Raw genomic sequence first — 112,775 nt, 5'->3', positions numbered from 1 at the left:
AAGACCGGCGAGGCGTTCTCGCTGTCCCAGCCGTTCGACACCAATGGCCCGCAAAAGGGGTGGCGCCGCCGCACCAACCCCGTGCACACCATGACGGACACCGGCGTGGACGCCGAACGCGGCAACCAGGGCTTCCCGCACGGCTTCGGCGGCGCGGACGACGTCATCGCCATGCCGCTGCAGTGCTCCACCCAGTGGGACGGCCTGGGCCATATCTTCGACCAGGGCAAAGCCTGGAACGGCCGCGCCGCCGGCGACGTCGTCACCTCCGAAGGCGACCTGGTCACCGGCATCGAAACCGCAGCCGCCAAAATCGCCACCCGCGGCGTGCTGCTCGACGTCGGCCGCGCCCTCGGCCCCGAACTGGGACGGAACGACGGCGAACTGCCGGACGGATTCGCGATCACCCCCGAACACCTGCAGCAAACCATCGACCTGCAGGGGCCCAGCTCGGAAGTCCGCCGCGGCGACATCGTGGTGATCCGCACCGGCCAGTACACCCGGGTGCGCCGCGACGGCTGGGGCGACTACGCCGGCGGCGCCGCCCCCGGCCTGTCCTTCAGCACCGCGCCCTGGCTGCACCGCAGCGAGATCGCCGGCATCGCCACCGATACCTGGGGCTTTGAAGTCCGCCCCAACGAATTCGACGGCGCGTTCCAGCCGCTCCACCAGATCGCCATCCCCAACCTGGGCCTGTTCCTCGGCGAGATGTGGGACCCGGACGCCCTCGCGGAAGCGTGCGCCGCGGACGGCAGGTACGACTTCCTGCTCACCGCCGCACCACTGCCCATCACCGGCGCCGTCGGATCACCCGTCAACCCGATCGCGCTCCGCTAGCCCGCGCTCGGGTAGCTTCACTTACATAAACCACCAGTAACGCCGTCAATACAAAGGAGTCAGCGATGGCAGCAGTACAGAACGTCGGAATCGTCGGGGCGGGAGCCGCGGGCCTGGCCGCTGCCATCCTCCTGGCCGACGCGGGAATCCAGGTGGAGATCCTGGAAAAGGCGGACGCCCCGCAGACCCTCGGCTCCGGCATCACCCTGCAGGGCAACGCCCTCCGGGTCCTCCGGCAGCTCGGCGTCTGGGAGCAGGTGGAGGCCAAAGGCTACGGCTTCAGCACGCTCGGGCTGCGCGCCCCGGACCCCAACGGCACCGTCCTCGCCGTCCTCGAGGACATCCGCACCGGCGGCGACGACCTTCCCGCCACCATGGGCATGTACCGCCCGGACCTCACCGCCATCCTCCGCGAGCGCGCGGAAAAGGCAGGCGCGCGGATCAGCTACGGGAAGACGGTCACCGGCATAACGGACGACGGCGGGTCCGTCACCGTGGGCACGGCCAACGGCGGCTCCTCCCGCTACGACCTGTTGATCGGCGCAGACGGGCTGCACTCGGCCGTCCGCAAGGCGATCGGCATCGACGTCGAACCCCAGCCCACCGGCATGGGCATCTGGCGTGCCTTCGTTGAGCGGCCCGAAGAGGTGGTCCGCACCGACCTGACCTACGGCGGCCCCTGCTTTATCGCCGGGTACTGCCCCACCGGCCGGGACACCATCTACGCCTACCTGGTGGAAAAGGCCCAGGAGCGCAAGCACGAGGACGGCCCCCGCGTCATGGCCGAACTCGCCGCAGCGTACGGCGGGCCCTGGAAGGAAATCCGGGAGAACCTGGACCACAGCGCCCGCATCAACTACACGTGGTTCACCACGCACCTGGTGGACGGCCCGTGGAACCGCGGCCGAACAGTCATCATCGGCGACGCCGCCCACAGCTGCCCGCCCACGGTCGCCCAGGGCGCAGCCATGGCCCTGGAGGACGCCGTCGTCCTGGCGGAGCTGCTGATCAAGGCCGACGACGTCACCGAAACCCTGTTCAAGGAGTTCACGGACCGCCGTCTGGACCGGGCCAAGGCAGTGGTGGAGTCCTCCGTCCAGCTGGGCCAGTGGATGCTCGACGGCGTCCGCGACGCAGACGTGCCCGGCCTGATGTACAAGCTGTCCACCATGCTGAAGGAACCCGCATGAGCACCACCAGTCCCGACGGCCACCCCACTGTTGACGTCCACGCCCACGTCCTGCTTCCGGCCCTGCAGCAGCTCGTGGCCGACGCCGATCCCGAGGGGTTCGGCGCGCAGCAGGCTCTCGAGGTGCGGCGCAACGGGCCGGAGTCCATGGCCGCGTCCGGGAAGATGATCAAGGAACGCTGGCCGCAGCTGACCGACCTGGACCGCCGGCTCGCGGACATGGACGCCCAGGGCGTGGACGTGCAACTGGTCTCGCCGTCGCCGTCGCACTTCTACTACTTCGCCGGCGAGGAGCTGGCACTGCGCCTGGCCCGCGCTGCGAACCAGGCGGTGCGGGAATTCGTGGACCGCGCCCCGGAACGGCTCAACGGCCTGGGCCTGGTCCCGCTTCAGCACCCGCACCTGATGGTCGAGGTCCTGGAGCACGCTGTGCTCGAATGCGGGCTGCTCGGTGTGGAGATCGGGTCGTTCGCGGCTACCCCCGGCGGGGAGCGGACCACGGTGGAGCTGAGTGAGCCCCGGCTGGAACCGTTCTGGTCCCGGGCCGAGGAACTGGACGCCCTGGTGTTCCTGCACCCGTTCGGCTGCTCGCTGGATGAACGGCTGGACCGCTTCTACCTCGCCAACACCGTCTCCCAGCCAGCGGAGAACGCCGTGGCCCTGTCGCACCTGATCTTCTCCGGTGTCCTGGACCGGCACCCCGGCCTGAAAGTCCTTGCTGCGCACGGCGGCGGCTACCTGCCCACCACCCTGGGCCGCTCGGACCGGGCCTGGAAGGTACGGCCCGAAGCACACGGCTGCGCAGAGCCGCCGTCGTCCTACCTGAAGAAGCTCTACTTCGATTCCCTCGTGCACAGTCCGGCCGAACTGCGGGCCCTCGTGGCGGCCGCCGGACCGGGGCAGGTGCTGCTCGGCTCTGACTACCCGTTCGACATGGGCTCAGACCTCCCGGTGGACGAGGTCCAGGCCGCCGGACTCCCAGCCGCGGACGAGGCCCGCCTGCTCTCCGGAAACGCCGCCGCCCTCGGGATCGCGCCCGCGTCTGCCCGTACCGCCACCCGCACAGCCTAAGGAACACAATTCATGGTTAAGATCGCCCGGTGGAATCACGATGGCGGGACGCAGTCCGGCTTTGTGGATGACGGCGCCTGCTACGCCCTGCCCGACGGCAAGGGCGTGCAGGACCTGCTGGACGCCGGACTCGAGGCAACCCTGGACACTGCCCGGCGGACCATCGGCGCCAGTCCGGGAGTTCCGCTGGCCGACGTACAACTGCTCGCCCCGCTGGCCCCTGCCACCATCCGCGACTTTGTCGCGTTCGAGGAACACGTCGAAGGCGTCCGGAAGAGCATCGACGGCGCCGCCGGCGTGGTGCCCGAGTGGTACGAGGCACCCACGTTCTACTTCACCAACCCGCACACCGTGACGGGCCCCGGCGAGGTGATCGGCATTCCGGCCGGGTGCACGGACCTGGACTTTGAGACCGAGGTCGCCGCCGTCGTCGGACGCCGGCCCGGCCACGACGGACGGAACCTGACCGCCGAGGAAGCGCACCGGCACATCTTCGGCTACACCATCCTCAACGACTGGTCCGCGCGGGACCTGCAGCGCCGGGAGATGAAGGTCAGCCTCGGGCCGTGCAAGGGCAAGGACTTTTCCAACACCCTGGGCCCGTGGATTGTCACGGCGGACGAGTTCGAGGACCGGCACGACGCCGAAGGGTTCCTGCCGATCTCCATGTCCGTCGAGGTCAACGGCGAACAGATCGGCCAGGACCTGCTCTCCAACATGGGCTGGCCCTTCGCCGAACTCGTCGCCTACGCCTCCCAGGACTCCGTGGTCCGCCCCGGCGACGTGCTCGGTTCCGGAACCTGCGGCAGCGGCTGCCTCGCCGAGCTCTGGGGCCGCAACGGCGCCCAGACACCGCCGCCCCTGATAACCGGTGACACTGTCAGGATGACGGTCGAAGGTATCGGCACCATCGAAAACACGGTCGGCGAGCGCCGCGAGGCCATCACCCGTGTGCCGGCCAGGTCCCGTCCCCGTAACCGCACTGCCCCTGCCGTTGCCTCCGGAACCTAGGGTGGACGCGCTTCAGCTTGCAGGCCGGACCGTGGTCGTCACGGGCGCGGGCCAGGGTCAGGGTGCCGCCGAGGCGCGCTTGCTGGCCGGGGCCGGGGCGCGCGTCATCGCCACCGACCTGGCGGCGGAGCTACCCTCCGGGCTGGCGGCAGATCCGCAGGCCGACGGGGAGCTGCTGTACCGGCAACTGGATGTCAGCGATCCTTCCGGCTGGGCTGCGCTTGCTGACTGGATCCGGTCCCAAGGGTGGCAGGTGGACGGACTGGTGAACAACGCGGGCATCACACAGCGGAACCGGCTGCTCGATGCCGGTGTGGCTGACCTGCAAAGGGTGTATGAGGTGAACGTTGCCGGCAGCCTGCTGGGGATCCAGGCGCTCACACCCCTGATGGCCGGCGGCGGCTCCATCGTTAACGTCGGTTCCGTAGCAGCGCTGACAGCGCACTATCCGGTGGCCTACACCGCCAGCAAATGGGCCCTCCGGGGACTCTCGCAGGTTGCAGCAATGGAACTGGGACCACGCGGAATCCGGGTCAATACCGTCCATCCGGGCTTCATCGAAACACCCATGACCGAGGGGGCGAGCCCCGAGTTCCGGCAGGCCACCCTCGACGAAACCCCGCTGGGACGTACCGGACGCGTGGAGGAGGTCGCCGCCGTCGTACTCTTCCTGCTCAGCCCACTGTCATCCTTCGTGACCGGCGCCGAAATCCCCGTGGATGGCGGACAGTCCGCCCACGGCGGGGCGAAATCCATCTCCGACGCCCTCCGCTGACCTCAAACCCAACTAGGTGGCAGTAGATGTCGTTTTGGGCCTCCATAACGACATCTACTGCTACCCAGTTGGGAGGGAGCGGGCAACTTCAGCCCGGCAGGACCGCGGACCAGCCGCCGTCGACCATGAGGTTCGCGCCGGTCACATAGGAGGCTTCGTCGGAGGCCAGGAACAGCGCGCACCGGGCCACTTCTTCGGGCGCACCAATCCTGCCCAGCGGAATGCTCCCGGCGATGGCCCGCATTGGGTGGTCGGCGGCCAGCAGGTCGCCCTCCGTCGCAGCGGTCCGGATCATGCCCGGGCTGACGGCGTTGACGCGCACCCCGTGCCGGGCCCCTTCCGCCGCGAGCTGCTTGGTCATGGCCACGACGGCGCCCTTGGTGGCGGTGTGCGCGAGCCGGCCGTTGGTCATCGATCCAGTGACGCCCGCCGTCGAACCCACCAGCACGATGGCCGCGTTCCCGGCCCGGACCAGCTGCGGCCAGAAATACTTGACCGGCAGGAAGACCACATCCATCTCGTGCTCGACGTTCCACTTCCAGTCCGCGTACGTCAGGTCTTCCACGGGGGCGAAACGGGTGACCGCGGCATTGGCATAAAGGATGTGCACCTGGCCGTGCTTAGCGGCAACCTCCGAAGCCCAGGCGGCAACGGCGGCCTCGTCCGTGAGGTCCACCCTGCTGCTGCCCATCCGGCCCCCGGCGGCGGTGACCGCGGCGACCGTGGCCGCTGAGCCGACGTCGTCCATGTCGCAACCCAGGACCAGTGCCCCTGCTTCGGCGAAGGCGAGCGCCGCGGCCCGGCCCTGGCCGCTGGCCGTTCCGGTGATGACGGCGGTTTTGCCGGCGAGGAGCTGGCGGGAAGCAGGCATGGGGTCCCTTTCGAAGGCTGTTTCTTCGACTTTCGCAGGGATGAACCGGATGGAGAACCGCGCGTTGGGTCTAGGTGGTATCCGCGGCGCGGATAGGCACCGGGTGCGCGGTGACGGGAAACAGCTCATGCAGCCGGGCACAGGACCGCTGGACCACGGACCGCAGCCAGACGCTGGCCGGGTCTTCGGCCTGGGACGGATGCCAGTACATTGCCTCCACGAGCGCGGCCTCTGCGTCTTCAGCGAATTCCAGGACCGCGATGTGGGCACCGCGCTGCGCCCGGGACGCCAGCATCCGCGGGACCAGGGCCACGAGGTCGGTCCCCTCCACCAGCAGCGGCAGGGAAAGGAAGCCTGCCACCACGGCTGCCACGCGGCGCTGGATGCCGCGGGACTCGAACAGCTTGTCCGCGGGTGTGCTGATGCCCTCGCCGAAGTAGCCGACGGCGTGGGGCACCGAGGTGAGGTCGGCGAGGGTCAGCCGGGGCTGCTGGAGCAGGGGGTTGCCGGTGTCTGCAATGGCGACGAAGCTGTCCCGGAACACTTGCCTGCTTGCCCCCTGCATCTGGTAGCCGGTGGGCCCCACGAGCAGGTCGATCTTTGAGTAGTCGGCCATCTGGCCCTGGATTCCGGACTTGGCGGTGGGCACGAAGTCCACCGAGACCCCCGGGGCCTCCTCGCGCAGGATCCCCCGCAGCGGGCCCACGATCAGAGCCGCCGCGTAGTCCGAGGCGGCGATGATGAACTCCCGCTCGCTGGTGGCCGGGTCAAAGCCGGACCGCACGCGGGTGGCCCGCTGGATGTGGAGCATGGCTTCATCAACCAGCGGGACCAGCGACTGCGCAAAGGGCGTGAGTTCGTAGGTACGGCCGTTGCGGACCAGGAGCTCGTCGTCGAAATGCCGCCGGAGCCTGCCCATCGCCGCACTCGTTGCCGGCTGGCTGAGCCGGAGCCGCTCCGCCGCCCGGGAGATGTTCCGCAGCTCCAGCAGGACCTGCAGATGGGGCAGCAGGTTGAGGTCCAGGTTCTTCATACCCACAGGTTAGCCGCGCCTCCGTCCATGCGGGCGCCGGAACGGCTTACCGCCACGGGCGGAGGCGATGCAGGTTGACGCTCCCCGAGCCTAATAGCCCCGGGGCGCAAGGCCTTCCGCGGCCTTGCGTGCGCCGCGGACGGCGATGGCGACGCTCATCAGCGTGGGGTTCATCGCAGTTGCCGTCGGGATGAGCGCGTTGCCGCCCACCAGGAGGTTCTCGTAGCCCCACACTCGGGACCAGGGATCGGCGACGGACGTGCCGTCGTCGGTCTCGCCCATGCGCAGGGTCCCCTGGTAGTGCAGGCTGGACCCGTTGGGCATGAGGCGGGGCTCGGCGACGAACACGCCCAGCGCCTTGCCGGCGCGCCGCAGCCGCTCGGTGGCCTCGGCAATCTCCTTTTCTTCCCGCTCTGTCAGGGCATATTCGATGGTCATGTTCGGGAAACCGCGGTAGTCCGGCTCGTTGTCATCGAAGGTCACGGCGTCCTCGTAACGCGGATGCTTGCGCATGCCGTAGCCCATGTTGACGTAGCCCCAGCGGTTCTCGGAGTACGGGGTTCCCGGGTCCATGGGGAACGGCGTGGACTCGGAGTACATGACCTGGACGGAGAAGGGGTGCTCGGGTTCGGAAAACGGGATGCGGTTTACTGCGGCCACCGGGTCTGCCGGGTTCTGCGCGCGGCGGGCCAGTTCGGCGTCGAGGTCCTCCTCCGTGGCGAAGCGGCCCATCTTCTCGGGGTCCAGCGCCACGGTGGAGATGACCACGGGGTGCTCGGTCAGGTAACGGCCCAAGGCCTTCGGCCGGATGCCGGAGGCCCACAGCAGCTGCGGGGAACGGAACGCATCCGCGGCCACCACCACCAGGTCCGCCGCCACGAAGGACTCCTCCCCGGTGCGGAGGTCCTGGACGGTCACGCCGGTGACCCGGGTTCCGTCCCGTTCCACCTTGCGCACCAGGGTGAGGTCGCGGAGCTCGAACCGCTGCGACAGCGGATTGTCCGGGTCCACGAGTGGTCCGAGGACGACGTCGGCACCCGCCCAGCGCACGGAGCCGTCCGGCTGCGGGTCCCCGGCGACGGGGAGGGTGCCCACGCCGTAGCCTTCCGGCAGTTCCGCCCCGAACTCCTCGTCCAGCAGGGACCGGATGGCTTCACCGACCTTCGAATCGGCGAAGGCGGCGCTGTGGACGTGCAGCAGTTGCTTGGCCTCTTCAATGAGGCCGTCCCATTCCCCGTCCGCGATGAAGGGGATCTTCTCGCTGAAGGCGGGCGACGGCGTCGCGCAGGTCCAGTGCGCCCCCTGGCCGCCGACGTTGGTTGCCGCAGCCGCGGCCGGGAAGGTCGGGGCGTGGGCTGAGCCGGCGCCCCCGAAGTCCAGCAGGTGGGTGCCCTGGCGAGCGGTGAACATGCCTTCGGTGACGGTGCCGGCGGGGATGCCGAGCGACTCGCGGTAGGCCCCGGCTTGCGGCCCCTGCGACATCTCCCGGGCACGCGCCTTTTCGACGGGGTCCGGGATGTTCCGCACGCTCTCGCCGGGGACGGAGGTGAGCTGCGGACCGGCTTCGAACATCACCACCCGGGCGTGGGGAAGCTGCTCCACGAACGTCCGGGCGTAGGTTGAGCCGATCGGGCCGCTGCCGACGATGGCGATGGTGGGGTTGGACATGATGTCTCCTTTGAAATCAGGCCGGGAGGGTTTCGGACGTGGTGTGGCGGGCGGAAACGGGGTCATCGGAGAGCCGGCCGTGCGGCAGCAGGACCGCGGCGATGATGCCCACCGCGTAGGTAGCGGCGAGGGCGATGAAGATGGGTGTGAAGACGGAGCTGTAGATCAGTGCGACGGCGGCCTGCACGTCCGGCGCGGCCGCGTGGACCAGGTGCGGGGTCAGGGTGGCGGCGTCCAGGCCGGACGGAAGCATCGCAGCCACACCGAAGCCGATCACCCCGCCGATGACCGCCGTGGCCACTGTGGAGCCCACCTGCCGGGCCAGGTTGATGCTGGCGGTGATGGTGCCGGTCTGGCTGGCGGGGGCGGCGCCCTGGACGACGGCGATAATGAGGCTCATGAACGCCCCGGTCCCCAGGCCCACGGCAGCCATCACGATCATGGGCACCCACAGGGGAAGCCCCGCGGGCAGCATGGCCATGACGGAGAGCCCGGCCGCGCCCAGCGATGTCCCGATGATCGGGAAGATCCGATACCGTCCGGTGCGGCTCGCCAGCCAGCCTGTCAGCAGATTGCCGATCAGCATGCCGAACACGGTGGCAATGGGCACCAGGCCGGACACGGTCGCCGTGGTCCGGTAGGCCATCTGGAAGTACGTGGGCAGGTACGCGGTGATGGAGAAGAGGCCGACGCCGATAATCGCCGAGAGCGCGGTGCCCGCCGCAATCGTGCGGTTGGCGAAGAAGTGCAGCGGCACGATGGGTTCGCCGGAGCGGCGTTCAATGAAGAAAAAGGCCACGAAGCCTGCGGCGCTGACAGCGAACGCCGTTGCGGCGGCGAGGCCGGAGTTGCGTTCGGCTGCCCACGTGGCGGCCAGGACGAGGGCAACCAGGGCGGCTGTGAAGACCGCCGCTCCGGCGACGTCGAAGTGCCGCGGCCGGGCGCCTGGTTCGAGGCGCGGAACGGCGATCAGTGCCAGGATCAGGGCGGCGGCGCCCACCGGGATGTTGATCCAGAAGACCCACTGCCACCCCCAGTAGTCGGTGATGGCACCGCCCAGCACCGGGCCGATGAGGATGGCGATCGGAAAGGCGGCGCCGATGATGGCCATGTATCGTGGCCGCTCCCGTTGGGTGGTGACGCGGGCGATAATCGTCTGGGACATCAGTTGCAGGCCGGCGGAGCTCATGCCCTGCAGGACCCGGGCGGCAATGAGCCACGCCATGTCCTGGGCGAAACCGCAGGCCAGGGAAGCGGCCAGGAACACCAGCAGGGAAGCAAGGAAAATCCGGCGCGCGCCCAGCACGTCACCGAGCTTGCCGAGGACCGGCAGCAGCACCGTGCTGGCAAGGGTGTACCCCACCACCACCCAGCTCATCAGCTGAAGGGCGCCGAGTTCGCCGGCAACGGTGGCGAGGGAAGTGGAAACGACGGTGTGGTCCAGGGCTCCAAGGAAGGAGACCGTGAGCAGGGAAACAACGAGGAGACGCAGTCTCAAAGAGGAAAGTGGCATAGTGGTCTGCCCGATCGATCGGGCCGTCGACGCGACATGTTGTGCCTCCGCCGCACCTGCACGGCCGAGAACGGGTCCGGCTGGAACCCCAACGCCATCACCCATACTATCCGTACTTTTGTCTAAATTCAACATAAGAGTGCTGTTATTCGACATCAGCGTTCTGCGCGTCAAGCAGCGCCCGCGTGAGGGCCATGTCCTCCAGCAGCTCCTGCAGGTCCAAAAGCGGCTCTCCCAAGGAACACGCCTCGAGGGCCCGCCGCAGCGCCACCCGGGCTGACGACTCATAGCGCTCCGGAGTCCGCAACGTCCCCCTACTGCCGGCTGTCTCCACGCGCGTGAGCACCGCCGGCTGGTCCACCAGGACCTCGGTCCGCACCTCACCGAGCCCCAGCACCTGGAGGAGCCCGCCGTCATGGAAGCCGCCGGCCGCCGTCGCCAGCAGGCTGACGGGCACCGTCACGCGGTCGCCGCCGGGTCCGGGTCCATGCAGGAGTGCCATCCGGCCGTGGGCCGTCGCGGTGGCGCCACTCAGCGCCAAGGGTCCACCCGCCAGGACCCTTGCCCAGCCGAGCCCGTCACAGACCACCTCTCTGAGGACACCGGCCGAAGCCGCGCACTCGACCGTGACCGCGGCCGTGGCCTTGCCTTCCCGGGCCCGCAAAGCGTCGGCAACGACGTCCGGACGCAGGCGGGAGCGTTCGATGATGACAGGGATACCTCCCGGCCACCCGCCGTCGAAGACTTCCCGGGGAAGGACTGCCGGGTCAGCCACCACCACGGCAGCGGCCCCCTCCTTCCGGGCTGGCAGCAACCCCTCCCACCAGTTGCCGATTCCCGGCACCACGACCACGGATCCGCGGGCCCCGTCCGCGCGTTTGGCACTGGCGGGAAGCTCGGCGACCGCCGCGACGTAAGATGGCAGGTCCGTGAACACTCCCAGCGCCGACGTCAGCGCACTCATACTGCCGCCCCCTCGATAACCTTGGCCGCCGCAGCGTCGGCCAAGTCGATCGCGTAACGCGCGTCAGCCAGCAGTTCGTCATACTCCACCGGCGCAGCCCCTTCCAGCAAGGATCCGAACAGGCGCCACTCCGCCACATACCCGTCCTCCGGATCCCGCCGGTACTCCGTCCATTGCCCGTCGACGCTTCTGACCCTGGTGGCGGCACTGCCGGCATGGACGAACGCCGGCGGGAAGTTGACCTCGACGCGGTCATGGGAGGTGGCGATGCTCATCCGCCAGAGGGCATCCGGCCCTTCCGGAAGCATGATGAGCGCCAACTGGACCAGGACTCCGCCCGCCCGGTAGCCCACCAGGTAACCAATCGGCGGAACGACCCTCGCGTAGGCCACCTCGTCGATGCCAGGAGCGACGTCCCGAACAGCCGGCAGGTCATGGACGGCGAGGCCCGTCAGTAACTGCCGCAGGACATCTGCCGCCACGGACGGATCGTCGAGGTCAGGACGTCCTCCGCGCCGGGCCTGGAAGGGGCCGCCGTCGGACACCAGCCGGTGATACCGCTCATTGGGCGGGAGGGCGAGGGTGACAGAGATTGCCCGCACCCGCCCCTCGAGGGCAGCAAGGTGGTGCTTCGCGCGGCCCCACGCGGCGTCGAACAGGTGGTTGGTGCCCACCAGGAGTATGGTCCCCGCGGAACTGCAGGCCGCGATGACAGCATCCGCGTCCGCCCTGGTGGTGGCCAGCGGCTTTTCGCAGAAGATGGCGCGCTTCCCGGCGGCGACGGCGGCCAGGATCTGGCGGGCGTGTTCTGCCGGAGGGCTGCAGACGGCCACCACCTCAACCTGTGGGTCCGCCAGCAATTCGCCTTCGCCGGCCGACCAGCGGGCACCCAGCCGCCGGGCGGGGTCGCGCGCGCGGCCGCTTCCGGCGTCCGCAACATGCACTACGTCGTACAGGTCGGCGAGCCGCCCGAGCACCGGGAGGTGGAGAGCCGCCACCCCGGGCCCGGCCCCAAGTATTCCTACCTTCCACGGCATGGGCGCCCTCTCTTTTGTCATTATTATTCCTAAGTTTGGCATGTTTTGGCCTTAGTTGCGTCGGAGCGCACCTTAGTGCCCCTTACTGTGGGAGAATTGGGAACTATGACGACAGACTCCACGCTCCGCTTTGGGGCGCAGACGGATGAAGTGACGAGCCTGCTGCGGATCGTGAATCTGGTGCGGACGGGCGAGGCCACCACCCGGCCAGAGATCGGCAAAGTCACAGGCCTGGGCCGGGGTGTTGTCAGCCAGCGCGTCGACCAGGCCATCTCCATCGGGTTCCTCGGCGATGGGGAGTTCGGAGCCTCGTCCGGGGGCCGGGCCCCGCGGACCCTCCGCTTCCGGGCGGAGCAGGGCATGATCCTGGTGTGCGCATTGGGAGCGGCCCACATCAGGGTCGGCGTCGCAGCGCTCGACGGTGACATCCTGGAGCACACGCACCGCGCCTGGGACATCGCCACGGGCCCCGAAAAGACCATCGACGCAGTGATGGCACTTGCCGAAGAAGTGCTCAAGGCACACGCCAAGGTCCCCGTCTGGGGCGTGGTGGTGGGCCTTCCCGGGCCCGTCGATTTCGCCTCAGGCCACCCCGTGGCACCTCCGATCATGCCGGGGTGGAACGGCTACGACGTCCGCACCCCCTTCGAGCAACGCTTCAACGCGCCCGTCTGGGTGGACAACGATTCCAACCTGCTTGCCCTCGGGGAACGCGCCCGGCGGCGCGATGCCGTGGTGGACCTGATTTACTGCAAGATCGGCTCAGGCGTCGGGGCGGGCTTGCTGTCCAAGGGCAGAATCCACCGGGGGGCCAACGGCGCTGCCGGGGATATCGGCCATGTGCGGGTTTCAGATTCCGATGCCCAATGCCGTTGCGGCAAGACCGGCTGCCTGGAGGCAGTTGCCGGCGGCTGGGCCCTAGTCCGGGATGCCGAGCAGGCCGTCAAGGACGGGACCAGCAGTTCCCTCGCCGGAAAGCTGCAGAAGGGTGAACTGACCCTCGAGGACATCACGCTTGCGGCCCAGGCCGGCGACTCCCTGGCCATCGCCCTGGTCCAGAAGTCGGCCCGCGTTGCGGGTGAGACCATCTCGGCACTGGTGAACATGTTCAACCCCGGAGTCATCGTCATCGGCGGGGCCATCGCATCCGCCGGCGAGGTCTTCCTGGCCGAGGTGCGGCAGCGCGTCTACGAACTGTCGCTGCCGCTGGCAACCCGCGACCTCACCATCACCCTCTCCGTCAATGATGAACGGGAGCCGCTGCGCGGTGGTGCTGAGCTGGCCCGCGAACAGTTGTTCGACATCACCTTCCCGCGCTGGTTCGCCGACGGCCGCCCGTCGCCGGAACGGGCCGCAGTTCCAGCTTAGGCAGGGTCGCTCAGGCCACGTCGCGGGAGGCGGTCGCCGCCGATGGCCGACGTGTATCCAGCTGTGCCTCAAGGTGGAACGGCAGGACCAATGGCGAACCAGGTCGCGCCTGCAGGTAGGGCACCAGAAGCTGGAAGTCCACGGAGACGGCGTGAACCCCGGGTTCAAGCCTGCACCCGCCCGCCAGCACCAGGCGGTCCTGGATAAACCACCAGGCACGCTCCTTCGGCAACTTCTCCGCGGCAACCCGCCGGTCCCCCAGCATTACGGAGAGGTCCGCCTGCGGTGTGCGACCGCCGTCGATCTCTACCGCCAGGCCGCTGACACTGGAAAGTGGCATCGACCGTATCCAAGGCAAGCCGACCCTGAGCTCGAAGCCCGCGGCGGTAATGGTCAACGCGTCTTTGCGCAATGCTGTTTCCAACATGACTGGCATCCTTTATCCTGAAAATGACATAAGTTTGTCGTTAACAAGCGTAACTGGGAAGGCGGCATATGGCCCCCGAAATTCCTGCCGGCTGGACCTTTTGCGCCAGCTCCTTCAACTGGGCGCCGGAGATTATCTCGGCCCGCCGGACCGCCGCGGAGATCGTGACCGGCATTGCGGGCACCGCACAAACAATAGAACTTGAGCCCGGCCTCGTGTGGCGCTCCTTCCCTGACCCCCGGGACGCTGAAGTGGACGCCCTGCGGGATAGCCTGGCTGCTGCGGGCGGGAGCATCAGCATGGTGGGCGCCAGCCTCGACGACTTCACCTCGCCCACGGACCGCCGCTCTTTACAGGAGCGCGTCGATTTCCTGCTCCCCCAGCTGCAGGCCGCCCGGCGGGTAGGGGCCGACGGCGTCCGGCTGCCGATCGGACAGGCGGGCGGCGAACTCCTCCGGCGGTTGCTCCCCTTGCTCCATGAGCTGGACCTGGTGCTGTATGAGGAGATCCAGGGGCAGCAGAGCCCGGCGAATCCCGCCGTCGCACCTGCACTGGACGAGATCGCCGGGCTCGGCGACGCCCATGTCCGCGTCCTCGTGGACATCAGCATGCTGATGCCGGCGCTGCCCGTGACCTATCTCGACGAGCTGCGCCGCGCCGGCGTGGACGCTGCGCTCATGAGGCGGCTGGAGAATGAGTGGCGTGATCCGTTCACCCTTGATGCCGTGACGGCGCTGCTGCGCTCGGGCGGGGTTCCACCGCGCATCCACACGCTCTTTATGAACCTGCTGATCCGGTTCGGCCGCAGCGAGGCCGCGGACCTGGAGGGCCTCCTGCCGCTGGTGGGCGCGTTCCACCTGAAGTTTTGGGATTTGGACGACGACGGCGGGCGGGTGTCGCAGCCGCTGCGTGACCTTGGCAGCCTCCTGGGCAGGCACGGCTTCGCGGGCACCCTGACTAGCGAATGGGGCGGCCACGAGTGGCTGCGGGACGATCCCACGGAGATGACGCGAAAGCACCTGGCCCTGGCGGAAGCTGCATTGACCCCCGGTGGTTGAGGAAACCCAAACGCCCTATCATTTCCTGCCGCTTTTGACCCGACCCCCTATCACTTCCTTCGACCTCTAGCGCATCCCTCTATCAGTTTCAAGAAGGTCGACGGCGTTCTGCCGCGCCTACCGCATCGGGCTACCCATGACCCGCAAAGTGATAGAGCGTCCGCCGAATTGGGGCAAGAAGTGATCGGGCGTCCGAGGAACTGAGGCAGGAAGTGATAGGGCGTCCGCAAAGGCAAAACGGCCGGCCCTGCCGGGCCGGCCGTCGGCCGTCGACCGTTTGTTGTGCTGCTACTTGGTGCTGAAGGCTGCGTCGAACGCGGCGGCGGAGGGCTCGTAGCTGGAGAGCCTGCGTACGAACGCCAGCGCCTCGGGGGCACCGTCGAGGCGGTCCATGCCGGCGTCCTCCCACTCCACCGAGAGCGGGCCGCGGTAGTTGATGGAGTTCAACATCCGGAACGCATCCTCCCAGGGCACGTCGCCGTGACCGGTGGAGATGAAGTCCCAGCCGCGGCGCGGGTCGGCCCATGCCAGGTGGGAGGAGAGCCGGCCGTTGCGGCCGTTGTTGAGCCGCTTCTTCGTGTCCTTGCAGTGGACGTGGTAAATGCGGTCCTTGAAGTCCCACAGGAAGCCCACGGGATCGATGTCCTGCCACACCATGTGGCTGGGGTCCCAGTTCAGGCCGAAGGCCTCGCGGTGCCCGATCGCCTCGAGGGTGCGCTGCGTGGTCCAGTAGTCGTAGGCGATCTCGGACGGGTGCACCTCGTGGGCGAACCGTACCCCCACTTCGTCGAAGACGTCCAGGATGGGGTTCCACCGGTCCGCGAAGTCCTGGTAGCCGGCGTCGACCATCTTGTCGGAGGCCGGCGGGAACATTGCCACGTACTTCCAGATGGATGATCCGGTGAACCCGGTGACGGTCTTGACGCCGAGCTTGGCGGCGAGCCGGGCGGTGTTCTTCAGTTCCTCCGCGGCGCGCCGGCGGACACCTTCCGGGTCTCCGTCGCCCCACACAACGTCGGGCAGGATGCCGCGGTGCCGCTCGTCGATCGGGTCGTCGCAGACAGCCTGGCCCTTGAGGTGGTTGGAGATGGTCCACACCTTGAGGTTGTTGCGCTCCAGGATCTCCAGCTTGCCCTGCACGTACGCGTCGTCGTCCCAGCGCCACGGGTCCAGGTGGTCGCCCCAGCAGGCAATCTCCAGCCCGTCGTAGCCCCACTCGCCGGCGAGCCGCGCCACTTCCTCGAACGGCAGGTCGGCCCACTGGCCGGTGAACAAGGTGATTGGTCGTGCCAACGTTGGTTCCCTTCCTTACGGTGCCTGTACGGGGACGCCGGAAGCGACGCCTGTCCAGGCGGAGTCATTGTCCGAACTGCGCTCGACGGCGTCGAGCACCCGCTGCACCCGTAACCCGTCAGCGAAGGACGGGTGCGGGTCCGTGCCGCCCACGATACCCTCCACCAGGTCCTTCACCTGGTGCGAGAAGCCGTGCTCGTAGCCAAGCATGTGCCCCGCGGGCCACCAGGCCGAAACGTAGGGGTGCCCGGCCTCGGTGACCAGGATTTTCCGGAAACCCTGCCGGTCGGACGGAGCCGTGCGGTCGTAGAACTGCACGCTGTTGAGGTCTTCGAGGTCGAAGGCCAGCGCACCCTTGTCGCCGGAGACCTCGATCTGCAGGGCGTTCTTCCGGCCGGTGGCGAACCGCGAAGCCTCGAAGGATGCCAGCGCACCGGATTCGAAGCGGCCGGTGAAGATCGCGATGTCGTCCACCGTCACCTTGCCATAGCCCGCACCGGCGGTCCCGGACAGACCGCTGCCGGAATCCAGCAGAGGCCGTTCCTTGACAATCGTGTCGATGACACCGGAGACCTTCCCCAGGTTCAGCCCGGTGACGAACTGGGCGAGGTCGATGGCGTGCGCCCCAATGTCCCCCAGCGCGCCGGAACCGGCGTGCTCCTTCTGCAGGCGCCAGGCCAGCGGCATGTCCGGGTCCACCAGCCAGTCCTGCCGGTAGGAGGCGCGGACGTGGTTGATGGTGCCCACGGCACCCTCGGCGATCAGGTTGCGGAGGAAGGTCACGGCCGGCACCCGGCGGTAGGTGAAGCCCACCATGGCCCGCACCCCGCGGGCTGCAGCGCGCTCGGCCGCGTCGGCCATGGCCTCGGCTTCCGCCACGGTGTTGGCAAGCGGCTTTTCGCACAGGACGTGCTTCCCGGCCTCGAGCGCAGCGATCGCGATCTCGGCGTGCGAGTCGCCGGGGGTGACAATGTCGACGACGTCGATATCGTCCCGGGCGATCACCTCGCGCCAGTCGGTGGCTGACTCAGCCCACCCCCACTTGGCCGCGGCCGCAGCCACGGCCTCGGCGTTGCGGCCCACAACGACGGCCATCTCGGGCTCGGCGGGCAGGTCGAAGACCCGCGGCGCCGTGCGCCAGCCCTGGGAATGGGCGGCGCCCATAAAGCCGTAGCCGATCATGGCCACGCGCAGGGTCGTCATGCGAGCACTACCTTGCGGTCCACGGCCACCCGGTTGCCCACGTACCGCATGGGGGCGATCTGCATGTAGAGCAGGCGGAGGGTGAGGATGACCTCGACGTCGATCTCCTCGCCCGCGTCGGGGACGCGGTCCAGCGGGATGATCACGTCCGGCTTGTCGGCCACGAACCAGAGGGTTTCCCACTGCTCCGGCAGTTCGGCGATGGAGTAGGACTTGCCCTGCAGTTCGAAGCGGAGGGACTCCTTGGGAATGGGCACGCCGTTGACGGTGGCCGCGACGTCGTCAACAGCGGACAGCCAGAGGCTGCGGTACCAGGGCAGCTGCACGGATACGGCAATGCCCTCGGGGTGCCTGCGGACGTCCGTGTCCTGGAACAGGGAATTGTGAGTTGCCATGGGCTTTCCTTACTTGAAAGTGTCGACGAACGTGTCGTGCGGTACGGGGGGCAGCGGATCCAGCGTCTGCCGGGTGGACGGGTTGTATGGATGGTACTCCCGGTCGACGGGCTCGTCAGCGGGCGGCATGAAAACCGGTTTGCCGTCGTCGCCGAAGTACATGAGGTCCAGCGCGAACGCGTGCTGGTTCTTCTCGGCGAAGCTGATCCAGTTCTCCTCGAACGGCGCCCGCAGGAGCTCGTAGCAGCGGAACTTCCAGATCTTCCATTCGCCGTCCTGGCGCAGGAAGTCCACCGCGTATTTGCACCAGACCCAGTGGGCCCATACCTTCTTGCCCTGCACCTCGCCGGGCGAATACATGTAGTCCGGGCTGCCCTTGGCCACTTCGGGGTCCGTGAGGCCGGATTCGTTGCCTGCCATGATCCAGACGCCCTTGGCAGTCTTGCCGTCGGCGGCCACCTCGATGACCGGCGTGGTGGTGTAGTGCAGGATCAGTTTGCCTTCGGGCCGCGGCCGGCCCTGGTGATAGCGGATGACGCTCTCGTAGTCCGTGTACTGGCCGGCGTTGGTGTAGCGCGCCCGGATCCCGGGGGTTCCCGGCTTTACCCACAACGGGATGATCTGGTCGTCCTCGAACGCGTTGTGCAGGTACATGTAGCGGTTGAACAGGTTTTCGATTTCGCCCCTGTCGTTGGCCCGGCGGGCCAGCGTGAGCGCTTCGGCGAGTTCCGCGCGGAGGCGCTCCACCTCGGCGGCGAGGCCGTTTTCGGTGGAGGTTTCGACGGCGGCTGCTGCTGTTTCAGGCACGGGAACCTCCTCAGGCGGGAACGACGGCGTCTTCAATGGCCTGGCGCATGAGGGCATGCTGCTTCTTGACCAGGTCGATGGGGTCGGATTCGCCGAGGTCGGCGAAGGCGTGGCCTTCCCATTCGCTGGACAGGAAGCCCTGGTAGCCGCCCTTGACGAACTGGCGGACGATCCGGGGGATGTCCATGGCGGGCTCGTTACCGTTTTCGTCGATGTCGTAGAACTTGGCGTGCACGTGGAACATCTGGGGCATGATGTCCAGCCACTCCTCCGGCGGGACCAGGCCGTGCATGTTGAAGGCGAGCCGGGTGAACGGGCCCAGCCGGGCGGGGTCGAAGTTGTTTTCCCGCAGGTAGTCTTCGAACTCCTGGTTCCGTTCCTGCATGGGCAGGGGCTTGCGCCAGATGTCCTGCATGACGGCGAAGTGCTCCTCCGGCAGGCCCATTTGGGTGAGGGTGCGGAACAGCGTGGGCGAGAGGCTGTGCATGGTGGAGCTGAAGTCGGCGGTGAAGCCGAGCCGGTCGCTTCCGAGTTCCTCGTACATTTCGCGGATCTGGAGGATCTTGGGATCGTTGGGGCCCTGCGGGGCGTGGATTTCGTAGCCCAGCTTCTGGTCGTACTTCTCTGCCAGGGGAAGCAGCCGGCGGAGGAGTTCCTTCCCGGCGGAGCGGATGACGATTTTGTGGAAACCGAGGGTGTTGGCCGTCTTCAGCTGCCGTGCGAAGAAGTCGTATTCCTCGTCCGGGGTCATGTCCCGGTCTTTGCGGCGGCCCATGTCCAGGTTGGTGCCCACGGCACTGGGGGTGAGGCCGTAGCGGTCCATGCTGTCGCGCCACAGTTTCACGAAGTCGTTGTCGACGTCGGGGTAGGTGCGGAGCATCTGGGCGATGTTGAACTCAACGCCCGGGCCGAGGCCTTCGTCGGCGACGGCCTTGATCAGGGTCTCCGGCGTGTACACGCCGGCAGCGAACTCCGAGGTGAGCGAATAGAGGGTGATGCCAAGCTCGATGCCCGAGCCTGCGATGCCTTCTGACATGTGTTTGGGTCCCTTCGTGGTCAGCCGCGGACGGGCTGGGCGAGATGGCTGTTGAGGATGCGGCGCGCTTCGGCGGCGTCGGTGATCATGGCGGAGCCGGCGCTGGCTGCGGCGGAGCGCTGGACGGCCTGTTCGCCCCGGATGATGTCGAACGGATCCTGCCAGTTGTTCCAGTGCCAGCCTTCGTATTCGCTGGAAATGGCGCCGGAGTAGCCGTTCTCGACGAGCTGCCGGACCAGGCCCCGCACGGGGACGGAGGGCTCTTCGCCGGTCTCGTCGATGCCGAAGAACTTTCCGTGCACGTGGCGGACCCAGGGCATGATTTCGAGCCAGGTGTCCAGCGGGGCCGGGCCGAACAGGCCGGTGCCGTTGATGGCGAAGTCGATGCCGAGGTCCGGCCGGCCGTTGCGCGCGGCCAGGCCGATGAAGGCTCCGAAGCGTTCACCGTGGACCTTCTGGGTGTTGGGCGGGCCCTCGGCGTAGAAGCCGTTCCACAGCTCCACCACCTGCCGGAGCAGGTCCTCCGAGGCGCCGCGGCGGCGGTAGGCCTCCAGCAGTGAGGGGGCGAAGCCGGTAACGGTGGCTCCCCAGTCGGCGGTGAATCCCAGCAGCGGGGAGTTGAGCTTCTCGTAGCGGTCACGCAGGGCGAGGACACGCTCATGGGCGCCGTGCTGGTCCGCGTGGACTTCCAGCGCCAGGGTCACGCCGTACTGCTCGGCGACCGGCAGCAGGCTTTCCATGGCATCCGGGGTCAGCGAGATCTGGACACGGGCGATCGGGAAGCCGAGCCGGGCTGCCACCTCGATCTGCGTGCGCATGTACTCGACCAGCTCGTCGTGGTTCATGAGCCGGTCGCGGCGGATGCCGGTGTCCACGTTGACGGCCAGGGAGGTGGGAACCAGGTCCACCTCGGCCACGAGGTCGCGGAAGTGGCCCACGAAGTTGTCGTCAATGTGACCGGGGAAGCCGCGCAGGCTGGAGAACCCGATGATTTCCAGGCCCGGGCCGAACCCGTCGGCGGCCACCTTCCGGATGAGGCCGTCAAGGTCGTACTGACGGGCGTGGAAGGCCCGGGTGAAGCTGTAAAGGGTGACGCCCTGGATCGGGGTGCCGAGGCTGGTCATCGCTGTGCCACCTTCATGGTCTTGGTGTCGTGCTCTTCGATGTGCAGCACGCCGTGGTCGGTGATGATGTAGGGGATGTAGAGCTTCAGGTCCACGCGGACCTCATGCTCGGCCTGCGGGTCGTCCACGGGAAGCTCGCCGGACAGGACGGCGGAGTCCAGCGGATACCACCACTCGCCGGTCTCCTCCACCAGCTCCGCGAAGCTGAACGTGCGGTCGTTCATGGTCCACCGCAGCGAATCTTCCGGGGCGGCAACGCCGTCGATCGTCAGTGCCGCGCCGGCGATGCATGAGCCCGGAAGGGCCCGGTACCACGGGATGCGGACTTCGACGGCGGTGCGGCCGTCCTGGGTGGTGAGTGTTCCCTGCTCGATTATGCGGTCGGCAATCATCGAGACCTCCTTGTCTTCGGCATGCCTTTTGCTGTGCCGGATCAAAAGCGCTGGTCAGGCACTTATTCTTTAATTACTCATCCTAATGTCCGAATCATACATAAGTAAAGAGCTGCTGATGTCGTGCGCGATTTTCCGCGCCCCGCGCACGGCGAGCGCTACCGCCGTCAGCGTCGGATTGCACGCGGTGGCGGTGGGAATGACGCCGTTGCCGGCCACGAAAAGCCCGGGAACGTCCCAGACTTCGCTGTCCGGGGAACAGACGCTCCCGCCGTCGTCCGTTTCACCCATGCGCGTGGTGCCCTGGTAGTGCAGCGACGCTCCGGGCGGCAGGACGAAGGGGTGCTCGTCGAGCGGCTCCCCCACGGCCTTGCCCAGCCGCACGATTTCCTGCTTCGCGCGCCCGAGTACCTGGTGGTCCTTGTCCGTGAGGCTGTAGTGGATGCGCATGGCGGGCATGCCGTACGAGTCGCGGGCTGCGTCGTCGAACTCCACCCTGTCCTCGCGCTGGAGGTCCTTGGCACAGAACAGGCCCAGTCCCACGATGGAGCCCGGCACCACGGGATCATCCTCGGCCAGCGGGACGGGTGAGGCATCCAGTTGCATAATTTGCCCGTGGAAGGGCATCTCGTCGGTGTAGGGCACCCAGGCGACGCCGCTCTGTTCACTGAGCGCGCCGTTAACGGATCGCGGCGCGTCCTCGGCCTTGACGTCGCGGAGCCGGCTCGCGAACACCACCTGCGCCTGGTCGTTGAGGTAGCGGCCCAGGGCAGCGGGACGGATCCCGGAGGCCCAGAGCAGCTGCGGCGTGCGGAGGGCGTCGGCGCCCACCACCACGTACCGCGCGGCCACCCTGGACGTGGCACCGGTGCGGCGGTCCTGGACCTCGACGCCGGCCGCGGCGCCGTCCTCCACCAGCACGCGGGTGACCAGGGATTCATCGAAGAGTTCGAACTGCGGGTTGTTGCGGGTTGCATCGCCCATCACGACGTCGGATCCGGACCAGACCAGGCGGCCGTCCTTCCGCCGGTGGACGGCGAGCGGCATGGGCTGGACGCGGAAGGCGGGCGCGCGGCCGTCGTCGACGGCGGCGGCGAGGCGTTCACGGACGAGGTCGGAGAAGGGGGCGCCGTCGAAGGCGTGCGTGGTGACTCCGAGGAGGCGGTCGGCCTCGCCCAGGAGCTGCTCCAGGTCGGGCAGGAAGCCGATGCGCTCCTTCCCTCCGGGCCGCGGACAGGCGGCCGTCCAGTGCGCGGCCATGCCGCCCACGTTGCTGGACATCGCCGCGACCGGCATCCCGTCTTCACCCGGGAAGGCGTAGCCGTCCTGCAGCAGGTAGGTTCCGGGACGCGCCCGGCGTTCCCCGCTCTTGACCGCTCCGGGCGAGTTCACCGTGGCAGCGCCCGCTCCCGGGCCTTCGGAGGCGCGCTGGGCGAGGCTGCGCCGGTCAGCGTCCTCGATGTTCTTGACGTGCGCCCCCGGCGGGTTGCTGACGGTGGGGCCAACCTCGAACATGGCGATGGTGGCGCCGGGGGCTTCCTCGCTGAGGATCCGGGCGTAGGCGGATGCCGTGGGGCCGCTGCCGACGATGGCGACGTCGACGGCGGCGGGATACCTGCTGCTCACCGCGCCACCAGTTCCTGGATGCGGCGGACGGACTTGGCGGAGTCGATGGTCGGGTAGTACTCGAGTCCGATGGGTCCGGTGTAGCCGCTGTTTTCCAGGTCGGCGAGGCGGGCGGACCAGTCGATGGATCCCGAACCGGGTTCGCCGCGGCCGGGGGCGTCGGCGATCTGCACGTACTTGACCAGGTCGCCGGCGTTGGCGAGTTCGGCGGCCACGTCCTCGCCCTCCACGGTGGAGTGGTACAGGTCGTAGAGGACGCCGAAGTCCGGCGAGTTCACGCCCCTGGCCACGTACACGGCCTCGGCGGTGCGGTCCAGCAGCGCACCCGGGTGGTCCACGCGGACGTTCACCGGCTCGAGGACAAGCGTGATGCCGGAACCGGCGATGTGGGCGACGCCCCTGGTGAAGATCTCGATGAGTTCGTCCAGCTGGTCCTGGCGCTTGCGGCCGCCGAAGCCGGTGCCGCTGCCCACCACGATCCTCGGGCAACCCAGCTGCCGCGCCACGTCCACGCCGGCGTCCAGGCCCGTGTAGAACGGGGCGTGGTCCTTGGGCGGGATCATGAACTGCATGCGCGGTTCCGCCAGCTGGGCGGTGAGTTGGACGCCGGTTTCCTCAAGGGCCGCCTTCAGGCCCGGTATGTCCTTGCCGGTGGGTCCCCACATCTCGACAGCGTCGAAGCCTGCGGCTGCTGCGGCGCGGACACGGTCTGCGGCATTGTCGCCGGCTTCGGAGAACAGAAGGTCGATGTTGGGCGCGAGTTGAAACATGGGTTTCTCCTGGAAGTTGGTGTGGTTGGCTAAGGCAATGAGCGGCCGAAGGACCGTTTTTGGATGCGGGCGATTGCCGCGGAACGCCCTGCGTCCGCGGTAACCGCCTGGCGGGTCAGCCCTTGAGGCCGCCGGAGAAGCCCTGGATGAAGCGCTTCTGCGCGAACAGGAACAGGGCAAGGATGGGGATCATGGACACGATCACGATGGCGAAGATCGAGTTCCACTCCGAGACCAGCGAACCGATGTAGTAGTACATGGCCACCGGCAGGGTCTGGTTTGCGGAGCCGCCGAGGAAGATCAGCGAGGTGAAGAAGTCGTTCCAGACGATGAGCCCGGCGAAGATGGTGACCGTTCCAGTGGCTGGCGCCATCATGGGCAGCACCACCTTGGAGAAGATCTGGGACTTGCTGGCGCCGTCGATCGTGGCCGCTTCCTCGTAGTCGGTGCCGAGGCCGCGGAAGAAGTTGGAGTACAGGAAGATCGACAGCGGCAGGAGCATGCCGGTGTACAGGACAATCAGACCCCAGGCGGAACCGGTCAGGCCCAGGGCACGGGCGCCCATGTACAGCGGAACGGCACCCAGCTGGCCGGGCAGGATGATCGCGATCAGGAACAGGTAGTAGGCGGCCTTGCTCCAGCGGCGGGTGTTGCGGGAAATCACGTAGCCGGTGACCGAACCCAGGGCGATCAGTCCCACGATGCTTCCGGCGGTGATGATGGTGCTGTTGACCAGGCCCATCACCACGTTGGAGTTGCCTGTGGCGGTCAGGACGTCAGCAAAGTTGCTGAAGTCCGGGCTTTTCGGCAGGGCCAGGGGCGAGGTGGTGTACATCTCGCTGTCCGGCTTCAAAGCGGTGGTGATGAGGAAGTAGAACGGCGCGAGGAAAACCAGGGCCAGGGCCCAGAGGCCGACTTCGCGGAGCAGGGTGAGTTTGGTGTAGCGGAACATGTCTTAGTCCTCCGGGTTCTGCCGGGTCAGCCGCTGCTGGATGACGGCGAAGAACAGGATGATGACGGCGAGCACCAGGGCCAGGGCGGCGCCGCCGCCGAAGTTCCCGAGCGCGAAGGCCTGCTTGTAGACCTGGGTGGCCAGGGTCTCGGTGGCACCGGAGGGTCCGCCGCCGGTCAGGGCCATGATCGGGTCGAAGACCCGGAGCCCCTGGACGATGCCCAGGGTGGTGGCGATGGCGACGGCGGGGCGGATCGCCGGGAGCGTGACGTTGACGAAGCGCTGCCAGAGGTTGGCTCCGTCAATGGCGGCCGCTTCCTCCACCTCCACCGGAACGCTTGCAAGTCCTGCCATGAAGATGACCATGGCGAACCCGGTGGAGCCCCACACCAGCACTACCAGTACGGTCCAGATGGCCCACTGCGGGTCCGCGAGCCAGGGCTTGGCCAGGTCGCCGGCACCGATCGAGGTGAGGAAGACGTTGATGGGCCCGTCGAAGTCGAAGATGTACTTCCAGATGTAGGCGGTGGCCAGCGGGCTGAGGACCACGGGCATAAAGAAGAGGGTGCGGAGGATGTACCGCGTTTTGACGATCCGGTTCAAACCCAGGGCGATGACAAGTCCCGCGACGTTGCCCAGGAACACCGAGCCGAAGGCCAGGAAGAGGGTGTTGGTCACGGCGCCGACCTTGGCCGGGTCCTTGAAGATGGCCTCGAAGTTCTGCCAGCCAACGATCTTGAACGCGCCGATGCCCGTCCAGTTGGTGAAGGCGAAGAAGCCGCCGATTCCTGTTGCCACATAGTGGATGGCGAAGACAAGGGCGATTCCGGGCAGCGCCCACCACCAGTGTCCAAACTGCAGTCCGCGGCCCCGGGGGCGGGTGTCGTCACCCGTCCCCGGAGCGCGCCGGCCCCGCCGGGGTGCTTTGGCTGCTTCCGTTTTCGGTTGCATCGTCGCAGTCATGATAGATCCTTGCTTATCCCGTTGGGCCGGTAGAACGTTGATTGATCGGGTCCGTTATCCCCAGGCTGCGTCCATTGCCTGCAGCACCTGGTCAGGCGTCTTCTGCCCCGTGATGATGCCCTGGACACCGGTGGCAAGTGCGTCGTAGACCGCGGAGTTCGGCCACAGGATGTTCGGCAGCGGGCCGTACTTTCCGTCCTTGATCAGGTCCCCGACGTTCTTGTAGGCACCGCCCTCGAAGTCGTAGCTTTCGAGTCCACTGACCGGGAGGGCGCCGTCGATCTCGGCAAAAGCCTTGGTCTGCTCGGGCTCGGCTGCCCACTCCAGGAAAGCCTTGGCTGCTTCCTTGTTCTTGGAGGCAGCGTTGATGGAGAACGCGTAGTTGGCACTGGCGTACAGGTACTCCTTACCCGAGCCCTCTTCCGCCGGAAGCGCACGTACCCCGAATTCGGAGCCCGCCGCAGCTGACTGCAGCTGCTTCCAGCTCGTGGCCGGGATGAATCCTGCCACTGCCGTACCACTGGCAAGGCCCTTCGTAATGGCGTCAAAACCGGCACCGGCGGCCCCCTTCTGGAAGCATCCCGCGTCCTTCAGGGTGTTGACTGCTTCCAGCGCTGACTTCCAGCCCTCGGAGTCCGCGAACGTGACCTCCTTGGCGGCGCGCTTTTCGTTCCACTGGGGGTCTTCCCCGTAGACACGGGAGGCTGCCAGGGACATCGCGGTAAGGCCCGTGTTGGGGGGTGCTGCACCGGCAAGGGCGAAGAGGGACTTCCCCGAGGATTCCAAGGCTTTGCATTGCTCTTCAAGGGACCCAAAGTCGGTGGGAAACTCCCCGGCCGCCTTAACCGCAGCCTCGTTGGTGACCAGTGCAGACACCGTGATGGCTGTTGCCTGGCCAAAAACCTTGCCATCCGGGCCGAAAGTCTTGGCGCTCCCTTCCGGGAGGAGCTCTTTCGCCGAATCGCCCAAGGGCTCAAGGAACCCGGCCTCCGCCAGCGGCAGGATACTGCGCCCCTGGCCGCTTCCGGGTGAGGTAACCACGATGTCGGAGGCGTTTCCGGCCTGGAGCTGCGTCCGCAGGGTCTGGTCGTAGGAGTCGTTGGGCAGCGGGTTGAATGTGACCTTCACGTTGGGGTTGGCCTCCATGTACTTCTCGGCGAGTACCTGGAAGGGGCTTTCGATGGTGTTGGAGGTGGCGAAGGACAGCGAAAATTCCTGCGTACCGCCTGAAGCGGAGGTGCTGCCGGCGGAGCCTGAGCAGCCGGTAAGAACGAGGGCTGCGATGGTGGGGACGGCGAGGGCGCCGGCCTTCAGGCCCAGGGAGCGACGGTGCTGTGACATGTCCAGCCTTTCTGACTTCTTTGTCGAAGAATTTCCGGAGCCGTGACCCCGGTCACTTCCAAGTATGGGGGACATGTGCAGAAAACGCACATAAGTATTGCAGATAGCAGACATAAGTTAGGCGGAGGTCTGGACGGGCGTGCCCGAGACCTCCGCTTAAACGCCTTTGCTGCCCGGCCAGGCCGGGCAGCAAAGGCGTTAAAGGACGCTGCAGGGTCAGGCCGATGCCAGCGATGACCGCATGCTCTTACGGATGAGGTCATGCTGCTTGCGGACCAGCAGCAGGGGATCCACCTCCCCCAGTTCGGCGAAGGCGTGGCCCTCCCATTCGCTGGACCAGTAGCCGCGGTAGCCGCCCTCGACGAACACCCGCACCAGTTCCGGATAGTCGATGGCCGGTTCGCTGCCCTGGTCGTCGATGTCATAGAACTTTGCGTGGACGTGCAGGATCTGCGGCATGATGTCCGCCCACTCCTTCGGGCTGACATGGCCGTGCATGTTGAAGGCCAGGTGGGCAAAGGAGCCGAGGCGGGCAGGATCGAAGCCGCGGGCCCGCAGGTAGCCGATGAACTCTTCCTGCCGCGCCCGCATTGGCGCGTCGGTGGCCCAGATGGCCTGCAGCTTCACAATGGCGTCGTCGTCCAGGCCTGCGCGCCGGACCGCGCGGAGCAGGGTGGGTGACATGCTGTGCATGGTGGAGGAGAAGTCGGCCACGAAGCCCAGCAGCGGTGAGTCAAGCTCGGCATAGACGTCGCGCACCTTCATGATTTCCGGCGAGTTCGGCCCCAGCGGCGCGTGGATCTCGTAGGCGAGCTTGAGCTCCAGGTCCTCGGCGAGCGGCAGGAGCCGGCGGAGGAGGTCGGGCTTGGCGCTCTGGATGCGGACCAGCGGGAATCCGAGTTTCCTGGCGGCATGGAACAGCGTCTCCGTGAACTCGTACTCCTCATCGGGAGTCATGTCGCGGTCCCGGCGGCGGCCCATGTCCAGGTTCGCGCCGAAGGAGCTGGCGGCGAAGCCATACTTGTCGAAGGCCTCCTGCCAGGACCGGGTGAAGTCGTCGCTCACACGCGGGTAGTTGGGGAGGACCTGGGACGCCACGATCTCGATGCCGGGTCCGATGCCCAGCTCCGCCACCCTGTTCAGCAGGCCGTCGAAGTCGTACCAGCCGGCGCGGAACTCGGCGCTGGCGGAGTAGAGGGTGAGTCCAAGCGAGAACGGATCATTCTCCACCTTCGGCGGTGGCGGCGTGACCGCCGTCGTCAATGCCGGCGCCGCAGCCGCCCTGTCCGTGACGGTCAGCTCAAGCGTCTGGTTGACGAAGTTCGGAACGTACATGCCCGGTCCGCCGTCCCGGCCCGGGGCAATCTGCATGTACGGCAGGCGCAGCTCACCCGCGAGCTGGACCTTGTGCCGCTCCCCCAGCGCCACGGGACTTTCCCGCTTCGTGATCAGCAGAGGGTGGTCCTGGAGGTACCAGAGGGTTTCACTCTGGGCCGGAAGGTCCGCAAGCCCGTAGCGGAGGCCGCCGAGCTCGAAGGAGAGGTCCGCGGCCGGAACTTCCTCGCCGTCGATGGTCAGGCGCAGGCTGGAGACCGAGGAGAGCCACAGGCTCCGGTACCACGGAAGCGTCAGGGACAGGGCGAGACCCTCGGGGTGGGTGCGCAGGCTTGCGTCGTCAAGGAGTCCGTTTGGCATGGCTGTTCTCTTTGCTGGGAGATGGGATGGGTCAGGAAAGCCCGGAGGCTGTGCTGCGGATCAGGGCATGCTGGCGGCGCACCTGTTCGATGGCGCGCCAGGGCGTGCGTTCACCCTCGTATTCGCTGGACAGGTACCCGGCGTAGCCGGAATCCTTGAGTGCCTGCAGCACTGGCTTCCAAGGGATCTGCTGGTCCTCAAGCTGTTCGTTGATGTCGTGGAATTTCGCCTGGATGAACACCACGTACTGGGCGATGTCAGCGAAGTCGGCAGGATTCACGCCGATGCCGTCGAGGAAGGCGGGACGGGTTTCGCGGGTTTCGCCTTCGCGCAGCGGGATTGGCCGGTCCTGGAAGATCCCGGTGTCGATGAGGAGGCCGAAGTTCTTGGTGCCGGTCCGCTCGATCAGGCCGATGTAATCATCCACCACCGGGTGCTTGATGGGCGTGGGCGAGTGGATCTCCGGGCAGATGATGATGCCCAGCTCGTGGGCGAGGTCCAAGGAGCGCTCCACCGATTCGGTCCAGATGGGGTCCGGCACCAGGTCGCTGGAGACGACGCCGATCTTGGGCCGGACGAAGCCGAAACCGAGCCGATGGGCAAGCCGCAGGTCACGCTGGAGCGCAGCCGCACCCTCGGCGGCAGTCATGGACCGCCCGGGATGCAGGCGCGTGTCGATCCAGGAACCGTAGTTGGTGGGCTCCAGCGAGTACTTCTCCAGCAGGCTGAACCAGCTGTCCACCCAGGCCGGCGACGGCTCCGGATAGCCGGGGACGTGCCCCTCCCCGAGGATTTCGACGCCGGTGGCACCGACATCGGCCACTGCGGCGAGTGCCGTCTCCAGGTCCATCGCTGTGCCGTAGTCGCCCATGAAGCTGTAGAGGGAAACCCCGTAGCGGAAGGTGCCATCGCCGCCTTCCGGCGCAAGGGTGACCGCCCGGCCGGCACGCTGGATTGTGGGCTGGTGCTCCACGGGAATGTAGGACATCCGCAGGCGCAGCTCGATGGTGAGCTCGTGGACCCCCTGCGGCAGGCCGCCGTCGTAGGGAACCGTGACCACCGCCGCCTCCTCAAGCGGCCAGCGCACGCCGTCGCTCTCCCAGAGCTGCTGCAGCGTATAGGTCTGCCCGCCGAACGTCCACAGCGGAACCTCGGGGCCGACGTCGACAATGCTGCCTACGCGGACGGCGATGCCGTCGATCAGCGAAGCCGCCATGCCGCGGTAGGACGGCATGCGGACCCGGAACTGGAAGCCTGTGACTCGACCGTTTTCGGTGACGTTGCGGAAGCCGACGGACTGGATGAGGTCTCGTTCGAGAAGCATCATTGCTCCCTCTCTGTAGGTGCAAATCCAGCCTAACAGCATTATGTTGTTTTCTAACAAAAGTTTGTATGCTTTCTTCAAAACTCTTGGAAGCGAGGCAACGACGCCATGTCCGACATCCTGAACGTCCTGATCCTCTCCGGGCACATGACCCGGGAACACGACAACGAATTCCGCAGCTTCCGGTCGCACAACCAGTGGCTGACCACGGTGCTGGAGGATACCGGCCGGTTCCGGGTCCGCGTGGTGGAGGACCCGCGCGGGCTGGGGGCAGGCGTCATCGACAAGTACGACGTGGTGGTCGTGGTGTTCGAGGGCCGCGACGGGTACCACGAGAAGGCGGTGGGCTTTGGCGCGGAGACCGACGCCGCCCTGCTGAAGTTCGTCCGTGAGGACGGGAAGGGCATGGTCTGGTTCCACGGTTCCGCCGTCCAGGAGGACGACTGGGGCTACCCGGAGGAGTACAACATCATGCGGGGCGCCAAGCTGAGCGTGCCCACGGGACTGCGCCCGCGCCCCTGGGGCGAGGCGTTGCTGCAGACCGCGGAACCGCGGCACCCCATCACCGAAGGGATCAGCGAAACCTGGACGGTCACAGGCGACGACATCCTGACCGGGGTGGAACTGTACGAAGGGGCGGAGGTGCTTCTTTCGGTGTTCGACGACCTGGAGTCATACGAGAAGGCACCCATGTGGCCGATGTCCCACTACCCTGTTGCCATCCCCGCCGAGGGTCCCGCCGGCCTTCCCGGCATCAATACGCTGCAGCCCCTGGCCTGGATCAACAACTACGGCAACGGCCGCAGCTTCACCATCACGATCGGGCACGACATCGATACCTTCCGGCGGATCGAGTTCATCCGGATGTTCCCGCGCGGCGTCGAGTGGGCGGCCACGGGCAAGGTCACGCTGGAAGGGCCGGACCGCCGGGGCGAGCGCCGTTTCCTGCCCTGGCCCTACTACAACGGCGAGGGGTAATGCCCATGAATTGAGGGCGGAGGTTTACTCTGCTCCGCCGCCATTCAGTTCCGCCCTCGACGGCGGGTTGGCACCGGGCCGGGATACCGTGACGGCGGCAGCGCGGGCCGCGTGGGCCAGGATTTCGGCGAGTCCTTCGGCCGGGAGTTCGCGTAGCTCCTTCCGGTTCTGCGCGCCGTCCAGGCCCCGGTCCACCAGTCCGGACAGCAGGGCCGCCATGAACGAGTCGCCGGCGCCCACCGTGTCCGCGACGTCGACGCGCGGCGCCGGGACCTCGGCCTCACCCGCGGCAGTGATGCCCCACGGTCCGGCCGCGCCGCGGGTGACCACCACCATTGCCGGCCCTTCGGAGCCGCCAATCGCCAGCCACTTGCGGGCGGAGTCCAGCACGTCCTGCCCGGGGTAAAGCCATTCGAGGTCCTCGTCGGAGGCCTTCACCACGTCTGCGAGGGAGACAAATTTCTCGGCCTGCCGGCGCGCGTAGTCGACGTCGGTGATGATGCTTGGCCGGCAGTTGGGGTCGAAGCTGATGGTGGCGCGGGGGTGGGCGTATTCGACGGCGGCCAGTACCTCGGTGGCACCCGGCGCCAGCATGGTGGCGATTGATCCGGTGTGCAGCAGGGTGGTGCCCTGGAGCATAAAGGGGAGCCGGTCCGCGATGCCGGGAAGCTGCCAGGCGAGGTCGAACGTGTAGGTCGCGGCGCCGTCGTCGTCAATCAACGCGGTGGCAACGCTGGTAGGCAGCTCGTCCGGGCCCAGCGGCAGCATCACAGAGCTGGCGCGAAGGTGCGCAGCGACCGAATCGCCGTACGCGTCCCTGCCGTAGCGGCCGATGAACTGGACGGGGTGGTCCAGCCGGGCAAGGCCCACCGCGACGTTGAGCGGGCTCCCGCCGACATGCGCTTCGATTCCGGATGCGCGCTGGACAACGTCAACAAGGCCTTCGCCGATCACTGTGAGCATGGTCATACTCTGCCAGAGAAGCGCGGCAGGGCGCAGTTCGTGTCAGCGGCAGTTCGTGTCAGCCCGGCACTTCCTGTCAGCCCAGCAACTCCCGGACCAGTTCCCGGCACGTCACATAAGCCCCGGTGCGGGGGTCGATCAGGGCAAAGTGGTCCCCCGGAACCCGGACCAGGCGGGCGGGCACAGACCCGGACCGGGCCGCCTCCACGTAACTGATGGACGTCGCTGCCGGGACGTCAAGGTCACCCTGGGCGTGCACTGCGTAAACGGGGATGTCCAGCGGGACCGCGGCCATGGGGTCGGCTGTCCGGTACCGGCCGGGAAATTCCGACGGCGGGCCACCCAGCAGGTTGGCCACCGCCCCATCGCTGAGGCCCAGCCTTGCGGCTTCGGCCAGGTTCAGGACGCCGGACTGGCTCACCACCCCGGTGAGCCGCACGCCGTCGTTCTTGTTTGCCAGCGGCGTGTTTGCCAGCGGCGCGCCTTCCACCGGGCCAAGCGGGCCCAGCCTGTCCCGGCCGGCCGCCCAGACGGCCAGATGCCCGCCGGCTGAATGGCCCAGGGCAACCACTTTCGACAGATCAAGCGCATGCGGCCCGGCGAGCGCTGCCAGCTGGTCGATCCCGGCCAGGATGTCGTCGAAGGTGCCCGGCCAGCCCCCGCCGTTGCCTGCGCGCCGGTATTCCAGGTTCCAGGCGGCCATGCCGTTGTCGGCCAGGTCCCGGGCAAGCGGCTCCCCCAGCTCCGCCCCGTACCGGGGACGCCAGTAGCCGCCGTGGATCACCACCACCACACCCCGGTGCCGCGTCCCGGCAGGAAGGTCGGGAAGGAACAGCTCCCCCCACTGGCTGGGGTCGTCCCCGTACTCGTAGCGGTGGCGCTGCATCACACTGGCCCACTTTATCTGCTGCAACCACCGAAGTTACCCCGGCTTTCCAGGGTCAGGGCGGCAAAAACCGGGCCAGACTGTTGAGCACCGGCCGCGCCTCCTTGTTTAGCCGAACGGGTTTGTGGGCACGCTTCCTGACATGGAAGAACCTGTTGTGACCACCCAGCAGTCCACCGTGGAGGACTGGACCAGCGCCCTGGCCGAGTCCACGGGCTCGCCCGGCGGCGGCGCCGGCACGGGCGTTATGCTCGCCGTGGCCGCCTCCCTCACGTCGATGGTGGCCGGCTACAGCGACGGGGATGAGGTCGAAGGGATCCGCACCCGCGCGCAGGACCTGCGGCGCACCGCGCTGAAGCTCGCGGATGAGGATGCGACGGCGTCCCGCGCCTTTGGTGCCGCCTTCCGGCTGGAGAAGGGGCCGGAGCGGGACGAGGCGATCCGCAGCGCGTCGGTGGACGCCGCCAAGGCGTCGGCGGTCCTCGGGGACCGGGCCATCGGTGCCATTGATGACCTGGCCTGGCTGGCTCACAACGGGAACAAGGCGCTGGTTGCCGATGTCGTCGTCGCGTTCGGCGCCCTTCGTGCCGCAGTGGCGGGGGCCCGCACGAATGTCAGTTTCGATCTCGCGTCCCTGCGGTCCGCCGGGTCCACCCTGGAAGAGGTCCGTGGCCAGCATCCCCGGCTGTGGTCCGCAGTGGAAAAGCTCACCGCCGCACTCGACCGGATCGACGGGCTCACGGCCGCGATTGATGACCGCGCCGCGCCCACCGATAGCATCTGACAGGCGGATTCCCCAGGCTGGTCCGCCTGTTCGGACCACCGCCGGTGCTGGGAGCGGTAACCGGCGGACTGACTTGAGGACAATATTGTGGACGGCGTCTTAAAGGGCTTCTTTGTGGTGGGCATCGTGCTGTTCGTCGGCTACATCCTCGGAAAGACGAACGCCCTCGGCCCGCACGGAACCAAAGTGCTGTCCACGCTGACGTTCCTGGTGGGACTTCCCAGCCTCATGTTCTCCATGATCGCCACCCGGCACATCTCGGATGTCCTGAGCACCACCGGCCTGATCTCCGTGGCCACCGCGGCCGCCATGATGGCGACGTTCGCGGTCATAGGCGCGGCGGCCAGGTGGGGCGTGCGGAAAACAACCATCGGCGCCCTGGCCACCGGCATCGTGAACTCCACGAACCTCGGCGTCCCGCTGTCCCAGTACGTGCTGGGCAGCGCCACCTACGTCACGCCCATCATGTTGTTCCAGCTGGCCATCGTCACCCCAATCGCGCTGACCATCCTGGACCTCAGCAACCCCGCTGGGGGGAAGCCCTCCATCGGGCGCATCCTCGCCACCCCCTTCCGCAACCCCGTGACCGTGGCGGCCATCCTCGGGATTGTTGTCAGCGCCGTCGGAATTCAGGTCCCGGAACTGGTCCTGGATCCGCTGAAGCTGATCGCCCAGGTGACCGTCCCGCTGATGCTGATCATCTTCGGCATGTCCCTGCACGGGCTCTCACCCCGCGGGACCAGCAGCGAGGCGGCCCCCACCACGGTGGCGGTCATCCTCAAATCGGCCATCCAGCCGGTCGCGGCCTGGCTGCTCGCCACGTATGTCTTCCACCTGGATGGCTTCAGCACCTTCGTGGTCACCGCGTGCGCGATCCTGCCCACCGGGCAGAACGTAGTGCTCTACGCCGTGCGATACGGCGTGGGGCAAAGCCTTGCGCAGTCGACGGCCGTGGTCACCTCGGCGCTGGCGGTGCCGCTGCTGCTCGGCGCGGCGTGGCTGATGAACTGAGGCAGCCGTGGCGCCGTTTGGCCCAAACGCGGCCCGCCGCACCGGGAATCCACCGGCACAGCGCCCAGTAGCCGACTCCCATCACCAGGGAACCGACCACAGCCAGGACCGGGCTGTACGGCAGCAACACCGGGTACACCAGCCAGTGGGTGAGGTAGATGTACAGGGACGCCGCAGCCAGCCAGCCCGTCACCCGGCGCAGGACGGCCGGCACCGGCAGCGCCGGCAGCCACGCAAGCAGCAGGATGCCGCCGGCCACTGTCATCTCCCGTACGGTGCTGTTGAAGAACCCCGGCAGGGTCAGCAGCGTGATGACGGAAACGGTCACGCGGTGCAGGTGCGTGCGGGACCGGGCAAGGGCCCAGCCGAGCGCAAACAGCCAGAACACCGGCGGCGGCTTAGGCAGGCCCGGGTCCACGATGTCGAACCGGCTCAGCAGGGCAATGGCCACCAGGCCCAGCGCGAAGGCGAACGGGGCGCGCCGCTCCCACCGGTCCACCCAGGGCACGGCCATCAGGGCCGCCATGGCCAGCAGGATGTACACCAGCAGTTCCACGAACCAGAAGTGCCACTGCGTGGTCACCTCGGCAGGCCCCACCATGGCGTTGAGCAGGAAGATGTTCGCCACCGTGTAGTGGTCCGTCAGCAGGTACGCGAGGCCGATGAACGCCACCGAGGGCACCACAATCCGGGCCGCGCCCCGGAGCTGCCGGCGCAGCCGCGGAATCCGCTGTTCAGCCAGCTGGAACCGGGCGAAGTTGTAGCCCGCCACGGCGAAAAGCAGGTGGGCAGTCTGGAACGTGAACAGTTCCACGTGCGTCGCCACAACACAGACAATGGCGGCTGCGCGGACCACGAGGGAGGTCTCCAGGAAGGACAGGAACCGGCGCCGCGGCGGCTTCCGGAGGGACTCGAGCTCCTGCACGGACAGCAGGTGCCAGTTGGCTGGAAGCTGCCCCAGCACGCGTTCAAGCCGCACCGACACCGCCACGTAGGAGAGCGAGTCGCCGTCGAGGGAGACGAACGTGTCCCCGTCGCGCACCGCCGGGCACTCCAGCGCCTCCATGAAGATGCGCCGGATGTCGCCGGCCCCTTCCGGGCCCGCATCGCCCCCGGTCCCGGCAACAGGGGCGCCCGGTGCAGGGGATTCCGGCGTGGCGGCATCTGGACCGAGGTTCCGGACCGCCGGGTAGTCCACCTTGCCGCTGGCCAGGCGCGGCAGCGCCTCCACCGGATGGACCACGACGGCGGCGCGGGGCAGCCCCACGCTGCCGGCCAGGACTTTGGCGAGCATGCCGCCGTCGTGGCCGCCTTCCACGGCAACCACCAGGCCGTCGTCGGAACCCGCCGCGGCGGCAACGATTCCCATGTCCGCGAAGATGCGCTCCACCTGGCCCAGGTCAACGCGCAGGCCCACGATCTTCACAAAGCGGCTGCGCCGGCCCACCACCTCGTAGAGGCCGTTTGGATGCTGCCGTGCGAGGTCGCCGGTGCGGAGCTCGTGGACCTCCCGGCCCAGGGCCAGGTCCGCGGGGTGCTCGGCGTAGCCCAGCATGACATTGGGGCCGCTGTAGACCAGTTCCCCGTCCTCGAGGTCCTCCACGGGCTCGATCCGGAAGGCGCCGCCCGGGACCGGGACCCCTATCGTGCCTGGGTGGTCGGCTGCCAGGTCCGGCGGCAGGTAGGCCATCCGGGCGGTGGCCTCCGTTGCCCCGTACATGACAAAAAGGTCCCAGCCGCGCCGCTGCCCGGTCTCGGCCCAGGCGCACACCTTTTCGGGGGCCAGCCGGCCGCCGGCCTGGGTGACATAGCGCAGCTGCGGCAAGTCCCACTCCGCGAAGCCCACCCGCTCCAGCAGGTCGAAGGTGTAGGGCACGGCCGCGAAGGAGGTGGCGCCCTTGCTGCGGAACAGGTCCCAGAAGCAGGGGTCAACCACCGAGAGGTCCGTCAGCACGAGTCCCGCCCCGCGGGCCAGGTGGCTGTTGACCACGGACAGGCCGTAGCAGTAGTGCAGCGGCAGCGTGGTGGCGGCCCGGTCCTCGGGGCCGATGTGCAGGTACTCCGCGATCGCCTCGGCGTTCGCGTCGAGGTTCGTGTGCGAGAGCCGCACGAGCTTTGGTGAGCCGGTGGACCCCGAAGTGCTAAGCAGCAGGGCGAGCTCCGGGTGCAGCGTGTGCCGGGAGCCAGCCCGCCGTTCCTGGAGCATCGGGACGCCCCGGCCGTCGCCCGGCCAGAGGAGGGCGTCGGGATCGTAGGCGTCCACGAGCGAGGCCAGGGCTTCGGGCTTGTCCGCGGGGGCAAGCAGCAGCGGGTGGCCGGCGGTGAGGGCGGCGAGGTAGCCCACGAGGGAGTCGAGGCAGTTGCCGGCGGCCAGCACCACCAGCCGGCGCCCGGTTCCCAGCCGGGCTGCGGCGTGGTCCACCAGGGACGCGAGCTCGCGGTAGGAGATGGTGCCGTCCGCGGTGAGGACTGCCGGCCGGTCGCCATGGCGGGCGAGATCGGTGAAAGCGACCCGGGCGAGATCCGGCTGGGCGGTCACGGGGCGACCCGGGCGGGAGATGCGGACATGGGGCTGGCCTAACTGGGGGGCTGGAGGGATGCGCTACTTGGCGTGCAGCGGCTGGCGCGGCTGCAGGGAGCTGCCGGGCGGCGGCGAGGTGATGGCGTGGTCGCCCATCAGCAGCGTGGGGGTGGTTCCGGCTGCGACGGTCACGGCCACGGCCGTGCCCACAGGATGCCGCACGGAGTGCGGCTGCCAGGAACGTACGGTGCGTCCCGAGGCGAGCTTGACGTAGTGGAGCACGAAGGCGCCGTGGTATTCGACGGCGGACACCCGCGCCGGGGAGTCCGGATCCGGGGTGAGCGCCACCTCGTGGGGCCGCAGCACCACGTCCACGTCGGCTTCGCTGTTGGCCCAGCCCGGGACGGTGGACACGACGCCGATCTCACAGGTCAGCAGGGCGCGGTGCACGTGGGCGGGCAGGAAGTCGGCGTCGCCCATGAAGGAGGCCACGAACCGGGTGGCGGGCTGCTCGAAGACCTTTTCCGGGGTGTCCGCCTGCTCGATGACGCCGCCGCGCATCACCACCACGCGGGTGCCGACGGACAGGGCTTCGGTCTGGTCGTGGGTGACCAGTACGCCCGTGGTCCCGGCCTCCTTGAGCGTTGCCACGGTGTCGCGGCGGACCTGGGCGCGGAGGGATTCGTCCAGGCTGGAGAAGGGTTCGTCAAGGAGGACGACGGCGGGGCGGGGCGCCAGGGCGCGTGCCAGGGCAACGCGCTGCTGCTCGCCGCCGGAGAGCTCGTGCGGGAACCGCGCGGCGAGGTGCCCGAGCCGGACCAGGTCCAGGACTTCCCCGGTCCTGGCGCGGCGTTCGGCGCGGCTGAGCCGGTCCAGGCCGAATTCAACGTTCTGCGCCACGGTCATGTGCGGGAAAAGTGCGTAGTCCTGGAACACCAGGCCCACCCGGCGGCGCTCCGGTTCCACGAAACGGCGCTTGTCCGCCACCACTTCCCCGGCCACCCGGATGGTGCCCCTGTCCGGCCGTTCCAAGCCTGCGGCAAGGCGCAGCGTGGTGGATTTGCCGCAGCCGGACGGACCGATCACGGTGACCAGTTCGCCCGCCGGGATCGAAAAGTCCAGGGCGTTCGCGCCCACCACCGAACCGTAGTGTTTGCTGACGCCTTCGAACACCAGGGAAGCGGGCGGGTTTTCGGTGGCGGCGGGACGCTGCATCTTTCCCACACGGATGGTCATGCTGGGGCCTTTCCAGGGTTTTCAGCGCGGCGGGCGTGGCGGACGAGGACGAGGACCGGAAGGATGGCCGCAGCGACGATCACCAGGGCCGGCAGGGAGGCCTTTTCCCAGAAGTTTTCCCGCGCCAGTTCATAGACCCAGATGGACGCCGTGGTGAAGCCGAAGGGCCGCAGCAGCAGGACGATGGGCAGTTCCTTGACCGCGTCGATGGCCACCAGCATCAGGGCCACGGCGATGCCGGACCTGGCCAGGGGAACGTGTACCCGGGCAAGGATCCGCCGCGGGGCGGCGCCGAGGCTGAGGGCGGAGAAGGTGATGGTGGACGGGATCTTCGCGAAGCTGGCGTCCACGGCCTGGTAGGCGGGGGCAAGGAAGCGGATTACGTAGGCGTAGAGGATGCCCAGGACCGAGCCGGTGATGAGCAGCCCCGTACCGCCGCGGACACCGGCGGCTTCGAGGGCGTTGTCCAAGGCGGCGAAGGAGATGAGCACGCCGATGCCGACAACCGCGCCGGGAACTGCGTAGCCGAACGTGGTCACCTGGGCGGCCCCGGCCACGAACCTGCCGCCGCTGAGCCGCACGCCGTGGGCCACGGCGACGGAGATGACGACGCACGCCGCTGCGGTGACGGCGGCGACCAGGAGCGTGTTCAGGATGTACTGGCCGAAGCGGGGATCGGAGAGGAAGCCTGGGTTTTTGGCGGCACCGCCGATCGCCCAGCCCAGCAGCTGGAGCACGGGGATGAGGAAGCCAGTGCTGACGGCCGCGGTGCAGACCGCGGTGGCCGCCCAGCCGCGCCCGCCGTCGAGCCGCTGCGGCTGCAGGCCCTGCCCGCGTCCGCCCTGCCGGTGGTACCGCGCCCGGCCGCGCAGGGCACGCTCACCGGCGAGCACGGCGACGGCGAACAGCAGCACCAGGACGGCGAGCTGGGTGGCTGCATGGAAGTTGAAGGTGCCTTTCCAGACCAGGTAGACGCCGACGGAGACGGTCTGGACGTTGAAGTACTGGACGGTGGCGAAATCGGTGAGCGTCTCCATCATCACCAGGGACATGCCGGCGGCCAGTGAGGGCCGTGCCAGCGGCAGCAGGACACGGCGCAGCGCGCGGCCGCGGCCGGCGCCCAGTGTGCGGGCGGCGTCGTAGGTGCCTGCTGAGTGCTCCATCAGCGCCGTGCGTGCCAGGAGGTAGACGTACGGGTAGAGGGAGAGCGTCATGACCAGGACAGCGCCGGGCAGCGAGCGCACTTCCGGGACCCACACGCCGGCGCCGAAAAGTCCACGCAGGGCGGACTGGACGGGGCCGGAGACGTCGAAGACGGAGAGGAAGACGAAGCCCAGGATGTAGGCGGGCACGGCCAGGGGCAGGACCAGCAGCCAGACGAAGACGTTGCGCAGCGGGAAGCGGTAGGCCGTGACCAGCCAGGCAAGGCCGCCGCCCACCAGGAGCGAGCCGGCGGCGACGCTGAGCATCAGGACCAGGGTGGTGACCACCATGTTGCCGAGGTCCCGCGGCGGTGCGGTGCTGCCCAGGCTGCCGAGGCCGTCGAGGATCACGGCGATCACCGGGGTGGCCACCACCGCCGCCACCACGACGACGAGGGCGGACCACGCCGGGCGCCCGGTACCGGCCGACCGGTACGGACGGCGCTTCGGCGTCCCCGCTTCAGCGAGGACAGCCGTTTCGGTCACTTGTATCCGGCCTCGGCGAGCAGGTCGACGGCCTCGGCGTTGAGGTCGCCGTAGGCTTCGGCGTTCAGCGGCATGCGCTTGAAGTCACCGAAGCCGGCGATGATGGGCTCGGGCTGGGCCGCCGGGTTGACCGGGAACTCGTGGTTGGCGTCCACGAAGGCGTTTTGGCCCTTCGTGGCGAGCCACTCGATGAGCTTCTGGGCGTCCCCGGCGTTGTCCGAGCCTGCCACGACGCCGGCGCCGGAAATGTTGACGTGCGTGCCGGCGCCCTGCTGGCTGGCCCAGAACAGCTTGACCTTGAGGTCCGGCTTCTCCTCGAGGGTACGGGCCAGGTAGTAGTGGTTGTTGATGCCCACGTCGCAGGTGCCGGCGTCGATGGCCTCAAGCAGCAGGACGTCGTTGCTCATGATCTGGACGTCGTTGGCCACCCAGCCCTTGGCGATTTCCAGGGCCTTCTCGCGGCCGTGCAGGTCGATAAGGCTGGCCACGAGGGACTGGGTGTAGGCGGAAGTGGCGTCCCGCATGCACAGGCGGCCCTTCCACTTGGGGTCGGCCAGGCCGCCGTAGGTGTCCGCCGCGTCGAACTCGGCGGGGTCGACGTTGCCGGGGTTGTAGGTGACGGTGCGGGCCCGCATGGCCAGGCCGTACCAGCGGCCCTGGGCGTCGCGGAGGTCCTCGGGGACGGCTTCGTTGAGGGTGGCGGAGTCGACGGCGGCAAGTTCATCCTGGCGCGCGGCGTTCCACAGGTTGCCGGCGTCCACGGTCATGAACACGTCTGCCGGGGAGTCTTCCCCTTCGGCCTTGAGGCGCTCGAGGAGTTCGGCGTCGTCGCCGGAGATGAATTCCACGGAGATGCCGGTTTCCTCGGTGAACTGTCCGAATGCGCCCTCGAGATCGTAGTGGCGGGCCGAGTAGATCTGGAGGTCGGCCGGCTGACCGCCGATGATGCCGCAACCGGTGAGTGCGGCCGTTACGGCTGCGAGGCTGGCGGTGGCGGCGATCAGGCGTCGAATGGGCACGGGTGGAGCTCTTCTCACAAGGGGCGGGGATGACCGCACGTCGAATTTGGCAAGGTAAGGCTATCTTAATTCGGCGTGTCGGCTTGAACTGTTAACGGGAGTGACCCCTCCAGCCGCCCGCCGCCGTCGTACTTTTCCCGGGTCCGGCGCCTGCCCGGGTGCGGTGTCGGACCCCCGCCGTAAGCTGGGAGCATGCCGACAAACTGGGAGAGCCTGGACGCACCGCTGCGCGAATCGGTGCAGCACAACGTGGAGATCTACGAGCGCGTCCGGCCTGCCCTGAAGCTGGTGACCAAGGATGTGCTGCTGCTGATGCGGGACATGCTGAAGGACACCGAGGTCACGCCGCTGTTCGTCACCGGGCGGACCAAGACGGTGGAGTCGTTCAAGGAGAAGATCTCCCGGACCGAGGATCCGCTGGAGCCCGGCGGCCCGAGGGTACTGAAGTTCCCGGACCCGTTCCGCACCCTCAATGACATGGTGGGCATCCGCGTCATCACCAAGCTGCCGGCCGAGAACGCGGTGGTGGCCAACCTGATCAAGCGGCAGCGCCAGCTGTTCGACTGCCGTGGGGACCGGGAGAAGGACATTGGCTCCATCGAGTCCGGCACCTACGGCTATTCCAGCCGGCACCTGATCCTGCGGACCATCCAGAACGAGGCCGTCAAGGAGTACCAGCAGGTCTTCAACCCTGACCTCGCGCCCAACGGCAGCTACTTCTTCGAGTGCCAGATCCGCACGATCTTCGCGCACGCCTGGAGCGAGATCGAGCACGATATCCGGTTCAAGGCCGAGGACCCGCGGGCCTGGACCCCGCATTTCGACCGCCAGTTCACGGCGACGGCGGCCATGCTGGAGACGGTTGAGACGGCGTTCGCGGACCTGCATGAACGTTACGAGGAAGTCCGCAGCTTCTGGGACATGGACGGCGAAGGGGCCGCGCCGCTGACGCCCAACCGCGTCCGGGATGTTTGGCGCACCCTGCTCCCGCACGTGGACCGCAAGGTGGACGACGACTGGGGCTGGGCCGCCGAACTCCTCGCCGCGCACGGGCTGAACCAGACCATGCAGCTGGCCGGGCTGCTCAGCGCCAACCGGATCACCGAGGTCCGCAAGGCCCTGGACCACCGCTACTCCCCCGGACCGGACAGGCTCCTCGATGACCTGCTGCTGTGGCAGTACGGCACCAAGCACATCGACCTCACCGCGGAAGAGCCCGACGCCGTCCCGCATCCGCGGCGCGACAGCCTGATGCGGCGGCTGCGGCAGATCGAGCGGTACCGGATGACGAAGAAGTAGGCCCTGTACAGGGACATGCGCCCTGTTGGCCGTCCGGCTCGCGACACGCTGCCAAATGATCACCTCACGGACATCCCGCGGCCACCCTGGGGCGGGAAACTGGGAGGCATGGGAACCTTCGCGAAGAAGCTGGGGCCACACGATGACCAGCGATGAGTGGGCGGCCGGCCCCTGCCGGGCGCTCGAACCGGGCGACGCCATCGACGTTTTCTACAAGGGCAGCCTCGTCCACCGGGGAACGGTGCTGGGCGCTGCTCCCGGCGGGGGACCCGTCTGGATGCTGGACACCCTGACCGGTGACCGACGCGTCCTGAACCTGACTGAACTCGAGATCGTCCGCCTTGCACCCCGGTACCGGGAGGTCCGGGTCGGCGGAGCCTCCAGGTGGTGAAGAGCTGCCCTAAGCGGCCATGAGGGACTGCACCTGTGCAGCCGCATCGCTGCCCGGGGCAGGAGTGTAGACAACAAGGTGCAGGTCGGGCCGGTCCGAGGGCGACAGCTGGTGGTGCTCCAGCTGCAGGACACCGACGGCGGGGTGGTGGAAGAGCCGCTCACGTGATTCGAAGCCCAGGATGTCGTACCGGTCCCAGCCTTCCCGGAATTCAGGGCTGGCTTCCTTAAGCCGTTCCACGAGGTTCCTGACGTCCACATCCCCCAGCCGCTGCCCGGTTTCGGCGCGGAACTCGGCCAGGAACCTTTTGCTCGTCAGGTCCCAGTCGGGCAGCAGGTCCCGGACGTAGGGGTCGGTGAAGACCAGCCAGAGAAGGTTGCGGTCCGTAGCCGCCACCTTGGCGATGTTTGGATAGAGCGCGGCGTAGGCCGTGTTCCAGCCCGCGACGCCCCAGTCCGGGAACAGGGCGAACGACGGGTTGGGGTCCAGGGCGTCCAGCAGGCGCTGGATGTGCGCCGGTGCGGTGGCGGCCTCGGCATTGGCGGGCGCGGCTGCTGCATAGCCGCCCAGCGACAGGACGTAGCCCAGCCCGGTGTCCGAAAGATGCAGTGCCCGGCTCACGGCTTCCAGGACCTGGCGGGACGGACTGATATCCCGGCCCTGCTCAAGCCAGGTGTACCAGGTGACACTAACCCCGGACAGGAACGCGACCTCCTCGCGGCGCAGTCCCCGTTCCCGGGTGCGGGCGATGGGCGGCAAGCCATAGTCGGCACGCACGGCCTGGTCCCTGCGCGCCCGAAGAAAAAGGCCCAATTCCTTGCGGCGTCCTGAATCCTGCACCGGAAAATACTATTACTCTGGTACTCCCACTACTAGTAGCAGCGCCGTCTTCCGCCGCAGGCAAGCACCCAGTTGGATGGTATTCATGCCTGCACTACGCTCTAAAACAGTCACCCACGGCCGCAACATGGCCGGCGCCCGCGCACTGCTGCGCGCCTCCGGCGTCGCGAACTCGGACATCGGAAAGCCGATCATCGCCGTCGCCAACTCCTTCACCGAGTTCGTCCCCGGCCACACCCACCTCGCCCCCGTGGGCCGGATCGTCTCCGACGCGATCCTTGCTGCAGGCGCCGTGCCGCGCGAATTCAACACCATCGCCGTCGACGACGGCATCGCCATGGGCCACTCCGGCATGCTCTATTCGCTGCCGTCGCGCGACCTGATCGCCGACTCGGTGGAGTACATGGTCAACGCCCACTGCGCCGACGCCCTGGTCTGCATCTCCAACTGCGACAAGATCACCCCCGGCATGCTGATGGCCGCGCTCCGCCTGAACATCCCGGTCGTGTTCGTTTCCGGCGGCCCCATGGAGGCCGGCCGCGTAACCCTCACCGACGGTTCCGTCCGCTCCCTGGACCTGGTGAACGCCATCGCCGACGCCGTGGACGAATCCATCTCCGATGAAGACATCAACCTCATCGAAGAGAACGCCTGCCCCACCTGCGGTTCCTGCTCCGGCATGTTCACCGCAAACTCGATGAACTGCCTCACCGAAGCCATCGGCCTGTCCCTGCCGGGCAACGGCTCCGTGCTGGCGACCCACACCGCGCGCAAGGCGCTGTACGAGAAGGCCGGCGCCACCGTCGTCGAGCTCGTCAAGCGCTATTACGACGGCGACGACGAGTCCGTGCTGCCCCGCTCCATCGCCACGGCCAAGGCCTTCGACAACGCCATGGCCCTGGACATCTCCATGGGCGGCTCCACGAACACCATCCTGCACCTGCTGGCCGCGGCCCAGGAGGCCGGCGTGGACTACGGCCTGGCCGAGATGGACGCCAAGTCCCGCCAGGTGCCGTGCCTGGCCAAGGTGGCCCCGAACGTCGCCAAGGACAAGACCTACTACATGGAGGACGTACACCGCGCCGGCGGCATCCCCGCCCTGCTGGGCGAGCTGAACCGCGGCGGCCTCCTGCACAAGGACGTCCACTCGGTGCACTCCGCCGACCTGGACGGCTGGCTGGACGACTGGGACATCCGCGGCGGCAAGGCCACCGAAGAAGCGAAGGCCCTGTGGCACGCCGCCCCGGGCGGCGTCCGGTCCTCCACCGCGTTCTCCCAGTCGAATGAGTGGACCTCCCTGGACACCGACGCCGAGGGCGGCTGCATCCGCTCCGTGGAGCACGCCTACTCCAAGGACGGCGGCCTGGCCGTCCTCCGCGGCAACGTGGCCGTCGACGGCGCCGTGGTGAAGACCGCCGGCGTGGACGAGTCCATCTGGACGTTCTCGGGTCCCGCCGTGGTGTGCGAGTCCCAGGACGAGGCCGTGGAGAAAATCCTGAACAAGACCGTCAAGGAGGGCGACGTGGTGGTCATCCGCTACGAGGGCCCCAAGGGCGGTCCGGGCATGCAGGAAATGCTGTACCCGACGTCGTTCCTCAAGGGCCGCGGCCTGGGCAAGAAGTGCGCCCTCATCACGGACGGCCGCTTCTCCGGCGGCACCTCCGGCCTGTCGATCGGGCACATCTCCCCCGAGGCTGCCTCCGGCGGCACCATCGCCCTGGTGGAGGACGGCGACATCATCAGCATCAACATCAGCGAACGCTCGATGCAGCTGGAGGTCTCCGACGAGCTCCTGGCCGAACGCCGCGAGAAGCTGCTGGTCAACGGCGGCTACAGGCCCAAGGACCGGGAACGGCAGGTGTCCGCCGCGCTGCGCGCTTACGCCGCCATGGCCACCTCAGCGGACAAGGGCGCCGTCCGCGACGTCTCCCTGCTGGAGTACTAAGGGCGGCAAAAGAGCGACGGCGGCACCCTGCCCTTGAAACCAAGGGCCGCGTGCCGCCGTCGTAGTCTTGCGTGGGCTGCTGGGGTGCGCGCAGTCAGTGGTGCAGGTTCATCCGCTGCAGGACGGTGGCTGAAATCTCCTCGACCGACATGGACGCCGAGTTCACGAACGGTACGTTGTTGGCCCGGTACATGTCCTCGGCGTTGCGCAGCTCGAAAGTGCACTGCGTCAGGGACGCGTAATCACTGCCGGGCCGGCGCTCCTGGCGGATCTGGCTCAGCCTGACGGGCTGCGAGGTCAGCCCGAAGCACTTGTGCGCGAACGGCAGCAACGGCTTGGGCAGGGACAGGGTCGCGAAGTCCTCCTCCACCAGCGGGAAGTTGGCAGCGAGAATGCCGTGCTGCAGCGCCAGGTACATGGTGGTGGGGGTTTTCCCGCAGCGTGACGGGGCGATCAGGATCAGTTCGGCGCGTTCCAGCGCACGCAGCGACTGGCCGTCGTCGTGCTCGATCGCGTACTCGACCGCGGCCATCCGCGACTGGTAGCGGACCGCGTCGCCCACGCCGTGGGCCTGCCCGGGCTGTCCGCTGGCGGAGGCGTGCAGGGCCTGTTCCAGCTGGCCGATGTGCGCACCGAACAGGTCGAAGAAGTGCCCGCGGCTGCGGGCGAGGACGGCACGGATGTCCTGCCCGACCGCCGTCGAAAAGACGATTGGCCGCGGCCCGGTGTCGGCGAGCTGGTTGATGACGCCAACTACCTCGTGCGCCTGCTCCACGCTGGTGATGAACGGGATGGTCCGGCGTTCCAGGGGCTGCCCGGGGAATTGGGTCAGCAAGGTATTGCCAAGTGTTTCGGCGGTGATGCCGGTGCTGTCGGAAAGGAAGAACACCGTGGGGGCGGACGGGTTGCCCGCCCCCACAGTGCCTGCCGGGTGCTGGTCCGCCATTAGACCTTTGTGCGGTCGCCGGACTTGGCCAGCCGCAGCCAGGTTTCGGTGACGGCATCGGGGTTCAGCGAGATGGAGCTGATGCCCTGCTTCAGGAGCCATTCGGCGAAGTCCGGGTGGTCGCTGGGGCCCTGGCCGCAGATCCCGACGTACTTGCCGTTGGCCCGGCAGGCGCCGATGGCGAGCTCGAGGAGCCTGGTGACGGCGGGGTTCCGCTCGTCGAAGCCTTCGGCCACCAGCGCCGAGTCGCGGTCCAGGCCCAGGGTGAGCTGGGTCAGGTCGTTGGAGCCGATGGAGAAGCCGTCGAAGTAGCCGAGGAACTCGTCGGCAAGCAGGGCGTTGGCCGGAAGCTCGCACATCATCACGATCTCCAGCCCGTCCTCGCCGCGGGTCAGCCCGTTGGCGGCGAGCAGCTCGGTGACGCCGCGGGCCTCGTCCAGGGTGCGGACGAAGGGAACCATGAGCTTGATGTTGGTCAGGCCCATTTCGTTGCGCACGTACTTGAGGGCTTCGCACTCCAGCTCGAACGCCTGGCGGAAGGATTCCGAGAGGTAGCGGGACGCGCCGCGGTACCCGATCATCGGGTTCTCCTCGGACGGCTCGAACGCCGGCCCGCCCACCAGGTTGGCGTACTCGTTGGACTTGAAGTCCGAGAGCCGGATGATGACCGGCTCCGGGGCGAAGGCGGCAGCGATGGTCGAGATGCCCTCGGCCAGGCGCTTGACGTAGAAGTCCCGCGGCCCGTCGTAGGCGGCGGTCAGGTCACGGATCTGGCGCACGGTGTAGTCCGAGAGGGAAGCCGGGCGTTCGATCTCCCCGGCCACGGCCAGCAGGGCGTTGGGGTGGATGCCGATCTGGCGGTTGATGATGAACTCCAGGCGGGCCAGGCCCACACCGTGGTTGGGGAGCCGGGCGAAGCTGAAGGCCTGCTCGGGGGTGCCCACGTTCATCATGATCTTGACCGGCGCCGGCGGCATGGTCTCGAGGCTCGTCTCGTGCAGGGTGTACTCCAGCAGCCCCTCGTACACGAAGCCGGCTTCACCTTCGGCGCAAGACACGGTGACCGGGATGCCGTCCTTGAGCACCCTGGAGGCGTTGCCGGTGCCGACGACGGCGGGGATCCCGAGTTCGCGGGCGATGATCGCGGCGTGGCAGGTGCGTCCGCCGCGGTCCGTGACGATCGCTGCTGCCTTCTTCATGATCGGTTCCCAGTCCGGGTCGGTCATGTTCGCCACCAGCACGTCACCCTCCTGGAAGGAGGCCATCTGATCGATGGAGGTGAGCACGCGCACCTGGCCGGCGCCGATCCGCTGGCCGATGGCCCGGCCCTCGGCCAGGACAGAGGAACGCTCGGTGAGGGTGTAGCGGGAGACGGTGCCGGAGGCCTTCCGGGACTCGACGGTTTCCGGGCGGGCCTGGAGGATGTAGAGCTCCCCGTCCACGCCGTCCTTGCCCCATTCGATGTCCATCGGGCGGCCGTAGTGCGCTTCGATGGCCAGGGCGTGGCGGGCGAGCTGCTCGACCTCGGCGTCGGTCAGGCTGAAACGGCGGCGCAGGTCCGCCGGCACGGGGACGAAGTCCACGGTCTTGCCGACTTCCTCGGACTCCGTGTACTTCATCTGCACGGCCTTTTCACCGAGTCCGCGCTTGAGGACTGCCGGCCGGCCGGCTGCCAGGGCGGGCTTGTGCACGTAGAACTCGTCCGGGTTGACGGCGCCCTGGACCACGGCCTCGCCGAGGCCGTAGGACGAGGTGATGAAGACGGCGTCGTTGAAGCCGGTCTCGGTGTCCATCGTGAACATTACGCCGGAAGCGCCGACGTCGGAACGGACCATGCGCTGCACGCCCGCGGACAGTGCCACTTCCGAGTGGGTGAAGCCGTGGTGGACGCGGTAGGCGATGGCCCGGTCGTTGTAGAGCGACGCGAAGACGTCCTTGATGGCGAGCAGGATGTTGTCGATGCCGCGGATGTTCAGGAAGGTTTCCTGCTGTCCGGCGAAGGAGGCGTCGGGCAGGTCCTCGGCGGTGGCGCTGGAGCGCACGGCCCAGGACACGTCGCCGTCGTGCTCGTCCGTGAGGCGGGTGTACGCAGAGCGGATTGCCTCCTCGAACCCGGCCGGGAAGGGGGTCTCGCGGATCAGGTCGCGGATCTGCTTTCCCGCGGAGGCCAGGGCGGCCACGTCGCCGCTGTCCAGGCCTTCGAGGATTTTTTCGATCTGCGCGTCGAGGCCGGATTCGCCAAGGAACCTTCTGTAGGCGTCGGCCGTCGTAGCGAAACCGCCCGGCACTTTCACCCCTGCCGAGGCAAGGTTGCGGACCATTTCTCCGAGCGAGGCGTTCTTGCCGCCGACCTGGTCGAGGTCGGACAGGCCGAGGTCAGAAAACCAGAGAACGTCAGTCATGGGTGGTGTCCCTCCATTGGGCACGCGCTGACAAGCGCTGAGTAAAAGATGTGATGCAAGGTTTGTCAGGAGTGCGCCGAAGAAGCAAATGCTTGTGACCCATGCAACACCCCCGGGAAGTAACGAAGAGTCACACCCAAACAAAACGGGCCGGCATCCCGAAGGAATGCCGGCCCGTTGCGGTAAGGGGCCCTAGACGGCCAGCCGCTGCTTCTCTGCCAAGACAGGTGCCGAACAGGCCGCGGGGGCCATGGCGGCAACGGCGGGTGCCGGGGCGGCGGCGGGCCGGGGAGCGACCACGGGGATGGAGCCGGTCAGCACCTCGACAACAGCCATCTGCCCGGTGGTGTCCGGGACACCGGGGTACTGCACCTGCGGCTCTTCAACAGGAGCAGCCGCCGGCTGTGTCGCGCGCATCCGCACCAGGGCGATTGCGGAAATCAGGAACCAGGCCACGTTCGTCACCACGGAAGGCCAGGCACCGTGGACCGAGCCGTTGATAATGAAGGCAACGGAGCCGAACAGGTTCGCTGTCTGGAAGCTCTTGCCTGCCTTCATCCAACCCATGGAAACTGACAGATATGCACTGAGAATCGCAACCGCCCCTGCCCAGCCGGCGATTTCCCACAGCAGTTCCATGGCTTCCTTTCAAGGTGGTACCCGCGCACAACAATTGGGCAGGGGTAATGATGGTGAATAAGTGTTTGTTTTGCCTGACGCTGCGTTTGCTCGAGCCCTGTTCGGGCGAGGACTACCAGCTGGCGGGATAATCATATCCTGCGTAAAGACGCGGATCCTGCGCGGTGGACGGTGATCTCGCGCACGTCTGGACAACTCCACCACCGCGTAGCACGATCGAAGCTGTGACCAGCAGTCCTCCCGCCGATCCGTACCTCCGCGAACTGACCGGGCTTCGGCGCGTCAAGGACCGGATCGACAGGGAGTACGCCCAGCCGCTCGACGTCGAATCCCTCGCCCGGGACGTCCACATGTCCGCCGGCCATTTCAGCCGCCGCTTCAAGCTCGCCTACGGCGAATCGCCCTACAGCTACCTGATGACCCGGCGGATCGAACGCGCCATGGCGCTCCTCCGCAAAGGTGACCTCTCCGTCACTGAGGTGTGCTTCGCCGTCGGCTGCTCCTCGCTGGGCACCTTCAGCACCCGCTTCAGTGAACTGGTGGGGATGCCGCCCAGCGTCTACAAGCAGGAGGCGGAACGCTCGACGGCGGGCATCCCCGCGTGCGTTGAAAAACAGGTCTCAAGACCGGTCAGGAATCGAGAAGCATCGGCCGCCGAGGCATTACTAGCATGACTGGCATGAGCATCTTCATCTCCTCCAGCTTCCTTCCGCACACCGATCCGGACGCCTCCATCGCGTTCTACCGCGACGCCCTGGGCTTCGAGGTCCGCAACGACGTTGGCCGCGGCACCATGCGCTGGGTCACCGTTGGGCCGGCGGACCAGAAGGACGTCTCCATCGTCCTCTACCCGCCCGCCGCGGACCCCGGCGTCACCGACGACGAGCGCCGCACCATCACCGAAATGATGGCCAAGGGCACCTTCGCCACCGTGGTCCTCTCCTCCCCCGACGTGGACGCCGCCTTCGCCAAGGTCGAGGCGAGCGGGGCCGACGTCGTCCAGGAACCCATCGACCAGCCCTACGGCATCCGCGACTGCGCCTTCCGCGACCCCGCCGGCAACACCGTCCGCATCAACCAGCAGCCATAAGCAACAGAACCGGAGACCCGATGAGCACGGACACGAGTACGGACACCCGCAACGATTCGGGACCAACAGTTCTGCACCCCGCCGACAGCCACGACTTGATCCGCGTCCAGGGCGCCCGGGAAAACAACCTGAAGGACGTGAGCCTGGAACTGCCCAAGCGCCGGTTGACCGTGTTCACCGGCGTGTCCGGTTCGGGCAAGAGCTCGCTGGTGTTCGCGACCATCGCCGCCGAATCGCAGCGGATGATCAACGAAACGTACAGCGCTTTTGTGCAGGGGTTCATGCCCAGCCTCGCCCGCCCGGACGTGGACCGGCTCGAAGGGCTGACGACGGCGATCATCGTGGACCAGGAGCGGATGGGCGCCAACCCCCGCTCCACCGTTGGAACCGCCACGGACGCCAACGCCATGCTGCGGATCCTGTTCAGCCGCCTGGGCCAGCCCTACGTCGGCCCACCCACCGCTTTCTCCTTCAACGTCCCGACCCGCAAGGCCAGCGGCATCATGAGCACCGAAAAGGGCGGCCGGGTGGAGAAAAATGTGGTCCGGCAGGTGACCTACCTGGGCGGCATGTGCCCGCGGTGCGAGGGCATGGGCAACATCAGCGACATCGACCGGACCGCCCTCTATGACGACTCCAAATCCCTGAACGAAGGTGCCCTCACCGTGCCCGGCTACTCCATGGACGGCTGGTACGGGCGACTTTTCGAGGGCATGGGCCTGCCGATGGACAAGCCCATTGCGAAGTTCACCGCAAAGCAGCTGGACACGATGCTGTACGCCGAACCCACCAAGATCAAGGTGGAGGGCGTCAACCTCACCTTCGAAGGCATCATCCCGAAGATCCAGAAGTCCATGCTGTCCAAGGACGTCGAAGCGATGCAGCCGCACGTGAAGCGTTTCGTGGAGCGCGCCGTCACGTTCGCGGTGTGCCCGGACTGCGGCGGAACCCGGCTGACGCCGGAGGTGCTCAACTCGCGGATCAACGGCAAGAACATCGCGGACCTGTGCACCATGCAGATTTCCGACCTCGCGCACTGGATCAGGGACCTCGACGAACCCTCCGTCCGGCCGCTCCTTGTCGGGCTGCGGGACCTGCTTGATTCCTTCGCCGGAATCGGCCTCGGCTACCTCTCCCTGGACCGCCCGGCCGGCACGCTTTCCGGCGGGGAAGCCCAGCGCACCAAGATGATCCGCCACCTGGGCTCCTCGCTCACCGACGTCACCTATGTCTTCGATGAGCCCAGCATCGGCCTGCATCCGCATGACATCGAGCGGATGAACACCCTCCTGCTGCAGCTGCGGGACAAAGGCAACACCGTCCTGGTGGTGGAGCACAAACCGGAGATGATCGCCATCGCCGACCACGTCGTCGACCTCGGCCCCGGCGCCGGAACCGGTGGCGGCGAGATCGTCTTCGAGGGCGACGTGGACGGGCTACGTTCCAGCGGCACCATTACGGGCCGGCACCTGGACGACAGGGCCCGGCTGAAGGACGCGGTCAGGTCTGCAACCGGGGCGCTGGAGGTCCGCGGCGCCTCGACCAACAACCTGCGCAACGTCGACGTCGATGTGCCGCTGGGCGTGCTGTGCGTGGTGACGGGCGTGGCCGGGTCCGGAAAGAGCTCGCTGATCCACGGCTCACTGGCCAAGCGGGAAGGCGTCATCGTCATTGACCAGGGCGCCATCAAGGGGTCCCGGCGCAGCAACCCGGCCACCTACACAGGCCTCCTGGAGCCGGTCCGCAAGGCCTTCGCGAAGGCCAACGGCGTGAAGCCTGCGCTCTTCAGCTCCAACTCCGAGGGCGCCTGCCCCACCTGCAACGGCGCCGGCGTGATCTTCACCGAGCTCGGTGTGATGGCCACGGTGGAGTCCACCTGCGAGGACTGCGAGGGGCGCAGGTTCGAGGCCGCGGTCCTCGAGTACACGCTGGGCGGGCAAAACATCGCGGATGTGCTGGACATGTCGGTGGAAGCAGCGCTGACCTACTTCGCCGAGGGCGAGGCCAAGACGCCGGCGGCGCACAAGATCCTCGAGCGCCTTGCGGACGTGGGCCTCGGCTACATCTCCCTCGGCCAGCCGCTGACCACCCTGTCCGGCGGCGAGCGCCAGCGGCTCAAGCTGGCCACGCAGATGGCCGACGCTGGGGAAGTCTACATCCTGGATGAGCCCACCGTCGGCCTGCACCTGGCCGACGTCGAGCAGCTGCTGGGGCTGCTGGACCGGCTGGTTGACTCTGGAAAGTCCGTCATCGTCATCGAACACCACCAGGCGGTGATGGCGCACGCGGACTGGATCATCGACATCGGCCCCGGGGCAGGGCACGACGGCGGCACGATCGTCTTCGAGGGCACGCCGGGTGATCTTGTGGCCGGGCGGGCCACACTTACGGGAAAGCACCTGGCAGCGTATGTCGACGCCTGAGCCGGTGTTTGAGCCCGGGCCCGCGTACCGCTACGACGTCGAAATCCTCCACCTGCTCATCTCCCCCGCGCACGCCTACTTCGGCCGGGCGCGCGACGGTGCCGCGGACGTGCCCACCACGGATGCTCCGGAGGCGGAGGTGGTGGCCGGCAAGGGCATCGTGGGCGACCGGTTCTTCGGCAAGGCGGCGCACATGGACGCCGCGGTGACCCTGTTCGCCGTCGAATCCCTCGAAGCGATCGCGGCCGAGCTGGGCGCGGGGCCGTTCGATCCCCTGCTGACGCGGCGCAACGTGGTGCTGCGCGGGGCGCAGCTGGCCCCGTTGCTGGGCCAGGACTTCGCGATAGAGTCCGGCGGGGACGTGGTGCGCTTCCACGGCGGGCGGCATGCCCAGCCGTGCGCATGGATGGACGGGATGCTCGCACCGGGCGCCCATGCGGCGATGCGGGGCCGCGGCGGAATCCGCTGCCGTGCCCTGTCCGGTGGATTCCTGCACAGCGGGCCCGCTGTGCTGGCCAGCCCCGTTCCGCTGGAACCCTCACAGGCCGGCGACGCGAGCCTCCTGCGCCCGTCCCGGCTGCCGTAGCCGCTTGTGCCGCCGCCCCGACCGGCGCTCAATAAATCCGCCGCGAACCGTTGCCAAGCCGGTAGTGGATTGTTTAACCTGTTTTTCCGGAGGGGAGTATCCCCGACCCCCGTTCATCGTCAGTACGGAGGCCCCAGCGCCTTCCGGTGAACAGGCCAGGCAATGGCCGGGAGAGACCTCCAGTTGGTAACTACTGACTGGAAGCAGGTGCTCCATGGATGTCCCCTTGTGGATGTGGTTCGCTGTCGTCGGATTCATCCTCGTCATGCTCGTCGTGGACCTCGTCGCCCACCGGCACGCGCACGTTATCTCTGTCCGTGAAGCCGCAATGTGGTCCGGAGTGTGGGTGCTCTTCGGCGTGGCGTTCGGCTGTGTGGTCTGGTTCCTGTACGGCGCCGAGTTCGGGCAGCAGTACTTCGCCGGGTATCTGATTGAAAAGTCCCTGGCCGTGGACAACGTTTTTGTCTGGGCGATCATCTTCACGTTTTTTGCGGTTCCGCGCGAGTACCAGCACCGCGTCCTCTTCCTGGGCGTCCTGGGGGCGCTGGTCTTCCGGGGCCTGTTTATTGCTGCCGGATCGGCCATCATCGCCAGTGCCGGCTGGGTCCTGTACCTTTTTGCCGCTTTCCTGCTGGTCACGGGGTACCGGATGCTCAAGCAGCGCGACGAGCACATTGACCCTGCCAAGTCCCGTGCGCTGAAGCTGTTCCGACGCTACGTTCCGATGACCGACGCTTTCCACGGCCAGAGATTCCTAATCAGGAGGAACGGACTCCTGCTGGCCACACCCCTGCTGGCGGTCCTTGTCCTGGTGGAGGTCACTGACATCATTTTCGCCGTCGACTCGATCCCGGCCATCTTCGCGGTCACGGACGAGGTCTTCCTCGTCTTCACCGCGAACGCCTTCGCCATCCTCGGTCTCCGCGCCATGTACTTCCTGCTGGCGGACCTCATCCACAGGTTTGTGTACCTGAAGACGGGGCTGGCGCTGGTGCTCGTGTGGGTCGGCATCAAGATGGCGCTGAAGATCGACATCTACTACATCCCGACGCCGGTTTCCCTGGCCGTAATTATCACCATTCTTGCGGTCTCTATCCTGGCCAGCCTCGTGGCCACGCGCGGGCAGGGACGCCAGGAGCCCCCTGCGCCGGCTGTTCCCCCGTTCCGCCACGCCACCGAGGAAGAACTCAGCGGACTGGAGCCGCTCTGGGGCAGGAAGCGGGGCGCCGAGGAGGTAAGCCGGGTCAGTGGGCCGGGCTCTAACTGTCGAGCTCGACGCCGCGCAGCAGCACCATGGTTCCGCCCACCACCACGGCAGAGGCAAGGAAGACGCCCGCCGCTCCCAGCCCGGCCGCAACAACGCCGATCGCGCTGGGCAGGACCACCTGACCCACCCTGTTGCCGGCCAGCCGGAGGGCCAGCGCGCGACCACGCTGGCCCTCCGGTGCCTGCGACGAGAGCCAGGACATGGTGAGCGGCTGCCCGATGCCAAGCCCGAGTCCAAGCAGGGCCATGACGACAAACAGCAGCCAGGCCGGCATGGGGATCGCCGCGACGGCGAGCGCAACAGTCGACAGGGCAAGGCTCACGACCAGCAGCCGCAGGCGGCCGGTCCTCCGCGCCACCTGGCCGAGCAGGAGCCGGGAAATCATCGAGAACAGAGCCCGGACGGTCAGCATGGCGCCCACGGTGGCCGCGGTGAGTCCTCGGTCGGTGCCCAGTGCCGGGAGGTAGACCATGGTCAGGTCCACCACGGCGAGGACGGTGGCACTGGTGGCGAGGGCGCGGGCAACCCCGGGGCTCTTCAGCAGCGACAGGGCGCTGCCTGCACTGCCGGCCTGTGCTGTTGCCCTTCTCCCGGCGCTCACCTTCGCCGCAATGAGGAAGGTGTCGAGGAAGAGGACCAGGCTCATGCAGACGGAAAGGAGGAAGATCGCCTGGGTGTCGGGGTGGATGGACGCGCCTCCCACCAGGGAAATCGCCAGCGGTCCCAGGGCCTGGCCCAGGGACGCCGCGAACGTCAGGTACCCGAAAGCGGAGTCCAGCCGGGTCGAAGCAGCGTTGTTGGCCACGACGGCCTGCTGTCCCACCACGCAGGCAAGCTGGCCGGCGCCAAGGAGGGCCGTGCCAATCACCAGGGCAACAATCGACGAGCCCCAGAGCAGCAGGAACGCGGAGCAGGCAAGGACGACGGCGGACCCGAAGGCCATGAGCCTGCGTTCGCCCAGGCGGTCCACGAGTCCCCCGGTGGGCACCGCGAGCAGCAGGGGGAAGACGGCGTAGCTTGCCGCGAGGAGGCCCAGGGCGAAGCCGGGAACGTCCAGCTCCAGGGCACGGTAGGTGGCGGCGGGCCTTACCAGGAAGGTCACAGCCTGGATGAGGGCGGAGTGCAGGAGGAGGGCAGTGGCGGAGCGGCGTCCCAGTTCACCAATCATGCGGTGGTACTGCTGCCGGCGATTGCGCGTACGGCTGCGTCCCGTGCCCCGAGGACGTGGTCGAAGGCCATTTGTGCGGCCTTTTCAGCGTCTCCGGCGGCAATGGCAGCCACGAGGGTCCGGTGCTGGGCGAGTGCCTGCTCCCTGCGTTCGCGGGTGCTGTTGGTGAAGTGGCGGTACCTTTCCATCTGGCTGGAGATCTGGTCGTGGAAGCGCCGCGCCCACGAGTTTCCGGCAATCCGGGCGATCTTGGAGTGCAGTGCAATGCCTTGCTGCATGGCGTCATCGGCGAACTCCACCACCGCCGCGTTGCGGGCAAGGATGCCGCGGAGCTCCTCGATGTCCGCCGCTGTGGCCTTGAGGCACGCGTTGCGCGCCATGAGGGATTCCATGGCCGCACGGACCTCGTAGAGTTCGGAAATCGCTGCCTCGTCCAGCGTGGGCACCAGCACGCCGCCGGTGGGCTGTTGCTCGAGCAGGCTTTCGGAGATCAGCCGCCTGATCGCTTCGCGTAGCGGGGTGCGGCTGACCTGCAACGCGGCGGCCATCGCGGGCTCGTAGATCCGCTCCCCCGGCTTCAGCTCAAGGGTCAGGATCTGTCGCTTGAGCTCTGAATACACGAAATGGGCGCCGGTGTTCCTGGCGGGTGTCTCTGGCATTTGGGTGAACCTCCACCAGAATCATACTTGTATACATCTATACATTACGAGTTCGAGGGTGGGGTGAGCGCCATTTCGTGGGAAAGGCCCGCATTCACTGTTCCGTTACAGCGAATGGCGGCCGTTCCAGCTAAATCAGCCGGGGGCAGAAGGCCGGTCAGGCTTTGCCCACCTCGAGGTCCTCGAGCGATTTGCCCTTCGTGTCGGTAGACATCAGGGTGGCCACCGTGGAGACGACGCAGATGCCGAGCGTCACGAGCCCGATGGTCAGCGGGATGTTCGCCGAGCCGGGAGGGGCGATCGCGGTGAAGATGCTCGGGAAGAATGAGGCGATCATCAGGCCGATGTTCTGCGAGACGGCGAAGCCGGTCACGCGGATCCGCATGGGGAACTGCTCCTGGAAGAAGGTGGCGAAGGTGGCGTTCCACATCTGGAAGAAGATGCCCTGCACTATCACGACGCAGACGAAGACCAGCGGCAGGCTGCCCTGCTCAATGGCCCACAGGTAGCCCGGGACCAGGAGGCCGCCCGCGATCCCGCCTGCTGCCATCAGCGTCCGCCGGCCCATCCGGTCGGAGAGCGCGCCGAAAAGCGGGATGGTGACCACGGCCGCGATGTTGGCCACCAGCGTCACCCACAGGAACTCGCTGCTGGTGAAGCCGTTGCCGTACCCCGGCTGGGTGGCGTAGGAGACGCCAAAGATCAGCGTGGCCATGCCGATGACGTTCGTGAAGGTCATGGCGATGCAGCGGATCAGGACGCCCGGGCGGGTGCGGAGCAGCTCAAGAAGCGGGAAACGCTGCTTCGCGGCAGTGTTGTCAGCTTGCGCGGCGTAGGCGGGCGGCTCCTGCACGCGCCGGCGGATGACGTAGCCGGCCAGGATCACCAGGGCGCTGAGCAGGAAGGGGACGCGCCAGCCCCAAGTGCCGAACTGGTCGGCGGGAAGGAGCGCGGCGAGCGGAAGCAGGACCGCCGTCGCAAGAATGGAGCCCACCTGCGTGCCCTGCAGGCTGAAGCTCGCAAAGAAGCCGCGCTTCGCGTCCGGGGAGTGTTCAACGATCATGGCGCTGGCACCGCCGAGCTCACCGGCGACGGCGAACCCCTGAATGAGGCGGAGGACAACCAGCAAGACGGGGGCCAGGAGGCCGACCTGGCCGTAGGTGGGCAGGAGTCCGACGGCGAAGGTGGCAAAACCCATGAGCAGCATGGCGAAGACCAGGACGCTCTTGCGGCCGTGCCGGTCACCATAGGCGCCCAGGACAACGGCGCCGATAGGACGTGAGACGTAGCCGACGGCGTAGGTGGCGAGCGAGGCGATGATGCCGACGGTCGGGTTCTCTGACGGGAAGAAAATGGTGGGGAAAATCAGGGTTGCGGCCAGGGAGTACAGCGCGAAGTCGTAATACTCGAGGGCGCTGCCGATCCATCCGCTCATCGCGGCCTTCCGCGGGTCGCGCCCTCCGGTCCCGATCCCGCGGCTGGGGCGGACAACGCTGGTTGGGATAGTGCTCATGTCTTGCGTCCTTCGGCTTCATTGGCAAGGAACCGGACCCGTCCGGCGCTTTGAATCGATTCACAAGTTTAGGACGTGATGCCGGTTACGTCAATGGGCAAGCGCTATCCAGCAGGTCACCACCCCCGGGAGGGGGATGAGGCAAAGACAGGCCCACACTGGCCCAGTTTTGGCGCCCTGGACCAAGCAGCCCGGCCGTCCCGCCACCCCGAGCGGGCTAAAACTGGGCCAGTCTGGACGGCAGGCGGAAGGCGGCCGCCCGAAACCATCTCTTCGACTGGCCCGTGTCACGCACAGCACCCTTCTGGGCCACGCCTGGCGATGAAACCCCGAGATCCCGGGGCCCGCCGTCGCGCCGTACCTAACAGCATGCCCGGCGTGACGCCACGGGGCCTAGACAGGCCTAGACTCTCAGGCATGAGCGAGAACAAGGAAACCCTTGGCAGCCCCACGCCGGAACCGGACGCAGGCCTGAACCGCGACCCCGAGGACTGGGTGACCGGGGACGAACCCATGACGGCGGCGCAGCGCAGCTACCTCGATACGCTGGCCCGCGAAGCGGGGGAAGAACTGCCGGCAGACCTGAGCAAGGCCGAGGCGTCGAAGCACATCGACCGGCTGCAGCAAAAGAGCGGCCGGGTCTCAGGGGACAGCGACAGTTCCGGCGGTTAGGCCGCCTGGCATAAAAGGGGAAAGGCCTACCAGGCCTGGTGTTCCCGCGTGAGGCCGAAGGGCACGGTCTCGCTCAGTGCGACCGTGAACTTGTTGGCGGCGTGCCGCGTGACCAGGATGCCGCGGCTCCTGTCGGCAAGGGCGTGAGCCTTGGCGGCGGAGACGGCGGCGTCGAGTTCGCTGTCCATGCTCTGGCGGTCAGCGATGGTCAGGGTGAGCGGGAAGTTCATGGGTAAAGCCTTATGGATCGAGGGGTAAGGGGTTGGACCCGTCAACTGCGCTCCCCCAGGCTGCAGATGAGGTAAGGCGCCATAGCGCCTCCGTCAATGGTGCATGGGCAAGGACACACCAGCAACTTTAGATAAAGTCCGCAGGTCAGGGCGCGGACAGCGTTTTCCCTGCCCTGCTGATTAGAGCCCCCTCGGGCCGTCAACTAGAGTTAAACCCGGGGCGGACGCTGATTTCAGCCGGCTCCGATGCCACTGAACACCGCCACGCGGCAGCTTACACCTGCGCCAAAACCTGCGTGCCAACTGACAAGGATCCCGCCATTTCCACGGACGCTCTCCTCGGCAACCTGACCAGGATCCGAAACGTCATCCTTCCGGCACCGGTGGGGGCCCGGTTGAACACGGGACGCGGCCTCCTGGGCGGCTACATCGTGGTGCACCTCGTCTTCCTGATCTTCGCCGCCTCCCTCTCCCTGCGCGGCGAAGCGTTCAGCGACACCTTCATCTACCGGGACTGGGCCATGGCGGGCTTCGACGACGCCAACCTCACCGGCGGCCCCAGCCCGTGGGTCTACCCCATCCTGGCGCTCATCCCGATGGCAATCGCCGGGATCGCCGGCCCGGGACCGTTCTTCTTCCTCTGGGTCCTGATGACCACCCTCCTCAACGGCTGGGCGCTCCTCAAACTGACCGACCGCGGCCGCGCCGCCAGTGCCATCCCCGCCGGCTGGTGGTGGCTTGCCTTCACGTTCCTCATGGGCTGGCTCGGCTTCGCCCGGGTTGACGGGCTCACCGCCCCGCTGGTGCTCGTCGCCCTTGCCTACGGAGTGAACCGGCCCTTCATCGCCTCCGTCCTGCTCGCCATCGGCACCTGGGTGAAGGTCTGGCCGGCCGCCGTCATGCTGGCCCTCTTCGCCGTCGTCCGGAACCGACTGCTGGTGGTCCTGGCAGGAATTACGACGACGGCGGGAGTCGTCGCGCTGGCTGCGGCAGTGGGTAGCGTCCCCAAGTTGCTGAACTTCCTGACCCAGCAGGGCGACCGGGGCATGCAGCTGGAAGCCACCTTCACCACGCCGTGGCTGTGGCTGTCCGTCCTGAACGTCGGCGGTTCGCGGATGTACATGAACACGGACATCAACTCCATGCAGGTGGATGGCCCCGGCACAGAGGTTATGTCCGTCCTGATGCAGCCGCTGCTCATCCTCGCCGCGCTGCTGGTGGCCGGCCTGACCTTCTGGGCGCTTCATAACGGGAACCAGCACAAGGTCAGCGGCGGCGTGGACCGCACCGAGCTGCTCCTGGCCGGTGCCCTCACCCTCGCCACGGCGTTCGTCGTGTTCAACAAGGTGGGGTCGCCCCAGTTCATGGTGTGGCTCGCGCCCGCGGTGGCCGTCGGCCTCGCGCACAGCTGGCGGGACTGGCGCGTGCCGGCGGTGATGCTGATTGTTATTGCCGTGGCCACGTACTTCATCTACCCGCTGTTCTATGACGACCTCAGCCACAACAACCCCTGGATGGCCGCGGTGCTCACCGTCCGCAACGTCCTGCTGGTGGTCCTGTTCCTGTGGAGCGTCCGCCGGCTGTACTCGCTGGGCAAGAAGGCCCCGGCCGCCGCCCCCGCGTTCAAGGAGTCCTGAAATTTCCACGAGGTTCTTTGACCGCCTGGTGACCGTCCGCAGCAAGGTCCTTCCCGCCAAGGCCGTGGACTGGTTCGCCCGCCCGTCCAGCGTCTGGTGGGGATTCGCCGTCGTGCATCTCTACTTCCTGGGGTGGATGGCGTCCTTCTTCCTGCACGGCGACACCTTCAGCGACACCGAGCAGTACCGGCAGTGGGCGCTGGACGGCTACAACCCCGCGGACCTGAACGGGAAGATCAGCCCCTGGGTGTACCCGGTGCTGGCGCAGCTGCCCATCTTCCTGGCGAATATCGCCGGGCCCGGGCTGTACCTGCTGGTGTGGTTCCTGATCATCACGGCGCTCGACGCCGTCGGCCTGGTCTTCCTGACCCGCGGCCCGCGCAAGGCCAGCGGCATCGCTCCGGCCTGGTGGTGGCTGTTCTTCACCGTCTTCATGGGATACCTCAGCTTTGCGCGGGTGGAAGGCATCACCGCCCCGATCGTCCTGATCGCCCTGCTGTATGCGGCGCAGCGGCCGGTGGTGGCGGGCGTCCTGCTCAGCATCGCGACGTGGATCAAAGTGTGGCCTGCTGCGGTCCTGGCGCCCATCGTGATCGCCAGCCGAAAGCGCATCCAGGTTGTCCTGTCGGGCATTGTGGTCACCGCCGTCGTGACCGCTGGAACGTGGCTGTCCGGCGGCCTCCCTCACATCATGGATTTCCTCCTGAACCAGGGCGAGCGCGGGATGCAGCTTGAAGCGACGTTCTCGACGCCATGGGTCTGGCTGAGCGTGTTGAACATCGCCGGATCAAAGATGGCGGACAACACTGCCATCAACTCCACCGAGGTCTATGGCCCGGGCGCGTCCACGGCCGCTTTCCTGATGCAGCCGCTGCTCATCCTTGCAGCGGTGGCTGCCGCCGTTCTCCTTGTCCGGGCGCTGAACCGCGGTGCCGAGCGGGAGGAGCTGTTCCTTGAGGGCGCGCTGATGATGGTCACGGCATTCATCGTGTTCAACAAGGTCGGGTCGCCGCAGTTCATCATCTGGCTCGCCCCGGTGATCATCGCCGGCCTCACCCACGACTGGGACCGCTGGAAGGTCCCCGCCGCCCTGCTCATGGGTATCGCCATGACCACGTTTGTGATCTACCCGCTGTTCTATACGCCCCTGATACATGCCCATCCGGTTATGGCTGCCATCCTCACCACACGGAACGTGCTCCTGGTGGTCCTGCTGTGGTGGTCGGTGAAACGCACGGCCGAACTGGGCCGAAAGACCACCGCGCCTGTCAGCGCGCGGGCCTAGCTTACCCGGGACGCCCTGCGCTCAACGGCCCATTGCCAGCCCCGCTTCGCGAGGTCCAGCGGTTTGCCCTCGATGAGCAGCTTCCGTGTATGCACGTCGAGGAATAAAAGGTAGAACGTGAAGGCGAGCGCGGTGAAGAAGGCCAGCGTGGAGGCGTCGATGGGAAGCTCCACGAAGCTCCACACCGAGAGCTGGTCCTGGGCGCCGAACACCACAAAGAACGTCACGCCCACATACAGCGAGCGGATCTGCCAGTCGTCGCGGATGCCGGTGACCGCCAGGAACGGCAGGAACCACAGGATGTACCAGGGCTGGATGATGGGTGAGAGCATCACGACGGCGGTGAACGCCAGGGCCAGCCGGCGCACCGCCCGCGCGTAATCGCCGCGGAACATCAGCAGCAGGACCAGGGCGATGGCTGCCCATTTCATGCCGGTCCTCAGCCAGGTGGCGAGTGTTCCGCCGGGAAGGCCGAGCGCGTTGGCGAGCATCTCCACCTGCTGGCCCAGGAAGCCGGACGGTGAGTATCCCGTGTAGCCGGGGGTGGGGTCCATGATGGCCCAGGTCCAGCCGATCCCGAGGTTGTAAGGGATGCCGCTAACGAGCAGCACACCGAAGCTGATGCCCGCCGTCGCGGCCCAAATGAGGAACCTGCGGGGCCACGAAGCGGACGGGCCTGCCCACATCACGCCGATGAAGGGCAGCAGGAGCACGGTGATGGGTTTGATCCCGATTGATGCCGTGACCAGGAGGATCCCCAGGATGTAGCGGCGGGTGGCCGCGAAGTACACCCCGGCGACCGCCAGGCCCACCATCAGGGCGTCGTTGTGCGCGCTGGCGATGAAGCTGATCAGGAACAGCGGATTGGCGACGGCGATCCACAGGGCCCGGGCCCCGTTGATGCCGTGCAGTTCCGCGAGTTTGGGCACGTAGATGACGCAGAGCAGCACGCCGGCGCCGGCGAGGAGGCGGAAGAGCAGGACGGAGATGTCGGGCTGGGCCCCGGTGAGGCCCACCACTCCCCGGGCCAGCCACAGGAAGTACGGGCCGTAGGGTGTCCGGTTTTCCGCCCAGGCGGGGTCGGCGCCGAGGGAAAACCAGTTGCTGAGGGTGGAGATGCCCACTTGGTAGGGGTTCTGGCCTTCCTGCACCAGCCTGCCCTGGCCTGTGTAGGCGTAGACATCGCGGGAGAAGACCGGGACGCAGAAGAGCAGCGGCAGGGACCAGGCGGAAATGGCGACCACCACGGACCGCAGCGAGTTCTTCCCCCACTCGGCCAGTCGCTGGCCCAGCCGCAGCCAGGACCGCATGAGCACCATGGCGCCGACGGTAAGCAGGACGGTGGAGACGGTAACTCCCCAGCCCTCCGTGCGGAGCGCGATGACGACGGGCTGCCGGATCATCGGCGAGCCGTTGGCGATCCATCCTGTTCCAATGGATCCGACGAACATCATGAGGGCGCCGACAAAGCCCTCGATCGTGGCCAGGTAGGCGCGGCCTGTGGCGGGGGCGGAAGACTTCGCCGGAGATGCCGGCTGGTTCTCCGAAGTCCCGACGTGTGACCGGCCTGCCGTCATGATTGTGTCTGGTCCCCTACTTCGATACGGCCTGCTTCGATACGGCGCTGGTTGGACCAGCCGGAAAGGCCGCCCTGCGACCCGGCCATTTTATCAGCCGGGTTCCCGCGTGCCCGGGGTCGGCCTGGTCCCCCGCGTCACGGTAATGTTGCATGCGCGGCCGGGAGTTCCCGGCGCATAGTTCCTCCGCCCGTTGCCTTCCCAGCACAGGGCCGGTCCGCGCACCGTGGCGCACAGAATCCTTGTTTACCTGCTCTTCCCCGCAGAGCCAGACTTCCGGGAGCCGCTCCATGGCCGTCGCCGACCCCCGCCTTCTTCGGCAGCCGACCACAGTCCTGACAGCCCTCCGCTCCCCGCGGCAGCTGACACGTGAGGTCCTGGCCGGCATGGTGACCACCCTTGCCCTGGTGCCGGAAGTGATCTCGTTTTCAATCGTCGCCGGCGTCGATCCGATGGTGAGCCTGGTGGCGTCCATTGTCCTGGCACTGGCCATGTCGGTCCTCGGCGGCCGGCCCGGCGTCGTGACCGCCGCGGCCGGGTCTGTTGCGCTTGTTATCGCCCCGCTGGTCCACGACCACGGCGTCCAGTACGTTTTGCCGGCCGTGCTCCTTGCCGGAGTGATCCAGGTGGTCTTTGGCCTGGCGGGCCTGGCGCGGCTGATGCGGTTCATTCCGCGCTCGGTGATGATCGGGTTCGTGAACGCACTGGGTGTCCTGATCTTCATGGCACAGGTGCCGCACGTGATCAACGTGCCGTGGCTTGCCTACGTCCTCTTCGCCCTGACGCTGGCAATTATCTTTATCCTGCCCCGCTTCACCAAGGCGGTCCCGTCGCCGCTGGTGGCGATCGTCGTCGTCACCGCTGTTGTCATCATCGCCGGCCTCACTGTTCCCAACGTGTTCGACGAGGGCCCCCTCACGGGGACGATGCCCGGGATCACCCCGTTCCTCGTTCCGCTGGACGTGGACACCTTCAAGCTGGTCCTGCCCACCGCGCTGAGTGTGGCGTTCGTGGGACTCATGGAGTCCCTCCTCACGGCCAAACTTGTCGACGACATCACCGACACCCCCTCGCACAAGGGCCGGGAATCCTGGGCCCTGGGCGCCTCGAACATCCTCGCCGGTTTCTATGGCGGCATCGCCGGCTGCGCCATGATCGGCCAGACCGTCCTCAACGTGAAGACCGGCCAGGCCCGGACCCGGATCTCCACGTTTGTGGCGGGGGTGTTCCTTCTGGCCCTGGTGACCGGGCTCAGTTCGATCATGGGACAGATTCCCATGGTTGCCCTGGCCGCGGTCATGATGGTGGTTGCCGTGACAACCGTCGACTGGCACAGCGTCAGGCCGTCCACGCTCCGCAGGATGCCGCTGCCGGAGACGCTCGTGATGGGGGTGACCGTTGCCGTCGTCGTCCTGACCGGGAACCTCGCGTACGGCGTCCTGGTGGGCGTGGTCCTGGCGATGGTGTTGTTCGCCCGGCGGGTTGCGCACGTCATCAGCGTGGAGAGGACACTGGCGGAGGACGGCGGGAGCGTGCGTTACGCGGTCGTGGGGCCGCTGTTCTTTGGCAGCAGCAACGACCTGGTGGAGCATTTCGCCTACGCCGACGACCCGGCGTCCGTGACAATCGACCTCAGCCGTGCCCAGATCTGGGATGCCTCAACCGTGGCAGCCCTCGACTCCATCGAGGCGAAGTATGCCGCCCACGGTGCAACGGTTGCTATTACGGGCCTGGATGAGCGGAGCACTGTCTTCCACCGCAGGCTCAGCGGATATCTGGGATCCTGAGTGTGGCGGCCCGGCGCTGCGGGCACATGAAAGGGCCCGGTCGGGGTGCTGCAATCACCCCGACCAGGCCCTGGTCAGTTTCCAGCCAATGCGCGGCTTTTAGCCGATCGGCGTGGACGGCCGTTCCCCGCTGAGCACGGCCAGGGCGTTGTCCGCGGCGAGCATGGCCATCGCGGTGCGCGTTTCGACCGTGGCGGAGCCGAGGTGCGGCAGCAAAGCCACATTGTCCAGCGTCAGCAGGTCGGGGTGGACCTGAGGTTCCTTCTCGTAGACGTCCAGGCCCGCGCCGGCGATCCCGCCGTCGCGCAGCGCGGCCGCGAGGGCTGCCTCGTCCACGATCGGCCCGCGCGCGGTGTTGACCAGGAACGCGGAGCTCTTCATCGCCGCCAGCTGCTCCGCACCGATCAGGTGGTGCGTTGCCGGACCGTAGGGGCAGTGCAGGGAGACGACGTCGGAAACGGCCAGCAGCTCGTCCAGGTCCACCCGGCGGGCGTCCAGCTCGGCGGCGATCGCGGGATCGATTTCGCTGCGGGACTGGTACACGATCTCCATGCCGAAGGCCTTGGCGCGCCGGGCGGTCGCCTGCCCGATGCCGCCCATGCCGACTACGCCGAGGGTCTTGCCCTGCAGGCTGGAGCCGAGGAGGAAGAACATGCCCCACTTCCAGGCCTGGCCGGAGCGGATGAGCCGCTCGCCCTCGCCGAGGCGGCGGGTGGCCATGAGGATGAGGCTCAGCGCGATGTCGGCGGTGGCGTCGGTGAGGACGCCGGGCGTGTTAGTGGCGATGACACCGCGTGCGGTGCAGGCCGGCACGTCGATGTTGTCATAACCGACGGCGACGTTCGCGACGACCTTGAGCTGCGGGCCGGCGGCGTCCAGCAGTTCGGCGTCGACGCGCTCGGTGAGCAGGCTGACGATGCCGTCGGCCCCTGCCACCCGGCGCAGGAGCTCCTCACGGCTGATCGACTCCGGACCCTGCCAGGCATCCACCTCGTGCTCGGCACGGAGCTTCTCGATGGCGGCTTCGGGGATACGCCCCGTGACGACGATGCGGCTCATGCGGTTTCGATCCACTGGCGCAGGCGGCCAAGGCCTTCGCGGATGTTGGCAACGTCGATGCCGGAGTAGGCGAGGCGAATGTACTGCCGCTCTTCACCGGGCTGGCGCCGGCCGAAGTGTTCGCGGGTGCAGAACGAGACACCGGTCTTGTACAGGGCTTCCGTGGCGAAATCGCCGACGGCGGTGAATCCCATGCGTGCCATGGCGTCAGTGACGTCGGGGAACAGGTAGAAGGTGGACTGCGGGACGGCGACGTGCATGCCCGGGATGGCGTTCACCAGATCGCAGGCAGCGTCCCGGCGTTCCTTGAGGATGTCGAGCATCTGCTGGACTGGCTCCTGGGGGCCGCGGAGCGCTTCGATGCCGGCCCACTGCACGTAGTGCGTGGTGCAGGATTCGTCGTTGGTATTGAGCGTGCTGAGGACTTTGGCAATCTCCACCGGGGCGACGGCGCAGCCCAGGCGTGAGCCGGTCATGGCGAATTTCTTGCTGAAGGTGTAGAGGATGACCGTGCGCTCGGCCATGCCGGGCAGCGACGCGATCGACTGGGAGACCCCCTCGTAGCGCGTCTCGAAATAGGCCTCGTCGGAGAGGACCCACAAGTCATGCTCCTGGGCGATCTGCGCGATGGCCTCGCGCTCCGCGGCGGTCGACTCCGCCGAGATGGGGTTCTGCAGGTCGTTGTAGATGATGGCGACGGTGTTCTTGGTGATCGATGCCCGCACCTGGTCGAGGTCGATCGCGAAGCCGGACTCGGTGGGAACGTAGCCGTAGGGCACCGCGTTGCCGCCGAGGTATTCGATCTGGGATTCGTAGATGGGGAAGCCCGGGTTCGGGTAGAGCACGTCCTGCCCGGGGTTCATCACTGCCTGGAGGAACTTGGTGATGACGGGCTTGCCGCCGGTCATGACCACCACGTTGTCCGGGGAGAAGGTGATGCCGCGGCGCGAGCCGAGGTCTTCGGCGAGGGCTTCACGCAGCTGCGGGATGCCGGGGCCGGGGCAGTAGCCGGTGTAGCCGTCGGCAATCGCCTTGTTCATGGCCTCGACGATGTGCGGGGCGGTGGGGATGTTGATGTCACCCAGGTGGAAGGGGTACACGAGGTTCCCCTGCGCCTTCCAGGACGCCGCGGCCTGCGCGACGCTGAAGGCAGTTTCCGTGCCCAGCCGTTCAAGGCGGTGCGCGAGTTGCTGCATGCTGATGTACTCCTCATCGAGATAGCAATGATCCACTCCGGTTCCCGACCAGGTTTGGGCGGGCAGGGGTGCGGGCGCGGCAAGGCAACCAGACTGGTACGCGGTCACCTAACAACCGCGGCCTGATATAGCTATGCGTATGGACTGATATACTAGAGTCGTCGACTCATTCCGCGCAAGGGGTTGGCGAGATCTGCCGGTGACGTGGGTGCAGGATGGGTAGATGGAAGAGGGCAGAGCCGGAAAAGCCCGCAGCGGTCACGTCGTACTGCTGGGAGATTCGATCCTCGATAACGCCGCATACGTTGGCGGAGGCCCCGACGTCGCGACCCAACTGGGGCAGGAGCTACCGGACTGGAAATGCTCGCTGCTGGCGGTCGACGGCGACGTCATAGCCGGCGTCCACCGGCAGCTTGGTTCCCTGCCGGAGGACGCAACGCTCCTGGTGGTCAGCGCCGGCGGCAATGATGCCCTCGGTTATGCGCCGCTGCTGCAGGGAAAGCCCTGGTCTGTTGCTGAAGCGCTTGCAATGCTGGCTGCGGCCCGAGCGATATTCACCAGGGACTACCTAGCCATGATCGACGCCGTTGCCGGCACCGGAGTGCCGGCGGCCGTGTGCACGATTTACGACACTCCCCCGTCCGGGCCTGACCACAGCGTCATCAAGGCTGCGTTGTGCCTGTTCAACGACGTAATCACCAGGGCCGCGTTTTCCCGCGGTACTGCGTTGATCGATCTTCGCCTCATCTGTAGCGAAGACGGAGACTATGCCAACCCGATCGAACCGTCAGTCCAGGGCGGGCTGAAGATAGCGCGGGCCATCGCTTCGCTGGCACGGACGGGCCGGGAAACCGGAGCTTCGATCATAGTGGCGGACGGATAGCCGTATCAGTGGTGCTCGTGGGCGCCCCCCTGGGCGGGTTAAGGCTTCTCTTGACCAGGCGATGCGGTCAAGTTAGCTTGACCGCATGAGTGGTGATGGCTTGCCGGTGGAGTAGGCGCTCAGTAGCGGTGATGTGCACGAGTTGCTGAAGGTATGGGAAGACTTCAACAGCGGTGAGACGTGGCGCGAGGTCTCTGCGACCGGCAGCGACCAGGCTCGGGAAGCCGCGGCTCTGTTCCTTTCAGGGGTGCGGGAAGTCGCGGCGCTTGAGGCGCTGCGGGCCAACGCGAAGGCCGTCGAGCTGTTGACGGCAGGGCGCTGGTACGTCATTAAGTCCGCGCGGGAAGCCGGAGCGACGTGGACCCAGATCGGCGAGGCGCTGGGGATCACGAAACAAGCTGCCCATGGCTTCTACCGCCGCAAGATCGAGGAGCAGGAGAAGGACCTGCCGGACCGTCACGAGGCGGCCGCTGCGCGTGCGGTCCTCGAAGACCCGAAGGAAGACTAACCGGCGCTCCCCGCCCGGCTTTCGGCAGACGTCATGGAGCCAGGCTGTGCTGGCGGCCATGATGGCAACCAAGGGGACGCCGAGTCAGGACGGGGCCTGCGCCGGTTGACCCGAGCAAATTTGTCCGCATAGACCGACCCAGTAACTCGACTCTCCGCTGGGCAGTGGTTGTGGGCTGGGTCCTCTCGATAGGAGCTGGAGCCACGATCGGGTCGTGCGTCTTGCTCCCGTTCAGCCCTGACGCGGAAGTCCTCTATCTCGTTGGTGCCGTCATCGGCGCCGCGTTGGGCGAGTTATTTACGTTCGATGAACAGGCACGACTGAGAGCCTCCTGGTGTCGAGATGAGTGTGTGTTGACCCAATCGACGCGAGGAGGCTCTCGTTTTTTACGTCACGCTGCGGTTTTTCACGGCTTGCGTTAGGAGTTACGGGCTAGTCCTTTTTCTGAACGAGCGGCAGGACCTTCTTGAAGGTCGCTTCCTGCCCGGCCCAGTACTCTTTGTAGTCGACTCCGGAGAGGTAGCTGGTTTGCAGGCCGAGTTCTTCCATCTTCTTGACGACGGAGGGGTCTTCGATGGCTTTCTTGAGGGCTGCTTCGAGTTTCTCGGCCACAGCGTCGGGCAGTCCGGCCGGAGCTGAGAAGCCGCGGGCGGTGCTGGCTTCGATGTCATAGCCGGATTCCTTGAACGTGGGGACGTCCGGCAGTGCCGGAGCCCGTTCGGGGCTCATGACGCCCAGGACGCGGGCCTTGCCCTGTTTGATCAGGTCGGTCACGCCACTGACGTCTCCGACGAGGACGTTCACGTGCTTTCCGAGGAACGCCGCGGAGGCCGCGGCATCGCCTTCGGCGAAGTGGACGGGGGCGAATTCGGCGCCTGTGGTGTCCTGGATTTGTGCCAGGGCGAAGTGTTCGCCGGTTTGCAGCCCGGTGGTGCTTGCGGTCATCGACTTGGGGTTGGCCTTGGCGGCGTCGATGAGTTCCTTCAAGGTCTGATGGGGGCTATCCGGTTGCACGGCGATCACGGCCGGGTCGACGACGTGCCGGGCCAGGGGCTGGAAGCTGTCGCGGGTGTAGGTAGCGCCGCGGGACGGGTCCAGCGGTGAGACGACCACTGACGGGGAGCCGGTGGCGCCGATGGTGTATCCGTCGGGCTTGGCGCTGGTCAGTGCCGTGTAGCCGATCTGGCCGCCAGCGCCGGGCTTGTTGATGACCTCGACGTTGGTGCCAAGTTCTTTCTCGAGGATGGGCGCGACGAGGCGGGAGGCGGTGTCCACCGCTCCGCCGGATCCGAAGGCCACGATCAGGTCGATGGACTTGCCCTTTTTGGGGAAATCGTCCGTGGCGGCGGTGTTCGTGGTTCCGGCGTTTGCGCCGCAGCCGGTGAGTGCGATGAGGGTTGCTGCCGCGACGGCGGCGGCGATTCGGGGACGGGTGATCATTGTTCTTCTCCTTTGAAGGGGCACCTGGAGGGGTGCGTTTTGAGTGGGGTGGGTTTTTAGGTTTCGGGGTCTTCGTTGAGTGCTTTGGGCTTTCGCAGTTTGAGCAGGGGGCTGAAGATGATCAGCAGTCCCAGGCCGATCAGGACCGCGGAGATGGGACGGCTGGTGAAGATACTGAAGTCGCCCTGGGAGATTTCGAGGGATTCGCGAAGGGACCGTTCCATCAGCGGGCCAAGGACCAGGGTCAGCACCATGGGTGCCAGCGGGATGTCCAGTTGCCGCAGGGCGAGGCCCAGAAGGCCGAACGCGATCATCACGAAGACGTCGAAGACGCTGAAGTTGATCGTGTAGGCGCCGATGATCATGAACAGCAGGATGAGAGGGGTCAGGATCGATGTCGGTACACGGAGGATGGAGGTCCAGAGCCCGACCAGGGGGACGTTCAGGATCAGCAGAATCAGGTTTCCGATGAACAGGCTGGCGATGATTGCCCAGGCAAACTCCGACTCTTCCGCGAACAGGGTGGGGCCGGGGGTGAGTCCCTGTTGAAGGAAGGCGCCCATGAGCACCGCGATTGTCGGAGAAGCCGGGATGCCGAGGGTGAACAGTGGAATCAAGGCGGCGTTCGCGTGGGCGTTGTTGGCCGTTTCGGGGCCGGCAACACCTTCGATGGCGCCCTTGCCGAGTTCGTTGCGGTGGCGCGAGAACTTGCGTTCGGCGCCGTAGGCCAAGAGGGAGGATACGGAGCCGGTCATACCGGGGATGAGGCCCAGGCCGAAGCCGATACCCGTGCCGCGGGCCATGGCCGGCATGCTGCGGCGCCACTCCTTGCCGGTCGGGAGCAATGACCGCAGGTTGGGGGCGTGCACGTTGGTCGGCGCTGTGCCTTTGCGGTAGGCCAGGAGTTCGGAGAGGCCGAAGACGCCCACGATCACGGCGACGAAGCTGACGCCGTCCAGGAGCCGGTCCATGCCGAAGGTGAACCGTGGGGCTCCGGCTACCGGGTCGATACCGATCATGGCGATCAGCAGGCCCAGGGCGCCGGAGATGATTGCCTTGACCATGGACTTGCCGGCGAGTGCGACCAGGAGGGAGATGCCAACGATCATGAGTGCGAAGAATTCCGGCGGCCCGACCAGCAACCCCAGCTCCCCCAGGGGCTTTGCGGCTGCGACCAGGCCGATGGTGGCTATCGTTCCCCCGATGAAGGACCCGACGGCGGCAATGGTCAAGGCAGCGCCCGCCTTGCCGATCCTGGTCATCGCGTAGCCGTCGATGGTCGTTATTGCTGAGGCTGCTTCGCCCGGAGTGTTCAGCAGGACGCTGGTGATGGTTCCCCCGTACGCGGTGCCGTAGAAGATGGCGCACAGCATGATGATCGCGCCGGTCGCATCGAGATTGAGCGTCAGTGGTATCAGGAGTGCGACGCCGGCGACCGGGCCGATTCCGGGCAGGACTCCGATGATGGTGCCGAGGAGGCAGCCCAGGAATGCGAACAGCAGATTTTGCCAGGTCATGGCGGCCGCAAAGCCGCCCATAAGTTCGTTGATTGTCTCCATGTCTAGAGTCCGATCGTGTTGAGCAGAGGGAACGCGGAGACGGGCAGCGATACGTTCAGGCCGTAGGTGAAGACGTAGAACGCGCCGACGCTTCCGGCGAGGGCCGTGATCAGCGAAGACACCCACGACCGGCGGCCGCGCAACTTCAGGTGATACATGAGGAAGAGGAAGATGCTCAGCTGAAAGCCCAGCAGGTCCATGACGGCTGCCAGGACAACAAGGCTCACCACAACTGAGATCACCACGTCCCGTTCGATCCCGTCGGCCCTCTCACTCGGCCGGAGCAGCTCCTGGATCAGCCAAAGAGCTGACATTGCGACCAGCACTGACCCCATGGCAAACGGGAAGAGGCCGGGGCCGGGCCCCAGCGAAGTCCAGAGGCCGAGACTGACCGAGCCGACCAGGGCATAGATGCCGACAGCGGCGAAGGCGCCGATGCCTACCAGCACGGACGGCGCAACTGTGGCCCGCTCCGATTTCGCTGTCACTGACTCCGTTGTCATTTTTTCCTTCTTAGGTTTCGCGGCCACTCATTTCTCGCAATGAGAACCATTCCGCTGAGAAATAGTGACATGGCCCACAGGGACTGTCAAGACAAAAAAAATACCAAATGGCGCAGGTTCGGCGAAGTGAGCGTCCATATTGCCCAGATGGTACTCATGTTGTATCTTGAATCACAGGACGCGAGACGAAGGAGTCTGTCTTGAAAACCACAATCATTGGTTCTGGCCAAGTTGGCCTGTGCTGGGCTGAGGCGCTCACAGCGAACCCCGCCCAGACTGTTTCTCTCTCGGACCCGCAGCCCCCTGCTGCAGCCGTGAGCTGGTCTGAAACCTCCGGCGTACCCATCCGCCCTCAGGTTTCGGAATGGATCGCCGATCAGGACGTTGTCCTGCTCTGTGTCCCGGGATCGGTTCTGCCGTTCGTGATTGACCCGCTGGTGCAGCATCTGGGCGCCGGTGCGACAATCGTGGATATGACGACCGCCGCGGCGCAGGCCAAGCGGGAAGCTGCCGCCAAGGCGACCGCTGCCGGCCTTGGCTACGTCGATATCGCCATCACCGGTGCCGTCGCGTTGAGCGGGGTCCGCACGCCCCTGCTGTACGCCGGCCCGCAGGTCCCTGCGGTCCACGAGCTGCTTGCCTCTGTCGGGGCCCCGGTGCGGGTCCTTCCGGATAGCGCCCCCGGCGATGCAGTGACCGTGAAGCTGCTCCGCTCAGTGATCATGAAAGGACTGGAAGCCCTCGCCATCGAGGCGCTGCCTGCAGCCCGTTCCTACGGTGTCCTGGACCAGCTGTACACCGTCCTCAGCGACGTCGACCAGTCCCCCTTCACCGACCTGCTTAAGAGCATGGTCACTACCCACCCGGCCCACTCCGTGCGCCGTCACGCCGAGGTACTGGAAGCCGCCGCCCAGCTGGACCGCGCCGGCTACCCGTCGGAGCTCACCAGCCACGTCGCCGAGAAGTACGCCACCACCGCCCGGAACGTCTCCGCGACCGGAGGACCTGACGAGGCAACCTTCGAGGCCGCCCTGCGCTGGCTGGACACCACAGCATCCCAGACTTCCTCCACCCCCCAGGAGGTAACGGCATGAGCGCCGCAGCTATCGGCTCCCGCATCGGGGACGCAGCGATCCGCAAGATCAAGTTCCGGATCCTGCCCCTGCTGGTAATCCTTTACATCATCGCCTTCATCGACCGCGCCAATGTCGGCTTCGTCGCGAAGGAGATGAACGCCGACCTCGGCATCAACGCAGCCCAGTTCGGCCTGGCCGCCGGGCTGTTCTCCATCGGCTACTTCCTCTTCGAAGTTCCCAGCAACATCCTGATGCGCAAGGTCGGGGCCCGGAAATGGATCGCCCGCATCCTGGTTTCCTGGGGCGTCGTCGCGGTCGCCTGCGGCTTCATCCAGGACTTCACCCAGCTCGCCATCATCCGCACCCTGCTGGGTATCGCCGAAGCCGGGTTCTTCCCCTGCGTCATCCTGTACCTGTCCTACTGGTTCCCCGAGCGCGAACGCGCCCGCGTGGTCGCCCTGTTCATGATCGCCCTGCCCCTGGCGACCGTCATCGCCGCCCCCGTATCGGGCATGATCATGGACAACATCAGCTGGCTCGGCATGGAAGGCTGGCGCTGGGTCTTCATCCTCGAAGGCGGACCGGCCATCATCATGGCCGTCGTGACGCTCTTCGTTCTCGTTGACTCCCCCGCCCAGGCCAAATGGTTGACCGCCGAAGAAAAGACCTGGCTGGAGACCACCCTGCAGAAAGAGCGGGACGCCAAGGTCCAGCGGCACGGGCACGTCTCCTTCTGGCGCGCCCTTGCCGGCGGCCGGGTCCTGGCACTGTCCCTGATCTACTACAGCAAGTCCGTCGCGATCTACGTCCTGGCGTTCTTCACCCCGCAGATCATCGCCGCCGCCTCCACGCAGCTCAGCAACACCGCCGTCGGCTACATCAACGCTGTTCCCTACGGCATCGCCGCGATCTTCATGGTCTACTGGGCCCGCCACTCCGACAAGACCCGCGAACGCCGCTGGCACGTCGGCATCCCGCTGATCGCCGCAGGCGCCGGCCTGGCCCTGATGCCCTTCGCCGTGAACAATCTACTGCTCTCCGTTGTCCTGCTGACCGTCATCACCGTCGCCGTCTACGCCACCTACGGCCCGTTCTGGTCCCTGCCGTCGCTGTTCCTCACCGGGCAGTCAGCAGCCGTCGGCCTTGCAGCCATCAACTCCATCGCCAACCTCGGCGGCTTCGTCGGACCGTTCGCGTTCGGCGCCCTCAAAGACTCCACCGGCAACAACAACTGGGGCCTGGCCCTGGTCAGCGCCACCTGCCTCATCGCAGCGGCAATGGTTGTCGGCCTGAAGTTCGTCAAGCAGGCAGAGGCAACCGCCCGGATCGCCGAAGAAGAAGCCGACGCCAAGGCACAACTCGTCACCACAGGAGAACCCGCGAAATGACCACCACCACCCACGCCACCGACCCCCGCCTCGCCCGGCTGGCACAGCTCGGAGCGGCCACCGTCTACGAGGCCAACGGCCAGCGCGACGCCATCGACCCCGCCATCAAGCCCCTCGATCCGACCTCACGGATCGCCGGACGCGTGGTCACCGTTGATCTGGAACCGGCAGACAACTGGTTCATCCACGTCGCCCTGCTCGAAGCCGGCGAAGGCGACATCCTCGTCGTTGACGCCAAGGGCTACACCCAGGCCGGCCCGTGGGGCGATGTCCTCACCCTCGCCGCCCAGGAACGCGGTCTCGCAGGCCTGGTCATCGACGGAGCCGTGCGCGACAGCCAGGAAATAATCGCCTCCGGCTTCCCCGTCTTCACCCGGGGCCTGTGCATCCGTAAAACCACAAAAGTCCAGAAAGGCCGGGTCAACGTCCCTGTCACCATCGGCGGTGTGCTCATCCACCCAGGCGACATCCTCGTCGGTGACGCCGACGGGCTGGTCCGCGTCGCCGCGGCCGATATTGATGTGGCCCTAGACTCCTCAGAACGCCGGGAATTGAAAGAGGAAGAAATGCGGGCACGGATCCGTGAAGGAGCCACGACCCTGGATCTGCTCGGACTCAGCCGCCCCTGACACTAGGCTAAACAGGTAGCATCCAGCATCGTGGTCGGTTGAGATCATGGACAGGTCTCGGGAGGGTCGATTGGTCACGCAGCGTAAGGACGTCCTGGAGGATTTGCGCGGCAAAATCACCACCGGCAAACTTCCTCCGGGAAGCCACCTGACCGAACGCGGCCTCTGCGAGGAATACGCCATCAGCCGCACACCAATCCGATCCATCCTGCGCGACCTCGCCGACGAAGGACTCGTCGTTGTCTCCCCCAACCGCGGCGTCTTCGTCGCTGAATGGACCACCACAGACGCGGCAGAAGTCATGTCCATCCGGGCCCTGCTCGAAGCCCACGCCGCAGGCCTTGCGGCACACAGCCGGTCAGACTCCCAACTCGAGGAGCTGAACCGGCTGTGTGACCGCATGGACCAAATCGCCGCGACCAAAAGCAACGGCTACCGTGCGGAGATCGCAGAGCTCAATCACGAGCTCCACCTGCTGATCCTCGAATCAGCAGCCTCACCCCGACTGTTCAACATCGCTAAGGACCTCGCCCTCGCCCCTCTCATGTCAGGGTCCTTTCAGTACTACTCCCCCGACGAACTCCACCGCAGCCTCCAGGACCACCGCCTTATCGTGGACGCCATCACCCACCGTGATGAAGCCCTCGCCCGCGCCCTCATGGAAGGCCACCTCCGCACCTCCTACGCGGCCCTCACCCGCAAACGCTGAACCGAGAGTAGGGCAAGCGCGTAGACGACAAACGAGAGCGGTTGACAGCTTCGCCGGGCACTGCACTTTTCCGTAAGACTCCGAAAGCCCATGCCATGACCTCCAACCGCGCAACAGCCCACAAACACGTCGAGTGGAGCCTGCTGATCAACACTTACGTGGAGATACACCTCCACGGGCGCGTGATCAGGACAGGCTTCGTTGAAGAAGCAATGCCCGACTCCTCAGCTTTATGGATCGCCGCTGACCAAGACGGCCCGCGGCAGATGTTCGAAGCCGCCCAAGGCCACCAGGTCTGGGTCACACCACAGGAACTATCCGGCCACCTCAACTACCGGATGACTACAAAGCAAATCTTCGGAACGCCGGGGAATGCCTAAAAGCAAAAGCCCTCGGCCGGACTCCGCAAGTTTGAAGTCACCCCAACCTGACGTCAGGCAGGGAGGTAAAAACCCGTCAGGTTAGGACCGGAATCAGCGTTACCTGACACACCCAACCAAAGGTCCAGAACCAAACCTGACACGTCCCGCAAGGAACCCTAAAGCATCCGGTCGCTGCGCGCGGTGCGGTTCCGGCCCAGGGACTTGGCCGTGTAGAGAGCCGCGTCGGCGGCGGCGATGACGTCGTCCACGTCGGAGGACCCGGCGTCGTACGTTGAAATCCCGTAGCTCACGGTGGGCATGTCCATGCCGTCCACGGCGGGATCTGAGGCGAGGCGGCGGCTGATTTCCTCGGCGATCAGCTCGGCGCGCTCGGGGCTCGCACCCGGAAGGAGGAGAACGAACTCCTCGCCGCCGTACCGTCCCACGAGGTCGGTGGACCGGACCGTTTCGGTGCAGGCCTCGGCGAACCGCTGCAGGGCCGTATCACCGGCGGCATGACCGTAGGTGTCGTTGACGGCTTTGAAGTGGTCCAGGTCGGCCAGGACCAGCACGCCGGAGCCGCGGGTGACGGCGTGGTCCGAAAGGAGTTCGCCGGCCAGGTCAAGGAATGCCTTGCGGTTGAGCAGCCCGGTCAGGTCGTCACGCGAGGCCACCACCCGCAACGCCCGCGTCTGCTGCTCGTTGCTCAGGCCGGCCATACTGAAAGACACGACCACCAGCAGCACCATGGTCACGATAGTGGTCACTGCGGAACCGAAGACCGTAGTGAAGATGGCCCCGTTCTGCCCTTCCAGCACAAACGCCAGGAACCGGAGGACATAGAAAACGGCGAGCCCGCCCGCGGCCACGGCCATGGGCACCCGCACCCGTGAATACCCCGGCTCCAGGCGCCAGAGCTCCCGCGAGGCCAGCCCGATGGTCACGCTCATCGCCGCCAGGAACACGGCGCCGCCGGACCACGTATTCGTGGCGGGGCTGTCCAGGGCCGAGGCCACCAGCACCACCAGCGGGATCCCCGTGAACGCCCACTTGGGCGGCGGCACGGTTCGCAGCGACCGGGCACCCGCCCACACTGCCACGCCCCCATGCACCAGGAGCACGTTGCCTGCCGGGTTCGCCCACACCTGGTGGGCGGTCCCGTCCAGCAGGAAACAGGCTGAACCGGCCAGGAAGAACACCAGGGCAAGGCACCACCACCCGCTGTACGGCGAGCGCGTGACCCGGTACGCGGAGAAGTAGAAAAGAACCACCAGCACCAGCGCCATCAGGCCAAACGCGATCCGGAGGGTCGCGGTATCCAGAACCATGTCTTCGAAGTCCCCCCAACGCCGAATGCTGTGCCGATCCCCAGTATCGCACCGCCGCAGGGGGGATGCATCAGCATTCCTACCCGTGAACAACCACGGCAAAACCCTCTAAGGTGGTGCGATAAGCACGGGACCGCCCGGACAGGACCACGAAAGGCCCGCCATGCTCCTTCTCTTCGGCTTCAAGACAGTACTCAAAGCGCTGCCGGGCAAGGCGGCATCGTGCCAGTACTGCCGCCAGTTCGTCCACCACCACCTCGAGGAACGTGCCACCAAATTCACGCTCTTCTTCATTCCGGTGTTCACGACATCCCGCAAATACAACATCACCTGCTCCAACTGCGGCTACGTCTCCTCCATCTCGGCCCGGCAGAAACGCGCCCTCGAACTCCAGCGCTGACAGCTACAAGGGAACCAACGGGCACCAAGTAGAGTTGAACCCACTATGGACGACCCTCCTTCACATATGCCCAGGCCCCTCTGCCACCTGACCGGACTTCCGGCCACCACTGGAGAGGGGCGCCCCAATGTATGAATGGATCATGCTCGGCATCGGCCTTGTCCTGACTGTCGGCACCGGCTTCTTCGTCGCCTCCGAGTTCGCCCTGGTGAACCTTGACCGGCACGACCTCGAAGCCCGCCAGGCCCGCGGCGAGAAGCGGCTCGGGCCCACCATCAAGGCCCTGAAAATCACCTCGACCCACCTGTCCGGAGCGCAACTGGGCATTACACTGACCACGCTCCTCACCGGTTACACGTTCGAACCGGCCATCAGCAAAATGCTCAATGGGCCGCTCACCTCGGTGGGCATCCCGGAAGCACTGGTTCCCGCGGTTGGCTCCGTGGCCGGCATCTTCCTGGCCACCATCTTCTCCATGGTGATCGGTGAACTGGTGCCCAAGAACTTCGCCCTGGCGCTGCCACTGGCCACCGCCAAGGTGGTGGTGCCCTTCCAGGCGCTCTTCACCGCCGTGTTCAAACCAGTGATCCTGCTGTTCAACAACACCGCCAACAGGATCATCCGGTCCTTCGGCATCGAGCCCAAGGAAGAACTTTCCGGCGCGCGCAGCGCCGAGGAGCTCAGCTCCCTGGTGCGCCGCTCCGCCGTCGAAGGCGTCCTGGACCGGGACCACGCCGAACTGCTGCACCGCACGCTCCGTTTCTCGGAGCACAGCGCGGTGGACGTGATGACCCCGCGCGTGCGGATGACCGCCGTCGGAACCGCTGACACGGCCGAGGACATCGTGAACCTGGCCAAGGCCACCGGCTACTCCCGCTTCCCCGTCATCGGGCGGGACCGGGACGACGTCCTGGGCGTGCTGCATGTCAAGCAGGCGTTCGCCATCGGCCTCGGCGAACGCGCCGGCGTTTCAGCGGAAAACCTGATGATCGAGCCTCTCCGCGTGCCGGAATCCATGGGCGTTGACACGCTCCTCGGCTTACTCCGCCGGCAGGGCCTGCAGGTCGCCATCGTCACCGACGAGCACGGCGGCACCGCCGGGATCGTCACCCTTGAGGACCTCGTCGAGGAAATCGTGGGTGAGCTGGAAGATGAACACGACCGCGCCCGGGCCGGCGTGGTCCGGATCGGCAGGTCTGTCACCTTCGACGCCGCGCTCCGCCCGGACGAGCTTCTGGACCGCACCGGCATCGAGGTGCCCGACGGCGAATACGACACCGTGGGCGGCTACGTCAGCGATCAGCTGGACCGGCTGCCCGAGCTGGGAGACGAGGTGGAGGTCGACGGCGGCACGCTGCGTGTGGAGCGTGTGTCCGGCACGCACGTGGAGCGGCTGCGCTTCACGCCTGACGGCCCCGGCGAGCCGCCGCAGAGCGAGCATGACCGCATCATCGACAACCTCACCCGGGAGCTGACCCATGAGTGAATACCTTCCCGGCATCATCTGGCTGGCGGTGCTCCTGGTGGTGAACGGCTTCTTCGTGGGCGCCGAGTTCGCCGTCATCTCCGCCCGCCGCTCCCAGATCGAGCCCAGGGCCGAGGCAGGCAGCAAAGCCGCGAAGACCACCTTGTGGGCGATGGAACACGCCACGCTGATGCTGGCCACCAGCCAGCTCGGCATCACGGTCTGTTCGCTGATCATCCTCAACGTCTCCGAACCGGCGATCCACCACCTGCTCGAGATCCCGCTGGGCCTGACCTCCCTGTCCTATGAGGCGATCAGCATCATCGCGTTCGTCACGGCCCTGCTGCTGGTGACCTTCCTGCACGTGGTGCTGGGCGAGATGGTGCCCAAGAACATCTCGTTCTCGGTGCCTACGCGCGCCGCCCTGATCCTGGCCCCGCCGCTGGTCCTGGTGGCCAAGGTCTTCAAGCCGGTGATCTGGACCCTGAACGGCATCGCCAATAGCATCCTGCGGCTGTTCCGGGTGGAACCGAAGGATGAGGCCACCAGCGCCTACACCCTGGACGAGGTGGCCACCATCGTGGAGCAGTCGACCCGCGACGGCGTCCTCAAGGACACCACCGGCGCCCTCACGAACGCGTTCGAGTTCACCGCAAAGACGGTGGCGGACGTCCAGGTTCCGCTGGCGGACATGGTGCTGCTGCCGGAGGGCTCCACCCCGGCCGACATCCAGCAGGCGGTGGCCCGGCACGGCTACTCCCGCTACATCCTCACCAACCAGGACGCGGAACCCACAGGGTACCTGCACCTGAAGGACGTGATGGACCTGACCTCGGCAGAGAAGTTCAGCCGTCCTGTGCCCGCCAAGCGGATCCGCCGCCTGGCCTCCGCCTTCGCGGGTGCCGAGCTGGAGGACGCACTGGCCGCCATGCGCCGCACCGGCGCCCACGTGGCCCGGGTCTTCGACGCGCAGGGCCGGACCACGGGCGTGCTGTTCCTCGAGGACATCATCGAGGAACTGGTGGGCGAGGTGCAGGACGCCACCAGCGCCTGAGTTCTTTTCCAGGCCAGGGGCGCGGCTTCGTTGGGGGCCGCGCCCCTTTGCGCGTTTCCGCGCCTCTTGGCTCCCTGTTGCCTCATTGCAATACCTCCGGGAAGACTAATACGTTGCCTCACCTGAAAACCTCCGTTTTCGCGTGATCGTTGCCTCAGTGGAAAAGCTCCGGAGGCCTAGGGGTTCCAGGCCCGGTTTACCGGTTTGATGGGTGCTGGTTTCTTGGCCAGGGCGAGGGTTTCCAGTTCGGCGGTAAGGGCCAGGATTTGGCGCGACAGGGCCCCGGGTTTGATGCGTTTGAAAGAGGCGTTCATCCGAATGACCGGGCTCTTACGCATCCGTGGATGGCGCACGGCGCGGTGGTGGGGTGTGGTCGGTTTGTCATGTTTCTTGGTGACCTTAGCGCCGTAGCGTTGCTTGGAAATGAGCTTCTGCTGGGGCAGGAGGTAGTTGGTGAAGACCCGGTCCAACTCCCAGATCTCGTTGAGCTTGTCCAGCTCGGCTGCCGTGTCGTAGCGCAGGTAGCCGACCAGTTCACGGACCCGGGCCCAGTTATTTTGCTCCACGTGGGAGCCGTCGTTTTTGTTGCCCGGCCGGGAGCGGGTGAAGGTGATCTGACGGGCGTGGCAGTAGGCCAGCAGGTGCTCGTTGATGAACTCCGAGCCGTTGTCCGAGTCGATGCCCAGAATCGGGAACGGGAACACCGCGGTGACGTGTTCGAGGGCTTCGAAGACCCATTTAGCGGCCTTGTTCCGCACGGACCGGTTCACCGTCCACCCGGTGCAGATGTCGGTTACGGTGAGCGTGAAACAGAACTCTCCGAAGCTGTTGCCGCCCTCATGGCCGACCAGGTCAATCTCGACAAAGCCCGGCACGGCGTCATCCCACTCGGCCCAGGTGCGGACCGGGATCTGGGACTTCAGCAGGGTCCCCGGCTTCGTGTGGGACCGTCCCCGCAGGGTCAGCTTCGCCCGCTCGCCGGCGAGCTTCCTGTCAATGGTCGCCGCGCTCATCCGCATCAGCAACGCGGCTTGTTCATCGCTTATGTCCAGCTCTTTGTCCCGGCGCAGCAGTGGCACCAGAACCGGCAGCATCGGGGCCAGAAGCTTGCCGGCGGGGGACCGCAGCACAGCCCAGCACCTGATCAGCGGATCCAGCAGATCAGGACCGTACACTGGGGCCCTGCCCGGTCTGGGTTTGACGGCCTTCAGGACCAGCGCCTCCCGCAATGCCGCCCTGGCATAGTCACGGTGCCATCCCGTCAACTCGACGAGTTCGTTCAGGATCCGGGACTTCCCTGCACGATCAGCACCCCGGTAGGCCAGGGCTTTCTTCTTCGTCACAGCTTGCCGCTGGGCCATCGTTAGCTCCATGAAAACGGGCATAACCTGCACCCGCTGCCAACACCCTCAACCACGCCGCGCAAGCGGAGGTTTTCAAATGAGGCAACGAATCCAGCTACGCGGAGGTTTTCAATGAGTCAACGCGGGCTCTGGCCCCCGACGGCGGCCGCAGCTAAAGTAGGACACGTTCCGTTGGCTGCCATCCCCGGCAGGCCGGAAAGAACCCGCGAGGAATGGAGGTGGTTTTGATGACCGTCGTCGCCGCGCGCCCCGTGCGCCCCGCATCCATCAACCAGACCATCCCCCTCGACGGCACCATCCCCGCCTGACCTTTCGACGGCGGTAAGCGCCCGGACCTGCCAGGCGCCTTGGTGCATCGGGGACTTTCCCGAGGAACCATCGTGAATTCTTCTTCAGGCAACGCCCTGGACAGCAGTACCAATAACTCCCCAACCACCGGGCTCCCCGCCTACGGCTACACCCCCGCGGTGGCCCGGCACTTCGACGCCAACCCCCACGAGACAGCGACAGGCCGCGGCCGTGTGGTGCGGGTGGACCGCAACCGGTTGCTCGTCGCCGTCGACGATGCGCTCCTGCACCTGCCCTACCCGCTGGCCGGCGAGGTCCCGGTAACCGGCGACTGGGTGTGGACCGGGCCCAACCGCGCCGGCGAGCGCCAGATCCTGGCCGTCCTGCCGCGCCTGTCCGAGCTCAGCAGGAAGCGTGCGTTCGAGGACTCATCCGCGGCGCAGGTCCTGGCCGCGAACATGGACACCGTGGGCGTGGTGGTTCCCGTGGACCGGCCGCTCACCCATAACCGGCTCGAGCGCACCCTTGTGGCTGCGTGGGACTCCGGGGCCACTCCCCTGGTGATCATCACCAAGGCGGACCTCTCCGCCGTGGCAGACGACGTCGTCGGAAAGGTCATCCTGCAGGCGGCCGGCGTGGACGTGGTAACCACCTCCGCGGAAACCGGCGACGGCATCGACCACCTGCTCGCCCACATCCCGCCCGGAGGGACGATTGTGCTCCTGGGGCCGTCTGGGGCGGGCAAGTCGACCCTCATCAACGCCTTGGTGGGAGACCAGGTGCAGGACACGGGCGAGGTCCGCGCGGGCGATTTCAAGGGCAAGCACACCACCACGTCCCGGGAACTGGTGCCCTTGTCCAACGGCGCCGTCCTGATGGATACGCCCGGCGTGCGCGGCTTCGGGCTGTTCGACGCCGAAGACGGCATGGGCGAGATGTTCGGCGACGTGGAGGACCTGGCCGGCCGATGCCGGTTCTCGGACTGCTCCCACCAGGCTGAACCCGGATGTGCCGTCCAGGACGCCCTTGCGGTCGGGCGGCTCGAGGAACGCCGCTGGCACAGCTACCTGAAGATGCAGCGCGAGATCGCCGCCCTCGCCCGGCGCAGCGACGCCGCCGCGCAGCGCGCGTACCAGCGGGAGTGGCACCAGAAGGTGGTCTCGGCGGGGAAGTCGCAGCGCTGGGCGGAACGCGAGACAGCCGAGCGGAAGGAGCGGACGGGACGCAAACGGCGGTGATCAGCCGGAGGTGCTGCCCCGCACCACAAGTTCCGCGGGGTAGACCACCGGCTCCAGCCGCTCCCCGGGGTTGTGGATGGCCCGGACCAGGAGCTGCCCGGCCGACATGGCCATATCCACCATGGGCTGGTTCACCGTGGTCAGGCCAAGCCCGTTGGCGGCCAGCAGGGCATGGTTGTCGAACCCGACCACCGCCACGTCCCCCGGAACCTGCCGGCCGCCACTGCGCACTGTTTCGATGACGCCCAGCGCCATCAGGTCGGAGGCAGCGAAAACGCCGTCAAGCTCCGGTGCCTGGTCCAGGAGTCTCCGCGCGGCCTCGGCCCCGCCCGCCGTCGTGAAGTCCCCGTGGATGACAGGCCCCGCCGGCAGGCCTGCCTCGAGGAGTCCCTGCTTCCAGCCTTCGAGACGGTCGACGGCGGCAGTCATGTCGGTGGGTCCGGCCACCGTCCCCAGCCGAGCTCGGCCGAGCCCGGCCAGGTGGCGTGCCGCCAGCCGGCCACCCTCGAAATTGTCCAGGTCCACGAAGGGAATCCCGGCCTCCGTGTCCCACGGCCGGCCAATGAAGACCGTGGGCAGCCCGGTGTTCCCAAGCGACTCCACCCAGTTGTCGGCCCGGTGGTGCGACACCACAATGGCGCCGTCCACGTGGCCGCCGCGCAGGTACCGCAGGGTCCGCGCCGAATCATCCCCCGCCCGGGACATCAGCAACACCAACTGCATGTCGGTGTCGCGCAGGGCCTCGTTCACGCCGGTGATGACGGCTGCGAAGAAGGGATCCATCATGACCCGGGCGTCCGGCTCCGGAATAACCAGGGCGATGGACCCGGTGCGCCTGGTCACCAGGCTTCGCGCCGCCCGGTTCGGGGTGTAGCCCAGCGCCACAATGGCAGCGTCAACGGCGGCCTGGGCTTCCGGGCTCACCTTCAGCCCGCCGTTGATCGCCCTGGACGCCGTGGAGCGGGAAACCCCGGCGGCGGTGGCAAGATCCTCCAGCGTCGGGCTGGGCCGGCCGGCCTTCAGCAAAGCCGGACGACGGGACTTTTCATTCATTACACAGACACTACGACACCCTGCTCAGGAGAGGACAAAGCGGAAGTGCCCGCTGGAACCGCATTTGACGCCGCCACCGCGGAGTACCACAGCGCACTGGCTTTGGGGATACGCTCCTGGGTCCGGTAGTCCACCCGGACCAGGCCAAAGCGCTGGTGGTAGCCGAAGGACCACTCATAGTTATCAAGCAGGGACCAGGCAAGGTAGCCGCGGACGTCCACGCCATCCCCGATGGCACCGTGGAGGGCCTGCAGATGGGCCGCAATGAAGGCAAGCCGGTCCTGGTCATCCACAAAGCCGTTGTGGTCCGCGACGTCCTCATAGGCTGCCCCGTTTTCGGTGATGTAGACGGGGATTCCCGCCGGGCCCGTGTACTCAGCCTGGAGCCGGTTCAGCAGCCGGCGCAGGCCGTCGGGCTGGACCTCCCACCCCATGCCTGTGACAGGAAGGCCGCGCGGCACGGAGCGTGCACCGTCCGCCGCTACAAAAGGCGGGGACGTGGGACGGACGGGAGCGGCCGCCGTCGGCTCCTGTCCTTCCGGCCGTGGCGTATCACCTGGATCCTTGGTAACGGATTCTCCGTGGTAGTAATTGACTCCCAGCAGGTCCAGGGGCGCGGAGATGATGTCCAGGTCCCCCGGTTGGACGAATTCAGCCAGGCCGAGGTGGGCAACATCCGCCAAAAGATCCGCAGGGTACTCCCCCTTGAACAGCGGGTCCAGGAATATCCGGTTGAACTGGCCGTCGATCCGGCGCGCGGCGTCGCGGTCGCCCGCGCTGCCCGGATCCCGGGGATCGGACACAGTCAGGTTGAGGGTGACACCGAGGCTGGCGTCAGGGTCCCGGCGGCGAAGTTCCCTGGTTGCCAGGCCGTGGCCGAGCAGCAGGTGGTGGGCGGCAGCCAGCGCGGACCGCGGTTCCTGCCGTCCTGGGGCATGGATGCCCGCGGCGTAGCCGAGGAAGGCCGAGCACCAGGGCTCGTTGAGGGTGGTCCAGAACCGCACCCGGTCGGCCAGCGCGCTGTGCATTAGGGCCGCATACTCGGCGAACCGGTAAGCGGTGTCCCGGTTGGCCCAGCCGCCCTTGTCCTCCAACGCCTGGGGCAGGTCCCAGTGGTACAGGGTGAGCCACGGGGTGATGCCCGCGGCCAGGAGTTCATCCACCAGGCGGGAGTAGAAGCCGATGCCCTCCGGATTGGGCGTGACGCCGTCCGGCATGCAGCGGGCCCAGGAGGTGGAGAACCGGTAAGCCTTTAGGTTCAGGCTGCCCATGAGGGCCACATCCTGCCGGTAGCGATGGTAGTGGTCGCAGGCCACATCGCCGTTGTGGCCGTCGGCGACGGCACCGGGGACCCTGGAGAACGTATCCCAGATGGAGTCCTGCCTGCCGCCCTCGCGGGCCGCGCCCTCGATCTGGTAGGCCGCTGTGGCTGCGCCCCACAGGAAGTCCCTGGGAAACGGAAGTGGGTTAAGGCTCATCCTTTTACTGCTCCTTGCATGATTCCTGAAACGAGTTGCCGGCCTGCCGCGATGAACAGGAGCAAGAGTGGGACGGTGGCGAGCACTGCGCCGGCCAGGACCACCGAGTAGTCAACAAAGTGGGCCGCCTGGAGCAACTGCAGTGCCACCGGGAGGGTGGGGTTTGCGGGGTCGAGGACGATGAAGGGCCAGAAGAAGTTTGTCCACGTGGCCACGAACGTAAACAAGGCAAGCATCGCCGCCGCAGGCCGCGCTGCGGGAAAACCGACGTGCCAGAAGGCCTGGATCATCGACGCGCCGTCCATGCGGACCGCCTCGATCAGCTCGTCCGGAAGCGCGTCGCGGAGGTACTGCGTCATCCAGAACACCCCGAAGGCCGTGACAAGGCCCGGAATGATGACGGCCCACAGCGAACCCGTCCAGCCCAGCCTGGACATCACGATGAACAGCGGGACAACGCCCAGCTGGGTGGGAACCGCCATAGTGGCGATCACGAAGACCAGCAGTGCTTTGTTGCCGCGGAAGCGGAGCTTGGCAAAGGCGAACCCGGCCAGGGTGGAAAACACGACGACGGACGCTGCCGTCACGCCCGAGACGATCAGGCTGTTGCCCATCGCCTTCCAGAACGGGATGCTGTCAAAGACCTTCGCCGCGTTGGCCAGGAAGTTTCCGCCGGGAAGCAGCGGGATACCGCGGCTGAGGACGGTGTTGTCGTGGCTGCCCACGAGGAAGGACCAGTAGAGGGGGAAGAGGGATGCCAGCAGGACGGCACCCAGGAAGCCGTAGGTGAGGGAGCCCGGCCGCCGTGCGCCACCGAACCCGGCTCTGCGGTTCCCGCCCTTTCCGCGGCGGGCCGCCGCCCGGGCGGCGCCCTTGCCGGCAGTCTGTTCGATCATGGGAATGGAGCTCACTTGCGGCCTCCCTGGCTGGCTATGCGCTTGGTGATGACGAAGTTGAGCAGGGCGATCAGCACGATGATCAGAAAGAGCAGCCACGCCACGGCGGAGGCCCTGCCGAAGTTCCGTTGGCCCCAGCCGAGCTCCCAGATGTACATGGTCAGCGTCTGCCACTGCCGGTCCGCGCCGCCCAGGCCGGACTGGTCGAAGACCCTGGGCTCGTCGAAGATCTGGAGCCCGCCAATGGTGGAAGTGATCACGACGAAGATGACGGTGGGGCGAAGCATGGGCACGGTCACGGAGAAGAACTGCCGCAATCGGCCGGCGCCGTCGATCGTTGCCGCTTCGAACACGTCGCGCGGGATCGCCTGCATGGCAGCCAGGAAAATCAGGGCGTTGTAGCCCGTCCACCGGAAGTTGACCATGGTGGCAATGGCCGCATGGCTCGCCAAGGAGTCGGAGTGCCACCGGACCGGGTCAAGCCCCACTGCCTTCAGCATCTCGTTGATCAGCCCGAACTGGTCTGCAAAGAGGTTGTTGAAGATCAGCCCCACCGCCACCGGCGCGACGACGAACGGCACCAGGACCCCCATCCGCCAGAACGTCCTGGCCCTCAGGTTCGCGTCCAGCACCGCAGCGATCACCAGTGCCAGGACAACCTGGGGAACCGAGGAAAGGATGAAGATGCTGAAGGTGTTGCCCACTGCGTTCCAGAAGTAGGGCTGGGCTACGACGAACGCGTAGTTGTCCAGTCCCGCGAACTTCCCCTGCCCGCCGATGAGGTTCCAGTTGTGAAGCGAAACCCATGCCGTGTATCCCAGCGGGAACAGGCCCGTGATCGCAAACAGGAGGAAGAAGGGGGAGATGTAGAGGTAGGGGGACAGCTTGACGTCCCATTTGGAAACCCGCTGGGAGAATGCGAGCCGCCGGACGTTCTTCCCGTCATCCCCGGCGTGGGGGCTGCGCCCCGCTGGGGGCGTTATGACCCGGTCGGTGACGGCCATGCTTAGAGCGACTTCACTGCGGTGGCGAACTTCTCCCAGGAGGAAGCGGCGTCGTCCGTCTTGTCAACGTCCACGCGGGTAAGGGCCTGCTGCATGGCGTCGTTGATTGCGAAGAACTTGGTGCCTTTGAAGGGGGTCACTTCAACGGCCTTGGCGCGCTCGGCAAAGATCTCGCCGGTGGGTGCACCGTTGAAGAAGGCGCTGGTCTGGCCCAGCAGTTCGCTGCTTTCCAGGGCCTCCTTCTGGCTGGGGAAAGTGCCCTTTGCGGTGAACGCCTTGATCTGCTGCTCAGGGGCGGTCAGCCAGCCCGCCAGCTTCTTGGCTTCGGCCTGGTTGGCGCCCTGGGTGGGAACGGTCAAGTAGGACCCGCCCCAGTTTCCGCCGCCGCCGGGGAAGACGTTGGCGACGTCCCAGCCGGTGACTCCTGCGGCGTTGCCTTCGATGACGCCGAGCATCCAGCCCGGGCAGAGGGTGGTGGCGAAGGCGCTGGTCTGGAAACCGGCTGCCCAGTCGTCGCTCCACTGCTTGAGGTGGGCGGACAGTCCGTCCTCGGTGGAAGCCTTCAGCACCTGGTTGTAGATGTCCTTGACCTTCTGGTTCTCCGTGGCGATGACGGTGCCGTCCTCCTCCTCATAGGCCTTCTCGAGCTGGTTGCTCATGCCCTGGTAGATGGCCCCGGCGGAATCGAACCAGGCGGCCTCCGGGTTGGCGGCCTTGAACTTCCGGCCGGCGTCGAAGTAGCTTTCCCAGGTGCCTCCGAGCATCCTGGCAACTTCACCGCGCTCGGTGGGCATCCCCGCTTTCTTCAACAACTCGGCGTTATAGCAGACGGCTTCAGGGCCGGAATCGGTCCCGTAGCCCACCAGCTTGCCGTCGGCGGTGGTGGCGGCTTCGGTTTTCCAGTCCAGCCAGCGGTCCTTCACGGCGGGATCGGCCAGGTCTGCGAAGTTGTCCGGGTACTCCAGGAGCTCGGGGAGCCAGTCCACTTCGACGGCCTCGATGTCGGACAGGCCGGAACCGGCGGCGAGCCGGGTGGTGAGGTTGTCGCGGGCTTCGTTGCTGGTTGCCGCCTTTTTGTGCTCGATGGTCACGTTGGGGTTCAGCGCCTCATATTCTTCGAACAGTTTCTCGTAGCCGAACTCGTTGAAGGTACCGACCGTCAACGTCACCGGTTCCGACCCCGTCGCGTCATTCACCCCGCCCTTCCCGGGTGTGGAGGAGCCGCAGGCGGTCAGGGACAGGGCCATGCAGGCGGCGGCAGCCGACAGCACAGAGAATTTGGCGTGCTTTTTCACAGGAAAGACTCCTTCGTCAAAAAATGGTTTGCCTTGCAGGCCGTCAACGCCCGAGGACCGAAGCCGCGTGGGCGGAAGGGCGGGGTACGGGATCTGCACTCCTCGTGGGAGCGCTCTCACCACATGGTGTCCCACTTCACATGAAGCTGTCAAGAGGGGTAGGAGCGCTTCCATCTCACCCTTGCCGGGCCTAAAAAGGCGGTGCTACGCTTCCTCGACGGGAGCGCTCCCACCGCCCGTCCGACAGCCCTCCGCATCGCGGAAACTGCCCCGGCCCGGCACTCCCTCCAATCCCCCACTGAACAGGACCAGCAATGCCGCTTGCTCCACACCCCACCCCGTCTCCTCCCGTTCCAACTGCCGCCCGCGGACGCCATGTCCGGCGCACAGCCTGCAGCGCAGCCCTCCTGATCGGACTCCTGGCCGGCGGCAGCAGCCCTGCGAACGCGTCACCGCCACCCGCTCCCGCCGATGCACCCTCCTCCATCGCGCTGCCGGCCGCCGCGCAGCCCGTCGCCACACCAGCTGTCATCACGCCACCCGCGGCAGCGCATCCCTTCGGGGCCAACGTCCACGTTTTTGATCCGGGAATGCCGGTGGCAGAGATCCAGGCAACCGTGGATGCCATCGCCGCCGAACAGGTGGACGATGAAATGGGCACGAAGCGCTATTCGCTGCTCTTCAAGCCAGGATCCTACGGAAGCGCGGAGGAACCACTCATCATCCAGGTGGGCTACTCCACCGAGGTCGCAGGGCTCGGCGCCTCCCCCACCGATGTCACCATCAACGGCCATGTGGACGTCTACAACCGGTGCCTGACTGCAGAGAACTGCATCGCACTCAACAACTTCTGGCGCTCCCTTTCGAACCTCACCATCAACGTCACCGGCCTTGAGGGATGCCGCGGGACGGCCAACTTCTGGGCGGCCTCGCAGGCCTCACCCATGCGCCGGATCAACATCACCGGAGGCAACCTCTCACTCATGGACTACTGCACGGCCGGCCCGCAGTACGCCAGCGGCGGCTTCATCTCGGATTCGAAGACCGGCGACGTCATCAACGGCTCGCAGCAGCAGTACTTTGTGCGTGACAGCAGCATCGGCAACTGGTCCAACGGCGTCTGGAACCAGGTCTTCTCCGGCGTGGAGGGCGCACCCGCACAGTCTTTCCCCAGCCCGCCCTACACCACCCTTGACAGCACGCCGATCAGCCGCGAGAAGCCCTACCTCACCGTGGACTCCGGGGGCCAGTACAGCGTGTTCGTCCCCGCCGTCCGCCACGCGTCTTCGGGCACCACGTGGGAAAACGGTCCGACGGCGGGCCGCAGCATTCCGCTGTCCGACTTCTATGTGGCCAGCCCTTCCGATTCCGTCAAAACCATCAACTCCCAGCTGGCGCGCGGCAAGAACCTGCTGCTGACGCCGGGCGTTTACGGCATTGACGAAAGCATCGAAGTAAAACGTGCCAACACAGTTGTGCTGGGGCTGGGCATCGCGACGCTCACGGCCGTCGACGGCGCCATTCCGCTGACGGTCGCCGACGTACCCGGCGTGGACATCGCAGCCGTCACGGTTGATGCCGGCCTGGTGGACTCGCCTGCCCTGATGCGCATTGGCAGCGGCGGCCCGAAGGGCGCGGGTGCGGGGGCAGCCAGCTCCACAGTGCGCAGCGACCCGGAAAACCCCACCACCCTGCATGACGTCTTCTTCCGCATCGGCGGACCGCACGTGGGCAAGGCCTCCGTCAGCCTGGAGGTCAACAGCGAGAACGTGCTCCTTGACCACATTTGGGCATGGCGGGCCGACCACGGGAACGGGGTGGGGTGGACCACCAACACGGGCAGGAACGGCGTCATCATCAACGGCGACAACGTCACCGCCACCGGACTGTTCGTGGAGCACTACCAGGAGTACAACGTCATCTGGAACGGCGAAAACGGCAGGACCGTCTTCTTCCAGAATGAGCTGCCCTACGATGCCCCCAACCAGGCAGCCTGGCAGCACGACGGTGTCCTGGGCTGGGCCGGCTACAAGGTGGCCGACTCCGTCAGGACCCACGAGCTGTGGGGTGGCGGCAGCTACGTCTACAACAATGTGGACCCCACCATCCATGCCACCAGGGGGTTCGAGGTGCCTGTAACCCCAGGAGTGAGGCTGCACAGCCTGCTGACCGTGAACCTGGGTGCGGGGACGCTGGACCACGTCGTCAATGACACCGGCGCACCGGTCTCAACAGACGCCGTCGGAATTCCCAGCTACGTTCCCAGCTTCCCTTAGCCTGCCGGTGTGGGCGGGGTTCTGCCCCGCCCACACCGTCCCTGGTTCCGCGTTGGGCTCAAAGTTCCGGCGCGTGCTCTTCGGGCAGGGCGCCCTCGTCCTCCGGGTGCCGTTTGAGGTTGAGCATGGACAGGGCCAGCCCGCCCCAGACGGTGAGGATGGCGATGATCATCATGGTGACCGCGATGGGGGTCATGCTGTTTCCTCCGATTCCTCCGCCACCACGGCGTCGAATTCCGGGTCGTGGTGCGCCTTGGAGCGGCGGCTCCAGGGGATGAATGTCAGGACCAGGGCAGCCACGATCAGGGTTGCGGCCATACCCCAGCCGAAGATGCCAACAAACCACTCCGGATACCCCTCGTAGGTGGTGGTGATCTTGCCGATGAATTCGTTGGCCACCATGTAGATCAGGGCCAGCGGAACGACGCCGGCGATCAGCACCATCCAGGTCCGCTGGACCTTGACGGTGGAGGTGCGGTTCAGGTGCGCCGACAGCAGGGGCAGCTTGCGGAGGAACCAGGCCAGCACCACCACTGTCACCAGCGCGCCGAGCAGGATGCCGAAGCTGTTGACGAACGCATCCGAGGTGTCCAGCAGGTAGAGCCCGGTGGCCGTGGGGAACAGGCCGAGCGAGACTGCACCCACCAGGACGCTCACCACCACGGAGGCCTGGACCCTGCCCCAGCCGAGCTTGTCCTGGACGGCAGCAACAATGACCTCCAGGACGGAAATCAGGGACGTGATCCCGGCGAAGACCAGGGAACCGAAGAACAGCACCCCCATCACCGGGCCGAACGGCGCCTGGGACACGATGGTGGGGAAGGCAATAAATGCCAGGCCGATGCCCTGGGTCACGACGTCGTTCACGCCTGCGCCGGCGGCCTGCGCCATGAAGCCAAGGGCGGCGAAGACACCAATGCCGGCCAGGATCTCGAACCCCGAATTGGAGAAGGCCACCACCAGGCCCGACCCCGTCAGGTCCGTCCGCCGCTTGAGGTAGGAGGAGTAGGTGACCATGATGCCGTAGCCGACGGACAGCGAGAAGAAAATGTGCCCGTACGCGGCGGCCCACACTCCCGGGTCGGCGAGCGCGGCCCAGTCCGGCGTGAAAAAGGCGTTCAGCCCTTCGGCCGCGCCGGGCAGGAACAGGGACTGGACCACCAGCAACAGGAACATCACCATCAGCAGCGGCAGCAGGATAGAATTTGCCCGCGAGATGCCTTTCCTGATGCCGGCCACCATGATGACGATGACCAGGGCCCAAATGAGCAGCAGCGGGAAGAAAACTGACGGCACGTACTCAAAGCCCAGGCCCGGTGCCTCAGCCAGCGCGAGGAAGCTGCCGAAGAAGAAGCCCTCGGCGTCGTCACCCCAGGCCCCGGAAAACGAGAACACGGTGTACATCAGGGACCAGGCGATGATCACGGCGTAGTATGCCGCGATCACGAAGCAGACCAGCACCTGCCACCAGCCGAGCGGTTCGGCGGCGCGGTGGAGGCGCCGGTACGCAAGGGGCGCCGAACCCCGGAATTTGTGCCCCACGGCGTAGTCGAGAAACAGCAGCGGGATGCCCGCCGTCAGCAGCGCCACGAGGTAGGGGATCAGGAACGCGCCGCCGCCGTTGTCGTAGGCGATGTAGGGGAAGCGCCAGATGTTGCCCAGGCCCACTGCCGATCCGATGGCGGAAAGGATGAACAGCCTTCGCGAGTGGAAGGTTTCGCGCTGTGCGGGCGATGCCTGCCCGGGGGATGACGGCGCGCTCATTCCTTCACCCCGCAGTGTGCGTCCTGGTGGGTGCAGTTTCCCGGCCTGTTCATGTTGAACTCTCTCCCAGTTGCTGTCGAGAAGGTCACGGCTACCTCCGGACTTTACTGCCCGCCCTTCCGGAGGGAAACCCCCGTCCCCTTTGGCCTGGCCGATGCCCGGGCGGCAGGGAGTAGTGTTCGGTCATGGACATCATCCTGGTTCCCGGTTTCTGGTTGGACGCTTCCTCCTGGGAGGAGGTGACGCCGGCACTTGAGGCGGCGGGCCACCGGACCCATCCCCTGACCCTGCCCGGCATGGAATCGGTGGACGCGAGCCGCTCGGGGATCGGCCTGCGCGAGCATATCGACGCCGTCGTGGCCACCGTTGATGCGATGGACGGGAAGGTGGTCCTCGTGGGCCACTCCGGTGGTGGCGCCATCATCCACGGCGTAGTGGACGCCCGGCCCGACAGGGTGGAGCGCGCCATCTATGTGGACAGCGGCCCGCTGGGGGAAGGCGACGCGATCAACGATCAGCTGCAGGCCCGCGGCGACGACGTTCCGCTGCCGCCATGGGAGGGGTTCGAGGACGCCGACCTGGTGGACCTGGACGACGGCCTCCGGGAGAAGTTTCGTGCCCGCGCCATTCCGCAGCCCAAGGGAGTGGCGTACGGGCGGCAGCATCTGCACGATACACGGCGCTATGCCGTTCCTGTCACCGTCATATCCTGCGAGTTCCCCTCGTCGCTGCTTCGGGAATGGATCGATGCGGGCCATCCGTTCGTAGCCGAACTGTCGCGGATCGACGACGTCGAATTTGTTGACCTGCCCACCGGCCACTGGCCGCAGTTCACCAAGCCGGCGGAGCTGGCCCGGGCCATCCTCTCGGCGGTGGACCACACCGGGCAGCGGGAAGGCACCCGGACGGGCCGGCCGGGCTAAGGGAGTCAGCTTAGGCCGCTAGATTGAACGGACCAACCCGTTCCAAAGGAGTTATCCGTGCCGCGCCCACGTTCGCCGCTGTTGTCCGCCGATGCCATCGTGAAGGCTGCGCTTTCGCTGGTGGATGCCACCGGTGATTTCAGTTTTCCCAAGGTTGCGAAGGAACTCGGGGTCAGCCAGGCAAGCCTGTACAACCACATCGACAACCGCGAGCACATCATCGAGCTGATGCGCGGGCGCGTGTTCGCCGACCGTCCGGCCCTGGACACGGCGAACCTGCCGTGGGACGAGGCACTCCGGACCCTGGCGCACAAATACCGCGACTGCCTGGTGGACCACCCCCGGCTCGTGCCGCTGCTGGTCGCGCAGACAGTGCGGGACCTGGGCGTGATGGGCATCTACGAGGACATGGCGGTGGTCCTGGCCCGGGCAGGCCTGGCGCCCTCCGCTATTGTCCCGGCCATCACCACCGTGGACTACGTGGTCCTCGGTTCGGCCCTGGAACTGACCGCCCCTGAGGTGGTCTGGTCCCCGCCGCCGGGCCAGTTCCCCACCCTCTCGGAAGCCATCGCGGATCTCGGCTCCCCCGCAGAACGCTCGGACACGGCCTTCTCGTTCGGCCTGGACACCCTGCTGGCGGGGCTCAGAGAGGTCACCCGGGCAAGTTTCTGAAAGGCTTTCACTAAAACCCTTGTGCTGGCAGGGGTGTATCCCCATAATAAATGAAGGCCATTCATTTTGTGACGGCATTCACTCCATCCCAGCAAGGAGAAACCCATGTCCCAGGACAGCAACACCACCGGGCGTGTTCCCCTGACCGCTGCCCGGGCGGTGTCGGTCTTCGGCATCAGCGTGGTCGGCTTCATGACCGCCAACCTGGTTCCAATCATGATCCTCGCCCTCACCGGCGAGCCCGGCTTCTCCGCCACCGATGCCGGAATGCTGATGACAGGTTCCCTGCTTGCCTGCGCCATCAGCTGCCTGCTGACCTCAAGGCTGGCGGCGGGCAACGGACGCTATGCAGTGGCGCGGGTCGGCCTGGTGCTGACGGCGGCAGGCTTCGGAGCCGCGGCATTCATCCCGTCCGCACCCGCCGTCGTCGCGGGGGTCCTGATCGGCGGTCTCGGCGCCGGCGGGGCTGTTTCGGCAGCCGGTGCAGCGCTTGGCGCCCTCCGCAACCCTGACCGCGCCTCCGGGATCAGCGGCTTCACCAACCGGGCCATCGTGTCAGTGGTCCTCTTCGTCATCCCGGCGCTCGGCGCCGGCATGGGCAGCGCTTTCGGCCTGCTCGCCGGCTTGGCCCTCGCCGCCCTGTTCACCGCCTCCTGGCTCCCCAACCGTCCCGGAACCGGCACCGCAGCGGCCGCCAGGGCAACCGCCGCACCCACCGTGGCCCGGGTGCCGGGCACCAACTCCCGCAGTGCCACACTGGCCGGCTTCGGCCTCCTCGCCTGCTTCGCCGTCTGGGCCCTCAGCGAGGACTCGCTGTGGGCCGTCGCTGCCACCATGGGCGCCGACCAGGCACAGCTCGACGAGACCGGCATGGGCCTGGTCCTAAGCCTGTCCACCCTGGGCGGGCTCCTCGCCTCCGGGCTGATCGGGGTCGCCGGGCGCCGCCTCGGCCGGACCGCACCACTGGCCGTGGCCCTGGTGGCCGGCGCAACCCTCAAGCTCCTGTCCGGAATCACCACCGACCCCGGCCTGTACATGGCCATCATCATCGCCTGGAACACCATCTACATGCTGGCGTTCATCTACATCGTCGCCGCAGCCGCCGCCCTCGACGCCTCGGGCCGCTGGTCCGCCCCGGTCCTCGGCGTCTACCTGGTCGGCTCCTCGTTTGCCCCGTTCTTCGGAACATTCGTCTCCACAGCCGCCGGTTACGACGTCCTCGGCTTCGTCCTCGCCGGAATGACGCTGGTCCTGACAGTTCCCCTGGTTGCCATCTCCCGAATTTCCGTCCGCACAGAAAAGGCAGCCGCGGCCCAGGCACCGGCGGAAATCAACAAGGCTGCGGTCGTCTGATGCCGCACGCCGCCCCTGACGCACAAGCCGACCCGACAGAAAGCACTGCCTTGCCTGCACGTACGCTCTACACCAACGCCACCGTCTTCACCGCCAACGGCTCCCACGCTGAGGCCTTCGTCATCGAGGGCTCCGAGTTCACCTACGTCGGCAGCGAGGCAAGTGCGCGCGCAGCGGCGGGCGACGGCGCCACCAAGGTCGACCTGGCCGGCGGCTTCGTGCTCCCCGGCTTCGTGGACGCGCACACCCACCTGCTGATGATGGGACAGGCCCTGCAGAAGGTGCAGCTGCGGGACGCCGCGAACCTCAACGAGCTGCAGCACCGCCTCCGCGACGCCGCCGCTGCCACCGACGCGCCGCGGATCCTCGGCGCCGGCTGGCTCTACAGCGCCCTGGACGGCCAGCAGCCCACGCGGCAGCTCCTCGACGCCGCCGTTCCTGACCGGCCCGTCTACCTGGACGCCAACGATCTTCACTCCGTCTGGGTCAACAGCGCCGCCCTGGTGGAACTGGGCATCACCCGCAACACCCCGGACCCGATCGGCGGGCGCATCGGCCGCGATCCCGAAACCGGCGAGGCGGACGGCATGCTCTACGAGACGGCGGCACACCAGATCGTCTGGCCCGCCCTCGCCTCCCACGCAACGGACGGGGACCGCGACGCCCAACTGGAAGAAGCCTTCAGCAATTACCTCGCCGTGGGTGTCACCAGCGCCGTGGACATGGCCGTCCAGGACGACGACCTCGCCGCTTTCCGCCGCGCCCTCGCGCGCCGGAACGGCACCCTGCCTATCCGCGTCAAGGGACACATCCTGGTGGCGCGGCACGAGTCGGAAGCTGACAACCTCGCACAGGTGGCGAAAGCAGCTTGGCTCGCGGCGGACCTGCACACGGACTGGCTGCAGATCTGCGGCATCAAGCTGGTGGTGGACGGCGTCATCGACAGCTGCACCGCCGCCATGAAGGAACCCTACGCCGACGGCAGCACCGCAGAGCCCATCTGGGACCGCGAATCCCTGATCCCGGTGGTGGCCGCCGCGGACGCCGCCGGCCTCCAGATCGCCCTGCACGCCATTGGCGACGAAGCCTCGGACATCGCCCTGGACGCGCTCGAGGAGGCGTACCGGCGCAACGGCCCCCGCGACCGGCGGCACCGCATCGAGCACCTGGAAACGGTGACCGAAGCCAACGTGAAACGGCTCGCCGCCCTGGGTGTGGTGGCATCCATGCAGCCGGTCCACGCGGACCCGGCGATCCAGGACAACTGGCGCAGTGTCCTCGGCGACCACCGCTGCGAGCGCGCATTCCCCTGGACCGAGTTCACCGAGGCCGGTGCCACCCTGGCGCTAAGCACGGACGCCCCCACCGCCCCGCACGAGCCGCTGCCCAACATGTATGTTGCCTCCACGCGGCTCTCTGCCCTCGATCCCGGCCTGGACGCTAACCTGCCGAAGTACGCCCTGGGCCTCGCGGACGCCTTCTGCCACGCCACCCGGGACGCCGCCTACTCCTGCCGCGCCGAGGACCGACAGGGCCGGATCGCCGCCGGCTGGCTGGCGGATTTCACGGTGCTGGACAGCAACCCGCTCGACGCCGACGCAGCGCAGCTGCTCAGCAACCGCGCCCGGCTCACCGTTGTGGGCGGCAAGACAGCGTACGACGCCGGCACCTCCACAGCTCCCCGTCCCGCCGCCGCGGACGCGCAGCGCATCAGCCAGCCCGCCTGAATCCCGAACCAAATCTGACCAACAGAAAGACCTTGAACCAACCATGAAACCCGCACCGGCTCCCGCCGCACCCGCCGTCGATTCGGCGTCGACCGTCCACATGCCCGCCGAATGGGAGGCACACTCGGGAACGTGGATGGCCTTCCCGCCGGCCAATGAAACGTTCGGGCCCGCAGGCAGCCCCAGCCTGGACCGCGCCCGCACCGCCTGGACAACCGTGGCTCAAACGATTGCCCGCTACGAACCCGTCACCGTGGTGGCCGACCCGCGTGACGCCACCGCAGCCCGGGAATGGCTGGGCGACGGCATCACGGTAGTGGAAGTGCCGCTGGATGATGCATGGCTGCGGGACAGCGGTCCCACTTTTGTGCACCGTCCCGACGGGTCGTTGGCCGCCGTCGACTGGATCTTCAACGGATGGGGCGCCCAGGAGTGGGCCGCGTGGGACAACGACCAGAATGTTGCCCGGGCCGTCGCCGGACAAACCTCGGTTCCGGTCCGTCCCAGTTCCCTGGTGAACGAAGGCGGCGGGTTCCATGTGGACGGCGAGGGAACAGTGCTCCTGACGGAGACGGTCCAGCTTGATCCGGGCCGCAACCAGGGCGCCACGAAGGAATCGGTCGAAGCCGAGATCCATGCGGCACTGGGTACGTCCAAGGCCATCTGGCTGCCGCGCGGACTCACCCGCGACTATGACGAGTTCGGAACCCGCGGGCATGTGGACATCGTGGCAGCGTTCGCCGGGCCGGGCACAGTGCTGCTCCACCGCCAGGACGACCCCACGCACCCCGACCACGCCGTCTACCTGCAGCTCCGCGCTGTCCTCCAGGGCCAACTGGACGCCCGGGACCGGCCGCTGCGGATCATTGACGTGCCGGCACCCACCACCCTCACGGATGACGAAGGCTTTGTGGACTGGTCCTACATCAACCACTATGTTGCGAACAACTTGGTGGTGCTGTGCGCCTTCGATGATCCCAACGACGCCATCGCCAAGGGCATCCTGGAGCGCGCGTACCCGGGGCGCACCGTGGAACTGGTGGACGCCCGGGACATCTTCGCCTTTGGTGGCGGCATCCACTGCATCACCCAGCAGCAGCCCGCCCCTGTTCGGGGAGGTGCGGCTTGAAACCGGCGCCTACTGCAGCGGATACGGTGACGAGAGAACGGTTCGAGGTGGTGGAGGCCGGCATCGGCCGGCTGCGCGCGGCCCTGGAGTCCGGGGAGGTGACCAGCGAGGAACTGGTCCGGCTGTACCTGCGGCGCATCGAGAAGTATGACGCTTCAGGTATACGTCTGAACGCGCTGGTCGTGATGAACCCCGGGGCCATCGCGGAAGCGCAGGCATCCGACCGGCGGCGTGCCGCGGGTTTCACACTCGGACCGCTCGACGGCATTCCCTACACGGCCAAGGACAGCTACCAGGTGCGGGGGCTCACCGTGGCTGCGGGGTCACCGGCATTCCGGGACCTCGTGGCACAACGGGACGCCTTCACCATTGAGAGGCTGCGCGCCGGCGGCGCCGTCCTGATCGGCCTGACCAACATGCCTCCGATGGCCAACGGAGGTATGCAGCGCGGGGTATACGGCCGGGCGGAGAGTCCCTACAGTGCCGATTTCCTGACGGCCGCGTTTGCTTCCGGTTCCTCCAACGGCTCCGGCACAGCTACCGCTGCCAGTTTCGCCGCCTTCGGCCTCGCCGAGGAAACCTGGTCCTCCGGCCGGGCACCGGCGTCGAACAACGCACTGTGCGCGTACACGCCGTCACGCGGAGTGATCTCTGTCCGTGGCAATTGGCCGCTGGTTCCCACGATGGACGTGGTGGTCCCGCATACCCGCACCATGGACGACCTGCTGGAAGTCCTGGACGTGGTGGTGGCGGACGATGCGGAAACCCGCGGCGACTTCTGGCGTGTCCAGCAGTGGGTGAAGGTGCCCAGGGCATCCGCGGTCCGCCCGCCGTCGTACGTTGCCCTTGCCGTGCCTGACGGCGCTGCCGCGGCAGGCATACTGGCCGGCAAGCGCTTGGGTGTTCCGCGGATGTACATCAACGCGGACCCCGAGGCGGGCACTGCGCAGTCGCCCGGCATCGGCGGTCCGACAGGGCAGCGCATCGAAACGCGCGCGTCCGTCATTGCCCTGTGGGAAGCCGCCCGGCGGGACCTGGAAGCTGTGGGGGCCGAGGTGGTTGAGGTTGATTTCCCGGTGGTCTCCAACTATGAAGGCGACCGGCCGGGTGCCCCCACCATCGCGACCCGCGGCCTGGTGTCCCGGGACTACCTGCGCCGTGAGATCGTGGACCTCTCCGCCTGGTCGTGGCATGACTTCCTGGACGCGAACGGGGACCCGAACCTCAACAAGCTGGCCGACGTCGACGGGGCCCGGATCTTCCCGGCCCCCGATGGTTCGCTGCCGGACCGGTATGACGGGTTCGACGACGATATCAGCGACTACCCGGCATGGATCCGGGAGCATGGCGTCCCAGCACTGGGCGACATCCCCCACCTGGAGGACGGCCTGAAGGGGCTCGAGGAGACCCGCCGGATCGACCTGGAGGAGTGGATGGACGGCCTGGGCCTGGACGCGGTGGTGTTCCCCGCGGCCGCTGATGTCGGGCCGGCGGACACGGACACCAACGAGGCGTCGGCGGACCTGGCGTGGCGCAACGGCGTCTGGGTGGCGAACGGGAACCTGGTGCCCCGGCACTTGGGAATCCCGACGGTCACGGTGCCGATGGGCCTCATGGCGGACACCGGCGTGCCGGTGGGGCTGACGATTGCCGGCAAGGCTTATGACGATACGGAGCTGCTGCAGCTGGCCGCCGCCTTCGAAGCGACCGGCAGCCGGCGGGTGCGGCCGCCGCGCACAAGCTAGCCCAGGGCTACCGCTGTCCAGGAGACGGGCGGCAGGACCACTTGGAGGTGGCCTTCGGCCAGCTTTGCAGTCGTATTTGGCTGCAGACTCACACGGTCCGGGGCTTCCCTGGTGTTCCTTGCGTAGACGTCCGGATCGGACATCATGTGGGATTCCAGTACTGACAGGTTTCCCAGTGCTGACAGGTTAACGGTGACGGTGGCGGCATCCGTGAGCGATCGGTTGACGAGGAAGACCGCCACGCGTCCGCTCCCGGCGTCGTGCGTGGCCACTGCGTCCACCAAGGGAACGCGACCGAGTTCATCAGTGTCGTAGTCGCCGGTTTCCACTCGCACGTCGAGGGCTACGCCGACAGCCAGCCTGGAGGTGACAGCGAACGGATAGTAGGTGGTCTGCCGCCAGGCGGGGCCGCCGGGCTCGGTGGTAATCGGCGCAATGACGTTCACGAGCATGGACATGGAGGCTGAGGTGACGCGGTCTGCGTGCCGGAGCAGCGAGATAAGCAGTCCGCCGACCACCACAGCGTCGGCAACGGAGTAGACGTCTTCGGCGAGCCTGGGCGCCTCCGGCCAGTCATTCCCCTCGATCTCGTCAGTCCGGTAGAACCGGTCAGCCTGGCGCGGGAACTGCCGGAGATTGTCGCCCAGGTACCAGACGTTCCATTCGTCGAAAGATATGTTGAGTGTCTTGTCGCTGCGCTTGGCGGCTTTGACGTGATCGGCGGTGGCGATAACCGCGTCGAGGTAGCGGTCCATTTTTACCGGTGCTGCCAGGAAGGAGCCGAGGTCGCCGTTCTTCTCCTCGTAGTAGCCGTGGCAGGAGATGTAGTCCACATCGTCGTAGGTGTGCTCGAGGACGACGCGGTCCCAGAGCGGAAAGGTTGGCATGGTCGGGTGTGAGGAGCCGGAGGCGACCAGTTCAACCTGGGGGTCCAACTGCCGCAGTGCCTTGGCCGTCCGCGAGGCCTTTTTGCCGTAGTCGTCTGCCGGTGAGTGCCCGAGCTGCCAGGGGCCGTCCATCTCGTTGCCGAGGTACCACATCCTGATCCCAAAAGGCTGCCGGCGGCCGTTAGCGATCCGCTCTTCGGCCAGCGTGGAGCCCTTGGGGACATTGGCGTACTCGACTATGTCCAGGCTGTCCCTCGTGTCCGCGGTACCCAGGTTGACGGCATACATGAGCTCCCCGCCGACCTTTTCCACCCATGAGGCGAATTCATGCAAACCCACCTGGTTCGTCTCGGTGGCGCGCCACGCGAGGCTAAGCCGACGGGGCCGCTGGTCTTTGGGTCCCACACTGTCCCTCCAATGGAACCCCGAGACGAAGTTGCCTCCGGGGTACCGGATGCCGGTGACTCCCAATTCCTTGACGAGTTCGATGACGTCCTGGCGAAAGCCCTCCTCGTCCGCGGTGGGGTGGTCCGGTTCGTAGATCCCGGTGTAAACGGCGCGGCCCATGTGCTCGATAAAGGACCCGAAGAGACGGCGGTTGACGGGGCCGATGACGAAGTTGGGATCGGCAGTCACGTATGCGTTGAACAATTGTGCTCCTTCCGGCTGGACCAGGGCGTATGGGTACCGCGGCTACTTGAGGCTGCCCACGGACAGCCCGCCCTGCCAGTACTTCTGCAGCATCAGGAAGGCGATGATGAGCGGCACGACGGAGACCAGCGATCCGCTCGTTACCAGGTTCCAAATCAGGCTGTTGGCCGTGGCTGAGTTTGACTGGACCTGCCAGGCGTTCAGCCCCACCGTGACGGGAAGCAGCGTCGGGTCCGAAATCATCGCGAGCGGCAGGAAGTAGTTGTTCCAGCCACCAACGACCGAGAGCAGCAGCACAGTCACCACCGCCGGACGCATCAGCGGCAGGGCGATGGTGGCAAAAGTCCTGAGTTCCCCCGAGCCGTCCACCCGTGCAGCGTCCAGCAGTTCGTCCGGGATTGCGTCCTGGACGTAAACCCGCATCAGGTACACACCGAACGGGCTCAGCAGCGATGGGAGGATCACCGCCCAGATCGTGTTCGTGAGGCCGAGGTTGTTGAACAGCACGTACGTCGGGATGACGAGTGCGGTCGCCGGGACCATGACCGACGCCAGGAGGATCATGAAGCTGACGCCGCGCCCCCGGAAGCGGTATTTTGCAAATGCGTAGCCGGCCAGGACGGCAAGAATCGTGGCGCCCACTCCTCCGGCTGTCGCATACACGAACGAGTTGCCGAGCCATCGGAGGTAGATGCCGTTGTTATAGGTGGCAAGCTGGGCGATGTTGTCGAAGAAGGCAAAGTTCCGGTCGAACCAGAGGGGTCCCCCGGTTCCCGAGAAAAGCCCTTGGGTGCTCTTGGTTCCCGCGACGATCAGCCACCACATCGGCAGGAGGAAGTAGAGGGAAACGGCGGCGAGCAGAACGTGCAAGCCAACCGACTTGCTGCGCCGCCTTCCGCCGGTGTTTCCGTTTCGCTGGCGCGGGACTGCGGCGGTGGTCGAATCGGGCAGTCGTACAGGTGACGTGGTCATTAGCGGAGTCCACTCTTCTTGCGGGTGGCGATCAGGAAAATGATGGAGGCAAGGAAAACCAGGAGTCCCAGCGCGAATGAGATGGCGGACGCGTAGTTGAACTGCTGGTAGGAGAACGCCAGGTTGTAGGCATACAGGTTCGGGGTGTAGGCAGCGTCGATCGCGTTACCCGCAAGTGGGGCAAGGACCTGCGGTTCAGTAAAGAACTGCAGCGTTCCGATCAGCGCGAAGACTATTGTCAGCACGAGGGATGATGCGATGATCGGAACCTTGATCTGAAGGGCGGTCTGCAGCTTTGATGCCCCATCGATCCGTGCCGCCTCGTAGATTGAAGAGTCGATCGACTGCAGGGACGCGTAGATGATGATCATGTAGTAGCCCGTCCACTGCCACGTGACAATGTTGGTGAGGGACCAGAAGATCGATTCGCGGTTGAGCAAGTCCGGAGCCTGCACGTTCAGGAAGTCGAAGAAAGACACCAAGGGACCGAACGAGGGGCTGTAAAGGAAACCCCACATCAGCGCACCAATTACGCCTGGGATAGCGTACGGCGCGAAAATCAGCAGCCGCGAGAAGCGGGACAACCGGGTCTTCACTTCATCGAGGATCAGTGCGAAGAAAAGCGCCAGCCCGATCTGCAGTGGCACGAAGACCAGCGCGAATGCACCGACGCGGGCCATGCCCGATAGGAAGCGTTGGTCCTTGAACACGGCGATGTAGTTCGTTAACCCCGCGAATTTCTCGCCGGCCGCCAGGGTGTTGGTATGCAGGCTCATCCAAAATGCATAAACGAGCGGCAGGACGAGGAATACGAGAAACACGATCGCGAACGGAGCAAGAAACACCCAGCCAAATCGCGCTTGCTTCCGCTCCAGGGTCACTCCCCTCCTGACGACCGGGAGCCGGGTGGGCTGCTGCAGTTCTGAAGTTGTTGGCATGTGGAACTTCCTTGGGACGCAAAAGTAGGACGGCGTCTGTGCGGGCGGGAGGTTTCCCGCCCGCACAGGGCGAGGCTCACTTCAGGGTGAAACCCTGTTCAGTGGCGTAGGCCTCCAAGGACTTTTGGAGTTCGTCAGCCGCTTCCGACGCCGACATGTTGCCGCTGATCGCCTCGGAAAGCAGCCGTTGCGATTCGTCGTAGTAGAACTGCGAGAACGGTGAGAAGGTCACTCCCTCGTACTCGATGGCGGCTTTACCGAAAACGTCCTTATTGAGTTTTTGGCCGCCGTAGAATTCGTAGGCACGGTCCTGGAAGTAGTCGGATTCGATCATCTCGGGATAAGCCAGGAACAGCCCGCCCACTTCGACCCCGAGTTTCTTGTTCTCTTCGGAAGCGTAAAGCTCTGCGGCTACCTTCGTGGCCAGTGCAGCATCAGCCGCCTGGGTGGTGACGGCCAGGGTGCTCCCGCCCCAGTTAACCTGCTTGGGGTTGGCTGCGTCCCACTGCGGGATCGGAGCCGCACGCCACACTGCATCAGGGTCGCCGTCCTGGAAGGCCGGAATGTGGATGCTGTACCAGGAGGGGTAGATGGCGGTCGCATAGCGGCCCCCGCCAAGGCCGGTGCTGAACTCGGGAGTCCACGCCTGGTCGGTGCCCACGAGGCCGCGATCGACCAGGTCAAGCCAGTACTCGTATACCTTTTTGCTGGCTTCATCGTTGTGGTCGATGCTGATTTCGGTCGGGTTTCCGTTGTCGAACTTGAACGGCTCGGCACCTGCCTGGTCGAGCAGCGCGACGTGCTGGCCCTGGCCGTTAGGCGCAAAGTTGCCGATCAGGGTCTCCCCGCCGGTGGCCTTGCTCAGCTGGTCGGCAGCGGCGGCATACTCGTCCCAGGTGGTCGGAACCTTGATGCCGTGCTTGTCGAAGATGTCCTGCCGGTACCACATGCCAACCGGCCCAAGGTCGACCGGCACCGCGTAGACGCCGTCGCCGCTTGAGACGTCGCGCCAGGCGCCTTCAGTGAACTTGTCTTTGTATTCGTTGATGCCGTGCTCTGTCATGTCCACCAGGCCGCCCTGGATGAGGAAGCTGTTCAACCAGTCGTACTCGATCTGGGCGATATCCGGCGCACCCGACTTGGACTGCAGCGAGGTGGAGAGCTTGGTGTAGGCGTCAGCACCCTGGCCCGCGTTCGTCCAGCAGATTTGGACGTCCTTGTGGCTCTCGTTGAAGTTGTCGACGGTTTGCGCAGTGTCCTCAAACCAGCCCCAATAGGTGACGACGGGGACGTCCTGCACCTTGATCTGGTTGGAGCAGTTCGTTTTGCTGGCGCCTGAACCGTTTCCGCCGCCGCCGGCGTTATTGCCGGAACAGCCAATCAACGTCACGGCCAGTGCCGTGGTCATCCCCGCCGCAAGCAGGGCTTTTTTCTTACTCATGATGTTGCTGGTCCTTTCGAGGTGCGCAAAGACACCGTTGTCTGCGGTCAGTCGGTCATCCGCGGTTGCTACAGGAGAGTGACGTGGGGCGTTCGTGGCTGGTAGCCCGGGGTGATGGGTGGGCCGGGCGGGCCGCCGCGTTTTTGTTATTCACATCGGCGCCAGTGTCGATAACTTTCGAAAAGCCTCCGAAACGCTTGGGTAAATATTGGTTGTTAGCGCTAACGATGTCAAGAGTTATTTAATCTCGGTCTCTGGAACGCAGCGCGGGCAGTGCTCGGTGGCGCCGCACCCCTGGAGGGAAGATTCGGGAGTGTTAACGGCAAAAACGTACGAGGGCGGGCCCGTTGGCCACTGCGCGGAGAAGGATCCGTCAACCGCGTGCCGGCGGCGAAATTTATTTCGAAAGCCTTTTCAGAGCCTCATCCTGCATGCTGTAAGGAGGGCGCGGCGACGTTACGCGCGTTCGGACTGCAGCAGGTGCGGAGCCTCGAGGAGCGCGTGGACCACACTGCCTGCGGCGCCGAGCAGGGCCCCTGCCTGCCCCACGGCGGACATGGATACCTGGCCGGAGGTGAACCTGCCGGGGGCATGCCGCTCAAGGCCGTCGAGGAGGGGCGCGCGGAGCCATGGGTCGAGTTCGGCAAAGTGGCCGCCCAGCACCACAGCGCTGATATTCATCACCCGGGCGGTCGAGGCAGTGGCCACTGCGAGGTAACGTCCTGCGTGTTCCACAGCCTTGACCGCCTTGGCATCGCCGTCCCGGAGTGCCTGCACCAGCGCCGCCATGGACTGCGAGCGCGTTTGCGTATCCGTTGCGATCCCGGCGGCAGCAAAAATGGCATCCTGGCCGGCGACCGTTTCCAGGCAGCCCGTTCCGCCGCAGGAACAGCGGACGCCGTCGGGGTCAACCACAACGTGCCCCACTTCGCCGGCGTGGCCCTCCGGACCGGTGAACAGCTCACCGCCGATGACAAGGCCGCCACCGACACCCACCTCGCCGGAGACGAACAGGAAGTCGGCCGCTCCGGGCGGCCGGTGCCGGAGCTCCGCGCGGGCGGCAGCGTTGGCCTCGTTGAAGACCGCAACGCCCAGCGGCACCTGCGGCAGGAGGGCGCTGAGGTCCAGGTCCACATCGGTCCACCCAAGGTTGGGGGCCGTAAGGACGCGTGCGGCCCCCGGGTCAACGAGGCCCGGAACGGCCAGCCCTCCCCCCATGACCTCTATGCCACGGGCGCGGGCATCCCTGCGCATTCTCGCAGCCAGTGCAGCAACGGCGGCAAGCACCTGGTCATGGCCCACCGACCGGTTGTCGCGTTCCTCCGTCTCGCGCGCCACCAGTTGTCCGGCCAGGTCAGTCACCCCCACGGAGATGTAGTCAACATTGATCTCCATGCCCAGGACAGCGCGGGCGGGGTTCAGTTCGAGGCCCACTCCCGGCCGGCCGCGCCCCTGCTGGTTCAGTCCCACTTCGCGCACCAGCCCGACGGATAAAAGCTCCAGCACGAGGCTGGAGACAGATGCTTTGGTGAGGCCGGTGGCCGCTGCGACCTGCGCCCGGCTGGGATGGATTCCCGAGGGGGCATCCGCGATCCTTCCCAGCACCAGCGCGAGGTTGCTCCGGCGTACATCACCCATGTTGCCGGGCGTACCGGGCTCGGATGCGGCCAAGGGGGATGCCGTCAGCACAGGAAAACTCCTTCGAAGTCCGAGCCGCATTTGCCGGCTCCTATTGACCCCCAGCCTATGCCCCCCATATAGTTCAAGCAATAAACTAATGCGTTCCGGAAACGGGGCGCCTGGATTGCAAGGACGCATCATGACTCTTTCCCCCACCCCCGCTGACAAGTTCACGTTTGGCCTCTGGACCGTTGGCTGGACCGGTGCCGACCCCTTCGGTGTCGCCACCCGCGCCGCCCTTGACCCGGTGGAAGCAGTACACAAGCTGGCGGAACTGGGCGCTTACGGCATCACGTTCCATGACGACGACCTCATCCCCTTCGACGCGACGGCTTCGGAGCGGGACCTGATCCTGAAGAACTTCCGCGCTGCGCTGGCCGAGACCGGCCTGAAGGTTCCCATGGTGACCACCAACCTGTTCAGCCACCCGGTGTTCAAGGACGGCGGCTTTACCTCCAACGACCGCTCCATCCGCCGGTTCGCCCTGTCCAAGGTCCTGCGTAACATCGACCTCGCCGCAGAGTTCGGCGCCGAGACCTTCGTTATGTGGGGCGGCCGGGAAGGCAGCGAATACGACGGCTCCAAGGACCTCTCCGCCGCGCTGGACCGCATGAAGGAGGGCGTGGATACCGCCGCCGGCTACATCAAGGAGAAGGGCTACAACCTCCGCATCGCCCTCGAGCCCAAGCCGAACGAACCCCGCGGCGACATCTTCCTGCCCACCGTCGGCCACGGCCTGGCTTTCATCGCGCAGCTTGAGCACGGCGACATCGTCGGGCTGAACCCGGAAACCGGGCACGAGCAGATGGCAGGCCTGAACTTCACCCACGGCATTGCGCAGGCACTGTGGGCGGGCAAGCTCTTCCACATCGACCTCAACGGCCAGCGCGGCATTAAGTACGACCAGGACCTCGTCTTCGGCCATGGCGACCTCACCAGCGCCTTCTTCACCGTTGACCTGCTCGAAAACGGCTTCCCCAACGGCGGCCCGAAGTACGACGGCCCCCGCCACTTCGACTACAAGCCCTCGCGCACCGACGGCTACGACGGCGTCTGGGAATCCGCCAAGGCCAACATGGCCACGTACCTGCTCCTCAAGGAACGTGCCACCGCCTTCCGCGCCGACCCGCAGGTCCAAGAAGCCCTCGCCGCCTCCGGGGTCACCGAACTGGGCGAATCCACCCTTGCCGCCGGTGAAACCACGGCCGACCTCCTCGCCGACGCCGCTGCTTTCGAGGACTTCGACGCCGACAAGGCCGCAGAGCGCTCCTTCGCGTTCGTGCGCCTGAACCAGCTCGCCATCGAGCACCTCCTGGGCGCCCGCTAAGCCCCTCGAACCTGCTGCGGAGCCTGCGGTCGACGCAGGCTCCGCAGCATTTCCATCTCCCCACAAAGAAAAGAACCGCTATGCCGCTAGTAGCAGGAGTAGACAGCTCCACGCAGTCCTGCAAAGTAGTTATCCGCGACGCGGACACCGGAGAACTCGTCCGCCAGGGCCGGGCCTCGCATCCGGAAGGCAGCGAAGTCCACCCGGACCACTGGTGGGATGCCCTCCAGGAGGCCATCGCGCTGGCGGGCGGCCTGGACGACGTCGCCGCCATCTCCATCGGCGGGCAGCAGCACGGCATGGTCTGCCTCGACGCCGACGGTGCCGTGGTACGGCCGGCACTGCTGTGGAATGACACGCGCAGCGCCGGCGCAGCAGCAGACCTGGTCAAAACAGCGGGCGACGGCGACGGTGCCGCCGGCGCGCGCTTCTGGGCCGAGGCCACGGGGACAGTCCCGGTGGCGTCGCTGACACTGACCAAGCTCCATTGGCTGGCAGAGAATGAACCGGAGAATGCAGCCCGGGTGGCCGCCGTCTGCCTTCCGCATGACTGGCTCACCTGGCGGTTGAAGGGCTATGGGCCGGGCAGCGGCGCGGACGGTTTGAAGGCGCTGACCACCGACCGTTCCGACGCCTCAGGCACCGGGTACTTTTCGACGGCCGAGGGACAGTACCTGACGGACGTACTGGCCGCGTCGCTCGGCCACGTGCCGGTGCTGCCCACAGTCCTCGGACCGACCGACACCGCCGGCACCACACCCGCGGGCAGCCTGCTCGCCGCTGGAGCCGGGGACAATGCGGCCGCCGCCCTGGGCGCGGGCGCCCTGCTGGGCGACGTGGTCATGTCCCTGGGCACCTCCGGCACCGTCTTCGCTGTCTCAGACACACCCGCTGCCGATGCTTCAGGGCTGGTGGCGGGCTTCGCGGATGCGGCCGGGCACTACCTGCCCCTCGTCTGCACGCTCAATGCCACCCGCATTTTCGATGCCACCGCGGCCCTGCTGGATGTGTCCCTGCCGGAGTTCAACGAGCTGGCCTTGTCAGCCGGACCGGGCGCCGGCGGGCTCACCCTCGTGCCCTACTTCGACGGCGAGCGCACGCCGAACCTGCCGGACGCCACCGGATCGCTGCACGGCATCACCCGCGCCAACTACACACCGGCGAACCTGGCGCGCGCCGCCGTCGAAGGCGTTGTCTGCTCACTGGCTGACGGCCTCGCCGCGCTCCAGAAGCAGGGCGTGGAAGCCCGGCGTATCCTCCTGGTGGGCGGCGGGGCCCAGTCCTCCGCCGTGCAGGAGGTTGCGGCACAGTTGCTGGGGGCGGACGTAGCGGTGCCGCGTCCTGGCGAGTACGTGGCCGACGGCGCGGCGCGCCAGGCCGCTGCGGCACTGACCGGGCACTTCCCGGAATGGCCGCTGGATGCCGTCGAACTTGCGGCCCGGCCCGACAACGGCGGAGTGCTGGCCCGGTACCGGCACTACGCGGGTTTGTACAAGTAGATAGACAGCAACGAAGGACCCGGACCGCCACATGCAGTCCGGGTCCTTCGTTGTGGCAGCAGTCCCTAACGTCAGGGCCGGGGCCTTGAAGATTCGAAGTAATTCGAAACCAGGGTCGCAATCAGGGCGAACGACACCGCTCCCGGATCCGGATGGCCCAGGGTCTTTTCGGCCAGCGGCCATGCCTTCCCCGCCAGCGGGTGCAGGGATGCGGTGGCGTCGGCCGCCTGCCGGGCGGCCGTCACTGCGGAGGCCAGCGCCGCGGCCAGCGGTGAGCCGTGGTCGAGTTCGTCCACGAACGAGTCCCGGAATGGAACCAATGCGTCCACCATGGTCTTGTCTCCCGGGGCCGCCTTGCCCAGGCTGGTGACGGCGTCAACGAACGCGGTCACGGCCGCCCCCGCGTCCTCACCGCGGTATGAACCTTTATTGCCGAGTTCCCTTCCCGCCGCCTGAAGCGCGGCCCCCCAAAGCGCCCCCGACGTTCCCCCGGCGCGTTCGCTCCAGGCTTCCCCCGCCGCGATCAGCACCCGTTGCACGGAAGCCCCGCCGCCCGACGCGTCCCTGGCTGCGGCCGCAGCTGCTTCAGCGCCGCGGCGCATGCCGATGCCGTGGTCGCCGTCGCCGGCTATCGCATCCAGCCTGCCCAGTTCCGCCTCATGGCGGACGACGGCGTCCCTTACCTGGTCGAGCACGGCGGCCGCCAGCCGTCCCAGGTTGGCCGCTGCCGCCGTCGTATCTTCCGTTTCACTGGCCATCGCTTCATCCGTTCCGGCGTATGTGTCCTTGAGTTGTACTTCCTTGACGGAATGCAGGTGAATCGCCGGGGTGCACCAGAAGTGCAGGCCCCGGGGCTAGGAGGCCTCCTGCGCCTGCAGCGCGTCGATGTCCCCGGTGAGGACAGTGAGCTCCACAGTCTGCGGCCGCTCCACGGTGCTGGAGATGCGTACCGCGGAACCGCTGTGGGCTGAGGCGAGGACGGATTCCATGACCTCAAGGGCGTGGTAGGCCAGCGCACCGCCGGCGCGGGGCTCGCTGCCGTCAGGCGTGGCGGCCAGGTCCGCGATGCCAAAGCCCCGTCCGGAGTCGACATACCCGGCGGAGACCGGCAGGGTCTCCCAGGCGTCACCGCCCAGAGGAAACAGCTCGACGTCGCCGTCAAAATGGTTGGGGTCCGGAACCACCAGGGATCCGAGCTCGCCATGGATCTCGATGTTCGGAGACTTCGACTTCACCGCATCAAAGCTCATGAACAGGGTGGACAGCGCACCGGAGGCGTGGGTCAGCACTCCGGTCACGTGCGAATCGATGGCAACCGGGACCTTTTCGCCCTGGCGGGGTCCTGAGCCGATGGTCCGCTCATTGCGGGTGTGGCTCGCGGCGCCCACTACAGAGACCACCGGACCGAGCAGGGTCACCAGGGCAGTGACGTAGTACGGGCCCATGTCCAGCAGGGGCCCGCCGCCGGGCTGGTAGTAGAAGTCAGGGTTCGGGTGCCAGCGCTCGTGGCCGGGGGTCACCATGGTGGCACTGGCGGAGATGGGCGCACCGATGAGCCCGTCGTCGATTGCCTTGCGCGCGGTCTGGATGCCTGTGCCCAGCACGGTGTCGGGGGCACAGCCGACGACGACGCCCGCGGCCCGGGCTGCCTCGAGCACCTCGCGGGCCTCGGCGGTTGTCGCGGCAAGCGGCTTTTCGCCGTACACGCTCTTGCCTGCGGCGATGGCTTTCAGTGCAACCTCCGCGTGGGCGGCCGGGATGGTCAGGTTCAGGACGAGCTCCACGTCGTCCGCGGCGAGGAGCTCATCCACGGAGACGGCACGGACGCCCTCGAACTGCTCTGCCACTGCCTGTGCCCGGGCGAGGTCCAGGTCGGCGACCGCCACGAGTTCGAGGTCATTGAGCTTGCGGAAACTGGCCAGATACTGCGCGATAATTGCCCCGCAGCCGACAATTCCTACTTTCAACGGCTTGCCCACAGCAGGCCCCTTTCGATGATGGTGCGGACGTTGGCGTCCTGGAGGATTTCCACCCGGTGCCCCGGGGTGGCGACGAAAATGCGGCCCTTGCCCCACTGGCGGGTCCAGATGGCCGGGGACGTCACCTCACGGTTCCACGGGTCCCACTCGCGGACCTTCTGCGTGGTGGTGGCCAGTACGTCGATGTAGTCGTCGGAGAGGACCCAGTACTGCTCGGTGACCAGGTCGAAGTCGCTGATGCCCTTGGTGATGGGGTGGTCCGCGGCTGCGGGGAGCATGTTGACGGTGTACGGCACGTAGTTGTCCGACTGTTCGCCAATACACTCATCCGGGTGCTTGCCGGGGTGGCAGGCGAACTGTCCGCCGATCAGGTGGAGGTAGTCGGAGTTGTTCCGGTAGGAGTCGGCAATGCCGCCGTGCCAGCCGGCCAAGCCGGTGCCGTTTTCGACGGC

99 protein-coding genes and 1 pseudogene (2 of these 100 only partly in view) are annotated in these 112,775 nt (G+C 66.7%); 42 read left to right on the top strand and 58 right to left on the bottom strand.

Annotation, left to right across the window (positions count from 1 at the left end):
* The 5 genes from ACYQ1Z_RS08145 to ACYQ1Z_RS08125 all read left to right on the top strand — a co-directional run.
* On the top strand, positions 1–837 hold the 3' portion of the coding sequence (locus tag ACYQ1Z_RS08145) for a cyclase family protein (protein ID WP_459791990.1). The gene continues 204 nt to the left of window position 1, outside the view; the window shows 837 of its 1,041 coding nt (coding positions 205–1,041); the start codon falls outside the window, past its left edge; its stop codon occupies positions 835–837.
* 65 nt (positions 838–902) lie between these two features.
* On the top strand, positions 903–2,027 hold the full coding sequence (locus ACYQ1Z_RS08140; RefSeq protein WP_459791989.1) for an FAD-dependent oxidoreductase: 1,125 nt from the start codon (positions 903–905) through the stop codon (positions 2,025–2,027).
* Positions 2,024–3,097, top strand: a complete 1,074-nt coding sequence (locus ACYQ1Z_RS08135; protein ID WP_459791988.1) for an amidohydrolase family protein — start codon at positions 2,024–2,026, stop codon at positions 3,095–3,097. The genes ACYQ1Z_RS08140 and ACYQ1Z_RS08135 overlap by 4 nt, the downstream gene beginning before the upstream one ends.
* 12 nt (positions 3,098–3,109) lie before the next feature.
* Complete coding sequence (locus ACYQ1Z_RS08130) at positions 3,110–4,108, top strand: fumarylacetoacetate hydrolase family protein (RefSeq protein WP_459791987.1); 999 nt, start codon at positions 3,110–3,112, stop codon at positions 4,106–4,108.
* A 1-nt stretch (position 4,109) separates the two neighbouring features.
* Complete coding sequence (locus tag ACYQ1Z_RS08125) at positions 4,110–4,883, top strand: SDR family NAD(P)-dependent oxidoreductase (protein ID WP_459791985.1); 774 nt, start codon at positions 4,110–4,112, stop codon at positions 4,881–4,883.
* A gap of 88 nt (positions 4,884–4,971) precedes the next feature.
* Here ACYQ1Z_RS08125 and ACYQ1Z_RS08120 read toward each other — a convergent pair whose 3' ends face one another.
* The 6 genes from ACYQ1Z_RS08120 to ACYQ1Z_RS08095 all read right to left on the bottom strand — a co-directional run bounded on the left by ACYQ1Z_RS08120 (position 4,972) and on the right by ACYQ1Z_RS08095 (position 11,990).
* Complete coding sequence (locus ACYQ1Z_RS08120; RefSeq protein ID WP_459791984.1) at positions 4,972–5,754, bottom strand: SDR family NAD(P)-dependent oxidoreductase; 783 nt, start codon at positions 5,752–5,754, stop codon at positions 4,972–4,974.
* A 70-nt stretch (positions 5,755–5,824) separates the two neighbouring features.
* A complete protein-coding gene (locus ACYQ1Z_RS08115) occupies positions 5,825–6,787 on the bottom strand; it encodes a LysR family transcriptional regulator (RefSeq protein WP_459791983.1) in 963 nt (320 codons plus the stop codon).
* A gap of 90 nt (positions 6,788–6,877) precedes the next feature.
* Entirely contained in the window at positions 6,878–8,455 is a 1,578-nt protein-coding gene (locus ACYQ1Z_RS08110) for a GMC oxidoreductase (protein ID WP_459791982.1), read from the bottom strand.
* 16 nt (positions 8,456–8,471) lie between these two features.
* On the bottom strand, positions 8,472–9,953 hold the full coding sequence (locus tag ACYQ1Z_RS08105) for an MFS transporter (protein WP_459791981.1): 1,482 nt from the start codon (positions 9,951–9,953) through the stop codon (positions 8,472–8,474).
* Positions 9,954–10,113: 160 nt separating this feature from the next.
* Positions 10,114–10,932 carry a hypothetical protein gene (locus tag ACYQ1Z_RS08100; protein ID WP_459791980.1) on the bottom strand — a complete coding sequence of 273 codons (819 nt, stop codon included), beginning with the start codon at positions 10,930–10,932 and terminating at the stop codon, positions 10,114–10,116.
* Positions 10,929–11,990: a Gfo/Idh/MocA family protein gene (locus tag ACYQ1Z_RS08095; protein ID WP_459791979.1), complete on the bottom strand. Its 1,062-nt coding sequence runs from the start codon at positions 11,988–11,990 to the stop codon at positions 10,929–10,931. Before ACYQ1Z_RS08095 ends, ACYQ1Z_RS08100 begins: the two co-directional genes overlap by 4 nt.
* 84 nt (positions 11,991–12,074) lie before the next feature.
* Between ACYQ1Z_RS08095 and ACYQ1Z_RS08090 the strand changes: the two genes are divergently transcribed.
* Positions 12,075–13,337 carry an ROK family protein gene (locus tag ACYQ1Z_RS08090; RefSeq protein ID WP_459791978.1) on the top strand — a complete coding sequence of 421 codons (1,263 nt, stop codon included), beginning with the start codon at positions 12,075–12,077 and terminating at the stop codon, positions 13,335–13,337.
* A gap of 10 nt (positions 13,338–13,347) precedes the next feature.
* Here the strand turns inward: ACYQ1Z_RS08090 and ACYQ1Z_RS08085 are convergent, their stop codons facing one another.
* On the bottom strand, positions 13,348–13,764 hold the full coding sequence (locus ACYQ1Z_RS08085; protein ID WP_459791977.1) for a C-glycoside deglycosidase beta subunit domain-containing protein: 417 nt from the start codon (positions 13,762–13,764) through the stop codon (positions 13,348–13,350).
* A gap of 68 nt (positions 13,765–13,832) precedes the next feature.
* Between ACYQ1Z_RS08085 and ACYQ1Z_RS08080 the strand changes: the two genes are divergently transcribed.
* Positions 13,833–14,822, top strand: a complete 990-nt coding sequence (locus tag ACYQ1Z_RS08080) for a restriction endonuclease subunit R (protein WP_459791976.1) — start codon at positions 13,833–13,835, stop codon at positions 14,820–14,822.
* Positions 14,823–15,110: 288 nt separating this feature from the next.
* Here the strand turns inward: ACYQ1Z_RS08080 and ACYQ1Z_RS08075 are convergent, their stop codons facing one another.
* The 14 genes from ACYQ1Z_RS08075 to ACYQ1Z_RS08010 form a co-directional block, all read right to left on the bottom strand.
* Positions 15,111–16,115 carry a sugar phosphate isomerase/epimerase family protein gene (locus ACYQ1Z_RS08075; RefSeq protein WP_459791975.1) on the bottom strand — a complete coding sequence of 335 codons (1,005 nt, stop codon included), beginning with the start codon at positions 16,113–16,115 and terminating at the stop codon, positions 15,111–15,113.
* 15 nt (positions 16,116–16,130) lie between these two features.
* Complete coding sequence (locus ACYQ1Z_RS08070) at positions 16,131–17,318, bottom strand: Gfo/Idh/MocA family protein (RefSeq protein ID WP_459791974.1); 1,188 nt, start codon at positions 17,316–17,318, stop codon at positions 16,131–16,133.
* A complete protein-coding gene (locus tag ACYQ1Z_RS08065) occupies positions 17,315–17,713 on the bottom strand; it encodes a C-glycoside deglycosidase beta subunit domain-containing protein (protein WP_459791973.1) in 399 nt (132 codons plus the stop codon). Before ACYQ1Z_RS08065 ends, ACYQ1Z_RS08070 begins: the two co-directional genes overlap by 4 nt.
* Before the next feature lie 9 nt (positions 17,714–17,722).
* Positions 17,723–18,520 carry a nuclear transport factor 2 family protein gene (locus ACYQ1Z_RS08060; RefSeq protein ID WP_459791971.1) on the bottom strand — a complete coding sequence of 266 codons (798 nt, stop codon included), beginning with the start codon at positions 18,518–18,520 and terminating at the stop codon, positions 17,723–17,725.
* A 10-nt stretch (positions 18,521–18,530) separates the two neighbouring features.
* Complete coding sequence (locus tag ACYQ1Z_RS08055) at positions 18,531–19,556, bottom strand: sugar phosphate isomerase/epimerase family protein (RefSeq protein WP_459791970.1); 1,026 nt, start codon at positions 19,554–19,556, stop codon at positions 18,531–18,533.
* Between the two features lie 20 nt (positions 19,557–19,576).
* On the bottom strand, positions 19,577–20,680 hold the full coding sequence (locus ACYQ1Z_RS08050) for a sugar phosphate isomerase/epimerase family protein (protein WP_459791969.1): 1,104 nt from the start codon (positions 20,678–20,680) through the stop codon (positions 19,577–19,579).
* Positions 20,677–21,072 (bottom strand): C-glycoside deglycosidase beta subunit domain-containing protein, encoded by a 396-nt coding sequence (locus ACYQ1Z_RS08045; RefSeq protein ID WP_459791968.1) that lies wholly within the window; start codon positions 21,070–21,072, stop codon positions 20,677–20,679. The genes ACYQ1Z_RS08050 and ACYQ1Z_RS08045 overlap by 4 nt, the downstream gene beginning before the upstream one ends.
* A gap of 69 nt (positions 21,073–21,141) precedes the next feature.
* Positions 21,142–22,698 carry a GMC oxidoreductase gene (locus ACYQ1Z_RS08040; protein ID WP_459791967.1) on the bottom strand — a complete coding sequence of 519 codons (1,557 nt, stop codon included), beginning with the start codon at positions 22,696–22,698 and terminating at the stop codon, positions 21,142–21,144.
* A complete protein-coding gene (locus ACYQ1Z_RS08035) occupies positions 22,695–23,468 on the bottom strand; it encodes a TIM barrel protein (RefSeq protein ID WP_459791965.1) in 774 nt (257 codons plus the stop codon). Before ACYQ1Z_RS08035 ends, ACYQ1Z_RS08040 begins: the two co-directional genes overlap by 4 nt.
* Before the next feature lie 115 nt (positions 23,469–23,583).
* Entirely contained in the window at positions 23,584–24,420 is an 837-nt protein-coding gene (locus tag ACYQ1Z_RS08030) for a carbohydrate ABC transporter permease (RefSeq protein WP_459791964.1), read from the bottom strand.
* Between the two features lie 3 nt (positions 24,421–24,423).
* Positions 24,424–25,383 (bottom strand): carbohydrate ABC transporter permease, encoded by a 960-nt coding sequence (locus ACYQ1Z_RS08025; RefSeq protein ID WP_459791963.1) that lies wholly within the window; start codon positions 25,381–25,383, stop codon positions 24,424–24,426.
* A gap of 54 nt (positions 25,384–25,437) precedes the next feature.
* Complete coding sequence (locus ACYQ1Z_RS08020) at positions 25,438–26,724, bottom strand: ABC transporter substrate-binding protein (protein ID WP_459791962.1); 1,287 nt, start codon at positions 26,722–26,724, stop codon at positions 25,438–25,440.
* Between the two features lie 216 nt (positions 26,725–26,940).
* Positions 26,941–28,419, bottom strand: a complete 1,479-nt coding sequence (locus ACYQ1Z_RS08015; protein WP_459791961.1) for a C-glycoside deglycosidase beta subunit domain-containing protein — start codon at positions 28,417–28,419, stop codon at positions 26,941–26,943.
* 31 nt (positions 28,420–28,450) lie between these two features.
* Positions 28,451–29,743, bottom strand: coding sequence for a C-glycoside deglycosidase beta subunit domain-containing protein (locus ACYQ1Z_RS08010; protein WP_459791960.1), 1,293 nt, complete (start codon positions 29,741–29,743; stop codon positions 28,451–28,453).
* 108 nt (positions 29,744–29,851) lie between these two features.
* On the opposite strand from ACYQ1Z_RS08010, the gene ACYQ1Z_RS08005 reads away from it, so the two are divergent.
* Positions 29,852–30,721, top strand: coding sequence for a ThuA domain-containing protein (locus tag ACYQ1Z_RS08005; RefSeq protein WP_459791959.1), 870 nt, complete (start codon positions 29,852–29,854; stop codon positions 30,719–30,721).
* A gap of 24 nt (positions 30,722–30,745) precedes the next feature.
* Here ACYQ1Z_RS08005 and ACYQ1Z_RS08000 read toward each other — a convergent pair whose 3' ends face one another.
* On the bottom strand, positions 30,746–31,684 hold the full coding sequence (locus ACYQ1Z_RS08000; protein WP_459791958.1) for a carbohydrate kinase family protein: 939 nt from the start codon (positions 31,682–31,684) through the stop codon (positions 30,746–30,748).
* A 76-nt stretch (positions 31,685–31,760) separates the two neighbouring features.
* Positions 31,761–32,570 carry an alpha/beta hydrolase family protein gene (locus ACYQ1Z_RS07995; protein WP_459792015.1) on the bottom strand — a complete coding sequence of 270 codons (810 nt, stop codon included), beginning with the start codon at positions 32,568–32,570 and terminating at the stop codon, positions 31,761–31,763.
* A 142-nt stretch (positions 32,571–32,712) separates the two neighbouring features.
* On the opposite strand from ACYQ1Z_RS07995, the gene ACYQ1Z_RS07990 reads away from it, so the two are divergent.
* Both ACYQ1Z_RS07990 and ACYQ1Z_RS07985 read left to right on the top strand, forming a co-directional pair.
* Complete coding sequence (locus ACYQ1Z_RS07990; protein ID WP_459791957.1) at positions 32,713–33,354, top strand: cyclodeaminase/cyclohydrolase family protein; 642 nt, start codon at positions 32,713–32,715, stop codon at positions 33,352–33,354.
* Positions 33,355–33,441: 87 nt separating this feature from the next.
* On the top strand, positions 33,442–34,365 hold the full coding sequence (locus tag ACYQ1Z_RS07985; protein WP_459791956.1) for an AEC family transporter: 924 nt from the start codon (positions 33,442–33,444) through the stop codon (positions 34,363–34,365).
* Here ACYQ1Z_RS07985 and ACYQ1Z_RS07980 read toward each other — a convergent pair.
* The 4 genes from ACYQ1Z_RS07980 to ACYQ1Z_RS07965 all read right to left on the bottom strand — a co-directional run bounded on the left by ACYQ1Z_RS07980 (position 34,310) and on the right by ACYQ1Z_RS07965 (position 40,829).
* Positions 34,310–36,904, bottom strand: coding sequence for an AMP-binding protein (locus ACYQ1Z_RS07980; protein ID WP_459791955.1), 2,595 nt, complete (start codon positions 36,902–36,904; stop codon positions 34,310–34,312). The genes ACYQ1Z_RS07985 and ACYQ1Z_RS07980 overlap by 56 nt on opposite strands.
* A gap of 63 nt (positions 36,905–36,967) precedes the next feature.
* Positions 36,968–38,122, bottom strand: coding sequence for an ABC transporter ATP-binding protein (locus ACYQ1Z_RS07975; protein ID WP_459791954.1), 1,155 nt, complete (start codon positions 38,120–38,122; stop codon positions 36,968–36,970).
* The gene (locus ACYQ1Z_RS07970; protein ID WP_459791952.1) at positions 38,119–39,810 is read right to left on the bottom strand and encodes an ABC transporter permease; all 1,692 of its coding nucleotides are present in this window, start codon (positions 39,808–39,810) and stop codon (positions 38,119–38,121) included. The genes ACYQ1Z_RS07975 and ACYQ1Z_RS07970 overlap by 4 nt, the downstream gene beginning before the upstream one ends.
* Positions 39,807–40,829 carry an extracellular solute-binding protein gene (locus tag ACYQ1Z_RS07965; RefSeq protein WP_459791951.1) on the bottom strand — a complete coding sequence of 341 codons (1,023 nt, stop codon included), beginning with the start codon at positions 40,827–40,829 and terminating at the stop codon, positions 39,807–39,809. Before ACYQ1Z_RS07965 ends, ACYQ1Z_RS07970 begins: the two co-directional genes overlap by 4 nt.
* A gap of 192 nt (positions 40,830–41,021) precedes the next feature.
* Here ACYQ1Z_RS07965 and ACYQ1Z_RS07960 point away from each other — a divergent pair, with 192 nt between their 5' ends.
* Positions 41,022–42,128: a GTP pyrophosphokinase gene (locus ACYQ1Z_RS07960; RefSeq protein WP_459791950.1), complete on the top strand. Its 1,107-nt coding sequence runs from the start codon at positions 41,022–41,024 to the stop codon at positions 42,126–42,128.
* Positions 42,129–42,270: 142 nt separating this feature from the next.
* Entirely contained in the window at positions 42,271–42,519 is a 249-nt protein-coding gene (locus ACYQ1Z_RS07955) for a hypothetical protein (protein ID WP_459791949.1), read from the top strand.
* 9 nt (positions 42,520–42,528) lie between these two features.
* Here the strand turns inward: ACYQ1Z_RS07955 and ACYQ1Z_RS07950 are convergent, their stop codons facing one another.
* Complete coding sequence (locus ACYQ1Z_RS07950) at positions 42,529–43,359, bottom strand: helix-turn-helix transcriptional regulator (protein WP_459791948.1); 831 nt, start codon at positions 43,357–43,359, stop codon at positions 42,529–42,531.
* 85 nt (positions 43,360–43,444) lie between these two features.
* On the opposite strand from ACYQ1Z_RS07950, the gene ilvD reads away from it, so the two are divergent.
* Positions 43,445–45,304 carry a dihydroxy-acid dehydratase gene (gene ilvD / locus ACYQ1Z_RS07945; RefSeq protein WP_459791947.1) on the top strand — a complete coding sequence of 620 codons (1,860 nt, stop codon included), beginning with the start codon at positions 43,445–43,447 and terminating at the stop codon, positions 45,302–45,304.
* A gap of 94 nt (positions 45,305–45,398) precedes the next feature.
* On the opposite strand, the gene ACYQ1Z_RS07940 is transcribed toward ilvD, so the two are convergent.
* The 3 genes from ACYQ1Z_RS07940 to ACYQ1Z_RS07930 form a co-directional block, all read right to left on the bottom strand.
* On the bottom strand, positions 45,399–46,250 hold the full coding sequence (locus ACYQ1Z_RS07940) for a pyruvate, water dikinase regulatory protein (RefSeq protein WP_459791946.1): 852 nt from the start codon (positions 46,248–46,250) through the stop codon (positions 45,399–45,401).
* On the bottom strand, positions 46,250–48,652 hold the full coding sequence (ppsA, locus tag ACYQ1Z_RS07935) for a phosphoenolpyruvate synthase (RefSeq protein ID WP_459791944.1): 2,403 nt from the start codon (positions 48,650–48,652) through the stop codon (positions 46,250–46,252). The genes ACYQ1Z_RS07940 and ppsA overlap by 1 nt, the downstream gene beginning before the upstream one ends.
* 192 nt (positions 48,653–48,844) lie before the next feature.
* Positions 48,845–49,291, bottom strand: a complete 447-nt coding sequence (locus tag ACYQ1Z_RS07930; protein ID WP_459791943.1) for a CBU_0592 family membrane protein — start codon at positions 49,289–49,291, stop codon at positions 48,845–48,847.
* A 224-nt stretch (positions 49,292–49,515) separates the two neighbouring features.
* Between ACYQ1Z_RS07930 and ACYQ1Z_RS07925 the strand changes: the two genes are divergently transcribed.
* The 5 genes and pseudogenes from ACYQ1Z_RS07925 to ACYQ1Z_RS07905 form a co-directional block, all read left to right on the top strand.
* Positions 49,516–49,965: a helix-turn-helix transcriptional regulator gene (locus tag ACYQ1Z_RS07925; RefSeq protein WP_459791942.1), complete on the top strand. Its 450-nt coding sequence runs from the start codon at positions 49,516–49,518 to the stop codon at positions 49,963–49,965.
* A complete protein-coding gene (locus tag ACYQ1Z_RS07920) occupies positions 49,962–50,381 on the top strand; it encodes a VOC family protein (protein WP_459791941.1) in 420 nt (139 codons plus the stop codon). The genes ACYQ1Z_RS07925 and ACYQ1Z_RS07920 overlap by 4 nt, the downstream gene beginning before the upstream one ends.
* A 20-nt stretch (positions 50,382–50,401) precedes the next feature.
* Positions 50,402–52,804, top strand: a complete 2,403-nt coding sequence (locus ACYQ1Z_RS07915) for an ATP-binding cassette domain-containing protein (protein ID WP_459791939.1) — start codon at positions 50,402–50,404, stop codon at positions 52,802–52,804.
* Positions 52,791–53,390, top strand: a complete 600-nt coding sequence (locus ACYQ1Z_RS07910; protein ID WP_459791938.1) for an MOSC domain-containing protein — start codon at positions 52,791–52,793, stop codon at positions 53,388–53,390. Before ACYQ1Z_RS07915 ends, ACYQ1Z_RS07910 begins: the two co-directional genes overlap by 14 nt.
* Before the next feature lie 214 nt (positions 53,391–53,604).
* Positions 53,605–54,627 (top strand): annotated as a pseudogene (locus ACYQ1Z_RS07905) (TerC family protein); the annotation flags it as partial.
* A 22-nt stretch (positions 54,628–54,649) separates the two neighbouring features.
* Here ACYQ1Z_RS07905 and ACYQ1Z_RS07900 read toward each other — a convergent pair.
* The 3 genes from ACYQ1Z_RS07900 to ACYQ1Z_RS07890 all read right to left on the bottom strand — a co-directional run bounded on the left by ACYQ1Z_RS07900 (position 54,650) and on the right by ACYQ1Z_RS07890 (position 57,997).
* On the bottom strand, positions 54,650–55,825 hold the full coding sequence (locus ACYQ1Z_RS07900) for an MFS transporter (RefSeq protein ID WP_459791937.1): 1,176 nt from the start codon (positions 55,823–55,825) through the stop codon (positions 54,650–54,652).
* On the bottom strand, positions 55,822–56,484 hold the full coding sequence (locus ACYQ1Z_RS07895) for a GntR family transcriptional regulator (RefSeq protein WP_459791936.1): 663 nt from the start codon (positions 56,482–56,484) through the stop codon (positions 55,822–55,824). The genes ACYQ1Z_RS07900 and ACYQ1Z_RS07895 overlap by 4 nt, the downstream gene beginning before the upstream one ends.
* Before the next feature lie 157 nt (positions 56,485–56,641).
* Complete coding sequence (locus ACYQ1Z_RS07890) at positions 56,642–57,997, bottom strand: MFS transporter (protein ID WP_459791935.1); 1,356 nt, start codon at positions 57,995–57,997, stop codon at positions 56,642–56,644.
* A 417-nt stretch (positions 57,998–58,414) separates the two neighbouring features.
* Here ACYQ1Z_RS07890 and ACYQ1Z_RS07885 point away from each other — a divergent pair, with 417 nt between their 5' ends.
* Positions 58,415–58,669, top strand: coding sequence for a DUF3072 domain-containing protein (locus ACYQ1Z_RS07885; protein WP_459791934.1), 255 nt, complete (start codon positions 58,415–58,417; stop codon positions 58,667–58,669).
* A 26-nt stretch (positions 58,670–58,695) separates the two neighbouring features.
* Here the strand turns inward: ACYQ1Z_RS07885 and ACYQ1Z_RS07880 are convergent, their stop codons facing one another.
* Positions 58,696–58,899, bottom strand: coding sequence for a hypothetical protein (locus ACYQ1Z_RS07880; protein WP_459791933.1), 204 nt, complete (start codon positions 58,897–58,899; stop codon positions 58,696–58,698).
* A gap of 347 nt (positions 58,900–59,246) precedes the next feature.
* Between ACYQ1Z_RS07880 and ACYQ1Z_RS07875 the strand changes: the two genes are divergently transcribed.
* Both ACYQ1Z_RS07875 and ACYQ1Z_RS07870 read left to right on the top strand, forming a co-directional pair.
* Entirely contained in the window at positions 59,247–60,536 is a 1,290-nt protein-coding gene (locus tag ACYQ1Z_RS07875; protein ID WP_459792013.1) for a glycosyltransferase family 87 protein, read from the top strand.
* A 28-nt stretch (positions 60,537–60,564) separates the two neighbouring features.
* Complete coding sequence (locus ACYQ1Z_RS07870) at positions 60,565–61,821, top strand: glycosyltransferase 87 family protein (protein WP_459791932.1); 1,257 nt, start codon at positions 60,565–60,567, stop codon at positions 61,819–61,821.
* Here ACYQ1Z_RS07870 and mptB read toward each other — a convergent pair.
* Positions 61,818–63,398 carry a polyprenol phosphomannose-dependent alpha 1,6 mannosyltransferase MptB gene (gene mptB, locus ACYQ1Z_RS07865; protein ID WP_459791931.1) on the bottom strand — a complete coding sequence of 527 codons (1,581 nt, stop codon included), beginning with the start codon at positions 63,396–63,398 and terminating at the stop codon, positions 61,818–61,820. The genes ACYQ1Z_RS07870 and mptB overlap by 4 nt on opposite strands.
* A gap of 290 nt (positions 63,399–63,688) precedes the next feature.
* On the opposite strand from mptB, the gene ACYQ1Z_RS07860 reads away from it, so the two are divergent.
* Positions 63,689–65,185: a SulP family inorganic anion transporter gene (locus ACYQ1Z_RS07860; protein WP_459791930.1), complete on the top strand. Its 1,497-nt coding sequence runs from the start codon at positions 63,689–63,691 to the stop codon at positions 65,183–65,185.
* A 99-nt stretch (positions 65,186–65,284) separates the two neighbouring features.
* Here the strand turns inward: ACYQ1Z_RS07860 and ACYQ1Z_RS07855 are convergent, their stop codons facing one another.
* Together ACYQ1Z_RS07855 and ACYQ1Z_RS07850 are read right to left on the bottom strand one after the other, a co-directional pair.
* Positions 65,285–66,244, bottom strand: coding sequence for a 2-hydroxyacid dehydrogenase (locus ACYQ1Z_RS07855; RefSeq protein WP_459791929.1), 960 nt, complete (start codon positions 66,242–66,244; stop codon positions 65,285–65,287).
* Positions 66,241–67,440, bottom strand: a complete 1,200-nt coding sequence (locus tag ACYQ1Z_RS07850) for a pyridoxal phosphate-dependent aminotransferase (RefSeq protein WP_459791928.1) — start codon at positions 67,438–67,440, stop codon at positions 66,241–66,243. Before ACYQ1Z_RS07850 ends, ACYQ1Z_RS07855 begins: the two co-directional genes overlap by 4 nt.
* Positions 67,441–67,663: 223 nt before the next feature.
* On the opposite strand from ACYQ1Z_RS07850, the gene ACYQ1Z_RS07845 reads away from it, so the two are divergent.
* The gene (locus ACYQ1Z_RS07845) at positions 67,664–68,323 is read left to right on the top strand and encodes an SGNH/GDSL hydrolase family protein (RefSeq protein WP_459791927.1); all 660 of its coding nucleotides are present in this window, start codon (positions 67,664–67,666) and stop codon (positions 68,321–68,323) included.
* Positions 68,324–68,456: 133 nt separating this feature from the next.
* Entirely contained in the window at positions 68,457–68,831 is a 375-nt protein-coding gene (locus tag ACYQ1Z_RS07840) for a hypothetical protein (protein ID WP_459791925.1), read from the top strand.
* 432 nt (positions 68,832–69,263) lie between these two features.
* On the opposite strand, the gene ACYQ1Z_RS07835 is transcribed toward ACYQ1Z_RS07840, so the two are convergent.
* From ACYQ1Z_RS07835 to ACYQ1Z_RS07825, 3 genes are read right to left on the bottom strand one after another with little or no spacing between them, the layout of a single operon-like run.
* Positions 69,264–70,271 (bottom strand): tripartite tricarboxylate transporter substrate binding protein, encoded by a 1,008-nt coding sequence (locus ACYQ1Z_RS07835; RefSeq protein ID WP_459791924.1) that lies wholly within the window; start codon positions 70,269–70,271, stop codon positions 69,264–69,266.
* Positions 70,272–70,327: 56 nt separating this feature from the next.
* Positions 70,328–71,830 carry a tripartite tricarboxylate transporter permease gene (locus tag ACYQ1Z_RS07830; RefSeq protein ID WP_459791923.1) on the bottom strand — a complete coding sequence of 501 codons (1,503 nt, stop codon included), beginning with the start codon at positions 71,828–71,830 and terminating at the stop codon, positions 70,328–70,330.
* A gap of 2 nt (positions 71,831–71,832) precedes the next feature.
* Positions 71,833–72,333: a tripartite tricarboxylate transporter TctB family protein gene (locus ACYQ1Z_RS07825; protein WP_459791922.1), complete on the bottom strand. Its 501-nt coding sequence runs from the start codon at positions 72,331–72,333 to the stop codon at positions 71,833–71,835.
* A 200-nt stretch (positions 72,334–72,533) separates the two neighbouring features.
* Between ACYQ1Z_RS07825 and ACYQ1Z_RS07820 the strand changes: the two genes are divergently transcribed.
* The 5 genes from ACYQ1Z_RS07820 (at position 72,534) to ACYQ1Z_RS07800 (ending at position 76,515) form a co-directional block, all read left to right on the top strand.
* Entirely contained in the window at positions 72,534–73,427 is an 894-nt protein-coding gene (locus ACYQ1Z_RS07820) for a DUF1932 domain-containing protein (RefSeq protein ID WP_459791921.1), read from the top strand.
* Positions 73,424–74,797, top strand: coding sequence for an MFS transporter (locus ACYQ1Z_RS07815; RefSeq protein WP_459791920.1), 1,374 nt, complete (start codon positions 73,424–73,426; stop codon positions 74,795–74,797). The genes ACYQ1Z_RS07820 and ACYQ1Z_RS07815 overlap by 4 nt, the downstream gene beginning before the upstream one ends.
* Positions 74,794–75,426 (top strand): 4-carboxy-4-hydroxy-2-oxoadipate aldolase/oxaloacetate decarboxylase, encoded by a 633-nt coding sequence (locus ACYQ1Z_RS07810; RefSeq protein WP_459791919.1) that lies wholly within the window; start codon positions 74,794–74,796, stop codon positions 75,424–75,426. The genes ACYQ1Z_RS07815 and ACYQ1Z_RS07810 overlap by 4 nt, the downstream gene beginning before the upstream one ends.
* Positions 75,427–75,496: 70 nt before the next feature.
* Positions 75,497–76,135 (top strand): GntR family transcriptional regulator, encoded by a 639-nt coding sequence (locus tag ACYQ1Z_RS07805; RefSeq protein WP_459791918.1) that lies wholly within the window; start codon positions 75,497–75,499, stop codon positions 76,133–76,135.
* Positions 76,136–76,230: 95 nt separating this feature from the next.
* Positions 76,231–76,515, top strand: a complete 285-nt coding sequence (locus ACYQ1Z_RS07800; RefSeq protein WP_459791917.1) for a hypothetical protein — start codon at positions 76,231–76,233, stop codon at positions 76,513–76,515.
* A gap of 158 nt (positions 76,516–76,673) precedes the next feature.
* Here ACYQ1Z_RS07800 and ACYQ1Z_RS07795 read toward each other — a convergent pair whose 3' ends face one another.
* Positions 76,674–77,825: a GGDEF domain-containing protein gene (locus tag ACYQ1Z_RS07795; RefSeq protein ID WP_459791916.1), complete on the bottom strand. Its 1,152-nt coding sequence runs from the start codon at positions 77,823–77,825 to the stop codon at positions 76,674–76,676.
* A 163-nt stretch (positions 77,826–77,988) separates the two neighbouring features.
* On the opposite strand from ACYQ1Z_RS07795, the gene ACYQ1Z_RS07790 reads away from it, so the two are divergent.
* From ACYQ1Z_RS07790 to ACYQ1Z_RS07780, 3 genes are all read left to right on the top strand, one after another.
* The gene (locus ACYQ1Z_RS07790; RefSeq protein WP_459791915.1) at positions 77,989–78,225 is read left to right on the top strand and encodes a zinc-ribbon domain-containing protein; all 237 of its coding nucleotides are present in this window, start codon (positions 77,989–77,991) and stop codon (positions 78,223–78,225) included.
* A gap of 127 nt (positions 78,226–78,352) precedes the next feature.
* Positions 78,353–79,711, top strand: a complete 1,359-nt coding sequence (locus ACYQ1Z_RS07785) for a hemolysin family protein (protein WP_459791914.1) — start codon at positions 78,353–78,355, stop codon at positions 79,709–79,711.
* Positions 79,704–80,744: a hemolysin family protein gene (locus tag ACYQ1Z_RS07780; RefSeq protein ID WP_459791913.1), complete on the top strand. Its 1,041-nt coding sequence runs from the start codon at positions 79,704–79,706 to the stop codon at positions 80,742–80,744. The genes ACYQ1Z_RS07785 and ACYQ1Z_RS07780 overlap by 8 nt, the downstream gene beginning before the upstream one ends.
* A gap of 176 nt (positions 80,745–80,920) precedes the next feature.
* On the opposite strand, the gene ACYQ1Z_RS07775 is transcribed toward ACYQ1Z_RS07780, so the two are convergent.
* Positions 80,921–82,105 (bottom strand): integrase catalytic domain-containing protein, encoded by a 1,185-nt coding sequence (locus ACYQ1Z_RS07775; RefSeq protein ID WP_459791912.1) that lies wholly within the window; start codon positions 82,103–82,105, stop codon positions 80,921–80,923.
* A 383-nt stretch (positions 82,106–82,488) separates the two neighbouring features.
* On the opposite strand from ACYQ1Z_RS07775, the gene rsgA reads away from it, so the two are divergent.
* The gene (gene rsgA / locus ACYQ1Z_RS07770) at positions 82,489–83,634 is read left to right on the top strand and encodes a ribosome small subunit-dependent GTPase A (protein ID WP_459791911.1); all 1,146 of its coding nucleotides are present in this window, start codon (positions 82,489–82,491) and stop codon (positions 83,632–83,634) included.
* Here the strand turns inward: rsgA and ACYQ1Z_RS07765 are convergent, their stop codons facing one another.
* The 5 genes from ACYQ1Z_RS07765 to ACYQ1Z_RS07745 are packed head-to-tail and all read right to left on the bottom strand — an operon-like array spanning position 83,635 to position 89,360.
* The gene (locus ACYQ1Z_RS07765) at positions 83,635–84,687 is read right to left on the bottom strand and encodes a LacI family DNA-binding transcriptional regulator (RefSeq protein ID WP_459791910.1); all 1,053 of its coding nucleotides are present in this window, start codon (positions 84,685–84,687) and stop codon (positions 83,635–83,637) included.
* Positions 84,687–86,165 carry a glycoside hydrolase family 1 protein gene (locus ACYQ1Z_RS07760; RefSeq protein ID WP_459791909.1) on the bottom strand — a complete coding sequence of 493 codons (1,479 nt, stop codon included), beginning with the start codon at positions 86,163–86,165 and terminating at the stop codon, positions 84,687–84,689. The genes ACYQ1Z_RS07765 and ACYQ1Z_RS07760 overlap by 1 nt, the downstream gene beginning before the upstream one ends.
* Positions 86,162–87,076, bottom strand: coding sequence for a carbohydrate ABC transporter permease (locus ACYQ1Z_RS07755; protein ID WP_459791908.1), 915 nt, complete (start codon positions 87,074–87,076; stop codon positions 86,162–86,164). Before ACYQ1Z_RS07755 ends, ACYQ1Z_RS07760 begins: the two co-directional genes overlap by 4 nt.
* On the bottom strand, positions 87,073–88,065 hold the full coding sequence (locus ACYQ1Z_RS07750) for a carbohydrate ABC transporter permease (RefSeq protein ID WP_459791907.1): 993 nt from the start codon (positions 88,063–88,065) through the stop codon (positions 87,073–87,075). The genes ACYQ1Z_RS07755 and ACYQ1Z_RS07750 overlap by 4 nt, the downstream gene beginning before the upstream one ends.
* A gap of 2 nt (positions 88,066–88,067) precedes the next feature.
* Positions 88,068–89,360 carry an ABC transporter substrate-binding protein gene (locus ACYQ1Z_RS07745; protein ID WP_459791906.1) on the bottom strand — a complete coding sequence of 431 codons (1,293 nt, stop codon included), beginning with the start codon at positions 89,358–89,360 and terminating at the stop codon, positions 88,068–88,070.
* A 314-nt stretch (positions 89,361–89,674) separates the two neighbouring features.
* Between ACYQ1Z_RS07745 and ACYQ1Z_RS07740 the strand changes: the two genes are divergently transcribed.
* The gene (locus ACYQ1Z_RS07740; RefSeq protein WP_459791905.1) at positions 89,675–91,636 is read left to right on the top strand and encodes an adenylyl cyclase; all 1,962 of its coding nucleotides are present in this window, start codon (positions 89,675–89,677) and stop codon (positions 91,634–91,636) included.
* Positions 91,637–91,694: 58 nt separating this feature from the next.
* Here ACYQ1Z_RS07740 and ACYQ1Z_RS07735 read toward each other — a convergent pair whose 3' ends face one another.
* Positions 91,695–91,832, bottom strand: coding sequence for a methionine/alanine import family NSS transporter small subunit (locus ACYQ1Z_RS07735; protein ID WP_459791904.1), 138 nt, complete (start codon positions 91,830–91,832; stop codon positions 91,695–91,697).
* The gene (locus tag ACYQ1Z_RS07730; protein WP_459791903.1) at positions 91,829–93,400 is read right to left on the bottom strand and encodes a sodium-dependent transporter; all 1,572 of its coding nucleotides are present in this window, start codon (positions 93,398–93,400) and stop codon (positions 91,829–91,831) included. The genes ACYQ1Z_RS07735 and ACYQ1Z_RS07730 overlap by 4 nt, the downstream gene beginning before the upstream one ends.
* Positions 93,401–93,585: 185 nt before the next feature.
* Here ACYQ1Z_RS07730 and ACYQ1Z_RS07725 point away from each other — a divergent pair, with 185 nt between their 5' ends.
* From ACYQ1Z_RS07725 to ACYQ1Z_RS07700, 6 genes are all read left to right on the top strand, one after another.
* Complete coding sequence (locus ACYQ1Z_RS07725) at positions 93,586–94,323, top strand: alpha/beta fold hydrolase (RefSeq protein ID WP_459791902.1); 738 nt, start codon at positions 93,586–93,588, stop codon at positions 94,321–94,323.
* Between the two features lie 57 nt (positions 94,324–94,380).
* The gene (locus ACYQ1Z_RS07720) at positions 94,381–94,995 is read left to right on the top strand and encodes a TetR/AcrR family transcriptional regulator C-terminal domain-containing protein (RefSeq protein ID WP_459791900.1); all 615 of its coding nucleotides are present in this window, start codon (positions 94,381–94,383) and stop codon (positions 94,993–94,995) included.
* A gap of 105 nt (positions 94,996–95,100) precedes the next feature.
* Entirely contained in the window at positions 95,101–96,348 is a 1,248-nt protein-coding gene (locus tag ACYQ1Z_RS07715; protein WP_459791899.1) for an MFS transporter, read from the top strand.
* Positions 96,349–96,398: 50 nt separating this feature from the next.
* Positions 96,399–98,075, top strand: a complete 1,677-nt coding sequence (locus ACYQ1Z_RS07710; protein ID WP_459791898.1) for an amidohydrolase — start codon at positions 96,399–96,401, stop codon at positions 98,073–98,075.
* 43 nt (positions 98,076–98,118) lie between these two features.
* Positions 98,119–99,204, top strand: coding sequence for an agmatine deiminase family protein (locus ACYQ1Z_RS07705; RefSeq protein ID WP_459791897.1), 1,086 nt, complete (start codon positions 98,119–98,121; stop codon positions 99,202–99,204).
* Entirely contained in the window at positions 99,201–100,949 is a 1,749-nt protein-coding gene (locus ACYQ1Z_RS07700; protein WP_459791896.1) for an amidase, read from the top strand. The genes ACYQ1Z_RS07705 and ACYQ1Z_RS07700 overlap by 4 nt, the downstream gene beginning before the upstream one ends.
* On the opposite strand, the gene arfA is transcribed toward ACYQ1Z_RS07700, so the two are convergent.
* The 5 genes from arfA to ACYQ1Z_RS07675 form a co-directional block, all read right to left on the bottom strand.
* The gene (arfA, locus tag ACYQ1Z_RS07695) at positions 100,946–102,487 is read right to left on the bottom strand and encodes an arabinosylfuranosidase ArfA (RefSeq protein WP_459791895.1); all 1,542 of its coding nucleotides are present in this window, start codon (positions 102,485–102,487) and stop codon (positions 100,946–100,948) included. The two genes, ACYQ1Z_RS07700 and arfA, sit on opposite strands and share 4 nt — an antisense overlap.
* A gap of 42 nt (positions 102,488–102,529) precedes the next feature.
* Positions 102,530–103,459 (bottom strand): carbohydrate ABC transporter permease, encoded by a 930-nt coding sequence (locus ACYQ1Z_RS07690; protein WP_459791894.1) that lies wholly within the window; start codon positions 103,457–103,459, stop codon positions 102,530–102,532.
* Positions 103,459–104,397, bottom strand: coding sequence for a carbohydrate ABC transporter permease (locus ACYQ1Z_RS07685; protein WP_459791892.1), 939 nt, complete (start codon positions 104,395–104,397; stop codon positions 103,459–103,461). The genes ACYQ1Z_RS07690 and ACYQ1Z_RS07685 overlap by 1 nt, the downstream gene beginning before the upstream one ends.
* Before the next feature lie 76 nt (positions 104,398–104,473).
* Positions 104,474–105,838, bottom strand: a complete 1,365-nt coding sequence (locus ACYQ1Z_RS07680) for an ABC transporter substrate-binding protein (RefSeq protein WP_459791891.1) — start codon at positions 105,836–105,838, stop codon at positions 104,474–104,476.
* 456 nt (positions 105,839–106,294) lie between these two features.
* Positions 106,295–107,476, bottom strand: coding sequence for an ROK family protein (locus ACYQ1Z_RS07675; protein WP_459792012.1), 1,182 nt, complete (start codon positions 107,474–107,476; stop codon positions 106,295–106,297).
* Positions 107,477–107,657: 181 nt separating this feature from the next.
* On the opposite strand from ACYQ1Z_RS07675, the gene xylA reads away from it, so the two are divergent.
* Both xylA and xylB read left to right on the top strand, forming a co-directional pair.
* Positions 107,658–108,845, top strand: a complete 1,188-nt coding sequence (gene xylA, locus ACYQ1Z_RS07670) for a xylose isomerase (RefSeq protein ID WP_459791890.1) — start codon at positions 107,658–107,660, stop codon at positions 108,843–108,845.
* Between the two features lie 80 nt (positions 108,846–108,925).
* On the top strand, positions 108,926–110,344 hold the full coding sequence (gene xylB, locus ACYQ1Z_RS07665; protein ID WP_459791889.1) for a xylulokinase: 1,419 nt from the start codon (positions 108,926–108,928) through the stop codon (positions 110,342–110,344).
* A gap of 71 nt (positions 110,345–110,415) precedes the next feature.
* Here xylB and ACYQ1Z_RS07660 read toward each other — a convergent pair whose 3' ends face one another.
* The 3 genes from ACYQ1Z_RS07660 to ACYQ1Z_RS07650 form a co-directional block, all read right to left on the bottom strand.
* Complete coding sequence (locus ACYQ1Z_RS07660) at positions 110,416–111,102, bottom strand: DAK2 domain-containing protein (RefSeq protein WP_459791888.1); 687 nt, start codon at positions 111,100–111,102, stop codon at positions 110,416–110,418.
* Positions 111,103–111,198: 96 nt separating this feature from the next.
* A complete protein-coding gene (locus ACYQ1Z_RS07655; RefSeq protein ID WP_459791887.1) occupies positions 111,199–112,323 on the bottom strand; it encodes a Gfo/Idh/MocA family protein in 1,125 nt (374 codons plus the stop codon).
* Positions 112,308–112,775, bottom strand: partial view of a ThuA domain-containing protein gene (locus ACYQ1Z_RS07650; RefSeq protein ID WP_459791886.1) — the 3' portion only. 234 nt of this gene lie beyond the right edge of the window; 468 of the gene's 702 nt are visible here — the last part of the coding sequence; the start codon falls outside the window, past its right edge; the stop codon is at positions 112,308–112,310. The genes ACYQ1Z_RS07655 and ACYQ1Z_RS07650 overlap by 16 nt, the downstream gene beginning before the upstream one ends.

This window comes from Arthrobacter sp. AD-310 (assembly GCF_054656615.1).
This window is presented reverse-complemented; position numbering and strand designations above follow the sequence as displayed.

What these genes read in the sequence shown, in the direction of transcription:
- ACYQ1Z_RS08010 (WP_459791960.1), bottom strand. Translation starts at nt 29,743, where the DNA reads ATGCTTCTCGAACGAGACCTCATCCAGTCCGTCGGCTTCCGCAACGTC.
- ACYQ1Z_RS07955 (WP_459791949.1), top strand. Translation starts at nt 42,271, where the DNA reads ATGACCAGCGATGAGTGGGCGGCCGGCCCCTGCCGGGCGCTCGAACCG.
- ACYQ1Z_RS07785 (WP_459791914.1), top strand. Translation starts at nt 78,353, where the DNA reads ATGTATGAATGGATCATGCTCGGCATCGGCCTTGTCCTGACTGTCGGC.
- ACYQ1Z_RS08130 (WP_459791987.1), top strand. Translation starts at nt 3,110, where the DNA reads ATGGTTAAGATCGCCCGGTGGAATCACGATGGCGGGACGCAGTCCGGC.
- ACYQ1Z_RS08070 (WP_459791974.1), bottom strand. Translation starts at nt 17,318, where the DNA reads ATGACGACCCTGCGCGTGGCCATGATCGGCTACGGCTTTATGGGCGCC.
- ACYQ1Z_RS08055 (WP_459791970.1), bottom strand. Translation starts at nt 19,556, where the DNA reads ATGTCAGAAGGCATCGCAGGCTCGGGCATCGAGCTTGGCATCACCCTC.
- ACYQ1Z_RS07860 (WP_459791930.1), top strand. Translation starts at nt 63,689, where the DNA reads ATGGCCGTCGCCGACCCCCGCCTTCTTCGGCAGCCGACCACAGTCCTG.
- ACYQ1Z_RS08030 (WP_459791964.1), bottom strand. Translation starts at nt 24,420, where the DNA reads ATGTTCCGCTACACCAAACTCACCCTGCTCCGCGAAGTCGGCCTCTGG.
- ACYQ1Z_RS07660 (WP_459791888.1), bottom strand. Translation starts at nt 111,102, where the DNA reads ATGGCCAGTGAAACGGAAGATACGACGGCGGCAGCGGCCAACCTGGGA.
- ACYQ1Z_RS08020 (WP_459791962.1), bottom strand. Translation starts at nt 26,724, where the DNA reads ATGTCACAGCACCGTCGCTCCCTGGGCCTGAAGGCCGGCGCCCTCGCC.
- ACYQ1Z_RS08015 (WP_459791961.1), bottom strand. Translation starts at nt 28,419, where the DNA reads ATGCCAAACGGACTCCTTGACGACGCAAGCCTGCGCACCCACCCCGAG.
- ACYQ1Z_RS08000 (WP_459791958.1), bottom strand. Translation starts at nt 31,684, where the DNA reads ATGCTCACAGTGATCGGCGAAGGCCTTGTTGACGTTGTCCAGCGCGCA.
- ACYQ1Z_RS08140 (WP_459791989.1), top strand. Translation starts at nt 903, where the DNA reads ATGGCAGCAGTACAGAACGTCGGAATCGTCGGGGCGGGAGCCGCGGGC.
- ACYQ1Z_RS07715 (WP_459791899.1), top strand. Translation starts at nt 95,101, where the DNA reads ATGTCCCAGGACAGCAACACCACCGGGCGTGTTCCCCTGACCGCTGCC.
- ACYQ1Z_RS07930 (WP_459791943.1), bottom strand. Translation starts at nt 49,291, where the DNA reads ATGGAACTGCTGTGGGAAATCGCCGGCTGGGCAGGGGCGGTTGCGATT.
- xylB (WP_459791889.1), top strand. Translation starts at nt 108,926, where the DNA reads ATGCCGCTAGTAGCAGGAGTAGACAGCTCCACGCAGTCCTGCAAAGTA.
- ACYQ1Z_RS07680 (WP_459791891.1), bottom strand. Translation starts at nt 105,838, where the DNA reads ATGAGTAAGAAAAAAGCCCTGCTTGCGGCGGGGATGACCACGGCACTG.
- ACYQ1Z_RS07845 (WP_459791927.1), top strand. Translation starts at nt 67,664, where the DNA reads ATGGAAGAGGGCAGAGCCGGAAAAGCCCGCAGCGGTCACGTCGTACTG.
- ACYQ1Z_RS07995 (WP_459792015.1), bottom strand. Translation starts at nt 32,570, where the DNA reads ATGCAGCGCCACCGCTACGAGTACGGGGACGACCCCAGCCAGTGGGGG.
- ACYQ1Z_RS07895 (WP_459791936.1), bottom strand. Translation starts at nt 56,484, where the DNA reads ATGCCAGAGACACCCGCCAGGAACACCGGCGCCCATTTCGTGTATTCA.
- ACYQ1Z_RS07850 (WP_459791928.1), bottom strand. Translation starts at nt 67,440, where the DNA reads ATGCAGCAACTCGCGCACCGCCTTGAACGGCTGGGCACGGAAACTGCC.
- ACYQ1Z_RS08035 (WP_459791965.1), bottom strand. Translation starts at nt 23,468, where the DNA reads ATGTTTCAACTCGCGCCCAACATCGACCTTCTGTTCTCCGAAGCCGGC.
- ACYQ1Z_RS07920 (WP_459791941.1), top strand. Translation starts at nt 49,962, where the DNA reads ATGACTGGCATGAGCATCTTCATCTCCTCCAGCTTCCTTCCGCACACC.
- ACYQ1Z_RS07800 (WP_459791917.1), top strand. Translation starts at nt 76,231, where the DNA reads ATGACCTCCAACCGCGCAACAGCCCACAAACACGTCGAGTGGAGCCTG.
- ACYQ1Z_RS07825 (WP_459791922.1), bottom strand. Translation starts at nt 72,333, where the DNA reads ATGACAACGGAGTCAGTGACAGCGAAATCGGAGCGGGCCACAGTTGCG.
- ACYQ1Z_RS07960 (WP_459791950.1), top strand. Translation starts at nt 41,022, where the DNA reads ATGCCGACAAACTGGGAGAGCCTGGACGCACCGCTGCGCGAATCGGTG.
- ACYQ1Z_RS08080 (WP_459791976.1), top strand. Translation starts at nt 13,833, where the DNA reads ATGGCCCCCGAAATTCCTGCCGGCTGGACCTTTTGCGCCAGCTCCTTC.
- ACYQ1Z_RS07885 (WP_459791934.1), top strand. Translation starts at nt 58,415, where the DNA reads ATGAGCGAGAACAAGGAAACCCTTGGCAGCCCCACGCCGGAACCGGAC.
- ACYQ1Z_RS08090 (WP_459791978.1), top strand. Translation starts at nt 12,075, where the DNA reads ATGACGACAGACTCCACGCTCCGCTTTGGGGCGCAGACGGATGAAGTG.
- ACYQ1Z_RS07685 (WP_459791892.1), bottom strand. Translation starts at nt 104,397, where the DNA reads ATGCCAACAACTTCAGAACTGCAGCAGCCCACCCGGCTCCCGGTCGTC.
- ACYQ1Z_RS08100 (WP_459791980.1), bottom strand. Translation starts at nt 10,932, where the DNA reads ATGAGTGCGCTGACGTCGGCGCTGGGAGTGTTCACGGACCTGCCATCT.
- ACYQ1Z_RS07910 (WP_459791938.1), top strand. Translation starts at nt 52,791, where the DNA reads ATGTCGACGCCTGAGCCGGTGTTTGAGCCCGGGCCCGCGTACCGCTAC.
- ACYQ1Z_RS08120 (WP_459791984.1), bottom strand. Translation starts at nt 5,754, where the DNA reads ATGCCTGCTTCCCGCCAGCTCCTCGCCGGCAAAACCGCCGTCATCACC.
- ACYQ1Z_RS07775 (WP_459791912.1), bottom strand. Translation starts at nt 82,105, where the DNA reads ATGGCCCAGCGGCAAGCTGTGACGAAGAAGAAAGCCCTGGCCTACCGG.
- ACYQ1Z_RS08025 (WP_459791963.1), bottom strand. Translation starts at nt 25,383, where the DNA reads ATGACTGCGACGATGCAACCGAAAACGGAAGCAGCCAAAGCACCCCGG.
- ACYQ1Z_RS08110 (WP_459791982.1), bottom strand. Translation starts at nt 8,455, where the DNA reads ATGTCCAACCCCACCATCGCCATCGTCGGCAGCGGCCCGATCGGCTCA.
- ACYQ1Z_RS07900 (WP_459791937.1), bottom strand. Translation starts at nt 55,825, where the DNA reads ATGATTGGTGAACTGGGACGCCGCTCCGCCACTGCCCTCCTCCTGCAC.
- ACYQ1Z_RS07940 (WP_459791946.1), bottom strand. Translation starts at nt 46,250, where the DNA reads ATGGCGGACCAGCACCCGGCAGGCACTGTGGGGGCGGGCAACCCGTCC.
- ACYQ1Z_RS08115 (WP_459791983.1), bottom strand. Translation starts at nt 6,787, where the DNA reads ATGAAGAACCTGGACCTCAACCTGCTGCCCCATCTGCAGGTCCTGCTG.
- ACYQ1Z_RS07705 (WP_459791897.1), top strand. Translation starts at nt 98,119, where the DNA reads ATGAAACCCGCACCGGCTCCCGCCGCACCCGCCGTCGATTCGGCGTCG.
- ACYQ1Z_RS07790 (WP_459791915.1), top strand. Translation starts at nt 77,989, where the DNA reads ATGCTCCTTCTCTTCGGCTTCAAGACAGTACTCAAAGCGCTGCCGGGC.
- ACYQ1Z_RS08085 (WP_459791977.1), bottom strand. Translation starts at nt 13,764, where the DNA reads ATGTTGGAAACAGCATTGCGCAAAGACGCGTTGACCATTACCGCCGCG.
- ACYQ1Z_RS07735 (WP_459791904.1), bottom strand. Translation starts at nt 91,832, where the DNA reads ATGACCCCCATCGCGGTCACCATGATGATCATCGCCATCCTCACCGTC.
- ACYQ1Z_RS07975 (WP_459791954.1), bottom strand. Translation starts at nt 38,122, where the DNA reads ATGACCATCCGTGTGGGAAAGATGCAGCGTCCCGCCGCCACCGAAAAC.
- ACYQ1Z_RS07675 (WP_459792012.1), bottom strand. Translation starts at nt 107,476, where the DNA reads ATGGGTGATGTACGCCGGAGCAACCTCGCGCTGGTGCTGGGAAGGATC.
- ACYQ1Z_RS07830 (WP_459791923.1), bottom strand. Translation starts at nt 71,830, where the DNA reads ATGGAGACAATCAACGAACTTATGGGCGGCTTTGCGGCCGCCATGACC.
- ACYQ1Z_RS07725 (WP_459791902.1), top strand. Translation starts at nt 93,586, where the DNA reads ATGGACATCATCCTGGTTCCCGGTTTCTGGTTGGACGCTTCCTCCTGG.
- ACYQ1Z_RS08005 (WP_459791959.1), top strand. Translation starts at nt 29,852, where the DNA reads ATGTCCGACATCCTGAACGTCCTGATCCTCTCCGGGCACATGACCCGG.
- ACYQ1Z_RS08045 (WP_459791968.1), bottom strand. Translation starts at nt 21,072, where the DNA reads ATGATTGCCGACCGCATAATCGAGCAGGGAACACTCACCACCCAGGAC.
- ACYQ1Z_RS07730 (WP_459791903.1), bottom strand. Translation starts at nt 93,400, where the DNA reads ATGAGCGCGCCGTCATCCCCCGGGCAGGCATCGCCCGCACAGCGCGAA.
- ACYQ1Z_RS07690 (WP_459791894.1), bottom strand. Translation starts at nt 103,459, where the DNA reads ATGACCACGTCACCTGTACGACTGCCCGATTCGACCACCGCCGCAGTC.
- ACYQ1Z_RS07810 (WP_459791919.1), top strand. Translation starts at nt 74,794, where the DNA reads ATGACCACCACCACCCACGCCACCGACCCCCGCCTCGCCCGGCTGGCA.
- ACYQ1Z_RS07795 (WP_459791916.1), bottom strand. Translation starts at nt 77,825, where the DNA reads ATGGTTCTGGATACCGCGACCCTCCGGATCGCGTTTGGCCTGATGGCG.
- ACYQ1Z_RS08135 (WP_459791988.1), top strand. Translation starts at nt 2,024, where the DNA reads ATGAGCACCACCAGTCCCGACGGCCACCCCACTGTTGACGTCCACGCC.
- ACYQ1Z_RS07760 (WP_459791909.1), bottom strand. Translation starts at nt 86,165, where the DNA reads ATGAGCCTTAACCCACTTCCGTTTCCCAGGGACTTCCTGTGGGGCGCA.
- ACYQ1Z_RS07990 (WP_459791957.1), top strand. Translation starts at nt 32,713, where the DNA reads ATGGAAGAACCTGTTGTGACCACCCAGCAGTCCACCGTGGAGGACTGG.
- ACYQ1Z_RS08065 (WP_459791973.1), bottom strand. Translation starts at nt 17,713, where the DNA reads ATGGCAACTCACAATTCCCTGTTCCAGGACACGGACGTCCGCAGGCAC.
- ilvD (WP_459791947.1), top strand. Translation starts at nt 43,445, where the DNA reads ATGCCTGCACTACGCTCTAAAACAGTCACCCACGGCCGCAACATGGCC.
- ACYQ1Z_RS07855 (WP_459791929.1), bottom strand. Translation starts at nt 66,244, where the DNA reads ATGAGCCGCATCGTCGTCACGGGGCGTATCCCCGAAGCCGCCATCGAG.
- mptB (WP_459791931.1), bottom strand. Translation starts at nt 63,398, where the DNA reads ATGACGGCAGGCCGGTCACACGTCGGGACTTCGGAGAACCAGCCGGCA.
- ACYQ1Z_RS07740 (WP_459791905.1), top strand. Translation starts at nt 89,675, where the DNA reads ATGCCGCTTGCTCCACACCCCACCCCGTCTCCTCCCGTTCCAACTGCC.
- xylA (WP_459791890.1), top strand. Translation starts at nt 107,658, where the DNA reads ATGACTCTTTCCCCCACCCCCGCTGACAAGTTCACGTTTGGCCTCTGG.
- ACYQ1Z_RS07890 (WP_459791935.1), bottom strand. Translation starts at nt 57,997, where the DNA reads ATGAGCACTATCCCAACCAGCGTTGTCCGCCCCAGCCGCGGGATCGGG.
- ACYQ1Z_RS07915 (WP_459791939.1), top strand. Translation starts at nt 50,402, where the DNA reads ATGAGCACGGACACGAGTACGGACACCCGCAACGATTCGGGACCAACA.
- ACYQ1Z_RS07765 (WP_459791910.1), bottom strand. Translation starts at nt 84,687, where the DNA reads ATGAATGAAAAGTCCCGTCGTCCGGCTTTGCTGAAGGCCGGCCGGCCC.
- ACYQ1Z_RS07815 (WP_459791920.1), top strand. Translation starts at nt 73,424, where the DNA reads ATGAGCGCCGCAGCTATCGGCTCCCGCATCGGGGACGCAGCGATCCGC.
- ACYQ1Z_RS07780 (WP_459791913.1), top strand. Translation starts at nt 79,704, where the DNA reads ATGAGTGAATACCTTCCCGGCATCATCTGGCTGGCGGTGCTCCTGGTG.
- ACYQ1Z_RS07750 (WP_459791907.1), bottom strand. Translation starts at nt 88,065, where the DNA reads ATGGCCGTCACCGACCGGGTCATAACGCCCCCAGCGGGGCGCAGCCCC.
- ACYQ1Z_RS08095 (WP_459791979.1), bottom strand. Translation starts at nt 11,990, where the DNA reads ATGACAAAAGAGAGGGCGCCCATGCCGTGGAAGGTAGGAATACTTGGG.
- ACYQ1Z_RS08050 (WP_459791969.1), bottom strand. Translation starts at nt 20,680, where the DNA reads ATGACCAGCCTCGGCACCCCGATCCAGGGCGTCACCCTTTACAGCTTC.
- ACYQ1Z_RS07835 (WP_459791924.1), bottom strand. Translation starts at nt 70,271, where the DNA reads ATGATCACCCGTCCCCGAATCGCCGCCGCCGTCGCGGCAGCAACCCTC.
- ppsA (WP_459791944.1), bottom strand. Translation starts at nt 48,652, where the DNA reads ATGACTGACGTTCTCTGGTTTTCTGACCTCGGCCTGTCCGACCTCGAC.
- ACYQ1Z_RS07880 (WP_459791933.1), bottom strand. Translation starts at nt 58,899, where the DNA reads ATGAACTTCCCGCTCACCCTGACCATCGCTGACCGCCAGAGCATGGAC.